This window comes from Agrobacterium sp. OT33 (assembly GCF_017313365.1).
Classification (GTDB): Bacteria; Pseudomonadota; Alphaproteobacteria; order Rhizobiales; family Rhizobiaceae; genus Agrobacterium; species Agrobacterium rhizogenes_A.
The window spans coordinates 1-111290 of record NZ_JAFLMZ010000001.1 but is presented as its reverse complement, the minus strand read 5'-3'; the positions used below and the strand labels follow the sequence as shown (position 1 = coordinate 111290).

Annotated in this window: 114 protein-coding genes, 2 tRNA genes and 1 riboswitch (1 of these 117 running past the window's edge); of the genes, 64 read left to right on the top strand and 52 right to left on the bottom strand. The window is 60.6% G+C overall.

Annotated elements, in window-relative coordinates; translation table 11 throughout:
- Nucleotides 1-178, bottom strand: partial view of a threonine synthase gene (gene thrC / locus JZX88_RS00580; RefSeq protein WP_206912235.1) — the 5' portion only. It extends 1220 nt beyond the left edge of the window; 178 of the gene's 1398 nt are visible here — the first part of the coding sequence; the start codon lies at nt 176-178; its stop codon lies off the left edge, out of view.
- 294 nt (nt 179-472) lie between these two features.
- Between thrC and JZX88_RS00575 the strand changes: the two genes are divergently transcribed.
- On the top strand, nt 473-1012 hold the full coding sequence (locus JZX88_RS00575) for a PilZ domain-containing protein (RefSeq protein WP_206912601.1): 540 nt from the start codon (nt 473-475) through the stop codon (nt 1010-1012).
- Between the two features lie 198 nt (nt 1013-1210).
- On the opposite strand, the gene JZX88_RS00570 is transcribed toward JZX88_RS00575, so the two are convergent.
- Nucleotides 1211-1900 carry an HAD family hydrolase gene (locus JZX88_RS00570; RefSeq protein ID WP_065115063.1) on the bottom strand — a complete coding sequence of 230 codons (690 nt, stop codon included), beginning with the start codon at nt 1898-1900 and terminating at the stop codon, nt 1211-1213.
- A 235-nt stretch (nt 1901-2135) separates the two neighbouring features.
- Between JZX88_RS00570 and JZX88_RS00565 the strand changes: the two genes are divergently transcribed.
- Both JZX88_RS00565 and JZX88_RS00560 read left to right on the top strand, forming a co-directional pair.
- Entirely contained in the window at nt 2136-2816 is a 681-nt protein-coding gene (locus tag JZX88_RS00565; protein ID WP_065116147.1) for a GntR family transcriptional regulator, read from the top strand.
- 47 nt (nt 2817-2863) lie between these two features.
- A complete protein-coding gene (locus JZX88_RS00560; protein WP_206912600.1) occupies nt 2864-3340 on the top strand; it encodes a DUF1284 domain-containing protein in 477 nt (158 codons plus the stop codon).
- Between the two features lie 58 nt (nt 3341-3398).
- Here JZX88_RS00560 and JZX88_RS00555 read toward each other — a convergent pair whose 3' ends face one another.
- Nucleotides 3399-4505 carry a hypothetical protein gene (locus JZX88_RS00555; protein ID WP_206912234.1) on the bottom strand — a complete coding sequence of 369 codons (1107 nt, stop codon included), beginning with the start codon at nt 4503-4505 and terminating at the stop codon, nt 3399-3401.
- A 233-nt stretch (nt 4506-4738) separates the two neighbouring features.
- Between JZX88_RS00555 and JZX88_RS00550 the strand changes: the two genes are divergently transcribed.
- The 3 genes from JZX88_RS00550 to JZX88_RS00540 all read left to right on the top strand — a co-directional run bounded on the left by JZX88_RS00550 (nt 4739) and on the right by JZX88_RS00540 (nt 8779).
- Complete coding sequence (locus JZX88_RS00550) at nt 4739-5884, top strand: site-specific DNA-methyltransferase (protein WP_206912233.1); 1146 nt, start codon at nt 4739-4741, stop codon at nt 5882-5884.
- A gap of 556 nt (nt 5885-6440) precedes the next feature.
- A complete protein-coding gene (locus JZX88_RS00545) occupies nt 6441-6917 on the top strand; it encodes a hypothetical protein (RefSeq protein WP_065115067.1) in 477 nt (158 codons plus the stop codon).
- Between the two features lie 347 nt (nt 6918-7264).
- Nucleotides 7265-8779: a Do family serine endopeptidase gene (locus JZX88_RS00540; RefSeq protein ID WP_110757348.1), complete on the top strand. Its 1515-nt coding sequence runs from the start codon at nt 7265-7267 to the stop codon at nt 8777-8779.
- A 66-nt stretch (nt 8780-8845) separates the two neighbouring features.
- On the opposite strand, the gene JZX88_RS00535 is transcribed toward JZX88_RS00540, so the two are convergent.
- Both JZX88_RS00535 and mutY read right to left on the bottom strand, forming a co-directional pair.
- The gene (locus tag JZX88_RS00535) at nt 8846-9457 is read right to left on the bottom strand and encodes an HAD family phosphatase (protein ID WP_142855427.1); all 612 of its coding nucleotides are present in this window, start codon (nt 9455-9457) and stop codon (nt 8846-8848) included.
- Nucleotides 9454-10566, bottom strand: a complete 1113-nt coding sequence (mutY, locus tag JZX88_RS00530) for an A/G-specific adenine glycosylase (RefSeq protein WP_206912232.1) — start codon at nt 10564-10566, stop codon at nt 9454-9456. The genes JZX88_RS00535 and mutY overlap by 4 nt, the downstream gene beginning before the upstream one ends.
- Nucleotides 10567-10692: 126 nt before the next feature.
- Between mutY and JZX88_RS00525 the strand changes: the two genes are divergently transcribed.
- The 4 genes from JZX88_RS00525 (at nt 10693) to JZX88_RS00510 (ending at nt 16067) form a co-directional block, all read left to right on the top strand.
- A complete protein-coding gene (locus JZX88_RS00525; protein WP_206912231.1) occupies nt 10693-11157 on the top strand; it encodes a hypothetical protein in 465 nt (154 codons plus the stop codon).
- A 26-nt stretch (nt 11158-11183) separates the two neighbouring features.
- Complete coding sequence (locus JZX88_RS00520; RefSeq protein WP_142855428.1) at nt 11184-11705, top strand: DUF721 domain-containing protein; 522 nt, start codon at nt 11184-11186, stop codon at nt 11703-11705.
- A 129-nt stretch (nt 11706-11834) separates the two neighbouring features.
- Entirely contained in the window at nt 11835-12515 is a 681-nt protein-coding gene (locus tag JZX88_RS00515) for a DsbA family protein (RefSeq protein ID WP_065115071.1), read from the top strand.
- A gap of 84 nt (nt 12516-12599) precedes the next feature.
- A complete protein-coding gene (locus tag JZX88_RS00510) occupies nt 12600-16067 on the top strand; it encodes a chromosome segregation SMC family protein (protein WP_206912230.1) in 3468 nt (1155 codons plus the stop codon).
- 738 nt (nt 16068-16805) lie between these two features.
- Here the strand turns inward: JZX88_RS00510 and JZX88_RS00505 are convergent.
- Nucleotides 16806-17783 (bottom strand): VOC family protein, encoded by a 978-nt coding sequence (locus JZX88_RS00505; protein ID WP_206912227.1) that lies wholly within the window; start codon nt 17781-17783, stop codon nt 16806-16808.
- 227 nt (nt 17784-18010) lie between these two features.
- Between JZX88_RS00505 and ppdK the strand changes: the two genes are divergently transcribed.
- The gene (gene ppdK, locus JZX88_RS00500) at nt 18011-20737 is read left to right on the top strand and encodes a pyruvate, phosphate dikinase (RefSeq protein WP_206912225.1); all 2727 of its coding nucleotides are present in this window, start codon (nt 18011-18013) and stop codon (nt 20735-20737) included.
- Here ppdK and JZX88_RS00495 read toward each other — a convergent pair.
- The 4 genes from JZX88_RS00495 to JZX88_RS00480 form a co-directional block, all read right to left on the bottom strand.
- Entirely contained in the window at nt 20715-20987 is a 273-nt protein-coding gene (locus JZX88_RS00495) for a hypothetical protein (RefSeq protein WP_065115075.1), read from the bottom strand. The two genes, ppdK and JZX88_RS00495, sit on opposite strands and share 23 nt — an antisense overlap.
- 170 nt (nt 20988-21157) lie before the next feature.
- On the bottom strand, nt 21158-21754 hold the full coding sequence (locus JZX88_RS00490) for a demethoxyubiquinone hydroxylase family protein (RefSeq protein ID WP_142855754.1): 597 nt from the start codon (nt 21752-21754) through the stop codon (nt 21158-21160).
- 191 nt (nt 21755-21945) lie between these two features.
- On the bottom strand, nt 21946-22344 hold the full coding sequence (locus JZX88_RS00485; RefSeq protein ID WP_206912223.1) for a hypothetical protein: 399 nt from the start codon (nt 22342-22344) through the stop codon (nt 21946-21948).
- 151 nt (nt 22345-22495) lie between these two features.
- A complete protein-coding gene (locus tag JZX88_RS00480) occupies nt 22496-23860 on the bottom strand; it encodes a dicarboxylate/amino acid:cation symporter (protein ID WP_174030854.1) in 1365 nt (454 codons plus the stop codon).
- Nucleotides 23861-24270: 410 nt separating this feature from the next.
- Between JZX88_RS00480 and JZX88_RS00475 the strand changes: the two genes are divergently transcribed.
- Nucleotides 24271-25191, top strand: a complete 921-nt coding sequence (locus tag JZX88_RS00475; protein ID WP_110757362.1) for a DUF1499 domain-containing protein — start codon at nt 24271-24273, stop codon at nt 25189-25191.
- Between the two features lie 258 nt (nt 25192-25449).
- On the opposite strand, the gene JZX88_RS00470 is transcribed toward JZX88_RS00475, so the two are convergent.
- A complete protein-coding gene (locus JZX88_RS00470; protein WP_065116150.1) occupies nt 25450-26358 on the bottom strand; it encodes an MBL fold metallo-hydrolase in 909 nt (302 codons plus the stop codon).
- Between the two features lie 203 nt (nt 26359-26561).
- Here JZX88_RS00470 and JZX88_RS00465 point away from each other — a divergent pair.
- Both JZX88_RS00465 and JZX88_RS00460 read left to right on the top strand, forming a co-directional pair.
- Nucleotides 26562-26636, top strand: a tRNA-Gln gene (locus JZX88_RS00465).
- Nucleotides 26637-26978: 342 nt separating this feature from the next.
- Entirely contained in the window at nt 26979-27356 is a 378-nt protein-coding gene (locus JZX88_RS00460) for a hypothetical protein (protein WP_077767658.1), read from the top strand.
- Nucleotides 27357-27709: 353 nt separating this feature from the next.
- Here JZX88_RS00460 and mqo read toward each other — a convergent pair whose 3' ends face one another.
- Together mqo and JZX88_RS00450 are read right to left on the bottom strand one after the other, a co-directional pair.
- Nucleotides 27710-29443: a malate dehydrogenase (quinone) gene (mqo, locus tag JZX88_RS00455; RefSeq protein ID WP_206912221.1), complete on the bottom strand. Its 1734-nt coding sequence runs from the start codon at nt 29441-29443 to the stop codon at nt 27710-27712.
- Between the two features lie 388 nt (nt 29444-29831).
- Nucleotides 29832-30254 (bottom strand): hypothetical protein, encoded by a 423-nt coding sequence (locus tag JZX88_RS00450; protein ID WP_065115080.1) that lies wholly within the window; start codon nt 30252-30254, stop codon nt 29832-29834.
- A gap of 264 nt (nt 30255-30518) precedes the next feature.
- On the opposite strand from JZX88_RS00450, the gene JZX88_RS00445 reads away from it, so the two are divergent.
- Nucleotides 30519-30595: transfer RNA gene (locus tag JZX88_RS00445), tRNA-Pro, on the top strand.
- Nucleotides 30596-30707: 112 nt separating this feature from the next.
- On the top strand, nt 30708-31100 hold the full coding sequence (locus JZX88_RS00440) for a hypothetical protein (protein ID WP_181423925.1): 393 nt from the start codon (nt 30708-30710) through the stop codon (nt 31098-31100).
- A gap of 270 nt (nt 31101-31370) precedes the next feature.
- On the opposite strand, the gene cysN is transcribed toward JZX88_RS00440, so the two are convergent.
- The 3 genes from cysN to JZX88_RS00425 are packed head-to-tail and all read right to left on the bottom strand — an operon-like array spanning nt 31371 to nt 34616.
- Complete coding sequence (gene cysN / locus JZX88_RS00435; RefSeq protein WP_065115081.1) at nt 31371-32852, bottom strand: sulfate adenylyltransferase subunit CysN; 1482 nt, start codon at nt 32850-32852, stop codon at nt 31371-31373.
- The gene (gene cysD, locus JZX88_RS00430; protein ID WP_206912219.1) at nt 32852-33805 is read right to left on the bottom strand and encodes a sulfate adenylyltransferase subunit CysD; all 954 of its coding nucleotides are present in this window, start codon (nt 33803-33805) and stop codon (nt 32852-32854) included. The genes cysN and cysD overlap by 1 nt, the downstream gene beginning before the upstream one ends.
- 28 nt (nt 33806-33833) lie before the next feature.
- Nucleotides 33834-34616, bottom strand: coding sequence for a phosphoadenylyl-sulfate reductase (locus JZX88_RS00425; RefSeq protein WP_175421941.1), 783 nt, complete (start codon nt 34614-34616; stop codon nt 33834-33836).
- Between the two features lie 204 nt (nt 34617-34820).
- Here JZX88_RS00425 and JZX88_RS00420 point away from each other — a divergent pair, with 204 nt between their 5' ends.
- Nucleotides 34821-35261, top strand: coding sequence for an Rrf2 family transcriptional regulator (locus tag JZX88_RS00420; RefSeq protein WP_003494308.1), 441 nt, complete (start codon nt 34821-34823; stop codon nt 35259-35261).
- Here the strand turns inward: JZX88_RS00420 and JZX88_RS26050 are convergent, their stop codons facing one another.
- Nucleotides 35262-35522, bottom strand: coding sequence for a hypothetical protein (locus JZX88_RS26050; RefSeq protein WP_206912625.1), 261 nt, complete (start codon nt 35520-35522; stop codon nt 35262-35264). It abuts the gene before it with no gap.
- A gap of 166 nt (nt 35523-35688) precedes the next feature.
- Here JZX88_RS26050 and JZX88_RS00410 point away from each other — a divergent pair, with 166 nt between their 5' ends.
- The 4 genes from JZX88_RS00410 (at nt 35689) to JZX88_RS00395 (ending at nt 39685) form a co-directional block, all read left to right on the top strand.
- A complete protein-coding gene (locus JZX88_RS00410) occupies nt 35689-36714 on the top strand; it encodes a sulfate ABC transporter substrate-binding protein (protein WP_206912218.1) in 1026 nt (341 codons plus the stop codon).
- A gap of 196 nt (nt 36715-36910) precedes the next feature.
- The gene (gene cysT / locus JZX88_RS00405) at nt 36911-37768 is read left to right on the top strand and encodes a sulfate ABC transporter permease subunit CysT (RefSeq protein ID WP_010971172.1); all 858 of its coding nucleotides are present in this window, start codon (nt 36911-36913) and stop codon (nt 37766-37768) included.
- Nucleotides 37761-38633: a sulfate ABC transporter permease subunit CysW gene (cysW, locus tag JZX88_RS00400; protein WP_174028961.1), complete on the top strand. Its 873-nt coding sequence runs from the start codon at nt 37761-37763 to the stop codon at nt 38631-38633. Before cysT ends, cysW begins: the two co-directional genes overlap by 8 nt.
- A gap of 11 nt (nt 38634-38644) precedes the next feature.
- Nucleotides 38645-39685, top strand: coding sequence for a sulfate/molybdate ABC transporter ATP-binding protein (locus JZX88_RS00395; protein WP_206912217.1), 1041 nt, complete (start codon nt 38645-38647; stop codon nt 39683-39685).
- A gap of 777 nt (nt 39686-40462) precedes the next feature.
- Here the strand turns inward: JZX88_RS00395 and JZX88_RS00390 are convergent.
- The 4 genes from JZX88_RS00390 to JZX88_RS00375 all read right to left on the bottom strand — a co-directional run bounded on the left by JZX88_RS00390 (nt 40463) and on the right by JZX88_RS00375 (nt 44836).
- Nucleotides 40463-41476 (bottom strand): NAD(P)H-quinone oxidoreductase, encoded by a 1014-nt coding sequence (locus JZX88_RS00390; RefSeq protein ID WP_206912216.1) that lies wholly within the window; start codon nt 41474-41476, stop codon nt 40463-40465.
- Between the two features lie 336 nt (nt 41477-41812).
- Nucleotides 41813-43615, bottom strand: coding sequence for a GGDEF domain-containing protein (locus JZX88_RS00385; protein ID WP_110757370.1), 1803 nt, complete (start codon nt 43613-43615; stop codon nt 41813-41815).
- Between the two features lie 183 nt (nt 43616-43798).
- Nucleotides 43799-44035, bottom strand: coding sequence for a type II toxin-antitoxin system ParD family antitoxin (locus JZX88_RS00380; protein ID WP_065116152.1), 237 nt, complete (start codon nt 44033-44035; stop codon nt 43799-43801).
- A gap of 252 nt (nt 44036-44287) precedes the next feature.
- Nucleotides 44288-44836, bottom strand: coding sequence for an HdeD family acid-resistance protein (locus JZX88_RS00375; RefSeq protein WP_065115088.1), 549 nt, complete (start codon nt 44834-44836; stop codon nt 44288-44290).
- Nucleotides 44837-45058: 222 nt separating this feature from the next.
- On the opposite strand from JZX88_RS00375, the gene betI reads away from it, so the two are divergent.
- The 3 genes from betI (at nt 45059) to betA (ending at nt 49053) form a co-directional block, all read left to right on the top strand.
- On the top strand, nt 45059-45679 hold the full coding sequence (gene betI, locus JZX88_RS00370; RefSeq protein WP_065115089.1) for a transcriptional regulator BetI: 621 nt from the start codon (nt 45059-45061) through the stop codon (nt 45677-45679).
- A 12-nt stretch (nt 45680-45691) separates the two neighbouring features.
- Nucleotides 45692-47164, top strand: a complete 1473-nt coding sequence (gene betB / locus JZX88_RS00365; protein ID WP_206912215.1) for a betaine-aldehyde dehydrogenase — start codon at nt 45692-45694, stop codon at nt 47162-47164.
- 239 nt (nt 47165-47403) lie between these two features.
- A complete protein-coding gene (gene betA, locus JZX88_RS00360) occupies nt 47404-49053 on the top strand; it encodes a choline dehydrogenase (protein WP_206912214.1) in 1650 nt (549 codons plus the stop codon).
- 3 nt (nt 49054-49056) lie between these two features.
- Here the strand turns inward: betA and JZX88_RS00355 are convergent, their stop codons facing one another.
- Complete coding sequence (locus tag JZX88_RS00355; RefSeq protein ID WP_078051124.1) at nt 49057-49356, bottom strand: type II toxin-antitoxin system RelE/ParE family toxin; 300 nt, start codon at nt 49354-49356, stop codon at nt 49057-49059.
- Entirely contained in the window at nt 49353-49625 is a 273-nt protein-coding gene (locus JZX88_RS00350; RefSeq protein ID WP_080833754.1) for a YlcI/YnfO family protein, read from the bottom strand. Before JZX88_RS00350 ends, JZX88_RS00355 begins: the two co-directional genes overlap by 4 nt.
- Before the next feature lie 150 nt (nt 49626-49775).
- On the opposite strand from JZX88_RS00350, the gene JZX88_RS00345 reads away from it, so the two are divergent.
- The gene (locus JZX88_RS00345) at nt 49776-51119 is read left to right on the top strand and encodes a chloride channel protein (RefSeq protein ID WP_206912213.1); all 1344 of its coding nucleotides are present in this window, start codon (nt 49776-49778) and stop codon (nt 51117-51119) included.
- Nucleotides 51120-51123: 4 nt separating this feature from the next.
- On the opposite strand, the gene JZX88_RS00340 is transcribed toward JZX88_RS00345, so the two are convergent.
- Entirely contained in the window at nt 51124-51876 is a 753-nt protein-coding gene (locus JZX88_RS00340; RefSeq protein ID WP_161991607.1) for a DUF3750 domain-containing protein, read from the bottom strand.
- A 73-nt stretch (nt 51877-51949) separates the two neighbouring features.
- Between JZX88_RS00340 and JZX88_RS00335 the strand changes: the two genes are divergently transcribed.
- Both JZX88_RS00335 and JZX88_RS00330 read left to right on the top strand, forming a co-directional pair.
- The gene (locus JZX88_RS00335; RefSeq protein ID WP_206912211.1) at nt 51950-52948 is read left to right on the top strand and encodes an asparaginase; all 999 of its coding nucleotides are present in this window, start codon (nt 51950-51952) and stop codon (nt 52946-52948) included.
- 160 nt (nt 52949-53108) lie between these two features.
- Nucleotides 53109-53729: a glutathione S-transferase family protein gene (locus JZX88_RS00330; RefSeq protein WP_065115095.1), complete on the top strand. Its 621-nt coding sequence runs from the start codon at nt 53109-53111 to the stop codon at nt 53727-53729.
- 84 nt (nt 53730-53813) lie between these two features.
- On the opposite strand, the gene JZX88_RS00325 is transcribed toward JZX88_RS00330, so the two are convergent.
- Nucleotides 53814-54473 carry a glutathione S-transferase family protein gene (locus JZX88_RS00325; RefSeq protein ID WP_065115096.1) on the bottom strand — a complete coding sequence of 220 codons (660 nt, stop codon included), beginning with the start codon at nt 54471-54473 and terminating at the stop codon, nt 53814-53816.
- An 82-nt stretch (nt 54474-54555) separates the two neighbouring features.
- Nucleotides 54556-55071, bottom strand: coding sequence for a MarR family transcriptional regulator (locus tag JZX88_RS00320; protein WP_206912209.1), 516 nt, complete (start codon nt 55069-55071; stop codon nt 54556-54558).
- A gap of 240 nt (nt 55072-55311) precedes the next feature.
- Between JZX88_RS00320 and JZX88_RS00315 the strand changes: the two genes are divergently transcribed.
- Nucleotides 55312-56841 carry an MDR family MFS transporter gene (locus tag JZX88_RS00315; RefSeq protein ID WP_206912208.1) on the top strand — a complete coding sequence of 510 codons (1530 nt, stop codon included), beginning with the start codon at nt 55312-55314 and terminating at the stop codon, nt 56839-56841.
- 36 nt (nt 56842-56877) lie between these two features.
- On the opposite strand, the gene JZX88_RS00310 is transcribed toward JZX88_RS00315, so the two are convergent.
- Both JZX88_RS00310 and JZX88_RS00305 read right to left on the bottom strand, forming a co-directional pair.
- On the bottom strand, nt 56878-57177 hold the full coding sequence (locus tag JZX88_RS00310; protein WP_201101278.1) for an addiction module antidote protein: 300 nt from the start codon (nt 57175-57177) through the stop codon (nt 56878-56880).
- Complete coding sequence (locus JZX88_RS00305) at nt 57158-57475, bottom strand: type II toxin-antitoxin system RelE/ParE family toxin (protein ID WP_065115100.1); 318 nt, start codon at nt 57473-57475, stop codon at nt 57158-57160. Before JZX88_RS00305 ends, JZX88_RS00310 begins: the two co-directional genes overlap by 20 nt.
- 241 nt (nt 57476-57716) lie before the next feature.
- Here JZX88_RS00305 and JZX88_RS00300 point away from each other — a divergent pair, with 241 nt between their 5' ends.
- The 3 genes from JZX88_RS00300 to JZX88_RS00290 all read left to right on the top strand — a co-directional run bounded on the left by JZX88_RS00300 (nt 57717) and on the right by JZX88_RS00290 (nt 61447).
- Nucleotides 57717-58727: a ligase-associated DNA damage response exonuclease gene (locus JZX88_RS00300; protein ID WP_206912599.1), complete on the top strand. Its 1011-nt coding sequence runs from the start codon at nt 57717-57719 to the stop codon at nt 58725-58727.
- A 1-nt stretch (nt 58728) separates the two neighbouring features.
- Nucleotides 58729-60354 (top strand): cisplatin damage response ATP-dependent DNA ligase, encoded by a 1626-nt coding sequence (locus JZX88_RS00295; protein ID WP_206912207.1) that lies wholly within the window; start codon nt 58729-58731, stop codon nt 60352-60354.
- A gap of 127 nt (nt 60355-60481) precedes the next feature.
- Entirely contained in the window at nt 60482-61447 is a 966-nt protein-coding gene (locus JZX88_RS00290) for a S9 family peptidase (protein ID WP_110757383.1), read from the top strand.
- Between the two features lie 45 nt (nt 61448-61492).
- On the opposite strand, the gene JZX88_RS00285 is transcribed toward JZX88_RS00290, so the two are convergent.
- Nucleotides 61493-64201, bottom strand: a complete 2709-nt coding sequence (locus tag JZX88_RS00285) for a heavy metal translocating P-type ATPase (RefSeq protein ID WP_206912206.1) — start codon at nt 64199-64201, stop codon at nt 61493-61495.
- Nucleotides 64202-64368: 167 nt separating this feature from the next.
- On the opposite strand from JZX88_RS00285, the gene JZX88_RS00280 reads away from it, so the two are divergent.
- The 3 genes from JZX88_RS00280 to JZX88_RS00270 all read left to right on the top strand — a co-directional run bounded on the left by JZX88_RS00280 (nt 64369) and on the right by JZX88_RS00270 (nt 67466).
- Nucleotides 64369-65277, top strand: a complete 909-nt coding sequence (locus JZX88_RS00280) for a L,D-transpeptidase (RefSeq protein WP_065115104.1) — start codon at nt 64369-64371, stop codon at nt 65275-65277.
- 159 nt (nt 65278-65436) lie between these two features.
- Nucleotides 65437-66162, top strand: coding sequence for a L,D-transpeptidase (locus JZX88_RS00275; RefSeq protein ID WP_065115105.1), 726 nt, complete (start codon nt 65437-65439; stop codon nt 66160-66162).
- Between the two features lie 275 nt (nt 66163-66437).
- Nucleotides 66438-67466 carry a calcium-binding protein gene (locus JZX88_RS00270; RefSeq protein ID WP_206912205.1) on the top strand — a complete coding sequence of 343 codons (1029 nt, stop codon included), beginning with the start codon at nt 66438-66440 and terminating at the stop codon, nt 67464-67466.
- 42 nt (nt 67467-67508) lie between these two features.
- On the opposite strand, the gene JZX88_RS00265 is transcribed toward JZX88_RS00270, so the two are convergent.
- Nucleotides 67509-68312 (bottom strand): hypothetical protein, encoded by an 804-nt coding sequence (locus tag JZX88_RS00265; protein WP_174030895.1) that lies wholly within the window; start codon nt 68310-68312, stop codon nt 67509-67511.
- A gap of 151 nt (nt 68313-68463) precedes the next feature.
- Complete coding sequence (locus tag JZX88_RS00260; RefSeq protein ID WP_206912204.1) at nt 68464-68922, bottom strand: MarR family winged helix-turn-helix transcriptional regulator; 459 nt, start codon at nt 68920-68922, stop codon at nt 68464-68466.
- A 194-nt stretch (nt 68923-69116) separates the two neighbouring features.
- On the opposite strand from JZX88_RS00260, the gene JZX88_RS00255 reads away from it, so the two are divergent.
- The 3 genes from JZX88_RS00255 (at nt 69117) to JZX88_RS00245 (ending at nt 70739) form a co-directional block, all read left to right on the top strand.
- Entirely contained in the window at nt 69117-69539 is a 423-nt protein-coding gene (locus tag JZX88_RS00255; RefSeq protein ID WP_003509379.1) for an organic hydroperoxide resistance protein, read from the top strand.
- 95 nt (nt 69540-69634) lie between these two features.
- Entirely contained in the window at nt 69635-70018 is a 384-nt protein-coding gene (locus tag JZX88_RS00250; RefSeq protein ID WP_065115107.1) for an MbcA/ParS/Xre antitoxin family protein, read from the top strand.
- The gene (locus JZX88_RS00245) at nt 69978-70739 is read left to right on the top strand and encodes an RES family NAD+ phosphorylase (protein ID WP_206912203.1); all 762 of its coding nucleotides are present in this window, start codon (nt 69978-69980) and stop codon (nt 70737-70739) included. Before JZX88_RS00250 ends, JZX88_RS00245 begins: the two co-directional genes overlap by 41 nt.
- Nucleotides 70740-70944: 205 nt before the next feature.
- Here JZX88_RS00245 and JZX88_RS00240 read toward each other — a convergent pair whose 3' ends face one another.
- Entirely contained in the window at nt 70945-71367 is a 423-nt protein-coding gene (locus JZX88_RS00240; protein WP_065115109.1) for a YciI family protein, read from the bottom strand.
- Between the two features lie 113 nt (nt 71368-71480).
- Nucleotides 71481-71927 carry a MarR family winged helix-turn-helix transcriptional regulator gene (locus JZX88_RS00235; RefSeq protein WP_046798570.1) on the bottom strand — a complete coding sequence of 149 codons (447 nt, stop codon included), beginning with the start codon at nt 71925-71927 and terminating at the stop codon, nt 71481-71483.
- A 150-nt stretch (nt 71928-72077) separates the two neighbouring features.
- Here JZX88_RS00235 and JZX88_RS00230 point away from each other — a divergent pair, with 150 nt between their 5' ends.
- The 3 genes from JZX88_RS00230 to JZX88_RS00220 all read left to right on the top strand — a co-directional run bounded on the left by JZX88_RS00230 (nt 72078) and on the right by JZX88_RS00220 (nt 74193).
- A complete protein-coding gene (locus tag JZX88_RS00230; RefSeq protein WP_110757395.1) occupies nt 72078-72806 on the top strand; it encodes a thioredoxin family protein in 729 nt (242 codons plus the stop codon).
- A 27-nt stretch (nt 72807-72833) separates the two neighbouring features.
- A complete protein-coding gene (locus tag JZX88_RS00225) occupies nt 72834-73328 on the top strand; it encodes a DUF1579 domain-containing protein (RefSeq protein WP_065115111.1) in 495 nt (164 codons plus the stop codon).
- An 85-nt stretch (nt 73329-73413) separates the two neighbouring features.
- On the top strand, nt 73414-74193 hold the full coding sequence (locus JZX88_RS00220) for a VOC family protein (protein WP_065115112.1): 780 nt from the start codon (nt 73414-73416) through the stop codon (nt 74191-74193).
- A gap of 57 nt (nt 74194-74250) precedes the next feature.
- On the opposite strand, the gene JZX88_RS00215 is transcribed toward JZX88_RS00220, so the two are convergent.
- Nucleotides 74251-75765, bottom strand: a complete 1515-nt coding sequence (locus JZX88_RS00215) for an ABC-F family ATP-binding cassette domain-containing protein (RefSeq protein ID WP_206912202.1) — start codon at nt 75763-75765, stop codon at nt 74251-74253.
- A gap of 507 nt (nt 75766-76272) precedes the next feature.
- On the opposite strand from JZX88_RS00215, the gene JZX88_RS00210 reads away from it, so the two are divergent.
- Both JZX88_RS00210 and JZX88_RS00205 read left to right on the top strand, forming a co-directional pair.
- Entirely contained in the window at nt 76273-76650 is a 378-nt protein-coding gene (locus JZX88_RS00210) for a type II toxin-antitoxin system RelE/ParE family toxin (protein ID WP_065115114.1), read from the top strand.
- Nucleotides 76647-76940 carry an XRE family transcriptional regulator gene (locus tag JZX88_RS00205; protein WP_110757401.1) on the top strand — a complete coding sequence of 98 codons (294 nt, stop codon included), beginning with the start codon at nt 76647-76649 and terminating at the stop codon, nt 76938-76940. Before JZX88_RS00210 ends, JZX88_RS00205 begins: the two co-directional genes overlap by 4 nt.
- Before the next feature lie 12 nt (nt 76941-76952).
- Here JZX88_RS00205 and JZX88_RS00200 read toward each other — a convergent pair whose 3' ends face one another.
- Nucleotides 76953-78524, bottom strand: coding sequence for a helicase HerA-like C-terminal domain-containing protein (locus JZX88_RS00200; RefSeq protein ID WP_142855457.1), 1572 nt, complete (start codon nt 78522-78524; stop codon nt 76953-76955).
- Nucleotides 78525-78837: 313 nt separating this feature from the next.
- Between JZX88_RS00200 and JZX88_RS00195 the strand changes: the two genes are divergently transcribed.
- A complete protein-coding gene (locus tag JZX88_RS00195; protein ID WP_065115117.1) occupies nt 78838-79236 on the top strand; it encodes a DUF937 domain-containing protein in 399 nt (132 codons plus the stop codon).
- A gap of 7 nt (nt 79237-79243) precedes the next feature.
- On the opposite strand, the gene JZX88_RS00190 is transcribed toward JZX88_RS00195, so the two are convergent.
- Complete coding sequence (locus JZX88_RS00190; RefSeq protein WP_206912201.1) at nt 79244-79675, bottom strand: helix-turn-helix domain-containing protein; 432 nt, start codon at nt 79673-79675, stop codon at nt 79244-79246.
- A 103-nt stretch (nt 79676-79778) separates the two neighbouring features.
- Here JZX88_RS00190 and JZX88_RS00185 point away from each other — a divergent pair, with 103 nt between their 5' ends.
- The 3 genes from JZX88_RS00185 (at nt 79779) to JZX88_RS00175 (ending at nt 82318) form a co-directional block, all read left to right on the top strand.
- Nucleotides 79779-80537 (top strand): SDR family oxidoreductase, encoded by a 759-nt coding sequence (locus tag JZX88_RS00185; RefSeq protein ID WP_206912200.1) that lies wholly within the window; start codon nt 79779-79781, stop codon nt 80535-80537.
- 70 nt (nt 80538-80607) lie between these two features.
- A complete protein-coding gene (locus JZX88_RS00180) occupies nt 80608-81414 on the top strand; it encodes an AraC family transcriptional regulator (protein ID WP_206912199.1) in 807 nt (268 codons plus the stop codon).
- A gap of 292 nt (nt 81415-81706) precedes the next feature.
- Nucleotides 81707-82318: a LysE family translocator gene (locus JZX88_RS00175; protein WP_110757411.1), complete on the top strand. Its 612-nt coding sequence runs from the start codon at nt 81707-81709 to the stop codon at nt 82316-82318.
- Nucleotides 82319-82342: 24 nt separating this feature from the next.
- Here the strand turns inward: JZX88_RS00175 and JZX88_RS00170 are convergent, their stop codons facing one another.
- Complete coding sequence (locus tag JZX88_RS00170) at nt 82343-83170, bottom strand: aldo/keto reductase (RefSeq protein WP_206912198.1); 828 nt, start codon at nt 83168-83170, stop codon at nt 82343-82345.
- A 110-nt stretch (nt 83171-83280) separates the two neighbouring features.
- A complete protein-coding gene (locus JZX88_RS00165; protein ID WP_206912197.1) occupies nt 83281-84207 on the bottom strand; it encodes a bestrophin family protein in 927 nt (308 codons plus the stop codon).
- A gap of 193 nt (nt 84208-84400) precedes the next feature.
- On the opposite strand from JZX88_RS00165, the gene JZX88_RS00160 reads away from it, so the two are divergent.
- Nucleotides 84401-85111 (top strand): YafY family protein, encoded by a 711-nt coding sequence (locus tag JZX88_RS00160; protein WP_206912195.1) that lies wholly within the window; start codon nt 84401-84403, stop codon nt 85109-85111.
- Nucleotides 85112-85159: 48 nt separating this feature from the next.
- Entirely contained in the window at nt 85160-85528 is a 369-nt protein-coding gene (locus JZX88_RS00155) for a VOC family protein (RefSeq protein WP_206912193.1), read from the top strand.
- 2 nt (nt 85529-85530) lie between these two features.
- On the opposite strand, the gene tam is transcribed toward JZX88_RS00155, so the two are convergent.
- On the bottom strand, nt 85531-86301 hold the full coding sequence (tam, locus tag JZX88_RS00150) for a trans-aconitate 2-methyltransferase (RefSeq protein WP_206912191.1): 771 nt from the start codon (nt 86299-86301) through the stop codon (nt 85531-85533).
- Nucleotides 86302-86639: 338 nt separating this feature from the next.
- Between tam and JZX88_RS00145 the strand changes: the two genes are divergently transcribed.
- Nucleotides 86640-87521, top strand: a complete 882-nt coding sequence (locus tag JZX88_RS00145) for a branched-chain amino acid aminotransferase (RefSeq protein ID WP_206912190.1) — start codon at nt 86640-86642, stop codon at nt 87519-87521.
- Nucleotides 87522-87603: 82 nt separating this feature from the next.
- Here the strand turns inward: JZX88_RS00145 and JZX88_RS00140 are convergent, their stop codons facing one another.
- A complete protein-coding gene (locus tag JZX88_RS00140) occupies nt 87604-88485 on the bottom strand; it encodes a LysR family transcriptional regulator (protein ID WP_206912189.1) in 882 nt (293 codons plus the stop codon).
- A 97-nt stretch (nt 88486-88582) separates the two neighbouring features.
- Here JZX88_RS00140 and JZX88_RS00135 point away from each other — a divergent pair, with 97 nt between their 5' ends.
- Complete coding sequence (locus JZX88_RS00135; RefSeq protein ID WP_206912188.1) at nt 88583-89125, top strand: GNAT family N-acetyltransferase; 543 nt, start codon at nt 88583-88585, stop codon at nt 89123-89125.
- A 4-nt stretch (nt 89126-89129) separates the two neighbouring features.
- On the opposite strand, the gene JZX88_RS00130 is transcribed toward JZX88_RS00135, so the two are convergent.
- The gene (locus JZX88_RS00130) at nt 89130-89486 is read right to left on the bottom strand and encodes a hypothetical protein (protein ID WP_077767651.1); all 357 of its coding nucleotides are present in this window, start codon (nt 89484-89486) and stop codon (nt 89130-89132) included.
- Between the two features lie 221 nt (nt 89487-89707).
- Here JZX88_RS00130 and JZX88_RS00125 point away from each other — a divergent pair, with 221 nt between their 5' ends.
- Both JZX88_RS00125 and JZX88_RS00120 read left to right on the top strand, forming a co-directional pair.
- Nucleotides 89708-90310 (top strand): superoxide dismutase, encoded by a 603-nt coding sequence (locus tag JZX88_RS00125; protein ID WP_065115131.1) that lies wholly within the window; start codon nt 89708-89710, stop codon nt 90308-90310.
- Between the two features lie 119 nt (nt 90311-90429).
- A complete protein-coding gene (locus JZX88_RS00120) occupies nt 90430-91275 on the top strand; it encodes a metallophosphoesterase (RefSeq protein ID WP_206912187.1) in 846 nt (281 codons plus the stop codon).
- Here JZX88_RS00120 and JZX88_RS00115 read toward each other — a convergent pair.
- On the bottom strand, nt 91264-91974 hold the full coding sequence (locus tag JZX88_RS00115) for a YafY family protein (protein ID WP_206912186.1): 711 nt from the start codon (nt 91972-91974) through the stop codon (nt 91264-91266). The genes JZX88_RS00120 and JZX88_RS00115 overlap by 12 nt on opposite strands.
- Before the next feature lie 132 nt (nt 91975-92106).
- On the opposite strand from JZX88_RS00115, the gene JZX88_RS00110 reads away from it, so the two are divergent.
- From JZX88_RS00110 to JZX88_RS00085, 6 genes are all read left to right on the top strand, one after another.
- The gene (locus JZX88_RS00110; RefSeq protein ID WP_174030916.1) at nt 92107-92736 is read left to right on the top strand and encodes a LysE family translocator; all 630 of its coding nucleotides are present in this window, start codon (nt 92107-92109) and stop codon (nt 92734-92736) included.
- Between the two features lie 118 nt (nt 92737-92854).
- A complete protein-coding gene (locus tag JZX88_RS00105; RefSeq protein WP_046798595.1) occupies nt 92855-93289 on the top strand; it encodes a cytochrome c in 435 nt (144 codons plus the stop codon).
- A gap of 88 nt (nt 93290-93377) precedes the next feature.
- Complete coding sequence (locus JZX88_RS00100) at nt 93378-94298, top strand: cytochrome c (protein WP_065115136.1); 921 nt, start codon at nt 93378-93380, stop codon at nt 94296-94298.
- Between the two features lie 235 nt (nt 94299-94533).
- A riboswitch (cobalamin riboswitch) is annotated at nt 94534-94762 on the top strand.
- Nucleotides 94763-94922: 160 nt separating this feature from the next.
- On the top strand, nt 94923-95105 hold the full coding sequence (locus JZX88_RS00095) for a CbtB domain-containing protein (protein WP_046798597.1): 183 nt from the start codon (nt 94923-94925) through the stop codon (nt 95103-95105).
- 11 nt (nt 95106-95116) lie between these two features.
- Entirely contained in the window at nt 95117-95830 is a 714-nt protein-coding gene (locus JZX88_RS00090; RefSeq protein WP_206912185.1) for a CbtA family protein, read from the top strand.
- A 4-nt stretch (nt 95831-95834) separates the two neighbouring features.
- Nucleotides 95835-96149: a hypothetical protein gene (locus tag JZX88_RS00085; protein WP_206912184.1), complete on the top strand. Its 315-nt coding sequence runs from the start codon at nt 95835-95837 to the stop codon at nt 96147-96149.
- Between the two features lie 174 nt (nt 96150-96323).
- Here the strand turns inward: JZX88_RS00085 and JZX88_RS00080 are convergent, their stop codons facing one another.
- The 5 genes from JZX88_RS00080 to JZX88_RS00060 all read right to left on the bottom strand — a co-directional run bounded on the left by JZX88_RS00080 (nt 96324) and on the right by JZX88_RS00060 (nt 99499).
- Complete coding sequence (locus JZX88_RS00080) at nt 96324-96890, bottom strand: type 1 glutamine amidotransferase family protein (RefSeq protein ID WP_065115139.1); 567 nt, start codon at nt 96888-96890, stop codon at nt 96324-96326.
- Between the two features lie 21 nt (nt 96891-96911).
- The gene (locus JZX88_RS00075) at nt 96912-97400 is read right to left on the bottom strand and encodes a GNAT family N-acetyltransferase (protein WP_003509304.1); all 489 of its coding nucleotides are present in this window, start codon (nt 97398-97400) and stop codon (nt 96912-96914) included.
- A 195-nt stretch (nt 97401-97595) separates the two neighbouring features.
- Nucleotides 97596-98543 (bottom strand): prolyl aminopeptidase, encoded by a 948-nt coding sequence (gene pip, locus JZX88_RS00070; protein WP_206912182.1) that lies wholly within the window; start codon nt 98541-98543, stop codon nt 97596-97598.
- A gap of 81 nt (nt 98544-98624) precedes the next feature.
- The gene (locus tag JZX88_RS00065) at nt 98625-99038 is read right to left on the bottom strand and encodes a helix-turn-helix domain-containing protein (RefSeq protein WP_065116155.1); all 414 of its coding nucleotides are present in this window, start codon (nt 99036-99038) and stop codon (nt 98625-98627) included.
- 110 nt (nt 99039-99148) lie between these two features.
- Nucleotides 99149-99499: a hypothetical protein gene (locus JZX88_RS00060; protein WP_206912180.1), complete on the bottom strand. Its 351-nt coding sequence runs from the start codon at nt 99497-99499 to the stop codon at nt 99149-99151.
- 128 nt (nt 99500-99627) lie between these two features.
- Here JZX88_RS00060 and dmeR point away from each other — a divergent pair, with 128 nt between their 5' ends.
- Both dmeR and dmeF read left to right on the top strand, forming a co-directional pair.
- The gene (gene dmeR, locus JZX88_RS00055; RefSeq protein ID WP_003509296.1) at nt 99628-99900 is read left to right on the top strand and encodes a Ni(II)/Co(II)-sensing transcriptional repressor DmeR; all 273 of its coding nucleotides are present in this window, start codon (nt 99628-99630) and stop codon (nt 99898-99900) included.
- Nucleotides 99901-99984: 84 nt separating this feature from the next.
- Complete coding sequence (gene dmeF, locus JZX88_RS00050; protein ID WP_206912178.1) at nt 99985-100968, top strand: CDF family Co(II)/Ni(II) efflux transporter DmeF; 984 nt, start codon at nt 99985-99987, stop codon at nt 100966-100968.
- Nucleotides 100969-100978: 10 nt separating this feature from the next.
- Here the strand turns inward: dmeF and JZX88_RS00045 are convergent, their stop codons facing one another.
- The 5 genes from JZX88_RS00045 to JZX88_RS00025 all read right to left on the bottom strand — a co-directional run bounded on the left by JZX88_RS00045 (nt 100979) and on the right by JZX88_RS00025 (nt 107500).
- A complete protein-coding gene (locus JZX88_RS00045; RefSeq protein ID WP_174030926.1) occupies nt 100979-101266 on the bottom strand; it encodes a hypothetical protein in 288 nt (95 codons plus the stop codon).
- 375 nt (nt 101267-101641) lie between these two features.
- Nucleotides 101642-102748 (bottom strand): glycine betaine/L-proline ABC transporter ATP-binding protein, encoded by a 1107-nt coding sequence (locus tag JZX88_RS00040; protein ID WP_206912171.1) that lies wholly within the window; start codon nt 102746-102748, stop codon nt 101642-101644.
- Nucleotides 102741-103649, bottom strand: a complete 909-nt coding sequence (locus JZX88_RS00035; protein WP_065115145.1) for a proline/glycine betaine ABC transporter permease — start codon at nt 103647-103649, stop codon at nt 102741-102743. Before JZX88_RS00035 ends, JZX88_RS00040 begins: the two co-directional genes overlap by 8 nt.
- Before the next feature lie 243 nt (nt 103650-103892).
- On the bottom strand, nt 103893-104903 hold the full coding sequence (locus JZX88_RS00030) for an ABC transporter substrate-binding protein (RefSeq protein WP_206912169.1): 1011 nt from the start codon (nt 104901-104903) through the stop codon (nt 103893-103895).
- A 497-nt stretch (nt 104904-105400) separates the two neighbouring features.
- On the bottom strand, nt 105401-107500 hold the full coding sequence (locus tag JZX88_RS00025) for a S9 family peptidase (protein WP_206912167.1): 2100 nt from the start codon (nt 107498-107500) through the stop codon (nt 105401-105403).
- 223 nt (nt 107501-107723) lie between these two features.
- On the opposite strand from JZX88_RS00025, the gene JZX88_RS00020 reads away from it, so the two are divergent.
- The 4 genes from JZX88_RS00020 to JZX88_RS00005 all read left to right on the top strand — a co-directional run bounded on the left by JZX88_RS00020 (nt 107724) and on the right by JZX88_RS00005 (nt 111171).
- Nucleotides 107724-108125, top strand: coding sequence for a DUF930 domain-containing protein (locus tag JZX88_RS00020; protein ID WP_003494410.1), 402 nt, complete (start codon nt 107724-107726; stop codon nt 108123-108125).
- Between the two features lie 105 nt (nt 108126-108230).
- Nucleotides 108231-109139 carry a dihydrodipicolinate synthase family protein gene (locus JZX88_RS00015; RefSeq protein ID WP_206912166.1) on the top strand — a complete coding sequence of 303 codons (909 nt, stop codon included), beginning with the start codon at nt 108231-108233 and terminating at the stop codon, nt 109137-109139.
- A 53-nt stretch (nt 109140-109192) separates the two neighbouring features.
- Nucleotides 109193-109918 carry a polysaccharide deacetylase family protein gene (locus JZX88_RS00010; protein WP_174029005.1) on the top strand — a complete coding sequence of 242 codons (726 nt, stop codon included), beginning with the start codon at nt 109193-109195 and terminating at the stop codon, nt 109916-109918.
- Nucleotides 109919-110079: 161 nt separating this feature from the next.
- Complete coding sequence (locus JZX88_RS00005; RefSeq protein ID WP_206912165.1) at nt 110080-111171, top strand: bifunctional transcriptional activator/DNA repair enzyme AdaA; 1092 nt, start codon at nt 110080-110082, stop codon at nt 111169-111171.
- Nucleotides 111172-111290 lie beyond the last annotated feature (119 nt).

The following is a 111290-nucleotide window of genomic DNA, read 5'->3' as shown; positions in this document are numbered from 1 at the left end:
AGAGAACCTCGAATGCGACGTCCTGATAGGATTTGCCGCGCAGGTTGCGGATTTCCTTCTTCGTCATGGAAGGCCATTCGCGGGGCACGTAAAGCCCGCCGTCCCGGCCAAGGCCCGCCAGAAGCGCGTCGCAGAAACCAAGCGAAGGGGCCGCACCCCGGGTCGATACATATTTCACGAGATAGTCCCCTGTCCTTAACCGGCCTTGTCCTTAACCGGTATGTCCGTCGCCGATCTTCGGCATCTTTTCCAGCAGCGTCTCACGGAAATGAGGCGATTGGCGAGGTAATGAAGGGCTTTTCTGAAAATTCAAGCAAAACCGAACATGCCAATCGATTTTTTCCGGCGTCGCTGCTATAGACCATCGCCAACCTGCGTGAAAGGTCAATAAACTGCGTCTCCGGTTCGGTTCCGGGACAATGGAGAGGGAATTAGAAGAGTGTCAGGGAATTTCTTGCGTTTGTCCGCCGCGATGTCGCTTCTGGCCGTCGTTGCAGGATGTAATTCCTCCAATCCAGCGGACTCGCTTGCCGTCAACCCTCCAGCCGCGCAGGCCAATGCCGTCACCCCGGTGGTGCAGGCCAACTGCCCGACGGTCACGGTTCTCGACGCTAACGCCGTGCACCGCGTTTACGCCGGCGGCGCCAAGGACGACCCGCAGAAACTCGCCTATCAGGTCTCGCTGTCAGACACGACACGCTCGTGCACCGCAAATGAATCCACGCTGACGGTGAATGTGCTGGCGCAGGGCCGCCTCGTTCCCGGCCCGATGGCCAAGCCCGGCCGCGTCACCGTGCCGATCCGCGTGACGGTGAAGGATGGCGACGGCGAGGTCTACGGCGAAACGACCAATTTCGCCATCGACGTGCCGGCAGGCTCCGCCGGCACGCAGTTCATCTTCAACAACGACCACGTTGCCATCCCCAATGGACCGGGCGGCGCACCGAGGTCGGTCAGCGTCTATATCGGCTTCGGCGGTGAGAGCGCGAAGGCGAAGACCAAGCGCCGGTGATTTGACGGGCTAGACGAAAAAAACCGGAGGCTGTTTTTACAGCCTCCGGTTTTTTATTGCTTACAGGCCGCCCAACATTCGCAATGTTATCCTTGGGCCTGTCCCGACAATTCAATCGCGTATCGGAAAATCAATCGGTTGCAGATGCTCGGGACAAGCCCGAGCATGACGGGGAGGCCCTGTGCCACGGCCACCTCCTCAGAAAGCGCCTTCCCACTCCGCCATCGCCGCGATCACGGCCGGCAGGTCCTGCATGCGTGAAATCACCGTTTCGGCGCCGGCATCGGTCAGCCGGTCGGCGTGGCTCGGATAGGTGTGGGATGCGCCGGTAAAACCGATGACCCGCATGCCGGCGGCTCTTGCGCCATGGATGCCGTGTACGGAATCCTCGACCACGACCACGCGGTCGGGGGAAACGCCGAACTGGGCCGCGCCATGCAGGAAGATGTCGGGCTTCGGCTTTACCCGGTCGGGGCCGAGGTCCTTGGCGGAATAGATATGCGGCGCGAAATAGGGTTTCAGACCCACCTTCGTCAGCATCATGTCGAGGCGGTGGCTCGAGGAGTTCGAGCAGATGCAGCGCGGCGTCGTGAGGCGCGACAGCGCGAATTTCACGCCCTCGATGATCTTCACGTCGCGCTCCAGCCGCATGTCGAGCAGTTTTTCCGACTTGTCGAGCAGGGAAGCGGAGAGCGGGATACTGGCTTCGCTTTCCACTTGCAGGAGGATGTTCTTCCAGGTCATGCCGGCGAAACGCTCGCCCATTTCCTCGACGGAGATCGGATAACCGGCTTCGGTGAGCAGGCGGGATTCCACCTGTGCGGCGATGATTTCGGAATCGACCAGAACGCCGTCACAGTCGAAAATAATGAGGTCGAAGCCGCTCATGGGCGCTCCCTGTATCGGATTTGCTTGGAGGAAGGTGATGCCGGGCTTTTAGACCATGTCCGCGCCAAGCTCAACCGGTTCGCCCGCAAGGGTCGGTCCCGCCGGGCTCATGGCTTGCCCGGGCCGGAGACCGGGAATGGACAAGTGGCTGACGGATTTCGAATATTCCATCTTGCGCATCTGGAACCTGCAAAAACCGCTACACAGTCGCGCGGCATATGCGTTATGGGATATTATGCCCAAGCCAGTGAAAACCATACCTGAAGACACCATTGCCGCACGCATCAGCCGGACGCTCGCCGACCGTATCGTCCGCGGTGAGCTGTCGCCGGGCGAACGGCTGCGGCAGGATCATATCGCCGCCGAATTCGGCGCGTCGCATGTGCCGGTTCGCGAAGCGTTTCGCCGGCTGGAAGCGCAGGGGCTGGCCGCCAGCATTCCGCGCCGGGGTGTCCGGGTGGCGGATTTCGGCCTTGACGATGTGCGCGAAGTGGCGGAAATGCGCGCCGCCCTTGAGGTTCTGGCGCTGCGCCACGCCATTCCCAACATGACGTCAGCCATTCTCGATCAGGCCGAGGCCGCGACGCTGGAAGGTGACAGCGCCGTTGACGTGCAGCACTGGGAAGAGGCCAATCGCCGCTTCCATCGCCTCATCACCGCGCCCTGCAACATGCCGCGCCTGATGGAAGCGATCGACGGCCTGCATGCCGCAAGCGCCCGTTTCCTGTTTTCCGCCTGGCGGGCCGGCTGGGAGCGCCGCACGGATACCGACCACCGCGCAATCATCGACGCGTTGCGCGGCGGCCGCGCCGAAGAGGCGGTACGCATCCTTGACGGACACGTGCAATGGATCGGCCGCAAGGCGATCCGAACCTCGTCCGGCTCGGTGCGCGACGCCTTCGCGATTGTCGGATAGGCGGGCGGCGCTTGACTGTCCGGCTCCGCCCCCACCATCTTCTCTGTATGCTGACCTATGTCGGCAAGGGCTATACTTCCGGCTTCGTCGAAAATTACGACCGTGTCGCCGCCCGACTGAATGCGGGCGAGGAGGATATCGAGCTGGTGGATGGACCGGATGATATCTGCACCGGCCTGCTCTGCGAAAGCCATGCCCACTGTTTCAACGAAGGCGTGGTGCAGCGGGACGAGGCGGCGCGGCTTTCAGTGTCGACGCTCTTGAACGAGACGCTTGCCCCCGGAAAACGGCTGCGGGCAACGCCGGACTTTCTTGCGAGAATGCGTCTTGCCTTCGCCGCCGGAGACATCCGGCAGGCCTGTCGTGGTTGCCAGTGGATAAGGCTGTGCGACCGTATCGCGGCATCAGGCTTCGCCGGGGTGAAGATAGGAGAGCGGCTGCAAACGACGGCCAAGCCCGCGACGCACTGTTCCAACCATCCGATGCTCAGACCTAAGGATGGGTGGTTCGGCCGCAAATTGTGACGCCTTCTCCTCCCTCACTCCTGTGACAAGCACAGGAATGAGGGCCGCGCCGTGCCAGTTACTCCGGCACATTCGTCTCGGTCCGCTCCGCCGCCTTCACCGTTGCCTTGATCTCCTTCGGGTCGCGCCCGGATTTCTTGTCGTAGCTCACCTTCACCGAATAATCGCCGGGATGCAGCGTTTCCTGATGCTGCGTACCGTAACGGCCGGAAATTTCCTTCTGTGTACCCTGAAGATCCTTGGTGGTTTCGACGATATCGATCCGCTCCGCGCCGGGGGCGGTGATTGCGAGAACCCCGGCATCGAGATCAAGGGTGATTTCCGTGCGCTTTCCGGCGGTCACCGTGAAGGGTTGCTCCACCGTCACCTTGCCGAGACGGGCGCGCATGACGAAGTCTCCGGCCGGCATTTCCATCATCTTGCCCGTGCCGTAGGTGCCGTTGATGGTCTGGCGCGTGCCATCAAGGGTTTCCTTGACGGACATCGCCTCGAAACGGATGTCGTCGGTTTCGACGGCCCGGCCGCCCGCCGCATAGAGCGCCTTGGCGACGACCACGCCGCTTGGAATGACAAGCTCGTGGCTGATCGTTTCACCGGCCTTGATAGCAAGGGTTTCCTGCGCCCGCGCCGGACCTATGCTGCCGGTGAGGACAATCTCGCCCGCCGGTACGAAGACGGTGTTCTGGCCATAGACGCTGTCCTTGAAATCGCCCCTGGTGATTTCGGTTTTCGCCTGGGTTTCCACATCGCCGCCGGGACTGCGTTTCGGCACGACAGTCAGTTCCGCCGCGTCGAAATTCACCTTCGGCCTCGCGACGCTGCCATCCTTCACCTCGAAGGTAATTTCGCGGGTCACATTGCCCAGCGCCGCGACGCCGACATATTTGCCGGCCGGCAGCTTTGCCTCGAAGGTGGCGTCATAGGAGCCGCCGGCATTGACGTCGGTGCGTGCTCCGGCCCTGTCTGTCTTGTAGAAATCCCACCGCACCCTGTCGCTGTTGCCAAGCGAAGGGCCGCCGTCGAACAGCACCGCATCCGTCACCACGTTGAATTGCGCTGCCGGCGTCGGCGCCTGCGCCCGTAATGGCGATGGCAACGCCGCGGCAACAAGAGCGGCGCAGACGACATTCACGGAAAAAGAAGCCATTTTCATCATGGACCCCATTGCGGATTCCCCCTGCTTTTGCCGGCCCTCCCGCCACGCAAGTCTGCGAACAGGAGAACCCGTTGTGCACAACGTTTTTGCGCCGCTTCGGGTTCCAAGCCTGTGGCCGCAAATCCCGGATGCCGGTCGCAACAGCCATTTATTTTGCATTTTCCGTGACTTGTTCAGGCTTTGATAACCATCTTCGGTAACCATAAGCGTCAGTAGAGAGTAAGCGTATGGAGCGAGTACCAATGGCAGCAGTTTTTCCGCTGGCCGATTTTCGGCGTGCCGGTTTTGATCGTGCGGGCGAGAGTGACGCCTGGAAAGACAGCATCATCAAAGGTGATTGTGTCGCTGCCTTGGATGCCCTCCCGAGCCAGTCGGTCGATGCGATTTTCGCCGACCCGCCCTATAACCTCCAGCTTGGCGGCACGCTGCACCGGCCCGATCAGTCGCTGGTCGATGCCGTCGATGACGAATGGGACCAGTTCGCCTCCTTCGATGCCTATGACGCCTTCACCCGCGCCTGGCTGCTCGCCTGCCGCCGCGTGCTGAAACCGAACGGCACCATCTGGGTCATCGGCTCCTACCACAATATTTTCCGCGTCGGCTCCATGCTCCAGAACCTCGATTTCTGGATTCTCAACGATATCGTCTGGCGCAAGACCAACCCCATGCCCAATTTCAAGGGCCGCCGTTTCCAGAACGCGCATGAGACCATGATCTGGGCCAGCCGCGATCCGAAAGCCAAGAACTACACCTTCAACTACGATGCGCTGAAGGCCTCCAACGACGATGTGCAGATGCGCTCCGACTGGCTGTTCCCGATCTGCAGCGGCCATGAGCGGCTGAAGGGCGAGGACGGCAAGAAGGTGCATCCCACCCAGAAGCCGGAAGCGCTGCTGGCGCGCATCATCATGGCCTCCACCAAGCCGGGCGATATCGTGCTCGACCCGTTCTTCGGCTCAGGCACCACGGGTGCCGTTGCAAAACGTCTCGGCCGCCACTTCGTCGGCATCGAGCGCGAGCAGGATTATATCGACGCGGCATCCGCCCGCATCGCCGCCGTCGAGCCGCTCGGCAAGGCGGAACTGACCGTCATGACCGGCAAGAAGGCGGAGCCGCGCGTTGCCTTCAACACGCTGGTGGAAAGCGGCCTTGTGCGCCCGGGCCAGGTGCTGACGGATGTGCGACGCCGTTATAGCGCCATTATTCGTGCCGATGGTACTCTGGCATCCGGCGGGACCGCCGGCTCCATTCACCGCCTCGGCGCGAAGGTGCAGGGTCTCGACGCATGCAACGGATGGACGTTCTGGCATTTCGAGGATGGCGACGAATTGAAGCCGATCGATGATCTCAGAACCATCATTCGCAGTGAAATGGCAAAGGCCGAATAGTCGAAAGCCTAAAAGGCTGAAGACGGACGATCCACCGCCCGCCCTTGTCAGAATACGTCTCTGTCCGGTTTAGTACCTTCAGTCCCGGATGGAGAACGACCAACGCCCGGCACCTCGGTGTCGGGCGTTGGTATATTCGAATATATAACTTTAGCCAGACAAGTTTCGCGCAAGAGACCGGTCATAGTGTCTGATGCAAAGCAGTGGTTGTGAAAATCCGGTTCGGACAGATCACGAAAACGCTGCTGTTCCATGCCGCTTGCGGCAGGACTGGCGCAGGCCGGAGACCGCCATTTCCGCCTGCGCCAATTTTCTTTTTTGGGGTTTTTGCAGGCTTTCCGGCGCCTTCATGGCGGCCCGCCCGGCCAGAACTGGCTCCCGATCCTTAACGATAGATGTCCTGCGAGTTACGGAAGATTAACGTGACGCGATACGAGGCCGGGAGTACATATTCCTCCAGGCTGAGTGTCGCCGGCGACCGAAAACGATCGCGACGCGACGATGCGAGACAGCCGGATTCGCGGGCCATTGCCTGCGATGAACAAGGAGGCGTGCCATGCGCTCGCTTTTCAAGACAGTCACAATAGCATCCTTCATTCTGGCGGCCGCCACCGGCGGTGCTTTCGCAGCCGGACATTCACATGGCGAGCATTCCGGCTCCGGCGGAATGCAGAGCGAACGATCCCATGATTTCGACCGGGGCGGCAGGCATTTCTTCCGCCACAATGATGACGACCTGTTCATGAACGACACATACATGGGCTATGCCAGCCCCGTCGTTTACGGGCAGGGACCACATCTGGTGCGTGTTCTCCATGAACTGCGTGTCGCCGATCACAGGATCGATTTCGAACGCCAGCAGGGCAGGCTGAGCGCCAGCGCGTTCAACAGGCTTGAAAATGAATCGTCCGCAATCCGTAACCAGGCATTGAAAACCGCCGACATGCATCGAGGCTATATTCCCATGAAGGCGTTTGCCACCCTTCAGGGCGAAGTACGCCAGCTTGACCGGAACATCGTCCGCATGAGCTGACCGGGGCTTTCCATCCTCGCGCGGACGAGGATCGGTCATGCCACCACAAGGTCGTGCCGGAGAGCGGTGACAGGATAACAGCCCGCCCTCCGGCCTTCAGGACAAGCATTTCCAGCAAGACCGAGGAGCGGTTTTATGCCCGGATAATGCGAGAAAACAAAGAGTTGGATCGTTTTGGCGATTCAGGGAAAAGCCGGAACGGTCCAGCCCCCCACGGGGTTGTGCGGACTTCGAAAGACACGATTGGAAACTCAATAACCATGCGCCGGGCCGGATGCATGGGGCGCGGCTGAGCCCGTTCCCCAGACGGCCGAGGCCGTAAGCATGTCCTCGAAAGGAGAAAGATCATGACCAGCATTCTTCGCAGATATCGCATCGCAGCTTTGCTTGGCGCAGCCTTTGTCGCCGCACCGCTCGCAATGCCCGTCTTTCTGCACAACACGCCCGCTTTCGCACAGGCCGGATTATCGGCCGTTCCCGGTCCCGTAACCTCGGGTGGCTCCTTTGCCGGGATCGTCGCGGCCGACAAGCCTGCTGTGGTGACCGTCACCACCGAAATGAAAACGCAGGAGCAGGCGACCGATGATACCACGCCGTTCGACCAGCAGTTTCGCCAGTTCTTCGGCGAGCAGGGCATTCCCCTGCCGCAGCAGCAGCCGCAGCAGCGCCAATCCCAGACCGCGGAAGCACTGGGTTCCGGCTTCATCATCTCGCCGGACGGCTATATCGTCACCAATAATCACGTCATCGACAATGCCACCTCCATCAAGGTGACGCTGGATGACGGCACGGAGCTTCCCGCCACGCTTGTCGGCGCCGATCCGAAATCAGACCTTGCCGTCCTCAAGATTGCTTCTCCCAAGCCTCTGGCAGTGATTTCCTGGGGGGATTCCGACAGGCTGAAGGCTGGCGATCAGATATTGGCGATCGGCAATCCGTTCGGCATCGGCACCACGGTCACGGCCGGTATCGTCTCGGCCCGCGGGCGTGACCTGCACAGCGGACCCTATGACGATTTCATCCAGATCGACGCGCCGATCAATCACGGCAATTCCGGCGGTCCGCTGGTCGATGTCGAAGGCAAGGTCGTTGGCATCAACACGGCGATCTATTCGCCGAATGGCGGCAGCGTCGGTGTCGGTTTCGCCATCCCCTCCGATCAGGCGCAGAATGTCGTCGTCCGCCTCATGAAGGATGGGTCGATCCACCACGGCTTCATTGGCGTCCAGATACAGCCGGTGACCCCTGACGTCGCCAATGCCATCGGCCTTGCCACGGCGGAAGGCGCGCTGGTCGCCAAGGTGGAAGCCGGCACTCCGGCAGGCCGCGCCGGCATCAGGACCGGCGACGTGATCACCGCGCTCGGCGGACAGGCGATCAAGTCCCCGCGCGACCTGTCGCGCATGGTCGCCGATCTGTCGCCGGGCCAGAAGGAACATGTCACGGTCTGGCGCCAGGGCGAGACGAAGGACGTGCTTCTCACCGTGGGTGGCAATGATGGCCAGAGTGCACAGACATCGTCCGACAACGGCCAGCAGAAGGGCGACGCCTCATCGCAAGCCCTGCCGATGATCGGTATCGGACTGGCGGATATCACCCCGGCGATCCGTGAAGCCCTCAATCTCCCGCAGGATGAAAAGGGTACGATCGTCGAAAGCGTGGCGCCCTCGAAACCAGCCGCCGAGGCTGGTTTGCAGGCGGGGGACGTGATCGTTTCGGTCAATCAGACCGCGGTGAAATCGGCTGCCGATGCCAAGGCGGCCATTGCGCAGGCGGGCAAGGCGGGTCGCAAATCCGTTCTGCTGCTCATCCAGCGCGGCGATTCGCAGACCTATGTCGCCGTGCCCTTCGCACAGGGCTGAACCCCGGTTTTCCGGTGAAATCGCAAGGAACGGGCAACTCCATCGGAGCTGCCCGTTACGTCATTTTCAGACATCCACCCCATGGGCGCGCAAGTCCTGCCGCAGCTTTTCCGCGCCGGTGAAGTGCACTGCCTGCCAGCCGGCCTGCTTTGCGCCCTCCACATTCGCCAGCGTATCGTCGATGAAGATGCTGGCTGCCGGATTGAGGCCGAATTCCTTTGCGTGCAGATCGTAGATCGCCACGTCAGGCTTCAGGAGCTTCACATCGCCGGAGACCGTCACGCCGCGCGGCAGGGTGAGGAAGGGGAACATCTTCTGCGCCTCGCGGAACGTGTCGGAAGCGAAGTTGGTCAGCATCGTCACGTCGTGGCCGCTGTCGATCAGGGCAACCATGATCGCGACGCTGTCATCATAGGAATGCGAGACCATTTCGTGCCAGAACTTGCGGAAGGCGCGAATGTGCTCTTCCCGCTCGGGAAATTGCTCCAGCAACAGCGCTTCGGCATCCTCCCAGCGGCGACCGCGATCCTGTTCGAGGTTCCAGTCATGGGTGCAGACATTCTCGAAGAACCATTTGCGCTCGTCGGCATCGGGAATGAGGCGGCTATAGGGAATATGCGGATCGTAATGGATCAGCACCTTGCCGATGTCGAATACGATATGCTCAATCTTGGTCATCGAAACTTCCTGCTTTCATCGAATGCGGATGGAATAGCTTGGGTGATGACTTTTTTCATCACCGTTGGCAGCGCCTGCGCGTCAAGATTTGTAACCGGCTCCCACCATCCGTCATCCGGGCCGGTTTGAAGGCCGTCGGGCACCTGCGCGCGATAGACGGTGAGCCGCAGTTCGAAATGGGTGAAGACATGCACGATGACGCCCGCCGCCTGCCAGCCGGCGGCAAAGGGCGCGTGACTCGCTTCCGTGCCGCCGTCCATGCGGGCGGTCCATGCCGTTGTCGGCACCTCGGTCATGCCGCCGAGAAGCCCGCTTTCGATGCGCCGCCGCAGCAGGATTTCGCCGCTCGGATTCACCGCCACGAAGGCGGCGCCGAGCCGCACGGGCTTGGCCTTCTTCGCCGCCTTGACCGGAAAACGCTCCGGCTCGTCATGGGCAAGCGCCAGACAGGCGCCATTGAACGGACAGAGTGCGCAGGCCGGCCGTTTCGGTGTGCAGATCGTCGCGCCGAGATCCATCATCGCCTGGGCGAAATCACCGGGCCGATCGGCGGGCGTGAGCTCGGCCACCTTCGCTTTCATGGCCGGTTTGGAACCGGGCAGGGGAGCATCTATGACGAAGAGCCGGGAAATCACGCGCTCCACATTGCCGTCCATCACCGCCGCCTGCCGGTTGAACGCGATGGCCGCCACGGCGGCGGCGGTATAATCGCCGATGCCGGGCAACCTCTTCAGGCCCTCTTCCGTATCCGGAAAAACGCCGCCATGGTCGCGCGCCACGGCTTCCGCGCATTTCTTGAGGTTGCGGGCGCGGGCATAATAACCAAGCCCAGCCCACGCCGCCATGACATCCTCGACCGGTGCCGCCGCCAGATCGCTGACGGTTGGCCAGGCGGCGAGGAATTTCAGGAAATAGGGTTTGACCGCCTGCACCGTCGTCTGCTGCAGCATCACCTCCGACAGCCAGACGTGATAGGGATCGGCGCGTTTTCCCTGTGCCGCCATGGCCGGAGACGTGCGCCACGGCAGCTCGCGATGGTGCCGGTCGTACCATGCCAGAAGTTGCTCCGCCGTCGGATGTGATATTTGTTGTCGCGCATATGTGTTCATCGCCGCTGAACATAGAGACGGCGCGGCAATCTGCAACAGCAGCCTGTCGTGGCGAGGCGGAAAACCTTATCCGGCGGTGAACGCCATGGCATCGAGACCCACCATCCGTTTCAGGAGGACCAACCCATGCCGAACGCGCTGCTGGAAAACATACCCCAACCGCTCCTCCATATTGTCGGAGCTCTTCTCGCATTGTGCCTGATCATCAGCCTGCTGAACCGCATCGGTCGGCTGTGCTTTGGCACGCAGAACGGGGTCGCCCTGGTGACGGCGCGGGTAATCCGGCACATTCGTGAGCTGGAAATGACGCGGGAAAAACCGTCACGCCGTTTCCGGATTTTTGAATCGGGTTTCTGGGCGGTTTTTTGCCATGGCCTGTGGATATATCTGTTCGTCGTTCTGGCCTGCATGTTGGTGATTGCTTTTATCTCGGATAAGCCGGGCATCCTTCATCTGAAGATTTTGGCTGCGAGCTATTTCCTCTTTGGATGTTGGGTGGCGGGAATGATACGCTTGGGCGCCCGCCGGGACTGGCGACGATTCCGTGCGCTGTTGCGCGGCGAAGAAGGTGACGACGGCGCGACCGCTTGAGGTCGTTTGCCTCTGTCGAGGAGAGCATGAAGAAACCTGCAGATTCGTTCCGCAAGGGCGTCGTACAGATCGCCGAAGTCGCCAACGGCATCATGGATCCCGTGCTGTCGAAGCGGGCGGGCATCAACACGGCGCTGCTCGGCTCCTGGGACGAGATCGCCGGCGACGACTTTGCCGATTGCACCCGGCCGGAAAAGATCACCTGGCCGCGCCGCGACGAGGGGCCGGATCGCGGCGGTTATCAGCCGGGCGTGCTGACGATTGCCTGCGAAGGCGCGCGCGCCCTGTTTCTCACCCATGCGCAGGGCGAACTGATTGCCCGCATCAACGGCTTTTTCGGCTTTCCGGCGGTGCGCCAGATCAGGATCGTGCAGAAACCGGTGTCCCAAACCATCACCCGCCGGCGCAAACCGCAGCCCCTGCGCGGCGATGCGGCAAAACGTCTCGATGACATGATGGACGGCATCGAGAGCGAGGCGTTGCGCAAGGCGGTGGAGCGGCTTGGCACGGCGGTCCTGCAGAAAAAGCCGCGCGGCAGGACGATTTGATGTGGGCGCGCCGTCCTTGACTGGTCACAATTCTTTGACAAGAAGAGTTCAAAACCCCGCTTGTGATGAACAGGCCGTCGCTATATCGGAATCAACAGACAATAGAGTCTATTACCAACAGGTGCTTTCATGCATTTTCCCGAACTGACCATTTCCCGTCGCGGCCTTCTCGGCGGTGTTGCCCTTGCTGCCGTTGCTGCGGCCCTGCCGTTTGCCTTCACGCCCGGTATTGCCGAGGCGCAGGAACTGCCTGAATCCACCGGCGATGTGGATATGGCTGCGGTGATGAAGCCTGGCCCGCTGCCGGAAGCAGCGCTCGGCGATGCCAACGCACCCGTCAAGATCGTCGAATACATGTCGATGACCTGCCCGCACTGCGCCAACTTCCACAACAAGACCTTCGAAGAAATCAAGAAGAAGTACATCGATACCGGCAAGGTCTATTTCGTGCTGCGCGAATTCCCGTTCGATCCGCGCGCCGCTGCCGCCTTCATGCTGGCGCGCTGCGCACCGGAAGGTCAGTATTTCCCCTTCGTTTCCATGCTGTTCAAGCAGCAGCAGAGCTGGGCCGTTGCGCAGGATGCGCGCGCCGCCCTGCTGCAAATGTCGAAAATGGCCGGTTTCTCACAGGAGTCTTTCGAGGCCTGCTTGACGAACCAGAAACTTCTGGATGATGTGAACGCAACCATGCAACGCGGTGCGACGGAATTCGGCGTCAACTCCACGCCGACTTTCATCATCAACGGCAAGAAATACGCAGGAGACATGTCGGTTGAAACCATGTCGGCTGTCATCGACAAGCTGCTCTGATCGCCGGACCCTGAAAGAAACGGGCGGCGGATATTTCCGCACGCCCGTTTTTTATTGCCTGTCTTCTTGCCGGGGCGTGACGGCATGAAGTTCAATAAGCTCCGCCTCGTCGGTTTCAAGTCTTTCGTCGAGCCTTCCGAATTCATCATCGAGCCGGGGTTGACCGGTGTCGTCGGGCCGAATGGCTGCGGCAAGTCCAATCTGGTCGAAGCGCTGCGCTGGGTGATGGGCGAGAATTCCTACAAGAACATGCGCGCCTCCGGCATGGATGACGTCATCTTCTCCGGTTCCGGCAATCGCCCGGCCCGCAACACCGCCGAAGTCGGCCTTTACCTCGACAATTCCGACCGCACCGCCCCCGCCGCCTTCAACGATGCTGATGAAATTCAGGTCACACGCCGCATCGAGCGCGAAAACGGCTCCGTCTACCGCATCAACGGCAAGGAGGCCCGCGCCAAGGATGTGCAGCTGCTGTTCGCGGATGCCTCCACCGGCGCGCGCTCGCCTTCCATGGTCGGGCAGGGGCGCATCGGCGAGCTCATCAACGCCAAGCCGCAGGCCCGCCGCCAGCTGCTGGAAGAGGCGGCCGGCATTTCCGGCCTGCATTCCCGCCGCCACGAAGCCGAGCTTCGTCTGCGCGCTGCCGAGACCAATCTGGAGCGGCTGGAAGATGTGACCGCCCAGCTGGAAAGCCAGATCGAAAGCCTGAAACGCCAGGCACGGCAGGCCAACCGTTTCAAGATGCTGTCAGCCGATATCCGCGCCCGCGAGGCGACCCTGCTGCACATCCGCTGGGTGGAGGCGAAGGAAGCCGAAGGCGAGGCGGAAAGCGCGCTCAATCAGGCCACCAATATCGTCGCCGAAAAGGCGCAAGGCCAGATGGAAGCGGCCAAGCAGCAGGGCATCGCCAGCCTCAAACTGCCGGAACTGCGCGAGGGCGAGGCGAAAGTCGCCGCCGCCCTGCAACGCCTGCAGATCGCCCGCACCCAGCTGGACGACGAAGCGAACCGCCTTCTGCGCCGCCGCGACGAGCTGGCCCGCCGCCTGTCGCAGCTTGGCGAGGATATTATCCGCGAGGAACGGCTGGTCTCGGACAATGCCCAGATACTCGCACGGCTCGATGAGGAAGAGGCCGAACTTCTCGAAATCCTCTCCGATTCCGGCCGTCATGCGGAGGAGATGCGCGAAGCCTTCGAAGTCGCCGCTGTCAAGCTTGCGGAAAGCGAAGCCGTTTTCACAGCGATCACCGCCGAACGAGCCGAAGCCGCCGCCGCGCGCCAGCAGTTGGAGCGGGCGATCCGTGATCTTTCGGATCGTAAGCTGAGGCTGGAACGGCAATCGCAGGAAGCATCCGCCGAGATCGATGCCATCGACGAAAAACTCTCCGGCCTTCCCGACCCTTCCGAACGGCGCGAAGCCGTCGAGGCGGCGGAGATCGCGGTCGAGGATGCTCTGATCGTGGTGGAGGAAGCCGAAGCCGCCGTCGCCGAGGCGCGTTCCGCCGAAGCGCTGGCGCGCGCGCCGCTGGAAACGGCGCGGAACCGGCTGAACGCGCTGGATACGGAAGCACGCACCATCACCAAAATCCTTGCCTCCAGCGCCGCCGCCAATGGCAGCTTTACGCCGGTGGCGGAAGAAATGACGGTGGAGCGCGGTTTCGAGGCGGCATTGGGTGCCGCCCTCGGCGACGATCTCGAAAGCTCGCTCGATCCCGCCGCGCCCGCCTATTGGGCCGGCAATGGCGATGGCGCCGATGATCCCGCCTTGCCGCAGGGTGCCAAACCGCTTCTGGATTATGCACGGGCGCCGGAAGCCCTGCGCCGCGCTTTGGCGCAGATTGGCGTCGTCGCCAACACTGCGGAAGCCCTGCGCCTGCTGCCGCATTTGAAGGCCGGCCAGCGGCTGGTGACGCGCGAAGGCGCGCTGTTGCGCTGGGACGGTCACATCGCCAGCGCCGATGCGCCGGGTGCCGCAGCACTTCGCCTGTCGCAGAAGAACCGCCTCGCGGAAATCGAGACCGAGCTGGATGAGGCCCGCTCCATTCTGGATGAGGCCGAAGACCAGCTTGCCGCGAAAACCGAGGATATCCGCAGCAGCGAATTGCGGCTCTCGGAAGTGCGCGACAGAAGCCGCCTTGCGACCCGCCATCTTGCCGAGGCGCGCGAGGCGCTCACCGCCGCCGAACGGGCCTCGGGCGATCTGCTGCGCCGTCGCGATATCGTTTCCGAAGCACTGAACCAGATCGGCGCGCAGATCGATGAGATCGCCGTTCAGGAAGAAAACGCCCGCATCGAAATGGAGGACGCGCCCGATCTTTCCGTGCTGGATCTGCGGCTGCGCGAAAGCCAGCTCGAAGTCGCGACCGACCGCGGCCTTCTGGCGGAGGCCCGCGCCCGCCATGAGGGTGTGAGCCGCGAGGCGGAAAGCCGCCAGCGCAGAATTCAGGCGATAGGGCAGGAGCGCTCCACTTGGCAATCGCGGGCGGCCAGTGCGGCCGATCACATCGCGACATTGCGCGAACGTGAGGAAGAGGCGCGCGAGGAAATCGCCGAGCTGGACATAGCGCCGGAGGAGTTCGACGAGAAACGCCGCAATCTCCTGAATGAATTGCAGAAGACCGAAGACGCCCGCCGCGAGGCCGCCGACCGGCTGGCCGAAGCGGAAAACCTGCAGCGCGCCGCCGACCGGGTGGCCGCAACGGCGCTTTCGGAACTGGCCGAAGCCCGCGAAAAGCGCGGCCGCGCCGAAGAACGTCTGGTTTCCGCCCGCGAGAAACGACAGGAAACCGAACACCGCATCCGCGAAACGCTGAATACCGAGCCGCATATGGCGTTCCGCCTGACCGGCCTTGGCCCGGACCAGCCGAAGCCCGATATTCGCGATGTCGAGCGCGATCTCGACCGGCTGAAGATCGAACGCGAGCGACTGGGCGCGGTCAATCTGCGCGCCGAGGAAGAGCAGGCCGAGCTTTCCGCCAAGCTCGAGGCGCTGATCAAGGAACGCGACGACATCATCGACGCCGTACGCAAACTGCGCGCCGGCATCCAGAACCTCAACCGCGAGGGCCGTGAGCGGCTGATCGCCGCTTTCGACGTGGTCAATTCGCAGTTCCAGCGGCTGTTCACCCATCTCTTCGGCGGCGGCACGGCGGAATTGCAGCTGATCGAATCCGACGATCCGCTGGAAGCGGGGCTGGAAATCCTCGCCCGCCCGCCGGGCAAGAAACCGCAAACCATGACGCTGCTTTCCGGCGGCGAACAGGCGCTGACGGCGATGGCGCTGATCTTTGCCGTCTTCCTCACCAATCCCGCGCCGATCTGCGTGCTGGACGAGGTGGATGCCCCGCTCGACGACCACAATGTCGAGCGTTACTGCAATCTGATGGACGAGATGGTGGCCTCCACCGAAACCCGCTTCGTCATCATCACCCACAATCCCATCACCATGGCGCGCATGAACCGCCTCTTTGGCGTTACCATGGCCGAACAGGGTGTATCGCAGCTTGTATCGGTGGATTTGCAGACCGCCGAACAGCTGCGTGAGGCCGTCTGAGGCGGCTTGTCCGGGATCAGCCCCGACTTTTGCTCAATGTGAATTTATCTGGCCGTATCACCCATTCGGGTGAGCGACATCACGCGGCATTTTGCTATGTTTTTCGAAACAACCAAGGGCTCTCACCAGACCCCACCATCCGGTTTCCTGTACCGGATGGAATGCCTTGCGAGGCCGCTGCCGTGGCCTCGCAAGGCTTTCTTTTCCGGGCTCAAAGGGCGAGGTGGCTGCATGGCTGGTAATCGTTTCCGGGGCGCAAACCTCCTCCGTCATTCAGGCCTTGAGCCGGTATCCAGCCAGCCCAAGTCTTTGGGCTGAAAAGCGTCCTTCCCGACGCGCAGACGCGCGTCGGCTGGATTCCGGCGCAAGGCTGCTGCCGTCCCGTTTAAATTTCTGGATACCTTATATGGCCTGGAAGCTAGCGGTGAACGTTGCGCATTTTCTCGACATCATCCTTGGGCTTGTCCCAAGAATCTAAACAGGTCAAAAAATCAATCCGTTGCAGATCCTCGGGACAGGCCCGGGGATGACGTCGGAGTGTTTGGCGAGGTTTGCCATTCATAGGACGACGGCCATACGTCATTCCTGTCCCAATGCTCGAAATTTAAACCGGACAGTAGCGTTTCAAGGCCGGAATGTCGGAAGGAGATGATGCTGCGAAGCCCTCTAAACGCTTAACCCGCCGTAACCGTCAATCGCGCAGTGTGCTCCGCATCATGCATGGAGACCAACCACCACTCACCCCGGCGCCAGCCGCAGCCGCGTGCCCCATGGGTCGATAGCCTCAACCACATCGTTTTCCATCTCCACCAGCACATAGCCGGCTGCCCTGAGCCGCGTCTTCTGCGCCTCGAGATCGTCGGGATTGCGAACGGTGATTGAGAACCAGTCGAGGCCGGTTTCGGTGGCGTTGCGCGCCTTCGCGCCCCGGCTGTTCCAGCTATTTACCGCCAGATGGTGGTGATATCCCCCCGACGACAGGAACGATGCGTCCGAACGTGCATCCTGTGTCGGCTGCAGGCCGACGGCCTCTTCGTAAAAGGCGCGAGCGGCGGCAATCCCGCCGACCCTGAGGTGAATATGCCCGATGCGCATGGCCGGCGGGGCAGTCACATAGTCGCTTCTTTTGGTGTCGGTCAGCTTCACCAGATCGTCCACATCAAGCGGTTCGGTGCCCATTTTCACCACCCGGCCGCTCCACACCCATGTGTCTTTCGGCCGGTCGCTGTAAACCTCGATCCCGTTACCCTCGGGATCGTTGAGATAGATCGCCTCGCTGACATTGTGATCGGCAAAACCCGAAAGCGGCACCTGCCGGAGCGCGGCATGCACCAGCCAGCGGGCCAGATCCTTGCGGCTCGGCATCAGATAGGCGATGTGGAACAGGCCGGCGGAAGTGGGACTTTCGTAATCGGCCGCCGGCTTGTGGACGAGATCGAGCAGCGGCACGCTTCCGACACCCAGCGTCACGCCTCTCGCCGTGCGTTCCACCTCGTTCATGCCCAGCACCGACCGGTAATAGTCGATCATCTGGTCAAGATCGCGCACGCGAAGCGCGGCCTGGCCTATATGCATCGGTGTCGTCAGGGCAAAGGGCAGCGTGGTGGCGGCATTTGCGGCGGGCGTGCCGCCCTCGGCTTTGAGCGCGCCGGCGAAAGCGGTGGCGGCGCAAGAAATTCCGGCGAATTTCAACGTGTGGCGGCGAGTAAATTGCATGAATAATCTCTTTGTCGGCGATGATAATGGTTAGGGAACACTCCGTTTCTGCGCACTACACGAATGCGTCAGTCCTGCTGTTATTTTGTGTTTAAGGCGATTCTGGCGCCGGATTCGCCGCAATTATGCTGCACTGCGATGTAAACTGCACGTTGTGGCGTTTCCAACATGCTGGCAATGCTGTAGATGATAGAAAAATGACAACGCTTCTGGGTGGAGAGCGTGGAATGAAAAAATGGGTTTATACCTTCGGCAATGGTGCGGCCGAAGGCAGGGCAGGTGACGTTGCGATATTGGGCGGCAAGGGCGCGAACCTTGCCGAAATGGCAAGTCTCGGCCTTCCCGTTCCCCCCGGCCTTACCATCATTACAGATGCCTGCGCCCTTTATCACAAGAACGGCCGCGATCTTCCCGAAGAGCTGAAGCTGCAGGTCATGGCCGGCCTGCACGGCATGGAAACCGTGACCGGCAAGACCTTCGGCGGCAGCCAGTCGCCGCTGCTCATCTCCGTCCGCTCCGGCGCGCGCGCCTCCATGCCCGGCATGATGGATACTGTCCTCAATCTCGGCCTCAACGACCGCACCGTCGAGGCGCTGGGCCATGATGCGGGCGACGCGCGTTTTGCTTGGGACAGCTACCGCCGCTTCATCCAGATGTATGCCGATGTCGTCATGGGCCTCGACCACGAATTGTTCGAGGAAATTCTCGAGGACGAAAAAGGCCGCCTCGGCCACGAATACGATACCGACATGTCGGCGGTCGAATGGCAGCATGTCGTTTCGCTTTATAAAAAGCTGATCGAGGATGAGCTGGACGAAGCCTTCCCGCAGGACTGTCATGTCCAGCTCTGGGGTGCGATCGGCGCCGTCTTCGCCAGCTGGACCAACCATCGCGCCGTCACCTACCGCCACCTGCATAATATTCCGGGTGACTGGGGCACAGCGGTCAACGTTCAGGCCATGGTCTTCGGCAATCTCGGCTCGTCCTCGGCAACCGGCGTCGCCTTTACCCGCAACCCCTCGACGGGTGAGGCGGAGCTTTACGGCGAATTCCTCGTCAACGCTCAAGGCGAAGATGTGGTGGCGGGCATCCGCACGCCGCAGTCGATCACCGAGGCCGCGCGTCTTGCCTCCGGCTCCGACAAGCCTTCCATGGAAAAGCTGATGCCGGAGGCGTTCAGTGAATTTCTGGCGATCTGCAAGCGGCTGGAAACCCATTATCGCGACATGCAGGATCTGGAATTCACCATCGAGCGCGGCAAGCTCTGGATGCTGCAGACCCGTTCCGGCAAGCGCACCACCCGCGCCGCCATGAAGATCGCCGTCGATATGGTGGAAGAGGGGCTGATTTCGCAGGAAGAAGCCGTCTGCCGCATCGAGCCGTCATCGCTCGACCAGCTGCTTCACCCCACCATCGATCCCGGCACATCGCGCCCCATCATCGGCTCCGGCCTGCCGGCCTCTCCGGGGGCGGCGACGGGCGAAATCGTCTTTACCGCCGAAGAGGCGGTTGCGGCGGAAGCCGAAGGTCGCCGCGTCATTCTGGTGCGCATCGAAACCAGCCCGGAAGATATTCATGGCATGCACGCCGCCGAAGGCATTCTGACGACGCGCGGCGGCATGACCAGCCACGCCGCCGTGGTGGCGCGCGGCATGGGCATTCCCTGTGTCACCGGCGCCGGCTCCATGCGCGTCGACATGCGCAACAAGGTGCTGATCGGCGTCGGCTGTATGTTGAAGCGCGGCGATGTCATCACCATCGACGGTTCTTCCGGCCGGGTGCTGAAGGGCGAGGTGCCGATGACGCAGCCGGAGCTCTCTGGCGATTTCGGCAAGCTGATGGAGTGGGCCGACAGCCTGCGCCGCATGACGGTGCGCACCAATGCCGATACCCCGGCCGACGCCCGCGCCGCCCGCGCTTTCGGCGCTGAGGGTATCGGCCTCTGCCGCACCGAACATATGTTCTTCGAGGGCGACCGCATCCATGTGATGCGCGAAATGATTCTCGCCGAAAGCGAAAAGGGCAGGCGGGCGGCGCTCGATGAGCTTCTGCCGATGCAGCGCTCGGATTTCACCGAACTGTTCCAGATCATGCACGGCCTGCCGGTGACGATCCGCCTGCTCGACCCGCCACTGCACGAATTCCTGCCGAAGACCGATGGCGAAATCGTCGAGGTGGCGGCCGCCATGGGCATGCCGCAGACGGTGTTCCGCCAGCGGCTGGATGCGCTGCACGAATTCAACCCCATGCTCGGCCATCGCGGCTGCCGTCTCGCCATTTCCTATCCGGAAATCGCCGAAATGCAGGCCCGCGCGATTTTTGAAGCGGCGGTTGCCGCGGCGCGCATCACCGGTGCGCCGGTCGTGCCCGAAATCATGGTGCCGCTGGTCGGTCTGCGCTCGGAACTGGATTACGTCACCGAAGTCATCGACGGCGTCGCCGCTGCGGTGGCGCAGGAGACCGGCATGGAGATCGAATATCTGACCGGCACCATGATCGAGCTGCCGCGTGCTGCCCTGCGCGCCCATGTGATTGCGGAAGCGGCGGAATTTTTCTCCTTCGGCACCAACGATTTGACGCAGACCACCTTCGGTATTTCCCGTGACGATGCGGCGCGTTTCATCAATACCTATCAGCGCAAGGGCATCATCGAGCGCGACCCGTTCATCTCGCTCGATTTCGACGGCGTGGGAGAATTGATCCGCATTGCCGCCGAACGAGGCCGCCAGACGCGGCCGGAACTGAAGCTCGGCATCTGCGGTGAACATGGCGGCGACCCGGCCTCGATCCATTTCTGCGAGGATGCCGATCTCGACTACGTGTCCTGCTCGCCCTTCCGCGTGCCCATCGCCCGTCTGGCCGCGGCGCAGGCAACGCTCGCGGCGAAGAGGGATGAGGGCAGGGTGGCGAGCAATGTCGCCTTCATTCCCGTCAGGGGTTCTGTCGGACGATGATCTGACGCTCGACCACGACCGGCCGGTAGAACATGTCGCGGTTCATCCGCGCCTGCCAGGCGCGGTTGTCGGCGCGGCGGTCCATTTCCAGATCGAGAAGGCAACCGGCCATCGGGTCCGTGCCGGGGCGGAAACCATAACCCCGGCATGTCGCCTCATCCCGCGCCCGCCGCTCTTCCGGCGTCAGCGTCTGGCAGGCGGTGAGCGCCATGAGGGCGGCAAGCGAACCGAGGACGATGGAAACACGCATCTTGTTTCTCCCTTAACATGACAGCCGTACGGCACTTTTATTGCCGCGATTGATACGCCTGTTTTGATACGGGGAAAAGCCGCGTAGGGGCGGAAAGTTGCGTTTGGCAAGGGAACTTCTTCGCCGTCATGTGGGCCTTGAACCGGCATCCACTTGCTTGAGCCTCGGCATCAGGACTGTCTGGAACGCGCCATTTCAGCGCGCATCCAGCTTGAGTCTCCCCATGTCGAGAGCCAGATCATCAGATCGGTGAGAAAGCCGATAATCGGCAGCAGAAGCATATGGCCCAAACCGCGCGTCGTCTGGTTTTTCTCTGCCTCGTGCAGATGAGCCAATTCCTGTTCCTGAATTGAAGCGATAAGCCTATGCAGCTCGGGATCTCTTGTTTGCAGGAAGGCCAATTGATCTTCCAGATGGCGGTGAACGGTGCTTTCAACGGCTTCGGTGCAAATCCAGACCATGTTGCGTCCGCCGAGCGCGGTCAGAAAACCGAGCAGAAGACCTCCAAGGCTCCAAAACGCCATTACACGACAAGGCTTTGCGCTTCTGGATGGCATGGCGTCCCGAAACCGGCGGCAATGATCGATCTCGTCTTCCCGCATTTCCTGAAGAGCGGGTACGATGTCTGGAAACAGCCGGTGAGCCATCCATATCTGTGCGCCGTAGATACGAATGGCGCCAAACTCGCCGGCGTGATTGACCTTGAGAATGCGCCGAACGGTACGCGCCGGGTCGTCTTTGCCGGGACTGCCAGACGTTCGAAACATTACCAAGGCGCGTTCCATTCCAGCTGAATGCAGCAGATTCTACCAGCACTAAGAGAGGCGGTTGTGACCACGATTGATAAGCCTGTTTCGATGCCGGGAGAACCCCATTTGGCGCGGAAAGTTGTATCCGCCAAAGCGGAGATGCAGATCCCGCAGCCTCCGTCGTTCCGAACCAAACGTCCTGATTTCGCTCAAGGATTGCGAAGAAAAGACGGCGGGAACAAACCCTGTTGAATGAGCCAGTCGCCGAGCAGAAGCGTGAGGATGGCGATGAGGACGATGCCGCCGATAAAGGCGAAGAGGCCGAGCGTGGCGCGGGGCCACCGGCGGGTTTGATAGAGGTAAATCGCAAGCCCGATGGGTGCGAGCAGAACGGTGGTGATCTTGGCGGCGGAGCTGCGCCGGAGGTCCCGCTTTTCGGCATCCTCTATCTGCCACCAGGCAAACAGCGTGATGATGCCGATCATCTGCACCAGATCGTTTGCGGTAAAGGATGCTGGAGGCCCGGCAGGCCAGACGGCCGCGTCGATCAGAAGCCCAAACGAGATGAAAGCAAGCAGGCCGACATAGATCCAGTTACGTTTCGCCATGCACAGTTTCCGCTCTAAATTGCGTTATTGTCCGTGCCGCTATCGCTATCGATGAAATTATCGCCGTCAACCCCAAACTATCAGGGAACAACGGGAATGATCCGCATGGGGCGTTTCCTTTTTCACCGGAAACGCCCCATGATTATCGCTGTCAGGCCGGCGCTGCTTCCCTGTCGTCGAGTGCGTCGATATCCTTGGCGTTATTGTAGACGGCCTCATCGAGAATGCCCTCGCGCTTGGCGACGATGGTGGGCACCAGCGCCTGGCCGGCGACGTTGACCGCCGTGCGGCCCATGTCGAGGATCGGGTCGATGGCAAGCAGCAGGCCCACACCTTCCAGCGGCAGGCCGAGCGTGGAAAGCGTCAGCGTCAGCATCACCACGGCACCCGTGAGGCCAGCCGTTGCGGCCGAACCGAGCACCGAGACGAAGACGATCAGCACATATTCCTGAATGCCGAGCGGCACCTGGAAGAACTGCGCGATGAAGATCGCCGAAATCGCCGGATAGATGGCGGCGCAGCCGTCCATCTTGGTGGTGGCGCCGAGCGGCACGGAGAAGGCGGCATATTCGCGCGGCACGCCAAGGCTCTTTTCCGTCACGGTTTCGGTGACGGGCAGCGTGCCGATGGAGGAACGCGACACGAAAGCGAGCTGGATGGCCGGCCATGCGCCCGCAAAGAAGCGCGACGGCTTCAGGCCATGGGCGATCAGCAGCGCCGGATAGACCACGAAGAGCACCAGCGCCAGACCGATATAGACGGCCGCCGCATACCAGCCGAGCTGCGAAAGCGTCGTCCAGCCATATTGGTCAACCGCGCGGCCAAGCAGGCCGATGGTGCCGATGGGGGTGAGGCGGATGACCCACCACAGGATTTTCCGCACGATGGCGAGCAGCGACTGGTTGAAGGCGAGGAACGGCTCCGCCGCCTTGCCGGCTTTCAGCGCCGCGACACCAAAGGCAATCGAGACGACGAGCAGTTGCAGCACGTTGAAATTCAGCGAGGTGCTGCCGGAGCCGTTGTTGATTTTGGTAGACGCTTCGAGGCCGAAGACGTTGGCGGGAACCAGGCCCTTGAGGAAGTCCAGCCACGAGCCGGTGGAGGAGGGGGCGGCCGCCGCCGTATTGGCAATCGCCGTGTTGACGCCGGGCTGAATGACGAGGCCGAGCACGATGCCGATAACCACGGCGATGAGTGCCGTGATGGCGAACCACAGAAGCGTCTGCCAGACAAGCTTTGCCGCATTGGAAAGGTTCTTGAGATTGGCGATGGAGGCGACGATGGCCGTGAAGATCAGCGGCGGAACCAGCGCGCGCAAAAGCTGCACGAAAATGCTGCCGATGGTTTGCAGCGTCACCGAAAGCCCGTTCGGGCTGCCGGCGGCATCAGGGCCGATGTTGCGCGCAACGAGCCCGAGCAGCAGGCCGATGACCATGGCGATCAGAACCTGAAAGCCGAAATTGCGATAAAAGGGTTTAGGCCCGGAGGGGCCGGCGGACGTCGTTGCCTGTGACATGACATGTCTCTTTATTGTGCAAGAAAACGAGAATGTTGCACTTTTTACACGCATTCTCGAGGGAGGTCGCCGAGGATACGCCGATTTCCTCAGCAATTAAGGGATGAACGTGCGTATTTGTTGCATTCTCGAGGTATTGTTCTCTGGAATGGAGGAAATCAGAAAAAATATTCTAGTTCTTCGCCGCCCCGGCTCCTTGCCGGGATGATAGATGCCGGCGACCCGGAAAGCCCATGCATTTGGCGATGGGGCGGTGCCTGGGCGTCGTGATCAGCTTTTACCCGCGATCGAACCCGTCCTTTGTTTTCCTCGCCGTAAATCCGGTCTATGACATCATATGCAGGTGATTCCCCGCCAAAATTCGGGTGCAACGCTTTCAAGCCAATAGGATTCAACGGATATCCGCTTCCATGACTGTGCGTTTCGTCCGGCCTTTTTCGGTTGCAGCCTATCTTTCCCGTTATCTCGGTCTTGCGGCGCTTGCGCTGTTTCTCATTGCCGCGGGCATACATCGGTTCGGACCGTTGACGACGCCCGACCTTGTCGGGCTGCTCATCATTGCCGCCGGAATCGCTCTCGCGGCCGTGCTTCTGGCGCTGGTCGGCCTTGAGCGGCTGTGGACCAGGGGCGCGCGCGGCGGGCTTTCGGCGCTGGCCGCCCTGCTTCTGTCGGCCCTGCCGCTTGGCGTGGCCGGATACGGCGCCTTTCTTTATTGGCAGCAGCCGAAGATTTACGACATTTCCACCGATCTGACCGACGTGCCGGAATGGCTGGTGACACCCACGGCCAACCAGCAATGGCTGGCAAGGCCCGCCACCGTTGCGAAAGAGGACCGGGACGCGCAGGCGATTGCCTATGCCAGCCTCGCCGGCCGCCGTTATGAGGGGGCGATCGACCGCATCTACACCGCCGCCAAAAAAATGGCGGTTGCGCAGAATATCCGCATCGCCCATACCAAGGGCGTCATTGGTGCCGAGGAAGCGCCCGCAATCGGCATTCCCGAGCAGGACAAGACGACACCTGCCGAAGAGGGGCCGGTGGAAGACCTGCCCTCCATCGTGCCGGTGCCCACGGCGCGGCCGAGTGACGCGCCGCAGCCCACCTTCTTTAACGGCAGCGGCGTGGTGCTGATGCAGGGTGAGACCCGCACGCGCATCTGGGGCCTGCGTTTCGATATTCTCATCCGCCTGAAAGAAGAGGCGGAAACCACCATCGTCGATGTCCGAGTCGCCTCCCGCTACGGCCCGCACGATCTCGGCATGGGTGCTGCGATCGCGGAAGCCTATCTCGACGCGCTGGATGCGGAAATGCAGGGGCTGAACGACAATTGAAGCCAGAAGGCAAAGTTACACGTCGGCCGGATGGATCGCGACCTCACCGCCTGTTTCTTCTCCCCGAGGGGGAGAAGGTGGCCCGAAGGGTCGGATGAGGGGGGAACCCTCTCCGTAAATCGTGAAGCTCGCCCCCTCATCCCGCTGCCGCGGACTTCTCCCCGCCGGGGAGAAGAAACAGATGGCACCCGCTCATGCTCCAGCGAAAAGGGGCGGCGGGCACGAAAGCATGTTGCGAACTCGCTGGTTAAAATCCCGTCACGCCGGAAAATACTCACCCGAGAGCGAAGGCGCGCCATCCGTCCGCACCTCACCCTTTTCGATCAGATCCTCGATATGCGCGAGTACCGAAAGTGCGGCCGCGCCATGCAGGCGCTTGTCGGTGCTGGCATAGATCACCTTCACCATGTCGGCGATAAGCCGGTCGCCTTCGCGGATACGCTTCAGAACCGCCTTTTCCCGCATGCGGCGGTGGGCGCGAAGCCCGCGCATGAAGGCGGCGGGATCGGTGACCGGGCCGCCATGGCCGGGCAGGAACAGCCGGTCGTCGCGGGTGAGCAGCCGTTCCAGCGAGGCCATGTAATCGCTCATCGCCCCATCCGGCGGCGCGACGATGGTGGTGGCCCAGGCCATGACGTGATCGGCGGAAAAGACGATGCCGCTGCCATCGAGCGCAAAGGCGGCATGGTTGGCGGTGTGTCCCGGTGTATGCAGGGCGGTCAGCGCCCAGCCGTCACCGGAAAGGCTCTGCCCATCGCCAAGTGCGATATCGGGGACAAAAGCCATGTCGGAGCTTTCGGCAAAGGGATTGGTCTCACCCGCATGCAGCGGCCGGGCGGCGCGGTGCGGTCCTTCCGCCACCGTTAGCGCCCCGGTCGCCTCCTTCAGCCGCCGGGCAAGCGGTGAGTGATCGCGGTGGGTATGGCTGACGAAGATATGGGTGACTTCACGGCCCTTCAGCGCCGCCATCAGCGCCTGAAAATGCGCCTCATCCTCCGGGCCGGGATCGATGACGGCGACGGAACGGTCGCCGACGATATAGGAGTTGGTGCCATGGAAAGTGAAGGCGGACGGATTGTTGACGGTGAGGCGCTGGATCAGCGGGGCGACAGGAACCGCCTCGCCATAAGCCGGCTGAAAATCGAGATCGAATGCCGGGTCCGCCATCAAGACCTCCTGAATGAATGCCATGCCGCCAGTGCCGGCGCCGCCCGCCGCCCAATCGCCAAGCCCTATCACGCTGTCTGCGGCGCGGCACCCAAAAAGCTTGGATTTTGTGAAAAAAACGGCCGCCGGGTCATTGCCGCGCCGGTCCGGCTTTGCTAATCAGGCGCGGTTCAGGCAGCGGCGTTTCGCCTTCGCTGCCCTGTTGGGGCGTCGCCAAGCGGTAAGGCACCGGTTTTTGGTACCGGCATTCCCAGGTTCGAATCCTGGCGCCCCAGCCAAATTTTCTTACCGCAGTTAAATAAAAGACTTAGACGTAGATGCGTACCTCAGTGAGTACCTCACTATGTACCCGTTTGCCGCAAGATTTGAACTCTTTCGACCACCTATGTTGCGTGAGTGATAGTCGCCTATGTTCTGCCAAGCAGTTAGCGGCGTCATTATCGGAAGTGAGGAAGCTGGAAGCGCACGCCGCGAGCTCATTGATAAATGGTTATTGCCCGGACTATCGAGCAGTGACCTTGATATTATCGGCTGTGGATACCTGTGCGTCGCGAATATTATCGCAATATTCGTAGGATATAGTGTGCGTCTTGTGCCTTGCCTTTTGGGGATTTAATTGAATGAAGACGACTTTACTTCTCTGTGCAGCAGCGATTGCATTGGCTGGCTGCCAGACTCCGGCACCACAATCCGTTTTGGATTCGCAGCGTCCACCGTCCAGACCGATTAAACGTGACTATGTGGCCGCCATGCGCGGAACTATCAAACCTGGTTATTTCACAAAAGCCCAGATTTCGAGCGTAGTGCTGCTCGATCCTAAAAGGCAGATTTACGCTTACTGCACGCGTACAGCGGAACGTTCCAACCCCGATTGGTCGTATATTGGCGTAGCCGTGTACCAGAATTTGAGCGTGGACGCCTCAAAGAATGACTACCGCTGCCGTGACAAGCGGCTGCGTTACTATGATTTTCCTGAGTTGCTGAACATGAAGTCCTGACAGAGCCGGGCAGGCGGCGCAAAGCTTGTCTTCCGCGCCGCCCATCTTCACTCCCGTGCTGGAGACCATGCAAGGAAACTTCAGGAGAGGTTCAGGGTCTCAGCGAAAGACAGCAGAAGCCACAGGCATCACCTCGTAACGCTCCAACGGTATCTGAAGGTGACCTGACGTCATCCGATGATGGTCGGCTTACCAAGCCACGCTATAACCCAGGATACCGTTAAGCGCGAAAACCTGTCCTCCGTCATTCTCGGGTCAAGCCCGAGGATGAGTGCGGGAACGGCGTGCATCAACAAAAAACGCCGCGTATCCAGAGGCACGCGGCGTCCAATCTTAAATCTCGCGACGATGCCTTAAAGCGCGATATCCGGCACCTTCTTCACCGGCGCACCCGCAGGCGCCGCACCGGCGCCCTTCAGTGCCTCAAGGTCGATCTGCGGCGGGGTGGGCAGTTGCAGGTGCTCGGCGGTGTAAGCCCATTCCTGCTGCACCTTTTCCGGATCGTCATTGAGCTTGGTGCCGTAGCTCGGCACGATCTGGCGGATCTTGGCCTGCCATTCCGGCGTCGCCACCTTGTCCTTGAACACCTTTTCCAGGACGCTCAGCATGATCGGGGCTGCGGTCGATGCACCCGGCGAAGCGCCGAGCAGGCCGGCGATGCTGCCGTCCCGTGCGGAGACGACTTCGGTGCCGAGCCGCAGCACGCCGCCCTTTTCCTCGTCGCGCTTGATGATCTGCACACGCTGGCCGGCCTGCCACAGGCGCCATTCGCCCTGCTTGGCATTCGGGAAATATTCCTGCAGCGCGGCAAAACGGTCGTCATCCGACATCATCAGCTGGCCGGCGAGATATTCCACCAGCGGATATTCATCGATGCCCACACGCACCATCGGCCAGGCATTGCTGGTGGTGACGGAGGAGACGAGATCGAAATAGGAGCCTTCCTTCAGGAACTTGGTGGAGAAGGTGGCGAAAGGTCCGAACAGGATGACGCGCTTGCCGCCCAGCACGCGGGTATCGAGATGCGGAACCGACATGGGCGGCGAGCCGACCGAGGCCTTGCCATAGGCCTTGGCCAGATGCTGCATCGTCACATCGGGGTTCTCGTTGATGAGGAACGAGCCGCCCACGGGGAAGCCGGCATAATCATCGGCTTCCGGGATGCCGGACATCTGCAGCAGATGCAGCGCGCCGCCGCCGGCGCCGATGAACACGAATTTCGCATCCACCACCTGTTCGGCATCGGTCTTGGTGTTGGTATAGGTCACGCGCCAGCTGCCATCGGCATTGCGCTGGATGTCGGAAACCTCGCTATTGACCTGCAGGTCGAAATTCTGGTCGCCCTGCAGATGCGATACGAATTGCCGGGTGATTTCGCCGAATTCCATGTCGGTGCCGAGCGGCGACCATGTTGCGCCGATCTTCTGGGAAGGATCGCGGCCTTCCATCATCAACGGCACCCACTTCTTGATCTGCTCGGGATCGGTGGAATATTCCATGCCGGCGAAAAGCGGGCTGGCCTTCAGCGCCTGATAGCGCTTTTCCAGATAGGCGACGTTCTCGTCACCCCAGACGAAGCTCATATGCGGCGTGTGGTTGATGAAGGAGCGCGGGTTCTTCAAAACGCCGTTGCGCACCTGCCAGGCCCAGAACTGCCGGGAAATCTGGAAGGATTCGTTGATGTTGACGGCCTGGGTGATCTTGATGTTGCCGTTGTCGTCTTCCGGCGTGTAGTTGAGCTCGGCAAGCGCCGAGTGGCCGGTGCCGGCATTGTTCCAGCCATTCGAGCTTTCAAGCGCCACGCCATCCAGCCGCTCCAGCATCTGCATCGACCAGGTGGGCTCGAGTTCGCGAAGCCACACACCGAGCGTCGCGCTCATGATGCCGCCGCCGATCAAAAGCACATCGACCTTCTTGGCGGTCGTGCTGGCGAGAAGCGGAGAGGAGGGCAGCGCTGCTGCGGCAATCCCGGCAAGCGCGCCACCCAGAACCTGACGGCGGTTCATGGGAAACGCGTGGGAAAGGGAAGTGTCCTGGGAAAGATCAGTGAGCTGGGATTTGTCTTGATCGATGGGAGTCACGGCCATACCTGATTCTTGTTTTGTGTTAAAAACACTCCTCCCAACCGCCCCGTTATAGCAAAGCGCAAAGCGGCACAACCCGGAGCAATTCACTCCAGTTCAAGCGCTTTTGCATGGGTTTTGCCGGGACATATGGTCGCAACGGCGAATTTCGCGGTTTTGCCAATCGTCATTTTTATGACTGTGAAGATTAGCTGAGGCTTTCAAACGGTTGAAAGGCCTCTCCCGGCCGGATATCGCGGAAAGGCCCTCTGATGCCGTTTGCTGGGCGTCGTGGACCGCAGGGTGCCTGCCTTACGCAAAATTTTTTTCAGAAAAATGACGATAATCCCGAAAAAGTGAAAAGGCCCGCCTGTTTGGGCGGGCCCTGCCTGTTCGGTTTCGGGCCAAAGGCTCAGTTTGCGGCGAGGAATTCCGCGCAGTAGCTGGGACCGTTGACGCCGGGGCGGTCGGACACCGTGCGCACCGAGGTGATCGTATAGTTGCTGGAAACGGTCAGTTGCACCGTGCAGGAGAGCGAGGCGGTGCGGGCGGGCGAAATCTGCCGGCCCTTCTTGCCGTCCTTGCCTTCTTCGAACCTGGCCGGAACGGTGGCCTTCTTGTAGCCGCCGCGCCAGTTATAGATGGTCGAGCTGCCGGATTCCGTGTCGCTCAGCGGCGGGCCGAATTTTGCGAAGAAAATGCCTGCCGACTGGCCGACCCACCGCGTTTCAACGGGGCTCTTCTGGGTGAAGGAGGGAGTGGAGCCGCCCGTGGAGGTGGTGCAGGCCGAGAGCGCAATGGCAAACGCTGCGAGCGTTACGCTGCGAAATAGCATGGTGAAATGTCCTTTGTGCCGTGTCCGGCATCCCGCCGGTCATTCCGTTCCCCTAGCAGATTTGGCGGCGGCGGGCAGGGGAGGTATGCGGCCCGATGAAAATTTCCTGCCACAATTGCTTTTTTGTAACGTTTTGCAGCCTTGCGCCCCGTGTTGCGGGCGACTGGCGGTGCTGTTTCACCCGAGGCGAAAAACTTGTCATAAAAAATGCAATAAGCCGCTTGTCGAATGCCGGAGGCTGGTCTATAGAAGCGCCGCTGGTCACGGAGTGTAGCGCAGTCTGGTAGCGCACCACGTTCGGGACGTGGGGGTCGGAGGTTCGAATCCTCTCACTCCGACCAGCTTGAAGCCCAATAGATACAGCGGCTTGCAACTGATCCCGATATTTCCTGAAAATCCCCAAATAAAAGTCTTGTACCGAAACCGGACCGGTTTGGAGCGTATTCGCCGCTCTTGTCTGAAAATCCGGGCGCGGGTGCGAATAAGTGCCTTCAAATTCCCGCTCTTCAATCGGTGCCTGATTTGGGATGCGGTGGTGCCACCTTTGGGGCTTTTGTTGCCATAACCGCCTGCCTGAACGAAAGAGGCCCGTCGCTCCGCCAAGCGCCAGGCCTCAATGTCGCGGCCTTGTTTCAGGGGACGCGCGACACGCGTCGTCTTAGAATCGCCAATCCTGATCCACAACCTAAGAAGTTACCCGTCACCGCCATTGGCCCTGAATTTCAAGGGCATCGTGATGATCAACTTATCGCGATCAAAAAAGAGGCCCGCTGTTTTTACAAACAACGAGCCTCTGTTGGGCCGCTTGGCGGAGCGACCACGTGCAAATTCGCCTTTTGCGCATGAACGTCAAATGAACAAACGGCTTCTTCCGATGCCGAGAAACAACCCGTAAAAATCAGGGGCGTCATGGATCGGAAAGCCGCCTCAGCCGTTATCCAACCATAACAACGATGGAGGATAGCATGCTGAAGGGTATCGCATTGTGGGCTATGGGCGTTCCGATCTTCGTGATCATTCTGCTTTATATGTTTGTATTTTAAGCTGGTTCGGGGCTCTCGAACAAAAAAGGCGACCGCTTGACGGTCGCTTTTTTGTTGCCTGCATACGCGTCTGTCAGTCGAGGTCGCCGATCAGTCGCGAGGCTGTCGCCGCATCCGTGCGGCGGATGTCGATCTCGTCGCGGTGTTTGGCCAGCAGTTCGCTCGCCAGCAGCTTTTCAGCAAGGCCGGCGGGCAGCGAGAGGATGACCCTGTCGCCCTTCTCTTCCGTCGCACCCGTGCTGCGCTTGCCGGCGATCATGCCGCCCGCAACCGTGTTGTTGGTGTCGGGATCGATCAGGATGAAGGAGCCGGTCGCCCGGTTCTGTTCATAGGGATCGAAGATCGCCGTCTCATCGAAGGAAAGCCGCACCTTGCCGATGGCATTCATCGGCAGCGAGGTTTCATGCGCCTGCCATTCGCCTTCCTTCAGGTTCAGCTGGCTGACAGGCTGCACGCTGACACGCTGGCGGCGGCTGCCGCTTTTCAGCCAGTAGCGCTTGCCTGCCTCGATGCCGCCCGGCTGCAAGGCCACGATCTGGGCGTCGAAGGCAAGGCCGGTCTGCGGCTGCGCCTCGATGGAGACGATCATGTCGCCGCGTGACACATCCACCTGACGGTCGAGGACGAGCGTGACCGCATCGCCCGCCACGGCGGCGTTGCGCACCAGATCGAAGGTGACGATCTGCTTGACGTTCGCGACCATGCCGGAAGGCAGGACGACGACGCTGTCGCCCGGCTTTACCGAACCGCCGGCAACCGTGCCCTGATAACCGCGAAAGCTCTCACCGGGGCGCGAGACACGCTGCACCGGCAGGCGGAAGCCGCCGGACTGCGCGGAGCGCACGGTGGCAAGCTCCAGCGTTTCCACCAGCGTCGGGCCTTCATACCAGGGCATGGAGGACTTGCCGGAAAGAACGACGTTTTCGCCCTTCAGCGCCGACATCGGAATGGCGGTGATCTGCTTGATGCCGAGATTGGACGCGAAATCGCGGAACTCATGGGCGATCAGTTCGAAACCGGCCTTGTCATAGTTGGTCAGGTCGATCTTGTTCACCGCCAGCACGAATTGCCGGATGCCCATCAGCGCCGCGATGGTGGCGTGACGGCGGGTCTGTTCGAGAATGCCGGTGCGCGCATCCACCAGAAGCACGGCGAGATCGGCGGTGGAAGCGCCGGTCGCCATGTTGCGGGTATATTGCTCATGACCGGGGGTGTCGGCGACGATGAAGGCGCGCCGGTCGGTGGCGAAATAGCGATAGGCGACATCGATGGTGATGCCCTGTTCGCGCTCGGCCTGCAAACCATCCAGCAGCAGCGCGAAATCGGGCAGGCCGAGATCGTTCTGCTTGCCGCTGTCGCGGTGCAGGGTGGCGGCCTGGTCTTCCTTCACAGCCTTGGTGTCCCAGAGAAGACGGCCGATCAGGGTCGATTTGCCGTCATCGACGCTGCCGCAGGTGATGAGGCGCAGCGGACGCGTATCGCGCGTTGCCTTCGAATGTTCGGCAAAGGGCAGAATGGTGGCGGAAGAGGGGGGATTGATGGCGGCAGCACTCATCAGAAATACCCCTCACGCTTCTTTTTCTCCATCGAGCCGGACTGATCGCGGTCAATCGCGCGGCCCTGCCGTTCGGAAACGGTGGCGATTTCGAGTTCGGCGATCACGTCCTGAAGCGTCGCCGCCTCGGAACGGATGGCGCCGGTCAGCGGGAAGCAACCGAGCGTGCGGAAGCGGATCGAGCCATGCTTGATCTCTTCGCCGGGCAACAGCTCCAGCCGCTCGTCCTCGGCAAGGATCATCATGCCGTCGCGTTCGACATAGGGGCGCTCGGCCGCGTAATAGAGCGGCACCAGCGGAATGTTTTCCGCCTCGATGTAACGCCAGATATCCACTTCGGTCCAGTTGGAGAGCGGGAAGGCGCGCACGCTTTCACCCTTGCGAACCATGCCGTTATAGATGTTCCACAGTTCCGGGCGCTGGTTGCGCGGGTCCCATTTATGATCGGGCGTGCGGAAGGAGTAGATGCGTTCCTTGGCGCGGCTCGCCTCTTCGTCGCGCCGTGCGCCGCCGAAGGCGGCATCAAACTGGCCGGCATCCAGTGCCTGACGCAGCGCTTCGGTCTTCATGATGTCGGTGTAGAGCGCCGATCCATGCGAGAAAGGCGTGACGTTCTCCGCCGCACCGCGCGGATTGGTGTGGGAGATCAGGTCGAGATCATATTCCTTGACGATATTGTCGCGGAATTCGATCATTTCCTTGAACTTCCAGCCGGTATTGACGTGCAGCAGCGGGAAGGGGATGCGACCCGGGAAAAACGCCTTGCGCGCGAGATGCAGCAGCACGGACGAATCCTTGCCGATGGAATAGAGCATCACAGGCTTGTCGAATTCGGCGGCGACTTCGCGGAAAATATGAATAGCTTCGTTTTCAAGCGCCTTCAGATGGGGGTCGAGCGGCGGCTTGGATGCGACAGTATTCTTGCTGTCCGTCTCGTGGACTGCGTTGGACATTGTGAACTCCGGGAGATGTACTGAAAGATTATCGTTGCGGGATGGCGGAAACGGCGGATGTCTGCTCCGCACCGGCGACGTGAAGACCGCATTCGCGCTTCTCGTCGTTTTCCCACCACCATCGTCCGGCGCGCTCAGGCTCGCCGGGCTTGATGGCGCGCGTACACGGCTCACAGCCGATGGAGGGGTAACCGCGCTGATGCAACGGATTGACGGGGATGTTTTCCTCGGCGACATGCGCCCGGATGAGGTCGATATCCCAGTCAGCCAGGGGATTGATCTTGATGAGATTGCGATCCGCATCAAATTCGGCGAACGGCGTCGTGGCACGATTGCCCGACTGGCCGCGACGAAGGCCGGTGATCCAGAAGGCGGCGCCATCAAGCGCCTTGCCGAGCGGGATCAGCTTTCTGACATGACAGCAGGCGTGACGGGCTTCGACGCTTTCGTAAAAGCCGTTCAGGCCGTATTTTTCGGCATAGGCGTCGATATCGTCCTGCTCCGGGCGGAAGCGGCGGATTTCGATGCCGAAACGCTCTTCGGTTTCATCGATGAGATCGACGGTTTCCTTAAACAGCCGGCCGGTTTCCAGCGTCACGACATCGATCGGCAACCGATGCGTGCCGATGGCGGCGGTGATAACCTGATCCTCGATGCCGAGGCTGGTGGTGAAGACGGCGCGCCCGCCAAGGCCGGCGATAAACGAAAGCCGACCCGCCAGATCGAGCCCGGCAAGCGTGGCGTCGAGGGAGGCGGCATCGGCAGAGGCATTTGCTGAATTGATCGTCATTGTCACGTCCGGGATTTCCATGGCCGATTATTGTTGAAATCCGGCCTATGGAACAGAAATGACAGTCTTTGTGCGCTGCACTTGAGAGCAAAAATGCCTCTCGCGCGCGTGGTATGAGCAAAAGATACCCGTTCACCTTCTTCGCAGCTTGGATTTGAATTGTGACAACTTCTGCGCTAAGCCGGAATTGCCGGGTTTCCGGGCTTGTGGTCTACTGGTTTTACGATGATTTCGCAGAAGGCAAAATACGCGCTGAGGGCGCTCCTTTCGCTGGCCAAGGCCGACGGTGCCTGTCCTGTGCAGATTTCCGACATTGCCCGCGAACAGGCCATTCCGAAAAAGTTTCTGGAACAGATCCTTCTCGAAATGAAGAAGGAACGCCTCGTGGAAAGCCGGCGCGGCAAGCAGGGCGGTTATCTGCTGGCGCGCCCGGCTGCGGATATCACCTTCGGCGAGGTGCTGCGCCTCATCGACGGGCCGCTTGCCCCCTTGCCCTGCCTGTCGCAGACCGCCTATCGCCGCTGCGAGGATTGTGACGGTGAGAAGCAGTGCGAGATCCGCCACGTCTTTGCCCGCGTGGCCGACGCGACGCGCAACATCCTTTTCAACACCACCATCGCCGATGCGGTGGCGGGGGTGGACGTGCCCGAGCTTTTGACGGCCTGATCACCCGGCGGCAATTGGCTTGCGCCAACCTTTCCCACCCTCATTCCTGTGCTTGTCACAGGAATCCAGCCAGCCCAAGTCCTTGGGCTGGAAGGGCTCTCTTGCCGCGCAGACGCGCGTCGGCTGGATTCCTGTGACGAGCACAGGAATGAGGGCGGGGGCGCCGCCGCTGCTATTCCAAACGAAAAAATCGTCTAAAACCCCATAATATTTTTCGCCATCGCGGCAAAAAATCGGCAAAAATGTGAAACGGTTTTGCATTCAGCAAAGTTTTACACGACGCTTGTTGCGCCTTTCGCTTATGCTGCGCTGTATTTGTTGCCCGGGAAAACGCTCTCGGGAAACACTTTTTCGATCGTATTCGGCCTCATTGACCAACTCTACTCAACCGGTAGAGTTAAGCCATCGCAATCAGGAGGGAATACCGATGTCCAAGCTTCTGTCCGGTTTGAGCGTTGTCGCGCTTAGCCTTTCACTGGCACTTGGCGGCGCTGGCTCGGCCGCCGCGCAGACCAAGCTGCTCAATGTGTCCTACGATCCGACCCGTGAGCTCTACAAGGATTTCAACGAGGCCTTCGCCAAGAAGTGGAAGGCCGATACCGGTGAGGATGTCACCATCCAGCAGTCGCATGGCGGCTCCGGCAAGCAGGCGCGCTCGGTCATCGACGGTCTGGAGGCGGATGTGGTGACGCTGGCGCTGCAGAGCGACATCGACGCCATTGTCCAGAATTCTGGCAAGATTAACAAGGACTGGCGCGCCCGCCTGCCGCATAATTCCTCGCCTTACACCTCGACCATCGTTTTCCTGGTGCGCAAGGGCAACCCCAAGGGCATCCATAATTGGGGTGATCTGGTGAAGGGCGATATCCAGATCGTGACGCCGAACCCCAAGACTTCGGGCGGCGCGCGCTGGAACTACCTTGCTGCCTGGGCCTGGGCCAATGAAGAGTTCAAGGGCGATCAGGAGAAAATCAAGGCCTATGTCGGCGATCTCTACAAGCGCGCCCCGGTTCTCGACACTGGCGCCCGCGGTTCCACGGTCACTTTCGCACAGCGCCAGATCGGCGATGTGCTGCTGGCCTGGGAAAACGAAGCCTATCTCGCCGGTCAGGAATTCGGCGCTGATGCCTTCGATATCGTCGTACCGCCTATCTCTATCCTTGCCGAACCGCCGGTTGCCGTGGTTGACGCCAATGTCGACGCCAAGGGCACCCGCAAGGCGGCGGAAGCCTATCTGCAATATCTCTATTCCGACGAAGGACAGAATATTGCGGCCAAGCACTTCTACCGTCCGTCCAATCCCGCCGTTGTCTCTAAGGACCTGCTGAAGCAGTTGCCCGACATCAAGCTCGTCACCATCGATGATCCGATCTTCGGTGGTTGGGCCAAGGCGCAGCCGGAACATTTTGGCGATGGCGGCATCTTCGACCAGATTTACAAGCCCGCAAAGTAAGCGGATGATGGGGTGAAACGCGATCACCCGTCCGCAGGGACAAGACAATAAGAGCCTGATCGACCGGACACCGTGCCGGTCGATACTTTATAATAAACGCCGGGGAACGCCGGCTCCCAGAGGGCATTTCCAGGAAAAGCGGACCCCGGTTTCCTGTCCTGGAAATGTACAAAAACAAAGATTATCCGGAGCCTTGATGAGCAATAATACATCCGGAAACAGGTGGAAATGGCGGCAGTCAAGCGTCATACCCGGCTTCGGCCTGACGTTTGGTTACACCGTCACCTATCTGTTTCTCATCATTCTTATTCCGCTCGGCGGCCTCGTCTGGTCCACGGCGAAACTTGGTTTTGCAGATTTTATCGCGATTGCCACCGATAGCCGCACGCTGAATGCGCTGCGCGTCAGCTTCGGCACCGCCTTCATCGCCGCTCTGGTCAACGCCGTTTTCGGCGTCATCGTCGCCTGGGTGCTGACACGGTATCGTTTCCCCGGTCGCCGTTTCGTCGATGCCATCGTCGATCTACCCTTTGCCCTGCCAACGGCGGTGGCGGGTATCGCGCTCACCACGCTTTATGCCAATCGCGGCTGGGTCGGCTCGCTGTTCGAACCCTTCGGCATCAAGATCGCTTTTACCCCGACCGGCATCGTCATCGCGCTGATCTTCATCGGCCTGCCCTTTGTTGTGCGCACGGTGCAGCCGGTCATGGAAGAGATCGACCGGCAGGTGGAGGAGGTGGCGGCAACACTCGGCGCCAACCGTTTCCAGACCATCACCCGCGTTCTGCTGCCAAGCCTCACGCCCGCCATTCTCACCGGTTTTGCGCTCGCCTTCGCGCGCGGCGTCGGCGAATATGGCTCGGTCATCTTCATCGCCGGCAATATTCCCTATGTTTCGGAAATCGCGCCGCTCCTCATCGTCATCAGGCTGGAGGAGTTCAACTATGCGGCCGCGACCGGCATCGCCACCATCATGCTGATCATCTCCTTCGCCATGCTGTTCCTCATCAATCTCATTCAGGCCTGGAGCCGCAAGAGGTACGGTTATGTCTGAGACCGCTTCCCGCACCTCGCCCCGACCGTTCCGCGATCCCGCCAGCGAAAGCCTTCCCGCCCGGCTGGCGCTGATGGCCGTGGCCTTCCTGTTCCTTGCGGCCTTCCTCGTGCTGCCGCTCGTCTCGGTGTTCTTCGAAGCCTTCCGCAAAGGTGGGGAAGCCTTCTGGGAAGCCATCGTCGAGCCTGATGCGCTGTCGGCCATTCGCCTCACACTGCTTGTCGCCGCCATTTCGGTACCGCTCAACGTGGTCTTCGGCGTTGCCGCCGCCTGGGCAATTGCCAAGTTCGAATTCAAGGGCAAGGCGTTCCTGATCACGCTGATCGACCTGCCATTTTCGATCTCGCCGGTTATATCAGGTCTGGTCTATGTCATCCTGTTCTCCGCCCACAGCGTGCTTGGCCCATGGCTGAAGAGTTACGGCATCGAAATCCTGTTTGCGGTGCCGGGCATCGTGCTCGCCACCATCTTCGTCACCTTTCCCTTCGTCGCGCGTGAGTTGATCCCGCTGATGCAGGATCAGGGCAACGGCGATGAGGAGGCGGCGATTTCGCTTGGCGCTTCCGGCTGGCAGACCTTCTGGTATGTCACGCTGCCGAATATCAAATGGGGCCTGCTTTACGGCGTGCTGCTCTGCAACGCCCGCGCCATGGGGGAATTCGGCGCCGTTTCCGTCGTGTCAGGCCATATTCGCGGTGAGACCAACACCATGCCGCTGCATGTGGAGATACTCTATAATGAGTACAATATCGGCGCGGCCTTTGCGGTGGCGACGCTGCTTGCCGGTCTGGCACTGGTGACGCTCGTTCTTAAAACCATTCTCGAAATACGCTTTGGCGCGGGCAACGCAGCCGGCAAGCATTGAAAGGCATCTTCATGGAAGTGAAAGTTTCCGGCATCACCAAGCAGTTCGATCGGTTTCCGGCGCTGAACGACGTGTCGCTCGACATTCGTTCCGGTGAGCTGATCGCGCTGCTCGGTCCTTCCGGCTCCGGCAAGACGACGTTGCTGCGTCTGATCGCCGGCCTCGAACAGCCGACGCAGGGGCAAATCTTCTTCGGCGATGAGGATGCGTCGCACCGCACGGTGCAGGAGCGCAATGTCGGTTTCGTGTTCCAGCACTATGCGCTGTTCCGCCATATGACAGTGGCCGACAATATCGCCTTCGGCCTCAAGGTGCGCCCCGCCGCCAACCGCCCGCCGAAAGCCGAGATCCGCAAACGCGTATCCGAACTTCTCGACATGGTGCATCTCTCCGGTCTTGAAAAGCGCTATCCAACCCAGCTTTCCGGCGGTCAACGCCAGCGCGTGGCGCTCGCCCGCGCTGTCGCCATCGAGCCGAAGGTTTTGCTTCTCGATGAACCTTTCGGCGCGCTCGACGCCAAGGTGCGCAAGGAGCTGCGCCGCTGGCTGCGCGAATTCCACGACCGCACCGGCCACACCACCGTTTTCGTCACCCACGATCAGGAAGAGGCGCTGGAACTGGCCGACCGCGTCGTCGTCATGAGCCAGGGCAAGATTGAACAGGTCGGCACGGCCGATGACGTCTATGACACACCTAACTCCCCCTTTGTCTTCTCCTTCATCGGCGAATCCTCGAGCCTGCCGGTGACGATTCGCGATGGCCATGTGCTCTTCCAGGGCGAAAGCATCGGTATCGATGAGAGCGGCACGGGCGAGGGCGAGCTTTTCTTCCGGCCGGAAGATGTGGCGCTGACGGAAGAAAAAGACGCGCTTTACGGCAAGGTCACCACCTGTCGCCGCCTTGCCGGCACCCGCATCGCCGAAATCGACATCGCCAATAACGGCCATGAACCCTATCACCTCGAAATCGAAGTGCCGCTCAACGCCGCCGTGGCCGTTGGCGCGGAACTGCGCTTCCGCCCGACGCGATGGAAGGTGTTCGGGAAGAAATAGGGAGAGGTGACCGCAAACCATGGTTGCTGATTTATCGCTCTCCAACGCGCGTCACGTTCAATCTGATTCCACAGTACACCGCAGTTGAAATCATCGACGGTGCTGGGTGTCGTTATCCCCCTCTGTCCTGCCGGACATCTCCCCCTCAAGGGGGGAGATCGACATGCCGTGAGGTTTAGGCCATCTCGATGTCGGACAATGAAGTGGCTGTAGTGCTTCTTGCCGATCTCCTCCCTTGAGGGGGAGATGTCCGGCAGGACAGAGGGGGGTAGCGACACGCAGCACCGTCGATGATTTCAACTGTGGTGTACTGTGACCCGATTCACGCGACGCGCTTTGGATTTTTTTTAAGCATGTCATTGTCCCAAAACCGCTGCACAGTTTTGGGAGGCATGCTTTAGTTCTCCGTCATACCGGCCTTGAGCCGGTATCCAGCCAGCCCAAGTCTTAGGGCTGAAAGGAGTTCTTCTCGTCGCGAGAGAGCCGCACCGGTATTCGAGGCGCAGGTTTCTCCAATCGACGAAGCAATATCCAGAAACGGAAAAGGGCCGCCGAAGCGACCCTTCCATGAGTTTGGTCCTGTTTACAGACCCGGGACTGTTTCTCAACGTTCCGAAGGCAGAAGAGGTTTACAACGAGGGTTGCCCCGTCGAAAACACACCCTTTCCATTGCCTGCACCAGAGACCGAAATCTCACTAGACATTGGATCACCTCCTTCCGATACGTTGAACATAACTAGAAGGTAGTACGATTCGTGAGTAATGCAAGAGGTACCGTCACGACACCCGCATCACGATCTTGCCGATATGATTGCTGCTTTCCATCAGCCGGTGCGCGTCCACAACCTCGTCCAGCGTGAAGACCCGGTTGATGACCGGCGCAACCTGGCCACTTTCAACGAGCGGCCAGACCTGCTGGATGAGGTCGTCGCGGATGGCGCGTTTTTCGTCGGCGGTGCGGGGGCGCATGGTGGAGCCGGTGACGGTGAGGCGTTTGACCATGATCGGGGTGAGATTGATCTTCTCGGCAACCGCGCCGCCCAGAAAGGCGATGATGGACAGGCAGCCATCCTTGGCGAGTGCGGAAAGGTTCTTTTCGAAGTAGGCCGCACCGATCATGTCGAGAACGACATCGACGCCCTTGCCGCCGGTCTCGGTCTTGATCACGGCGGCGAAATCCTCTTCGCGGTAGTTGATCGCGCGTTTGGCGCCAAGCGTCACGCAGGCTTCGCATTTCTCCGCCGAACCGGCCGTGGCATAGACCTCGGCCCCAAAGGCTTTGGCAAGCTGGATCGCCGTCGTGCCGATGCCGCTGGTGCCGCCATGAATGAGGACGGTTTCGCCTTCGGTCAGACCCGCCATCTGGAAGAGATTGGCCCAGACGGTAAAGAAGGTTTCCGGCAGCGCTGCCGCCTTGACGGCATCATAACCCTTGGGAAAGGGCAGGGCCTGGCCGACCGGCACGGTGCAATATTCCGCGTAGCCGCCGCCATTGGCGAGCGCGCAGACTTTATCACCCGGTTTGAATTCGATGACACCTTCACCGAGCGCAACCACCTCTCCGGCGATTTCCAGCCCGAGGATGGGGCTTGCGTCCTTCGGCGGCGGATACGTGCCCTGCCTCTGCGCGACATCGGGACGGTTGACCCCCGCCGCCTCGACCTTCACGAGAATCTCGCCTTTTTCGGGTTTCGGCAAAGGCGCCTGCGAAAGCCGCATGACCTCCGGGCCGCCATGGGAGGGAAGGTCGATGAAGCGCATTGTTTCGGGCAGGGTCGTGGGATCGGACATGGGCGAGGGCAACTCCCTGAGGATTGGCGTTTCCTTAAAATGTAGGCCGGATGCGTTCTTTAGGGAAGGCGGCTCTTTGACGCTGGGGCGTGTTGCACATTTCTGGAGACACGGGCTTGGAGTATGCCGCTCACCCCCCTCTGTCCTGCCGGACATCTCCCCCTCAAGGGGGGAGATCGGCAGGAAGCACTAACGTCACTTCATTCTCAAACGTTGAGATGGCTGAGGCCTTGCCGCTCGTCGATCTCCCCCCTTGAGGGGGAGATGTCCGGCAGGACAGAGGGGGGTGAGCGGCGCGCACAGAGGCGAACGCATCCCACGACCAGTGTCCATTTCTCAATGTGCCTCGCCGAACACCCGGATGACCAGCCCGCCTTCGCTTTCCTTGGCGGCGGTTTTCACGCTGGCGATTTCGCTGCCGATACGCTCGGGATTGGCGATGATCAGCCCTTTCGGCAGGGTAAGAACGCCGATCGAGCAGCGCAGCAGGGCGAAGTCCCGCTCGTTGCCGCGGCGGTCGAGCCCGGCCATGCGGCCGGCCAGCCGGTCCTCCGGCGAATAGAGTTCGGCCACGTCGTCATGGAAATCGCTGAGCAGACGCTCGAGGATTTCCGTCAGTTCCTCCACCGTCCAGTCCCGCACGCCGATGAAGAAATCGTCGCCGCCAATATGGCCGAGAAAGCAGTCGCCGGCGAAAAAGTAACGGCGCATCAGCGCCGAAAACAGGGTGATGGCGTGATCGCCGGCGTTGAAGCCGTATTTGTCGTTGAAGGGTTTGAAATTGTCGAAGTCGCAATAGCAGAAGAAGCGGGTCTCGTCGCCGTCGCTGCAGCTGTCGGCAATGAAGCCGCCAATCGCACGGTTTCCGGGCAGCGCCGTCAGCGGGTTCTGATCCTGGGCCATCTTCAGCTGCTTTTCATTGATGACCTTGATGAGCGAGGCGGCGGAGACGATGCCGGCGTAACGCATGTTTTCGGTCAGGATGATGCAGGCGCTGCCGCCCATGCTGGCGAACATGTTCATCAGCTGGTCCGCATCGGCATCGAGGCCGACAATCGGGGCGGGATCGACGAAATGGGAGATGGTGCGCTCATAGATCTTGTTCTTGAGCAGGTCGCGGCCGAAAGGCCGGTAGATATATTCCTTGAGGTGATATTCGTTGATGACACCGCGCGGTTCGCCATTGGCGTTGAGAACCGGGAAGAATGCCTGCTGCGGGTTCCTGCGGAACAGTTCGAAGACATTGTCGACGCTGTCATGCTCATAGACGGTGGGAAGACGCTCGATTTCGCGGCGGATCAGGATTTCGTCCAGCGTCTGGCTGCTGCGGCGCGCGGTGCCGATGCGGTTGAGGTGCGGAAAACTCTCGGGAAGTTCGCTGGTGAAGACCGTCGGCTTGGCAATCAGCCAGCCCTGCACCAGGTCGACGCCGAATTCGCGGCAGGTGAGGAATTCCGCTTCGGTCTCGATGCCTTCCGCAATCACCCGCACGCCGAGGACATGGGCGATGTTGACGATGTTGCGCACAAGGTGCTGCTTGCGCGGAAGATGGTCGACACCGTTGATGAAATGCCGGTCGATCTTCAGGTAGTCCAGCGGAAAGTCGCACAGAAGTTTCATTTCGCCGTGGCCGGCGCCGAAATCGTCGATGGCGAGCTTGAAGCCTTCCTTGCGCATCCGGGCAATCAGCGCCGTGAATTCCGGCACGCTGGTATTGTCGAAACGTTCGGAAAGCTCGAAGCAGATGGATGAGGCGGGAATGCCCGCCCGCGCAAGATGGCCGACAAGCTTGTCGAGAATGGCGTCGCCCTGGGAAATCAGCCGCACATCGAGATTGAGGAAAAGCGTGGCGGAGGAAAAATCGGGCAGGGTTGAAAATTTCGCCAGCGCACGGCTGGCCAGCATCTGTTCGAAAGCCTTGAGTTCGCCGCCCTGCGCCGCCTGATCGAGAAGCGCCAGCGGATTGGAAAACCCGAGCCGGTCATGGCCGCGCATCAGCGATTCATAACCGAAGATCGTGCCTGTCGTCGCCTCCACAATCGGCTGGAACGCGGTTTCAAGCACAAGCTTCGCCATGGGAAACATGTGCCCGGAGGCAAAGCGCCTTATGACATCGTTCTCCATCGTGACGGCCTGCATCTCGTTCTCCGCTATTGACCGCTCCCTTGATTGCATGGCGTGAAAAATCCGCCATACGGGGGAGCCGTTTGTTTTACGGCGAACAATTGCAGATGACAGGTCAACAAAAGCTTTCACGACTGTGAAGCTTTGATGAACGTTTTGTCACAGACCCCTCAATATAGGGGGTCGCAGGCGAGGGCCTCAGGCCCGGCGTGCATGCCCGGTGTGAGCGGCATAGAGTTCCGCAACATTCATGCGTTCCCGGTCCGCTTCGACAGGCGCGGAAGGCTTTGTTTCAGTGCCTTGCTGGGCGGAGGCCGCCCATAGTCTCAGCGCTGCCCTGACGACCTCGCTGCCGGATGCATAAGCGCCGCAATTCACGGCCTCGCGCATTCTTGCTGCCTGTTCCGGGGAAATCGATACTGTTACCATTGGCATGATATCACTCCCTTCTTCAATGACCGCGATAAGCGACCCGATGGATGTCCGCACGGCGGACGGGGCGATGGCGGTCTTTTGCGGACGGTCATTTTTGACGTTTCGTCTGGGCGCCGCTTCCAGCGAAATTGGTATCATCGTTCATCTTACCACAAAACGCGTTCCATACCCAATTTGCAGTATATGGGGGTTTAGTTTTTCCCCGCCCGGCATGGATCCGGTATGACTTGGCATGCCGTGCCGTATTGACCCTTATGAACGCATGGCCATGGCGACGGCAATCATTGCAAAGCCCTGCATGATCAGGTCTATCGCCAGAAACAGACCCAGCACCCAAAGGCTGTTGACGGGCCAGCCGGCGGCGATCACCAGACCGGCGAGGGCGGTCACCGCACCCGCTGCGGCAACCCAGCCCCAACCCGTCGAAGGTTTCAGCCGGAAGCCGACAACGAGACGGAAGACGCCGGCGACAACCAGAGAAATCGCCATCAGCAATGTCAGCACGGCCGCGGTCAGATCGGGGTTCTGGAAGGCGATGACGCCGGCAATGGCGTAAAGCAGGCCGCTCAGCGTCCAGAACAGAACGCTTTCCCACCCCTTCACCTGAAAGGCGTGAAGAAGCTGCAGAATACCGCCCATCAGCATCATGATGCCGACATAAAAGACGGATGCGACGGTGGCGACGAGAAGATTGCCGAGCGCAATGACGCCGAAGGCCAGAAGAACGAGGCCCAGGGCGAGGAACCAACCCCACTTTGCTCTCAGTGGTGAAAATCCAGGCGCATTGAGACTTTGGGTCATCTCGCTGTCTCCATGAACGGTCGCGATCAACGCTATCACGATTGCATCCTAACGCAACGTATATGCCGAAGATTTGATTCAAATCACGGCGGCATTGGCCGGCAAAACCTCCACTCGCTGTCGCCTGCTGGCCAACAAGCGAATACGCGACATAAAATGGCGCGTTTTTTATTGATTGATCAGTCAATCAAGAATAATTTGCCATCCGTCAAGGAGACCCTTATGCCCAAGATCGGAATGGAGCCTCTGCGCCGCAAGGCGCTGGTGGATGCGGCGCTTCGCACCATAGGCCACCATGGTTCGCTGAATGTGACGATGTCGGATATCGCCCGGGAAGCGGGTGTGTCGGCCGCCCTCGCACATCATTATTTCGGCAGCAAGCAGCAGCTTCTGCTGGAAACCATCCGCAGCCTGCTGCGCGACCTCAGGCGCGATGCCGTGGCGGCTTTGACCCGCGCTTCCGGCCCGCGCGAAAGGTTGAGCGCCATCGTGCATGTCTCCTTCCAGAGCGACCAGTTCACGCCCGAAACGGTGGCGGCATGGCTTGCCTTTTATGTCGAGGCGCAGCGCTCGGAAGAAACCCGGCGCCTGCTCGTGCTTTATTCGCGCCGCCTGCGCTCCAATCTCATGGCCAGCCTCAACCGGCTTTGCCCGCCCGACGATGCGGCACGGATCGCGGAAGGGGCGGCGGCCCTGATCGACGGGCTTTATATCAGGCACAGCCTGCGTTCGGCCCCCCTCGGCATCGCCTCCGCACCGGCGCTCGTCGAGGATTATTTCGACATGCAGCTCAAATCTTTTCCCGATGGACAGCGCCAAAAGCCGTCCATCCGCGTTCTTTAAGGAGACTTCGACATGACCACGCTCAAGGCGCAGCCGAAAGCCTCGCATTTCATCGACGGGGATTATGTTGAAGATACTGCCGGCACACCGTTCGAAAGCATCTTTCCGGCCTCCGGTGAGGTGATCGCGAGACTGCACGCGGCAACGCCTGCCATCGTCGAGCGCGCCATTGCCTCGGCCAAACGTGCGCAGAAGGAATGGGCGGCGATGAGCCCCATGGCGCGCGGCCGCATCCTCAAACGCGCCGCCGATATCATGCGTGAACGCAACGATGCGCTCTCGACGCTGGAGACGCTGGATACCGGCAAGCCCATTCAGGAAACCATCGTCGCCGATCCGACGTCCGGCGCGGATGCCTTCGAATTTTTCGGCGGTATCGCGCCTTCGGCGCTGAACGGCGATTACATCCCGCTCGGCGGCGATTTCGCCTATACCAAGCGCGTGCCGCTGGGGGTCTGCGTCGGCATCGGCGCCTGGAACTATCCGCAGCAGATCGCCTGCTGGAAGGCGGCACCCGCGCTGGTCGCCGGCAACGCCATGGTCTTCAAGCCCTCGGAAAATACCCCGCTCGGCGCCTTGAAGATCGCCGAAATCCTGATCGAGGCCGGTCTGCCCAAAGGCCTGTTCAACGTCATTCAGGGTGATCGCGATACCGGGCCGCTGCTCGTCAACCACCCCGATGTGGCCAAGGTCTCGCTCACCGGCTCGGTGCCGACCGGCCGCAAGGTGGCCGCCGCCGCTGCCGGGCATCTGAAGCACGTGACCATGGAACTCGGCGGCAAGTCGCCGCTGATTGTCTTCGACGACGCCGATATCGAAAGCGCTGTCGGCGGGGCCATGCTCGGCAATTTTTATTCCTCCGGTCAGGTCTGCTCCAACGGCACCCGCGTCTTCGTACAGAAAAAGGCGAAGGAGCGTTTCCTCGAAAACCTGAAGCGCCGCACCGAGGCGATGATCCTCGGCGATCCGCTCGATTATGCCACCCATCTCGGCCCGCTGATCTCCAAGGCCCAGCAGGAGAAGGTTCTCGCCTATATCGAAAAGGGCAAGGCGGAGGGCGCGACGCTTATCACCGGCGGCGGCATTCCCAACAATGTGTCGGGTGAGGGGGCTTACGTTCAGCCGACCGTGTTTGCCGATGTGACGGATGCCATGACCATCGCCCGCGAGGAAATCTTCGGGCCCGTCATGTGTGTGCTGGATTTCGAGGATGAGGACGAGGTTCTCGCCCGCGCCAACGCCACCGAATTTGGCCTCGCCGGCGGCGTCTTCACTGCCGACCTCGCCCGCGCCCATCGCGTGGTCGATCAGCTGGAGGCGGGCACGCTTTGGATCAATACCTATAATCTCTGCCCAGTCGAAATCCCCTTCGGCGGCTCGAAACAATCCGGCTTCGGGCGGGAGAATTCGGCGGCGGCGCTGGAGCATTATAGCGAGTTGAAGACGGTTTATGTGAGCACGGGGAAGGTGGACGCGCCTTATTGACGGTTGGCGGGTGGGGCTTACCCCCCCTCTGCCCTGCCGGGCATCTCCCCCTCAAGGGGGGAGATCGGCAGGAGGCGCTACCGCCACTTCATTCGCAAACGTTGAGATGAGCGAGACCTCGCCGCAGATCGATCTCCCCCCTTGAGGGGGAGATGCCCGGCAGGGCAGAGGGGGGAAAGCCCCACCCACTGACAGTCAATCAATCAATCGGAACCAACGCTCATCGGAGAGAGCAGATCATGCAAGCAGATTACGTCATCGTCGGCTCCGGCTCCGCAGGCTCCGCCATCGCCTATCGCCTGTCGGAAGACGGCCGTTATTCCGTCATCGTCATCGAGGCCGGCGGGTCGGATTTCGGCCCCTTCATCCAGATGCCGGCCGCACTCGCATGGCCGATGAGCATGAAGCGCTATAATTGGGGCTATCTCTCCGAGCCCGAACCGAACCTCGACAACCGCCGCATCACCGCACCGCGCGGCAAGGTCATCGGCGGCTCCTCCTCCATCAACGGCCTCGTTTACGTGCGTGGCCATGCCGAGGATTTCAACCGCTGGGAGGAGCTCGGCGCGCATGGCTGGGCCTATGCGGATGTGCTGCCTTACTTCAAGCGCATGGAACACAGCCATGGCGGCGAGGAGGGCTGGCGCGGCACGGATGGGCCGCTGCATGTGCAGCGCGGCCCGGTCAACAATCCGCTGTTCCACGCCTTCATTCAGGCCGGCGCGCAGGCCGGTTTCGAGCTGACCGACGATTATAACGGCTCCAAGCAGGAGGGTTTCGGGCTGATGGAGCAGACGATCCATCATGGCCGCCGCTGGTCCGCCGCCAATGCCTATCTGAAACCGGCGCTGAAGCGCGGCAATGTCACACTGGTCAACGGTTTCGCCCGCAAGGTCGTCATCGAGAACGGCCGTGCGGTCGGTGTCGAGATCGAGCGCAAGGGCGTAGTCGAAACCGTCACGGCCAGTCGCGAGGTCATCGTCTCGGCATCCTCGTTCAATTCGCCGAAACTGCTGATGCTATCGGGCATCGGCCCCGCCGCGCATCTCAAAGACATGGGCATCGAGGTAAAGGCGGATCGTCCGGGTGTGGGCGCAAACCTTCAGGACCATATGGAGTTTTATTTCCAGCAGGTCTCCACCAAGCCCGTCTCGCTATACTCCTGGCTGCCGTGGTTCTGGCAGGGCGTGGCGGGCGCGCAATGGCTGCTGTCGAAAGGCGGGCTTGGCGCCTCCAACCAGTTCGAGGCCTGCGCCTTCCTGCGCTCCGCACCGGGCCTGAAGCAGCCCGATATCCAGTACCATTTCCTGCCCGTCGCCATTTCCTATGATGGCAAGGCGGCGGCGAAAAGCCATGGTTTTCAGGTGCATGTCGGTTACAACCTGTCGAAGTCACGCGGCAACGTCACGCTGCGCTCAGCCGATCCGAAGGACGATCCCGTCATTCGTTTCAACTATATGAGCCACCCGGAAGACTGGGAAAAATTCCGCCATTGCGTCCGCCTGACGCGCGAAATCTTCAGCCAGAAGGCCTTCGACGATTTTCGCGGGCCGGAAATCCAGCCGGGTGAAAAAGTGGCGAGCGACGATGAGATCGACGCCTTTTTGCGGGAGCATCTGGAAAGCGCCTATCACCCCTGCGGCACCTGCCGGATGGGCGACAGAGACGACCCGATGGCCGTCGTCGATCCCGAATGCCGGGTGATCGGGGTGGAGGGCTTAAGGGTGGCGGACAGCTCGATCTTCCCGCATGTGACCTATGGCAACCTCAACGGCCCGTCGATCATGACCGGCGAAAAGGCGGCGGATCATATTCTCGGCAAGGTCCCGCTGCCGCGTTCCAATCAGGAACCATGGGTAAACCCGCGCGCGGCTGTCAGCGACCGGTGAGGATCAATGGTAATCATCCTCGCGCTGGTGGCGGATCGCGAGGATGGACACGGTTTCCGCATCTTCGATTTGAATGAGGACGATGTAACCGGAAGATCCGAACGGAACGATCAGTTCTCGTAAGAGTGCGTTGTCCCCAGGCGCCTTGCGCGTTGCGAAAGGAAATTCGCTCAGTCCCTCAATCGTCGAAATGATTCGGTCCACGGCTTTTTCCGCCGTCGAAAAATCCTTTTCCAGTAGAAAATCATATAGCCGGGTTATGTCCGCTCGGGCTGCAATCGTGTACCGGAGATTGAAGGTCACTCGCCACGCTCAGCTTTCTTGGCGGCGAGCATCGCCCGCAATTCCGCATGCACCTCTTCGGCCGAATAAAAAATCCCCGTCCGTTTGGATTCTTCGAGCGAGGCCAGCCCGCGCGCAATGAACTCTGCCTGTGATTTACGGATTTCCACCTGCCTGCGCACGGAATCCTCAACGAAGGAAGAGAGCGTTTCGCCGTCCTTCAGCACGCTTTCCGCCGCTTCGCGAAAATCCGCCGTTACCCGCAGCGAAGGCAATGTCGCCGTTTTCATATTGCGTCTCCATGCGTTGCAATTGCGACGCGCAGAATGCGCCGATAGGGGCGGTCTGTCAAATGCAAAACCTTGCAATCCCCGCCCGAGAGGCGGATAAACGGGCTTCCCGCCTGATGACGAACATCAAAATCACCGATCTGGACCGCCATGCCCGCCGACTACAAAAAGCTGAAGATGCTCCGCCGTTCCCGTGTCGTGTGGGGTTCGTGGCGGGTGTGGAGGCCGAGGGCGGTTTTCTGGATTGGCGCGATTGCGGTCGGCCTTATCAGCGTCGGTTTCGCTTGGGCGGCGGATCGATCCCAGCACCTTTTCTTTGCGGCAACCTCATCGGGCGAATGGGCCTTCCTGCTGCCGCTCATCGTCACGCCGCTCGGCTTCACGCTCTGCGCATGGCTGGCGATCACGGTTTTTCCCAATGCCGGCGGTAGCGGCATTCCGCAGGCGATTGCGGCGCGGCACCTGCGTGATGATGTGGACCGTTCGCGGCTTCTGTCGCTGAAACTCGCTTTCGGCAAGGTGGTGCTGACGGTCGCCGGCCTTCTCTCCGGCGCTTCCATCGGCCGTGAAGGGCCAACCGTTCAGGTCGGGGCCTCCATCATGCTGCAGGCCGCCCGCTGGGGTGGCATCGCGCAGGCCAGGGGTCTCATCCTTGCCGGCTCGGCGGCAGGCATTGCGGCGGCCTTCAACACGCCGCTCGCGGGCATTGTCTTCGCCATCGAGGAAATGAGCAAGACCTACGAATCCCGTGCCAACGGCCTTGTCCTCACGGCCGTCATCCTCTCCGGTCTTGCGTCGCTCGCCCTGGTTGGCAGCTATACCTATTTCGGCACAAGTTCGGTCATGGCGAAAACCACGATGGACTGGCTGCTGGTGCTGATCTGCGGCGTTGGCGGCGGCGCATTTGGCGCGCTGTTCAGCGCCGGTGCCCTGAGATTGTCCGCGCGTATCCGGCGTTTCGCCCAGACCATGCCATTGAAACGGATGCTGGCGGTGGCGGCCGCCTGCGGCCTTGCCTCCGCTGTCATCGGTATTGCAACGGGCGGCGCGACCTTCGGAACGGGTTACGAACAGGCACGCGCCGCGATCGAGGGAGAAGCCGCTCCGGCATTCTTTTTCCTCGAAAAGCTGGCGGCGACGTTCCTTGCCATGATGTCGGGCATCCCGGGCGGCATCTTCGCACCGTCCTTGTCGGTGGGCGCGGGTTTCGGCAGCACCATGGCAAGCCTGCTCGGCACCAGCATCGGCCTCGGCGCAATCGTCGGCATGGCGGGATATTTCGCGGGCGTGGTGCAGGCGCCGATGACGGCTTTCGTCATCATTCTCGAAATGACCGGCAATCATGAAGGCGTCATACCCATCATGGCCGCGTCGATGCTGGGGTATCTGACCTCACGGCTTTTCTCCCGCGAGCCGCTTTATCACGGCCTGTCGCGGGTCTTCATCGCCCAGAGCATCCGCGCCCGGCGCGCAGCTCAGGCCAGCGAAACGTAACGTTTTAAGCGCGGATTCCCGCCACCCCGAAATAACCGAGCCCCGGTATCTTCACGCCGGGCCGGCCAAAATCGAAGCCGGCGACGAGGCCGAGAAAATTGATCTCGAAACCGCTGCGCGCACCCGCCGAAACGCCGAACAACCCACCGAGCGACACGCTCGCATCCTTCCAGTCGTCGGCAATGTGATAGAACGCCCCGTTCGGCAGATAGTCGCGGCCCACCGCGTCGGGCGGCAATACCACGCCCAGTTCCGGCACGCTGCGCAGCACATGGGCAACGAAGGTGTTGGAGTTGGGGCCGGGATAGATGCGATAGCCGCCCGGTCGGCCATAGGGGTAATCGGCAATCGCCTTTTCGATCCTCGGAATAAGTTTTTCCGCTTCCGCGCCGTGAATGGCCACGACCTGGCGCGGCGTGTTGGAATACCAGAAGGCATCCGCCGCATAACCATTGTGGCGGATCGGCGTGCCCCAGCCCACTTTGTCATAACGGTCATAGGTCGCGGCACCCGGCTTTTTCAGCACGACCCACGCATGGCTGGCGACAGAGCCCTTGAAACCGCCGGTCATGGCGGAAAAGACGTAGACGGCGGCTTGCCCGTCATTGGTCGCGGCCGGCAGCATGCCGGAGGAAGACCATTTCGCGGCGCTCCAGCCCTGCGGGTGGTCCTTCATGGCCCATAAACCGGCCGACGCCAGTGCGGGCAGCAGGTAGATAACGGCAATTGCCAGCAGCAGACGTTTTGCAAATTTCACTGATAGCCCCGTGCATCGAAAAATCAATTGCGGTATCAACCACATGAAATCAGAATTTTTTGAGGCTGCGAACATGAACAATTCCGTTACCGTCGAAGTCGTCAGGGGCAACCTTGTCGAAAGCCGCCATCAGGGCCTTGCCGTGGTGGTGGATGGTGATGGCGGCGTGCTGTTTTCGGCTGGCGATATCGAGCGCGGCATCTTCCCGCGTTCCGCCTGCAAGGCCATGCAGGCGCTGCCGCTGGTGGAAAGCGGTGCTGCGGATGCCTATGGCTTCGGTAACCGCGAACTGGCACTTGCCTGCTCCTCCCATTCCGGCGAGGACGCGCATGTGGAACTCGCCGCTTCGATGCTGGCGAAAGCGGGCAGGGATGCCGATACGCTGGAATGCGGTGCGCACTGGTCGTCCGACCAGAAAACCATCATCCATCAGGCCCGCACGCTGGAAAAGCCGACGGCGCTTCACAATAATTGCTCGGGCAAACATTCCGGCTTCATCTGCGCCTGCTGCCACACCGGCACGGATCCCAGAGGTTATGTCGGCTACGATCATCCGCTGCAGCGGGAAATCCGCGCCACGATGGCAAGCCTGACGGGTGCTGCTCTCGGTCAGGACAATTGCGGCGTCGATGGCTGCTCCATCCCCACCTATGCCGTGCCGCTCAAAGGGCTGGCGCATGGTTTCGCGAAAATGACGACGGGCAGGGGGCTGGAAGCGGGTCGTGCGAAAGCCTCGCGCCGTCTCGTCGAGGCCTGCATGGCGGAGCCCTTTTACGTGGCGGGCACCGGCCGCGCCTGCACGAAACTGATGCAGATCGCGCCGGGGAAAATCTTCGCAAAGACCGGCGCCGAAGGCGTTTTTGTCGCCGCCCTGCCGGAAAAGGGCATTGCCATGGCGGTGAAATGCGAGGATGGCACCACGCGCGCGGCCGAAGCCATGGTCTCGGCACTGCTCGCCCGCTATTTCGATGAGGGCAGCGCCGAAAAGCAGGCTCTGACAGGCATGGCCAACCGGCAGATGCGCAACTGGAACGGCATCCATGTCGGCGATGTCAGGGTCGTCGGATTGTAAAATCCGGCATCAAAAACACGATAAAACCTTTGACGCGGCCGGTTGCCGGCACGATGATGGTTCGCCCTGTGCGTGATGGCCGACTCCCGGTCGCCGGCAGGGCCCGGCGTCCGCGACAGGAAGAGGTGGACGCCTTCATTGTCCTGGAGGTCGCATATCCATGTTCACACTGTTTTTCTCCCCCGGTTCCTGCTCGCGCGCCAGCCATATCGTGCTTGAGGAATCGGGCCTGCCCTACACAGCCCACCGCGTCAATTTCGCCGAGGGCGAACAGCGCTCCGAGACATTTCTGAAGATCAATCCGAAAGGCCGCGTACCGGCGCTCGCCACCGCGAGCGGCGTGCTGACCGAGACCCCGGCCATCCTCGCCTTCATCGCCCAGATGGCCCCGGAGAAGAAGCTCGCACCGCTTGACGATCCCTTCGAATTCGCCGTCATGCAGTCCTTCAACGCCTATATTTCTTCCACCGTGCATGTCGCCCACGCCCATGGCCGGCGCGGCAGCCGCTGGGCGAACGAGGAGAGTTCGTTTGCGGATATGAAGGCAAAGGTGCCGCAGACCATGGGCGAGTGTTTCGAACTGATCGAGCACGGCCTCCTGCACGGCCCGTGGGTTCTGGGCACGGCCTATTCGGTGGCCGATCCCTATCTTTTCGTCATGTCCGGCTGGCTGGAAAGCGACGGTGTGGACATTGCCCGCTTCCCGAAGGTGCATGACCACTTCCGCCGCATGAACGACCGCCCGGCGGTGCAGCGGGCCTTGGCGAGCGAGAGGGGTTAATAGTTACTGCCGTCATCCTCGGGACAAGCCCGAGGATGACGTTGAGTACGGAGGGACGTCTCCAGTCCGCGCCCAAAGCTCGTGTCAAGCCGCTTCGGCCGCGCGCGTATCCCACATGGTCTTGAACGCCGTGCGGGCCTGGCAACGATCCAGCCAGGCTTTCAGCGCCGGATGGGCATCGAACAGCGGTTTGTGGCCCTGCGCGTAACGGACGATTTCCGCCGCGTTGAGATCGGCCACGGTGAAACGGTCGCCCACCAGATAGTCGTGGCTGGAAAGATGTTGCTCCAGCACCCGGAAGGGGCGCTTCAGCAGACGGGCGGCGACATCGATCACCGCTTTGCCGCTGTCGCTTTCCGACAGGCCTTCGGCGATGGCGGAGGAAATTTTCAGCGAATTGGTCTCGATTTCGGTCGCGGCAAAGAAGGACCATTGCAGCATCGCCGCATCTTCCTTCAGATCGACCGGGGCGAGCGGCCCGCCATATTTACGCGCCAGATAGAGATTGATGGCCATGGATTCGTAAAGCACCATGCCGTCATCCTCGATGCAGGGAATGGTGCCCATCGGGTTGACGGCGAGGAACGCGGGCGACAGCGTGTTGAGCGGCGCGTCCGCTGCCAGCGGATCGGCAAGGCGGCGGGCCTGTATGACCGGCACATGCCTGAATTCTATGCCCAGTTCCCCCGCCAGCCACAGCGTGCGCGTGGCGCGGGAGCGGTAGACACCGTAAATCGTCAACATCGAAATTACCCCTTGACCAGTTCGATGCGCGGCACGTTACGGTTTCGTTGTTTTAAAGTGAAGTTGCAGATCGCCGGGGCAGCTATGATTTTTTCTGATCCGTGAAGAAGTCCGTATCCGGGGAGAGCCGGTATTCGAAACGTTCGATGAACCGCTCGAACAGGCGCGCGAAAGTCTCCACGTCGTCGGCCGGCCATCCCTCCATCACATCCTCGATGACGCTCATCTTGGTGCGGCGCATTTCCTGCAGCAGGCTGGTGCCTAGCGGCGTGATCTCGACGATGCTGCGACGGCCATCCTCCTGCGAGACGCCACGCTTCAGCAGGCCGCGCCCGACCATATCCGCGACGACACGGCTGCCACGGGAAGGATCGATGCGCATGCCCTCGGCAATCGCACCGACGGTGACATCGCCTTCGGCACGGCGCAGAATATCGAGAACGTCAATATGCGAGAGTTCGAGACCCGGAGCGAGCTTGGCAAGCGCCATGCGGCCGATGATGCGGCGGCCGATCATGATGCGCATGCGCGTCATCGTATTGCCGATCCGCTTGATGTCCTCGGGCAGATCCTCGTTCCAGTTTTCCTCATTCACCACGCTTTGCCGTTCCTTTCATTGCCAGTTCGCGATCACATTTAGAGCATTTCCAGTAAAAGTGCGTAGCGGTTTTACATCAGGACAATGCGCAAGAACAAAAACATGGAGCGCGCCCGACGCTTCGATTTAACCGGACGCGCTCGTCGAGTAGCATGGATGTCAAAAACTTGCCATTGACATATATGTGCTGATAGCACACAAATTGTCGCAGCAAAACCGCCGGAACTCAACGAGATTTTCATGGATATGTCCGCAGCCCCCGTGGCGCCGCTTGTGTCGGATCATCGGCGCAGGCTCATCGTCTTTCTGTTTCTGATGCTGGCCATGTTCATGGCGACCCTCGACAACCAGATCGTATCGACAGCACTTCCCACCATCGTCGGCGAGTTCGGCGCGCTGGAGCGCTTCGGCTGGATCGGCTCGGCCTATCTTCTGGCGACCAGCGCGGTCATGCCTGTTTATGGCAAGCTCGGCGATCTGTTCGGGCGTAAATATGTGATGATCGCGGCGGTCATCATCTTCACGCTCGGCTCGCTTGCCTGCGGTCTGGCCTGGTCGATGGATTCGCTGATTGCGGCGCGGGTCCTGCAGGGGCTTGGTGGCGGCGGCATCATGGTGTCGATCTTCTCCGTCAATGCGGATCTGTTCGAACCGCGCGAACGCGCCCGCTACCAGAGCTATTCCAGCCTCACCATCATGGCGTCGGGCAGTGTAGGCCCGATCCTCGGCGGCACGATGAGCGACCTGTTCGGCTGGCGATCAATCTTCCTCATCAACCTGCCGCTTGGCATCATCGTCATTGCGGGCCTGGCGCTGATGTTGCCCTATCGCCGCCCGGCCCGCCAGCCGAAGATCGATTATCTCGGCGCGGTCCTCCTGGCGGCCACCATTGCCAGCGTGGTCTTCTGGGCCGACAGCAGCGAGTTGTTCGGTTCGCTGATCGCGGCCCCAAGCCTCGGTATCATCGCCTTCGCCGTCATTGCCGCTTTCCTCTGGGTGCAGGTGGAGCGGCGTGCGCCGGAACCCGTCGTACCGCTCAGGCTGTTCAAGGATTCGACCTTTCCGCTATTGATGATCGTCTCGCTGACCAGCGGCGGTATCGGTATCGGCATGGTCAATTATTATGCCCTGTTCCTGCAGACCACGACCGGGCTTTCGCCCTCCCATGCCGGCCTGTTCTTCATCGCCGTCACCGGCGGCATCGTCATGGGCTCGCTATCGGCGGGGCGGCTGATTTCGATCACCGGCGTTTACAAGCCCTTCTCGGTGGCGGGTCTTTCGATCAACCTCATCGCCATGCTGCTGTTCACGCAGATGCATGCCGGAACGCCGCTTCCCCTGATCGCCTTGCTGATGCTGGCGCAGGGCTTCGCCGTTGGCCTCGGCCAGCAGGCGCCGATCATCGGTGTGCAGAATTCCGCGCCCAAGGCGGATATCGGTGCCGCGAGCGGCGCGGTGACCCTGACCCGCATGGGTGGCGCCGCCATTGCCATTTCGGTCTATGGCGCCATCGTATCGTCGAGCCTCAAGGGCGTGGCGGTCGATATTCCCGGCGTCGGCAGAATAGAGGAACTGACGCCGAAAATGCTCTCCGAACTGCCCGCCGCCTCACAGGCCGCCGTTGCCTCGCTTTATTCGGATGCGTTTACGCCGCTCTTCTTCGCCGCGGCCGCAACCGCCGCCATCGGCCTTGCGGCGGCGCTGATGCTGAAACCGGTGCGACTGCCGGCGGCGGTGCAGGCAAAGCCGGCCGAAGGGGCGGGGGAGTAGGGAAGTGCAGTCTGCAGGCTGGCGCGAATGCCAGCCTCACGCGGCGTTCAGTGATTTTTCGACAGCCAGCCGGAAGCCCAGCGCATGCAGGACTCTCTGCACGGTCTCGTAGCGGAGCTTCGAACCAGGTTTAAGCGCTTTATATAGGCTCTCCCGGCCGAGACCAGAGGCATCCGCGACATGCGACATTCCGCGAGCCCTGGCAACTGCGCCAAGGGCGGCGATGAACACATCGGGGTTTTCGTTTTCCATCGCCACTGCCAGATATTCGATCATGGCTTCGTCGCTATCAAGATAGTCCGACACATCGAATTTGCTAAATTCCGTCATGACCATCCCCTCCTATTGTTTGCGCCATCGCGATTGCGCGCTTTATGTCCCACTTCTGCGACGACTTATTCCCGCCGATCAGAAGGAAGTAAATCCTCTTTCCGACACGCGTGAAATAGACCCGATAACCCGGACCACAGTGGATGCGCATCTCTGAAACGCCTCCACCCACCGGCGCGCAATCGCCGAAATTCCCATGCTCGGCTGCCGTGAGGCGATGAAGAATCCGTACCTTTCCGGTGCGATCTTTCAAAGCCTTTAGCCACTCGTCGAACTCTGCTGATTTCTCGAAACTGTTCGTCATGAAATGTATCCGATTGGATACATTTCCGCAAGCACCAATCCCATGGCTACCCTCCAGCCGGTCGCACGCGGGCGTTGCGCCTGCGAACTTTGTAATGCAACGCTGATACAGGCCCGGCCCAAAATCGAAATGACAGGGAGGCGGGGGCCAAACAAAATCGCCCCCACTGGAAATTTAACGCCCGTTCCGCGTTATGCTCGCAGCACTTTACATTCGCGCGGGCGGCCCTATCTCAATGAATATGAAGCCGGAACAGCTGCTGAATTCCACGCCCAAAGGCCTCTATTGCCCGGCGGGCGATTTTTATATCGACCCCGTGCGCCCGGTGGCGCGGGCGCTCATCACCCATGGCCATTCCGATCACGCCCGTGCCGGCCATGGCGCGGTGCTGGCCACGCGCCAGACGCTGGATATCATGCGTATCCGCTATGGGGAGGATTTCTGCGGCAGCGAGCAGGCGGTCGCATTCGATGAGAGGGTGGAGGTGAACGGCGTCACCGTCGGTTTCCATCCCGCCGGCCATGTGCTGGGTTCGGCGCAAATCTCCGTGGAAATGAATGGCCTGCGCATCGTTGCGTCCGGCGATTACAAGCGGGGTGTCGACCCCACCTGCGCGCCCTTCGAGACGGTACCCTGCGATGTCTTCATCACCGAGGCCACTTTCGGTCTGCCGGTGTTTCACCATCCGCTGCCGCGCGTGGAAATCGGCAAGCTGCTGACCTCCATCCGGCAGTTTCCGGAACGCACCCATCTCGTCGGGGCCTATTCGCTCGGCAAGGCGCAGCGCGTTATCAGGCTGCTTCGCGACAACGGTTATGCCGATCCGATCTACATTCACGGCGCACTGGCGCGGCTTTGCGATTATTACGTCTCGCAGGGTATCGATCTCGGCGATCTAAGACCCGCAACGCTCGAAAAAAGCGATCCTTCCGCCTTCAAGGGCGCCATCGTCGTCGGCCCGCCCTCGGCCTTTCAGGAACGCTGGGCGCGGCGCTTCAACGAACCGCTCATCGCCTTCGCCTCCGGCTGGATGATGGTGCGGCAGCGGGCGAAGCAGGGTGGCGTGGAATTGCCGCTGGTCATATCAGACCATTGCGACTGGCCGGAACTCCTGGAAACCATCGGGGAAATCGGTCCGCAGGCCGTCTGGGTCACCCATGGCCGTGAGGAGGCGCTGGTCCGCTGGTGTCAATTGCAGGGCATTGCGGCCAAGCCGCTGCATCTTGTCGGCTATGAAGACGAGGGGGATTGAGATGAAAGCCTTCGCCACCCTTCTCGACCGCCTTGTTCTCACTCCCTCGCGCAACGGCAAGCTGAAGCTTCTCACCGATTATTTCCGCGATACGCCCGATCCCGACCGGGGTTACGGGCTGGCGGCGATTGCCGGTACGCTGGACTTGAAAAGCGTCAAGCCTGCCCTGCTGCGCGATCTGGTGCTGGAGCGCATGGACGAGGTGCTGTTCCATTATTCCTACGACTATGTCGGCGATCTGGCCGAAACCATTTCGCTGGTCTGGGGCAATATCGGCGGTGCTGACGATTCCGAGGCGCAGGACCCGCGCCTCGGCGAAGTCGTCACATTGATGAATTCTCTGGGGCGTACCGAGGTGCGCGGCGCGGTGCGCGATCTGCTCGACCGGCTCGATACCTCCTCGCGTTTCGCTTTCCTCAAACTCGCAACCGGCAGCCTGCGCATCGGCGTCTCGGCGCGGTTGGCGCGACAGGCGCTGGCGGATTTCGCGGATAAAGACATCACCGAAATCGAAACCCTCTGGCACGGGCTGACGCCGCCCTATACGCCGCTTTTCGCATGGCTTGAGGGGAAGTCCGGGCGGCCGGTGCTGGCGACGCCCGCCATCTTCCATTCGGTGATGCTGGCCACACCGGTTTCCGATGGCGACCTCGATGCGCTGGACCCGGCCGACTATGCCGCCGAATGGAAATGGGACGGCATTCGCGTGCAATTGTCCCGTGCCGGTGGAGCGCGAAAACTCTATTCCCGCTCCGGCGACGATATTTCCGGTGCTTTCCCTGACGTTCTGGAGGCGATCGATTTCGAAGGCGTGATGGATGGCGAATTGCTGATTGGCGGGACAGCGCGCTCCAACAATCTCACCCGCACCTTCTCGGATTTACAGCAGCGGCTGAACCGCAAGACGGTGACAACGAAGATGCTGGATGATTATCCCGCCTTCATCCGCGCTTACGATCTGCTGTTCGAGGGGGAGAGCGATATTCGCGCGCAGAGCTATCTGGAGCGCCGTGGCAGGCTGTCGGATATCATCGATCACGCACCGCATGACCGTTTCGACCTCTCGCCGCTGATCGGCTTTTCCAGCTGGCAGGAACTGGACGCCCTGCGCGCCGCGCCGCCCGATCCGGTGATCGAAGGCGTGATGATCAAGCGCCGCGACAGCGCCTATCAGGCCGGCCGCGCCAAGGGGCCGTGGTTCAAGTGGAAGCGCGATCCCTACAATATCGATGCCGTCATGATGTATGCGCAGCGCGGCCACGGCAAAAGGTCGAGCTATTATTCCGATTTCACCTTCGGTGTCTGGGCGGAAGGAGAGGATGGCGAACAGCTCGTTCCCGTGGGCAAGGCCTATTTCGGTTTCACCGACGCGGAACTCGAAGTGCTGGACAAGTTCGTGCGCGACAACACCGTCGAGCGTTTCGGCCCGGTGCGGGCGGTGCGGGCCACGCCGGATTTCGGTTTTGTGCTGGAAGTGGCCTTTGAGGGCATCAATCGCTCCACCCGCCACAAATCCGGCGTCGCCATGCGGTTTCCGCGTATTGCGCGGCTGAGAGCCGACAAGCTGCCGGCCGAAGCGGACCGGCTTTCGACGCTGGTTGCGATGATCGATGGTGCGGAAGGGTAAGGTGGCCGTCCAGAAATTGCCATGAATGCTGCGAATACATTGTTGTCATTCGCGAATCCGTGATTGGACAGTCTCCCGCCGCAGTGCTGAACTGCTAATATTACCATCCCCGTCTTCAGGTGTATTCATGGCAGATAAGCGCCTTCTTTCCTCAGCCTTCGGACAGGAAGAAAGCGGCACTATATGCCCGGGCCTGACGCGGCGTGGCCTGCTTGCGGGTGCCATGGGCCTGTCGGCGGCGGCGCTTCTGCCGCAGGGCGCAAAAGCGGGCATTGCCACGCCTCAGGTTCTGCCACTGGAACGGCAGGATTATGCGGTGGCGCGTCAGCACTTCCACACCCGTCTGTTGCGAAAAATGGCGGCGCCGGAGAAATCCTCGGCCCTCGGCACGCCGCCCGGGGCGCAGCGCGTCACCTATCCGGGCGGGCCGGATGGCTCCATCGAGCTGGTCGCCTGGCTCTCCCATTACCAGCCATCAAAAACGCTGAAACCCGCGGTCCTGTTTCTCCATGGCGGCAACGCCACCGGTGATGGCCACTGGGCGCTGATGAAGCCCTATTGGGAAGCGGGTTTCGTCGTGCTTTTGCCGTCCTTCCGTGGAGAAAACGGCCAGAGTGGCAATTACTCCGGCTTTTATGACGAAACGGCGGATGCGCTGGCGGCGGCAACCTATCTGGAAAACCTGCCGGGCATAGACAGCAGGCGCTTTTTCATTGCCGGTCATTCCAATGGCGGCACACTGACGCTTCTGGCCGCCATGAGCCGCAGGTTCCGTGCCGCAGCCCCCATCTCGGCCGGCGTCAATTCCTGGCGTTATTTCAACCGCTATACCGACGAAATCTGTTTCGATGAGACCGACGAGCGCGAATTCATCATGCGTTCTTCCGTCTGTTTCGGCCCCAGCCTCAAATGTCCGGCGCTGTTGCTGCGCGGCGATGAGGAGCGGCCTTTCGACGCCGATCACCAGCTTTTCGTGGATCGTGCGCTGACATCCGGGTTCAAGGTCGACAAAAAGCTTTTGCCCGGCACACATATCGGTGTGGTGCCGGGCGCGGTGGTGGAAAGCATCCGCTTCTTCAATCAATTCGCCTGAAAAGGGCCGAAAACCGCCGCTGCGGTTTTCAGCCCTTCCGTGAAATCAGGCGCTCTTCTTGAAATAACCGAGCAGCCGCATGGCATTGGCGGTCACCAGAACCGTCGCGCCGGTATCGGCGAAGACGGCGAGCCACAGGCCGGAAAGGCCGGTGACGGTCGTGACCAGAAACACCGCCTTCAGGCCAAGCGCGATGGTCACATTCTGGCGGATGTTGCTCATGGTGGCGCGCGACAGGCCGATGAGGCGGGCGGCATCGCCGACATTGTTGCGCATCAGCGCCGCATCGGCGGCTTCCATAGCCACGTCAGTGCCCGAGCCGATGGCGACACCGACGCTGGCGGCGGCAAGGGCGGGCGCATCGTTGATGCCGTCACCCACCATCACCACGGTCTTCTTTGCCGCAAGCTTGCGGATTTCCTCGACCTTGTTCTGCGGCAGGAGTTCGCCGCGCGCTTCAAGGCCCAGCGTGTTGCCGATGGCACGCGCCGTGCGGGCATTGTCGCCCGACAGCATCAGCGAGGAAATGCCCATTTCCTTCAGCGCCCTGACGCCGTCAGCCGCATCCTTGCGCGGTTCGTCGCGCATGGCGAAGAGGCCGCTTGCCGCACCGCCGGCCATGACGACGGCCACCGTCTTGCCTTCGCTCTCAAGCGCAGTGATGCGGTCGGCAAGCTCCTTCGAGACGGTGCCCACCTCGGTCGCAAAGCGCGGCGCGCCGATGAACAGCTTCTTTCCGCCAACGGTGCCCTGCATGCCGCGACCGGAAATCGCCTTGATATCCGAACCGGGCAGGGGCTTCACGCCGGCCTTTTCGGCATGGTTGACGATGGCTCTGGCAAGCGGATGGCTCGATTCATGCTCGATGGTGGCGGCTTCGGCGATCAGCCCGGTCTCGTTGCCGTCAAGTGCCACCACGTCGGTCACCACAGGTTCGCCAAGCGTCAGCGTGCCTGTTTTGTCGAAGGCGACGGTTTCGGTGCGCGCCAGCATCTCGATGACGGCGCCGCCCTTCACCAGCATGCCGTGCCGGGCCGCAGCCGAAAGGCTGGAGGCTATTGCCGCGGGAACGGAGATGACCAGCGCGCAGGGGCAACCGATGAGCAGCAGCGCCAGGCCGCGGTAAATCCACGTATCCCAGTCACCGAGGCCGGCAAGCGGTGGCACGATGATGGTGAGCACCGAGATCGCCACGATCAGCGGCATGTAATAACGCGAGAAATTCTGGATGAAGCGTTCGGTCGGCGCGCGCGCATCCTGCGCTTCCTCGACCAGCGTGATGATGCGGGCGATGGTGTTGTCTTCCGGCGCGCGGTCGACGCGGATGCGCAGCGAACCGTCATGGTTGATCGAACCGGCAAAGACGCGGGCGCCTTTTTCCTTGGCGACCGGGATGCTTTCGCCGGTCATCGGCGATTCGTCGACGCTCGATTCGCCCTCCATCACCACGCCATCGGCGGAGATGCGGTCACCGGGCCGCGCCACGACCACCTGGCCGATGCGGACCTGATCGGCCGGCACCTGCCGCAACGTGCCGTTTTCTTCCACCAGCGCTGTCTTCGGCAGCAGCGAGCCAAGCGCCTTGATGCCGGAACGTGCCCGCGCGGCTGCAAAGCCCTCAAGCAGTTCACCGATCGAAAAGAGCAGCACGACGATGGCGGCTTCCTCCGCCTCGCCGATGAAGATCGCGCCGATCGCGGCAATGGTCATCAGCATCTCGATGGTGAAGATCGCACCGAAGCGGGCGGCGTTGAAGGCATTGCGTGCAATCGGAAACAGTGTCACCAGCGTGGCGATGATGAAGGCATAGCCGCCCCAGGCCGGGAAGGTCAGTTCCGCCGCATAGGCAACCGCGACCAGAATGGTGCCGGTGAAGGTGTTGCGGGCCTTTGCCGTGCGCCACCATGCTCCTTTTTCATCCGCGCCATGGGTGTGTCCGGCCTCACTGCCAGAGGCCACTGCCGCCGGCTGTGCCTTCTCGTGCGAATGCTTGGCGTGATCATGGTCGTGGCCGCCGCAATTGGCGTGGTCGTGATCTGAATGATCATGGCCGGAATGATCGTGATCATGATCGTGATCGTGGTTATGGCCGCCGCAGGATCCATGGTCGTGCGTCTGGTCATCCGTCTTTTCGCGTGCGGCCTTTTCCTGCGGCAGCAGGGCGGGTTTGAAGCCGAGCTTGCGCAGCGTGTCCTCGACCTTGTCGACTGCGGTTTTCCCCTCCGTGAGCGAGAGGTTCAGCCTCTCGCGCGCGACCGAGACCCTGACGTCGGCAACACCGGGCAGACGCGAGAGTGCCGTCTCGATCTTCGCCGCGCAGCTGCCGCAATCCATGCCGCCGACCGAAAAGGTCAGGGCATTGCTCTTCTCACCGCTTAGCCCCTTGTTGCTTAGCCCAGTGTCGCTTGGCCCCGTGTCGCCTAGCCCGGTGTCGGCATGATGGCCGCCGCAGGTGGAATGGTCGTGATGATCGGCCTCGATTTTTGCCTGCGGAGCCTTTTCCCGCGGCAGCAGGGCAGTTTTGTAACCGAGCTTGCGGACGGTTTCCTCGATCTTTTCAACCGAAGTCTTGCTCTCGTCGAGTGAAAGCTTCAGCCTTTCGCGCGCCACCGAGACCTTGATGTCACCCACACCCGGCAGCCGGGTCAGCGCCGTCTCGATTTTGGCCGCGCAGCTGGCGCAATCCATGCCACCGACCGTGAAGGTCAGCTCCCCGTCGTCGCCGTTCAGATTGCCGCGTGTCGAAATATTCATGGTTTTCGCTCCTGAATTCCAGTCGACAGTCAATCTGGCACCTCTAGCAACTAGAGGTTCAAGGGCAAAAATGCGATTTTCCGATTTTATTTGAAAAGGTGACGCCAGCTTCGCGCCAGCCGCACGGTTCATCATGCCGGCATATTGGATTCCATGAAGCGGTTCAGATGACAGCACTCCTTTTGAAAACCTGCCGCCGGGCGGCCTCTCTGGCGGGCCTTGCGGCTCTGTCGCTCCTGAGCGGCTGCCTTTTCGTGACGGATACGACCCGCATGGACCCGGATGTCTTCGTGCGGGAGACAGCGCCGGTCTTCAACTTCAATTCCGTAAGCTCCAATCGCCAGCCGGAACTGCCGCCGCAGCCGGGCCAGCTTTCGACGCGCCCGCCGGACCTGTTCCGCACCCGTTTCCATCAGGAATATGGCCCGCCGGTGCGCGGGCAGGGGCTGAACGCGCCGCAGGTTCAGGGGCAGGCGGCACCGCTTGTCCCGGATCGCATGGCGACCTACGGCCTGCCGGTCTCCAATCCGCTGCATCGTGTCATGTATGGCCCGATCCGCGATGATGACCGCTCGCTTCCGGCCATTCCCTATGGTCGCATCGATCCGCGTTATCTGCGGCAGGAAGTCAGCTATCAGACGGCGGAAGCACCCGGCACCATCGTCGTCGATACCAGGCAGCACTTCCTCTATCTGGTGCAGCCGGGCGGCAAGGCGATCCGTTACGGCGTCGGCCTCGGTCGTGACGGTTATGCCTGGTCGGGTCGCGGCAAGATCCAGTGGAAGGCGAAATGGCCGCGCTGGACGCCGCCCGATGAAATGGTCAAACGCCAGCCGGAGCTCGCTTCCATTTCCGCCGCCAATGGCGGCATGACGCCGGGTCTCAACAATCCGCTCGGTGCGCGCGCTCTTTATATCTTCAAGGATGGCAAGGACACGCTTTACCGGGTGCACGGCACGCCGGACTGGCAGTCCGTCGGCAAGGCCACCTCGTCCGGCTGCGTGCGCATGCTCAACCAGGATGTCATCGACCTTTACGAGCGCGTGCCGCAAGGGGCGCAGATTGTGGTTATCTGACCACGTTCTAAAAGAAAGCGCGGGGATGGGTGGCTCCTCCAGCGGCTTGTCGCTGGCTTTTAGCGGTTGGTTAACTATTTTCGCAATACGCCTGAAACGTGGAACAAACGACGTACAACGGCGATCCAGGCCGTTCGAAATGTGGGACAATCCGGACTTATGACGAGCACCGACACAGATCTTTCCAGACGTACTTTCCTTTCCCTTCTGGGCATCTCCTCCGCTTCGCTTCTCGCGGGCTGTGCCTCGTCCGGTACGGGGGATGCAATCCGCCAGCAGGCGAGCGCCATCGGCAGCGATTTCCGCCAGATGTTCTCGCCCGGCGTCAGCGATGCGGAACTGGCCGTCATGTACGGCTCGGTTGAGGACGGCGGTTACGTCATTCCCGCCGTACCCTATCAGAAAATCGACCGGCGTTATTATCGCCAGCGGGTCGTCGACCCGACCGGCGAGCGCCCCGGCACCGTCGTCGTGGATACGCGCTCGCGCTTCCTCTACGTCGTGGAGCAGGGCGGCAGCGCCATGCGTTACGGCGTCGGCATCGGCCGCGATGGTTTCGCCTGGTCAGGCGAAGGTGTGATCCAGTGGCGTCAGAAATGGCCGAAATGGACCCCGCCGGACGAAATGGTCGCCCGCCAGCCGGAACTCACCAAATATTCGTCCAAGAATGGCGGCATGCCGCCGGGCCTGAAGAACCCGCTGGGTGCGCGCGCGCTCTATATCTTCCAGAACGGCAAGGACACGCTTTACCGCCTGCACGGCTCGCCGGAATGGAACTCCATCGGCAAGGCCGTCTCTTCCGGCTGTGTGCGACTGATGAACCAGGACGTCATAGACCTCTACGACCGCGTGCCGCAGAAGGCACGTGTGGTGGTGTGGCAGTAAGCTGACGGAGTATCCGAACCGCATTCAGTACATAAGCTGACCGATCTGACAAATAATGGCTGCAACACGAAACCTGCTGCGGCCATTTTTTATTTATAATAAACGAATGTTCTTTTTAATTATAATAATCTATTCTATAGTATAATTTCAAATTTCGTGACTCTTATTGATTTTTTATTATAATAAATACGGGTTATTCATAAATTTTTACTGAAGCTAATTTCCTGTATTGCGATCATTCTAATATCTCTGTCGTTAATCGAGGAGTGAATGGCATGACTTATTATCTCGCAGATAGTTGGCAGATAGGCACAAGTTCAGGCGAAACTTTTTATGGTGATCGTTACGGCGCGGTTAGGAACGATACGTTTCAGCTTGGCGGCAGTGCGTTTGGCGGTCTAGCTGGAGTCCAGAACGGGTGGGAGCGGTTTTATGGCGGTGAAGGGGAGGATAGAATTTATGTCTCTCCAACGTCGGGCTACTCGTGGACCGCCATCATGATTGCCGACAATGGCTTGAGCAGTATTGAAAAAATTCAATTCAATCAGTTTAGCCAATGGCCGGTGGAGCCCGTCTACTTTGCAGGAAGAGTTGATTTTTCGAGTGTTAAATACATGGAGTCCAGCGTTACGATCTATGGCAGGGCGAACGATAATACGTTCATCGGTGGCATGCTCGGTGAGACAGTTCAAGGCGATGGCGGGAACGACACGCTTTACGGCAATGGTGGCAATGACAGACTATTCGGCGACTCTACCAGTGCTAATCGCTGGGTTGCGGATTTGAACGCGGCCGGGAACGATAAGCTCTATGGTGGAGATGGAAACGACTACCTTAACGGCCAAGGTGGTAACGACCTTCTGTATGGCGATGCAGGCGACGACAATCTTTATGGTGGGACTGGAACCGACCAGCTTAGCGGTGGGGACGGCGCAGACAAGCTATTTGGTGAAGCTGGAAATGACCAGTTGCGCGGCGGGGCTGGAAACGATGTTCTCGACGGAGGCGCAGGTAGCGATTTGATCGAAGGTGGAGGTGGTGAAAACGTTCTTTGGGGTGGGGCTGACGCTGACACGTTCTATTTTTCCGTCAGGAGCGCGCAAGACACTATCAAAGACTTCCAGTTAGGAAGTGACAAAATACGGTTTGACACTGCGATAGCAGACGATTTTGCGGATCTTATGATTGCAGACGGTGTCAACGGACACGCCAATATTAGCGTGGACGGTTTGCAGATTGCGCTTTCTGACGTCTCGGCTGCATCACTTGTCCCTTCTATGTTTGAATTTGGCTTACTTGCGTGAGTTAAAGGGTCGGAGCTCCGTCGGAAAACCGACGGAGCACTCTCAACTTGAATACGACTGGAGTTCCGATTTTTTGTAGGCTTTTACCAAGCTCCCCATTTTGTCGAAAATTTCCAGTTCGCCGGTTTCTTTGTACTCAACCATTTTCTGCCCGTTGCCGTAATATAGCGTACCGGGTGTAACCGACACCTGACCATTTTCACCGAATTTAAGAACTATGGCGGAACCGAAAAATTCCTTAAGCGCTTTTTCGCTGTCATGCATATACTGTCTCGACACTTCGCAATATGTTCCATCGAGAGAGTTGTTGAGTTCCGCCATCTTGACTTGGCCTTCGTAAACTCGGTCACTGATAAAATACGCGACCTGCTTTTTCACGACCGCCTCATCCTCACCATTCGCGATGCGTTTTGCACCCCACTCAGCGTACTGGGCATCGTACTCTTCGCGCGCTGGCACAATGATTTTTGATACTTGGCGCGGACTGGCTCTCGAAGCCATGGATATTAGCTCCTTTACAATCGCTTCTGCATTCTCCGCTGTCCGTTCGATCGGCTTGATGTAAGAGGACGAAATTATATACGTCGCCGCGGCGTCCATCGCGCTTACCGTTGCCTGCGGAATGGCGGCGGAGACTATCTCCTTTGTGGCAACAGTCTCCTGTTTTACTTTGGTAACGCGGGAAGCAAGCGATACGATCGTGTCAATGGCTTGCGCAGTCTTCTGCGGGTTGTCTGCGACAATATTGAGGATCGAGTTAGCGGCGCTATTCTGTGAGATGTCCCGCGTGGAAAAAGTTTGATTAAGAATGGTCAATGCCATCGAATTCGCAGAGATCAAAGTCATCAATATGCCTTTTGAAATCTGCCGCAAAATGCCCTCATCGGCTTTTGGGGCTGGAAATGCAGCGGCAAGTCATTTTAGCTGCATAAAATATAAATGCAACTTTATCGGGAGCTAGTTAATAAATCCTTTCCGCCCCCTTGTTTTTCAGGGGTCAACCCCTCGAAAGGCCATCCTTCAACGCATTCACCCGGTCGCGCAGCTGGGCCAGTTCCTCCAGCCCGCAGCCGGTGGCGCCGCCGATGGCCATCATGATCTTCACGCCCTCTTTTTTGAGGTCGGCACCCTTTGGTGTGAGAGCCACCAGCACCTGCCGCTCGTCCACCGTGCCGCGTTTGCGGGTTATCAGCCCTGCCTGTTCGAGCCTTTTCAGCAGCGGTGAGAGCGTGCCTGAATCCAGCCCCAGCATTTCGCCAAGCGCCTTGACGGTGGAGGTCTGCTTTTCCCAAAGCGCCATCATGACCAGATATTGCGGATAGGTAAGCCCGATCGGATCGAGCAGCGGTTTATAGGCACGTGTGAAAGCGTGCGCCGCGCCATAAAGGGCAAAGCATATCTGCTGGTCCAGCCTCAACAGGCTTTCCATCTTCGTGTCGTTGCCCTCTGCGCCCATAGTCCTGCTCCAAAATAAAACCGGGGAGGGAACAATCGGCCCCCGCTTTCGGTTCCTGCCGCATGGATGCGCGGCGAAATTTCGTGAAAACTATCGCAAAAAACAAATTTTCATTCAACGCGCAAAATCATATTGCGCACAATTTAATTGTTCGCTATAAAACATTCAACACCAACCCGAAGGGAGTAAATGCCATGCCTATTCTCTATACGACCAAAGCATCCGCCACCGGTGGCCGCGCTGGCAACGCCAAGTCGGAAGACGGCGTTCTCGACGTTACGCTGACCGTTCCGAAGGAACTCGGTGGCGATGGTGCCCGTGGCACCAATCCGGAGCAGCTGTTCGCCGCCGGTTATTCCGCCTGCTTCCTGGGCGCACTGAAATTTGTTGCCGGCAAGGAAAAGGTAAAGATTCCTGAAGACACGACTGTGACGGCGACAGTGGGCATCGGCCCGCGTGAGGATGGTGGCGGTTTCGGCATCGAAGTATCGCTGAAGGCGAATATTCCGGGTGTCGAGCGCGAAGTCGCCGAAAAGCTCGTTGCCGCCGCCCATATTGTCTGCCCTTACAGCCACGCCATGCGCACTTCCACGGAAGTGCCGGTCTCGGTTGCCTGATATTGCAGAGATGAAAAGCGAGGCCGGGCTTGTCCCGGCCTTCTTGTTTTCAGAAATAAAAATGCTATATTCTTTCTGAAGAAAGGATATGCGCCATGAATGTTCACGCCAAGACCGCCATGGATTCTCCCGCACAGGGCAGGGTCGTCACCAAGGCCGTCATCGCCGCCGCCGAGCGGCTGGGCCTGAATGCCGCCCGCACGGCGGATATTCTCGGCGTTTCAGCCCCTACGGTGTCGCGCATGAAGCGGCTCGATTTCCTGCTGGAGCCGGGCGCCAAGTCTTTCGAACTGGCAGTGTTGCTGATCCGGGTTTTCCGCTCGCTGGACGCAATCGCCGGCGGTGACGAGGTGGTGGCGAAGAACTGGCTGCGCAACCACAATGTTGCGCTGAACGCCGTGCCTGCCGACAAGCTGACCACCATTACCGGATTGATCGATGTCCTCTCCTATCTGGACGCCCGACGCGCTCCTGTCTGAAAAACGCGCCGTATCGGGAAAATACTGGCGGCTGGTCGAGGCGCAGCATCAGGTATCCACCATGAAGCTGGTGGATACGGTGGATGAGCAATCGCTGCTGGAAGATATTCTGGAGACGAGCAAGCGGCCGTTTCCGCCCGAATGCGCCGGTTTCGATTATCTTCTCGCCACGCCTTTCCGTTATGGCGCCGCCTATCCGCACGGTTCGCGTTTCCGCCGTGCGGGTTTCACCGAAGGGGTTTATTACGCTGCGGCGAAGGTGGAGACGGCGCTGGCCGAAATGGCCTTTTACCGGCTGCTGTTTTATGCCGAATCGCCGGGTACGCCGCTGCCCGCCAATCCCGCCGAATATTCCGCCTTCGCCGCCCGTGTCGCCACCGGTGCCGCACTTGACCTGACGAAACCGGAACTGAACCGCGACGAGCGGCTGTGGACCGATCTCACGAATTACGAGCCCTGCCAAGCGCTTGCCGACAAGGCCCGGGAGGCTAAGGTCGAGGCCATCCTTTATCGCTCGGTGCGCGATCCGGCAGGCGGCCTTAACATCGCAATTCTGTCGCCAAAGGCCTTTGCTGCCAAAACGCCTGTAGATCGAATGAGCTGGCGCATTCACCTGTCGAAAACCGGGGTGCAGGCCCTGTGCGAATTTCCGATGTGGCGGGCCGGTTTTTCTGTCTCGGATTTTGCCGGTGATCCGCGTCTGGCCGGCCTCTTGGGGTAACGGCCGCTGGCTAAGCGGACGCTGCCGCCTGTTTCTTCTCCCTACCGGGGAGAAGGCGGCCCGAAGGGTCGGGTGAGGGGGCAACGTTGCCGAATATCTCTAGCCTTGCCGCTCATCCCGCTGCCGCGGACTTCTCCCCGGCGGGGAGAAGAAACAATCGGCATCCCCTCGGCCTGTTCAGGCCCAGCCGCAAGCCTGAGTCCCGCTATTGCTTGCCCACACGGGCGCGCAGTTCTTCCACATGCGCTGCGATTTCCGGCGTTACGGCATCGCCAAAATCTTCCATTTCGAACAGCGGGCGGATTTCGATTTCGCTGCGCTCCAGCATCGGGTTGGGGCAGCGTTTCACCCACGCCACCGCCTCATCCATGTCCTTGACATTCCACAGCCAGAAGCCGGCGACCAGCTCGTTGGTATGCGGGAAGGGGCCGTCGACGACAGTGCGGCTGTCGCCATCAAAAACAACCCTCTTGCCCTTGGAGGAGGGGTGCAGGCCGTCGCCGGATTGCATGATGCCGGCATTGACCAGTTCCTCGTTGAATTTTCCCATTGCCTCCATGAGTTCAGTCGTGGGCATCACGCCATCTTCGCTGCTCTTGGTGGCTTTTACAAAAACGATTGCACGCATGGTCTTTCCTCCTAGATTGCGTTTTCCGGGTCGTTTCATTCGTAGTTTCGTTTTTCAGCACGACGGCCCGATGACATTCTGGCCGATAAAAGTGGCGTCATGCCGTCATGCCGTCAGCCGAGATCGATAAGATCGCGGCGCAGCCGGTCGGGGTCGCCACTGCCGATTTTCGCTTCGATTTCGGCATGGGTCTGTTCCCAGATGGGAAAGGCCGCCGCAAGCACGGCCATGCCATCCGCCGTCAGCCGCAACCGCTTGCCGCGCCTGTCCTTCGGGTCCTGTTCGATACTGACGAGCCCGCGCCGTTCCAGCGGCTTCAGCGCCGCCGTCAGCGTCGTGCGGTCCATGGCGAGAAGATGGGCCACCGGCCCCATCGGCGGCGGCTCCGGCCGGTTGAGCGACATCAGCAGGGAAAACTGGCCATTATTGATACCAACAGGCTTCAGCGCATTGTCGAACAGCCGCGCCAGAGCCCGCGCCGCACGCTGCGCATGCAGGCAGAGGCAGGCGTCCCGCACGAAAAGAGTTGTCGAAAAAGGAATCACGCTGGCGTTTGACATGGGATAAATATGTTGATATCAACCTAATTAGTCAAGCGGAACTTGATGCTCCGCTGATGGTTTAACTGACTTTCAATACAGAAATAGGCGGTGCCCTCCGGTGGAGCGGGGTGGTGCCGTGGTGAAAGACGGATCCAAGGAGGAAAGATCATGTCTCATCCCGTCGTTTCGAAAGAGGAGTGGCTTGCGGCCCGCCGCGATCTGCTGGTGAAGGAAAAGGAACTGACCCGCGCCCGCGACAGGCTGAACGAAGCCCGGCGTGCATTGCCCTGGGAAGAGGTGACGAAGGACTATATTTTCGACGCGCCTTCCGGCCCGAAATCGCTGAAGGAACTGTTCGGCGATTGCAGCCAGCTCATCGTTTATCACTTCATGCTGGCGCCTGACTGGGAGGAGGGCTGCACCGGCTGTTCCTTTTTCGCCGACCATGTCGATGGCGCGATGATCCATCTGAAACATGGCGATGCGGGTTTCGTCGCGGTTTCCCGCGCGCCGCTTGAAAAGATCGAAGCCTATAGAAACCGCATGGGCTGGAAGTTCCCGTGGGTTTCCGCAGCGGACAGCGATTTCAATTATGATTATCAGGCTTCCTTCCGTGATGAGGATATCAAGGGCGGGGCCATCACCTATAATTACCGTGAAATCGAACCGATGGGCGATCTGAAGGATCTGCACGGCGTCAGCATTTTCGCCAAGGGCGAAGATGGCAAGATTTATCACACCTACTCGGCCTATGCCCGCGGCATGGAACAGGCGCTCGGCACGTTGATGCTGCTCGATCTGGTGCCAAAAGGCCGTAATGAAGACGGTGTAATGGATTGGGTGCGCCGGCACGACCAATATGAGGACGCGCCGAAAGCCGCATCCTGCTGCCACTGAAAACAGACAGACGAGGAGGAGACGACAATGGAAATGGAAAGCGCCAAGCCGCAGAAGGAACACGAGTTCCTGTCGAGGATCGTCGGCGACTGGGTCATGACCGCCAGTTCGGGCCATGATTGTTATGACGCCAACGATCCCTCGCAGCGATTCACCGAGACGGTCCGTTCCATCGGCGGGTTGTGGATCGTCGGTGAAGGTACCGGCAGGATGCCCGATGGCGACCAGATGACGGCCGTGATCACGGTCGGTTTCGATCCGGCCAAGGGTAATTTCGTCGGAACCTGGATAGGGTCGATGATGACCAATCTCTGGGTCTATCGGGGCTGGCTGGAAGAGGACGGCAAGACCCTGACACTGGAAGCCGAAGGCCCGGCCTTCGACGGTTCCGGCCGCATCGACACCTATCACGACGTTCTGGTGCTGCATGACGACAATCACCGCAGCTTTTCCGGCAGCGTCCGCCAGCCGGACGGCACATTCAAGACCTTCATGACATCGGAATTCCGGCGCAAGGCATAAAGCCTGCCGGAAGCAAAAAGCGCCGCCGCACCCCGCGGCGGGCGATCCCGCAAACACAGACGCCCCATCTCCCAAGGAGAAGACAATGTCGGATACACATGGAAAATTCATCTGGGTCGAACTGATGACGCCTGACATGGAAGCTGCCGCCCGCTTTTATGGCCATGTCATCGGCTGGCAGACCAAGGATTTCGGTTCGCCGGAAATGCCCTATCTCGTGCTGGAGGCTGACGGCAAAGGCATGGGCGGCGTGATGGAGCTGACCGAGGAGCACAAGGGCGCGGGCATTCCGCCGAACTGGACCGCCTATGTCGACGTCGATGACGTGGATGCAACGGCGGAACAATTTGCGGCAAAGGGCGGCGCGATCAGGCGCCCGCCAGAGGATATTCCCGAAATCGGCCGTTTTGCCGTGGTGGCCGATCCCTTCGGCGCGGTCCTGTGCATCATGACGCCGCTGCCGATGGAAACCGGCGGTTTCCCCGAGGATATGCAGGCCAAACAGGGCCATGTCGGCTGGTACGAACTCTTCACCGACAATGTCGATGAAGCCATGGCCTTTTACGCCGACGTGTTCGGCTGGACCAGGGACCATGATTTCGACATGGGCGAGATGGGCCCGTATCGTATCTTCGCCCATAACGGCAAGGGCGTTGGCGGCATGATGAAACGCATGCCGGAAGTCCCGGTCTGCCACTGGGGTTATTATTTCAACGTCGATGGCATCGAGGATGCCGTCACGCGTGTCAGTACCGGCGGCGGCAAGATCGTCAACGGCCCGATGGAGGTTCCCGGCGAAAGCTGGATCGTCAACTGTATGGATCCGCAGGGTGCTTATTTCTCGCTGGTGTCGCAGAAGAAATAAGAATATTGGCCCCTCCCGCCATTCGGCCGGCGGGAGGGGCAATCGTTTCGCAAAACGTCAGGCCGAGGCGAAAAACGCTTCCGGATCATCCACTTCCACCAGCCGGCGTTTGTCGATCAGCCAGAAACGGGTTCCGACCGCCCGCACGAAGCTCCGGTCGTGGGAGACGAGCACGCAGCTCGCCTGCCTGCCGGTGATTTCCGCCTCCAGCGCTTCCTGCCCCTCGATGTCGAGATGGTTGGTCGGCTCGTCCAGCAGATAGAAGTTCGGCTCGGTCAGGCGCAACACCAGCATGGCAAGCCGCGCTTTCTGCCCGCCGGAGAGCGATGCGATGCGTCGTTTCTGCATTTCCATATCGATGCCCGCACCCGCCAGCAAACCATGCGCGCGCTGGTCGCCAATGTCGAAGCGGTGCGTGATGAGCGCAAGTGGCGTGCGCCTGTCGTCGATTTCGGCAAGCGACTGGTCGATATATCCGGCCACCAGCGAGGGCGTGGCCCTGATGCCCTCCACCACCTCGCCGTCGGCGGCTACCGCCGCCTTCAGGAGCGAGATCAGCCGCGTCTTGCCGACGCCGTTACGGCCAAGAATGACGATGCGGTCGCCCTGGCGGATGAACTGCCGGCCGGTGCGCAACAGCAGGGCGCCATCGGGCGTCGAAACGGGAATGTCCTCCAGCGTCACCAGAACCTTGGCATGTGTGCCGCGATTGGCGAGCTGGATCTTTCCGGCGGATCGTTCCTGATGGGCGGGACGCGCTTTTTCCTCCAGCTTCTCGGCGCGCTCGCGCAACTGCCTGGTCTTGACGGTCAGAAGATCGCTGCCCGAATTGATGCCGATATTGTTGAGCTTCGCCGCCTGCCGGCGCAATTGCTGCACCGTCTTCATGTCGCGCTCGAAGCGCCGCTCATCGGCCGCGTCCTCTTCCTCGAGCGCCGCCCGCGCATGGCCATAGGGCAGCCGGAAGAATGAGGAATTGTCCGGCCGCAGGAACAGCGTGGATCTGGTGACGTTGTCGAGAAAGGCGCGGTCATGGCTGACGATGACCACCGCCGTATCGCGCGGCAATTGTTGGAGAAACCCTTCCAGCACCCTGATTTTTTCGAGGTCGAGATGGTTGGTCGGTTCGTCGAGCAGGAGAATATCCGGCTCGGTGATCCATGCCCGTGCCAGCATGGCGAGCCGCTGCCAGCCGCCGCTCAGCGCCTGCAGCGGGCGATGGCGATAGCTTTCCGGCACGGCCATGTCGTCGAGGATGATGTCGGCGCGCCAGCTGTCGCTGTCGATCACATCCGCCGGCAGGGCGGACAGCACCGCGTCGCGCATGGTCTTTTCCAGAAGGGCCGGGGGCAGATGCTGGTGGACGATGGACTGCGTCAATCCGCGCTGCCGGGTGATATCACCGCTGGTGGCATCCAGTTCGCCAGCAAGGCAATTGAGCAGGGTGGATTTGCCGCAGCCATTCGCGGCGACGATGCCGATGCGGTCTCCCGCATGGATGGTGAGGCTGAGACCGGAAAAAAGCGGTTTGCCCAGAATGATTCCGAGGTTTCGAAGCGTAACAAGAGTCATGATTTATCTCTGGCGGCACGGGCCATCGACGAAGGCTCGCCTGCGCCATGCGGGCAAGGCGACCGGTTCGCGATGATCCGTAATGAAATATGCGCGATGGCAGACTAGCTGCGTTCCGCGCGGCCTTTAGGGCAAACCAGAGATGTCGTCCGTCCGGTCAGCCCTGCAAACGTATCTGCAGGGCAGAAAGGTGGCGAATCTGGCGATAGCGCCAAAAGCAGGAAATATCCATGCGAAGCCTCCTTTCCGATACGGGTTGAACTGTTTGATGATTAGCAGCGGCGGGGATGGGAGGCAATGGGTTTTGCCGTCGGTCGGGATGATGGGGCGGCAGAGAAATCCTCGGAACAATCCGCTGGCCACCAAAAAAGATACTCAACTGGTCAGATTGTCGCCGTTGGCAGATAAATTGACAGCCCATAAGAGGGGCGCGGGTGAAGCCGCGATTACATGTTTTCTAAATAATTGCTTTGTCAAATTGAACCTTATACGGTACAAGGATTTCAAATGAAGCGCATCGTGGCGACATTCTTCGCGACGGACGAGGGAGCGGAGCCTGTTAAAGACTGGCTTATGTCACTCGATAAGGACGACCGCCGCATGATCGGGTCTGACATTGCGACCGTTGAGTTCGGTTGGCCAATTGGAATGCCCATTTGCAGGCCCATTAGGGATGGTGTTCGTGAAGTCCGTTCCAGCGTCAAAAATGGAAAGGTTGAAGCCAGAACCTATTTTGGAGTTGATGGCGGGATAATGCTCCTGCTTCACGGGGAAGAAGGCAAGGATGGCCAACAGGATGCGATCAAACTGGCGATCAAGCGTTGGAAAGAGCATCAGGAGCGATCCAGGCGATTGAAAAAGATCGATAAAGGGAAAAAGAAATGAGCGATGCGAAACCTTCTGTCGGCGGTACCCTTGAAGATTTCCTTGATGGGCTTGGCGAAAAAGAAGAAATCTATGGCGAGGCGATCAAGCGAGTTTTGGCATGGCAGATCGAAGAGGCCAGAAAGAAGCAATCGCTCACCAAGTCCGAAATGGCTGCGAGAATGGGTACCAGCCGTACCCAGGTCGAAAGAATACTCGATCCTCACAATGTCGCCGTCTCGCTCGATACGCTCGAGCGAGCGGCCCGTTCAGTGGGTAAAAAGCTGAGGATCGAGCTTGTCGACGCCTAGCCGCTTTAGCCGTTACCGCTTCAAACTACCCAAAATCCCGCGCACGATCGCGCGTCCCACTGAGGTCGCGACCGAGCGGGCGGCACTTTTCATCGCCGCCTCGATCACCGTTTCGCGCTGGTAGCCGGTCTTGCGTGTGCCGCCATTGCGCGAGCCGGTGGAGGCCGGTGCGGGCTCTTCGTCGCCGAAGCCGGGCAGGCGCCAGCGTCCGGAGGCGTTGTCGGACTGGTTGGCGGCATTTTCCTCTTCCGCGCGCTTGGCGGCCTCGGCTTCCGCCACCTTCTGGGCGCGGGCGGCGAGGATTTCGAAGGCGGATTCCCGGTCGATATCCTTGTCATATTGGCCGGCGACGGGGCTCACATCGATCAGAGACTTGCGCTCCGCATCGGTGAGCGGCCCGACGCGGCCCGATGGCGGGCGCACGAGGGTGCGTTCCACGATGGAAGGCGCGCCCTTGTCATGCAGGGTGGAAATCAGCGCCTCGCCCGTGCCGAGCGTGGTGATGGTGTCGGCGGTGTTGAAGGCCGGGTTCTGGCGGAAGGTGTCGGCGGCGGTGCGCACGGCCTTCTGCTCGCGCGGCGTATAGGCGCGCAGCGCGTGCTGCACGCGGTTGCCGAGCTGGGCAAGAACGGTTTCCGGCACGTCGAGCGGGTTCTGCGTCACGAAATAAACGCCCACGCCCTTGGAGCGGATAAGCCGCACAACCTGTTCCACGCGTTCCACCAGCACCTTCGGCGCATCGTTGAACAGCAGATGCGCCTCGTCGAAGAAGAACACCAGGCGCGGCTTTTCCGGATCGCCGACTTCAGGCAGTTCCTCGAACAGTTCCGAGAGCATCCAGAGCAGGAAGGTGGCGTAAAGGCGCGGGTTCATCATCAGCCGGTCGGCGGCGAGAACCGAAATGGTGCCGCGACCATCGGTGCCCACACGCATGATGTCGGCGATCTTCAGCGCCGGTTCGCCGAAGAAATTGGCGGCACCCTGCTGTTCGAGAACCAGCAGCCCGCGCTGCAGCGAGCCGACCGAGGACTTGGAAATCAGGCCGAACTGGTTGGAGAGCTCAGTTGCATTTTCGCCCATGTAGTTCAGGAGCGATTGCAGGTCTTTGAGATCGAGCAGCGGCAGCCCGCCCTGATCGGCGATCTTGAAGGCGATGTTGAGCACGCCTTCCTGCGCTTCCGAGGCATCCATCAGCCGGGCGAGCAGCAGCGGCCCCATTTCGGCGATGGTGGCGCGCACGCGATGGCCTTTTTCACCGTAGAGATCCCAGAAGATGACGGGCGACTTGCCGTAAGAAAAATCGGTGAAGCCGATCTGTTCGGCACGTTTCTGCACCCAGTCTTTCGCTTCGCCCTCGGCCGCGATGCCGGAAAGGTCTCCCTTGATATCGGCGCAGAAGACAGGAACGCCGGCCTTGGAAAAACCTTCGGCGAGAACCTGCAGGGTCACGGTCTTGCCCGTGCCCGTCGCGCCGGTGATGAGGCCATGGCGGTTGCCGAATTTCAGTTCCAGATATTCGCCCTTGTTCAGGCTGTCGTCCGGATTGCGGCTGGTGCCGATATAGAGCTGTCCGTCCTGCAACATCGACCATTTTCTCCTGCGGCTGATGCATGACCCTTAAATCGCAGTGGATTTTGCAAAAGTCATGTCCGAATTAAAAGCGTAACTGGCATTCCGTGGCCTTTCCTCGCGGAAGCGGCCTTTTCATAGTTTGGTTGTGATGATCTTATAAGGACAGTTTCGAGGCGCAACAACTGCTTGATGGCGATGAATAAAAAGCGCTTGATGAAAGTTGCCGCACCTATCCGTGGCCGCTTGAATGCGGCATGAGATTGTTTTACGTTGACGTTAACGTCAGTTATTCGATGTTGGCGTCGTTTTTCAACAGGAGGCAAGAATGAACGAAATCATTGATCAGATCGCCGCGAAGGCAGGTATCGACCCTCAACTGGCCGAAAAGGCCGTTGGCATGATTCTCGGTTTTCTCCAGCGCGAAGCGGCCGACGGCCCGATCGCCAAGATGATCGAAGCCATTCCGGGCGCCAGTGATCTCGTGGCGCAATATAACGGCGAGGGCACCGGCAATGGCGGCGGCGGTCTGCTGGGCGGACTGATGAGCGCGATCGGCGGCGGCGGCATCATGGGTCTCGGCCAGCAGTTGATGAGCCAGGGCATCGGCATGAGCGAGATTTCCACGCTCGCCAAGGAAACCATCGCCGTTGCCCGCCAGCACGCCGGTGACGAGACCGTTGACCAGGTGATCGCCTCGGTTCCGGGCCTCAGCCAGTTCGCATAAAGCGACATTAATCCATTGCGGGGCGCGGTGGCTGTTCTTTGAACCGCCGCCGCGCCTCTTCTATGTCCGCATGGTGCGTTTCCGCCCAGATCCACACGCCGCAAAAGGCGCTGCCCAGCGTGCGGCCGAGATGGGTGAGATCATAATCCACATGCGGCGGGATGACGGGGTGCACGGTGCGGCGCACCAGCCCGTCGCTTTCCATCTGTCTCAGCGTTTTTGTCAGCATCTTCTGGCTGATGCTGCCCACATGTTTGCCGATCTGCGTGAAGCGCAGCGTGCCGTGCTCTTCCAGCACTTCCAGAATGAGCATCGTCCATTTGTCGGCCACCTTGGCGATGATGTCCTGAACCAGCGCCTCGATGATCGGATCGGTTTCCGTGGGCGGCGGAACCTTGCGCCGGCTCTCGATGGCCGGGTCGGCGGCGTGCCGTTTCATTTTACACTCTCCTTTGGGTAAGTATAAATCTTTTGGGTGCCTACTTTCGATTGGAGAGTATCATAGCTAACTTCCTTTCAGCCAACAAGCAAAGGATGCTGCAATGAAAATCACCGGCAACACCATTCTCATCACCGGCGGCGGTTCCGGCATCGGCCGGGCGCTGGCGGAAGCGTTTCATCAGGCCGGCAACAGGGTCATCATTTCCGGCCGCCGCAAGGCCATGCTCGACGAGGTGACGGCAGCCAATCCCGGCATGGCCTCGATGGTCATGGATGCGACGGACGCCGCAGGCATCCGCGCGTTTGCCGAAGCTCTGGTGAAGGCCCATCCAAGCCTCAACGCCGTCATCAACAATGCCGGCATCATGCGGCCGGAAGAGATCGCCGCCGCGCCGGATTATCTGGATACGGCCGAAGAAACCATTGCCACCAATCTTCTCGCGCCCATCCGCCTGACGGCGGCGCTTTTGCCGCATTTCCTCAAGCAGCCCGCCGCTACCGTGCTCACGGTCTCCTCCGGCTTGGCCTTCGTGCCCATGGTGCTGACCCCCACCTACAGCGCCACCAAATCGGCCATTCACGCCTATTCGGTCGCGCTTCGGGAGCAGCTGAAGGAGACGCCGGTGGAGGTCATCGAAATCGTGCCGCCCTATGTGCAGACGACGCTGATGGGCGAGGGACAGGCCAATGACGAAAGGGCCATGCCGCTCGACGCCTTCATTTCCGAGGTTATGGATATCCTCAAGAACCGCCCGGATGAGAAGGAAGTTGTGGTGGAGCGCTGCAAGCCGCTGCGTTTTGCCGCGCAGAACGGCAATTTCGATCAGGTCTTCGCCATGATCAACCATATGCATCCTTGAGTGCAGGTGTCTGTCGCACAAGGACATCCTGTGATAGCGTCGCGCTCTTTCCCGCGGAGCGCGCGCTTTCATGGCCCAAGGCCGGTTCCTGATGCCGAAAACCAGCATGCCCGGTGTCGCCGCCGTGGTGGCGGATAGCGATCGTTGCTTTCCGCGCCATATGCATGATCAATTCGGCATCGGTCTCATCGAACGCGGCGCGCAGAAATCGCTCTCCGGCCGTGGCATGGTGGAGGCGGGCGCCGGCCATGTCATCACCGTCAATCCCGGCGAGGTGCATGACGGCATTCCGCTTGGAGAGGGCGGCCGCGCCTGGCGGATGCTTTATCTCGACATCGATATCGTTCGCGATGCAATTGCCGATGTCTGCGAGAAGGATCACGGCTCTTTCGAATTTGCCTATCCCGTTGACGCAAGGCCGCTGGCGCAGCGGTTCAACGCTGTCTTTTCGGCCGTCACTGCGAAGGAACGGCCGGGCGAAACCCTGCATGGCGATGAGACCTTGCTGATGCTTCTGGCGGCAGCAATGGAGACGGCGGCGAAGCCGGGCGAAATCGCCGCACCCGAGAATATAAAGCGGGCGAAAAGCCGCATCGATGACGACCCTGCCCACCCGTTCCGCCTTGCCGATCTGGCCGGGGAGGCCGGCATGAGCCAGTTCCGCTTCCTGCGGGCCTTCGCCAAAGCGACCGGCCTGACACCGCACAGTTATCTTCTCCAGCGGCGCGTGCATGTGGCACGCCATGAGCTGACCAGAGGCACACCGCCCGCCGAAGCGGCCTTCATCGCCGGTTTTGCCGACCAGAGCCATCTGAACCGGTTCTTCGTGCGGCAATTCGGGGTTACGCCGGCGGTTTACCGGGCGGCGCTTTCGTAGGGCAGGTTACTCCAAAAGCGAAAGGTCCCGTGCGGCATGTCTTGGGTTTCAGGGGAGCGCAGGACGCACCCCTCTTCCTCATTCCTGTGCTTGTCACAGGAATCCAGCCAGCCCAAGTCTTTGGGCTGAAAGGACTCCTCCGCCACACAGACGCGCGTCGACTGGATTCCTGTGACAAGCACAGGAATGAGGGGGAGGGAGCCTCTGGACATCAACCCTGCAATTTCATCCAAGACACCCACCCCACGCACCATCATGCTCCCGTCCTCCACCCACAGGACACACCCACACCATGACACCCGAATTCCTCATCACATCCTTCATCGTCGCCGCGTCTCCCGGAACCGGCGTGGTCTACACGCTGGCCGCCGGTCTTTCGCAGGGGGCGAGGGCGAGCGTCATTGCGGCTTTCGGCTGCACGCTCGGCATCGTGCCGCATCTGCTCGCCGCCATCACCGGGCTTGCCGCCATCCTGCACACCAGTGCGCTGGCCTTCGGCATCGTCAAATATCTGGGGGTCGCCTATCTTCTCTACATGGCGTGGAACACGCTGCGGGAAGACGGTGCGCTGAAGATCGACGATACGAGGGAGCCTCAGAAGGCGGCCCGCGTTATCGGCGAGGCGATCCTCATCAATCTGCTGAACCCGAAACTGTCGATCTTCTTTTTCGCCTTCCTGCCGCAATTCATCGCGCCGGATGAGGCTTTGCCGACATGGCGCATGGTCGATCTCGGGCTGATCTTCATGGCCATGACGTTTCTGGTCTTTGCGCTTTATGGCTGCTTTGCCGCCTCGGTCCGGCGCCAGGTGATATCACGCCCGGCGGTCCTCGCCTGGCTGAGGCGCAGCTTCGCGGCCGCTTTCGTGGCGCTGGGTGCGAAGCTGGCCCTGACCGAGCGATAAACGGGACCGAATGGCCCCGTCGCCTCAGTCGTCCCAGTCGGGCGCGAGGTGGCCGGGGCTGACGATGCGGCCATTCGGCCTGGCAAGCGCGTGGATCGCCCGCATTTCCTCTTCCGTCAGCGCGAAATCGAAAACATCGAAATTCTCTTTCAGGCGGCTTTCCGTCGCCGTCTTGGAAAGCGCCACGATATCCGGCTGCTGCACCGCCCAGCGCAGGGTCACCTGCGCAGCGGTCTTGCCGTGTTTCGCGCCGATATCCTTCAGAACGGGATCGTTAGGCACCTTGCCATCGGCCATCAGATAATAGGCCGTCACCGACATTCCGTGCTTGCGTGCGGCCGAAATCACCTTCGTCTGGTCGAGATAGGGGTGATATTCGATCTGGTTGGTGGCAAGCGGCGTATCGGACAGTTTCACCGCTTCGTCAGTCAGCGCCACGTTGAAGTTGGAAATGCCGATATTGCGCGCCTTTCCGGCCTTGCGCACCGCGTTCAGCGCGCCCATGCGCTCGGCAAGCGGCACGTCACTCTTCGGCCAGTGCAGCAGCAGCAGATCGACATAGTCGGTCTTCAGTTTCGCAAGGCTTTCATCGACGGAAGCGAGAAAATCGTCGTGGCGGAAGCGGTCCACCCAGACCTTGGTGGTCAGGAAAATATCGTGCCGGGAAATGCCTGACTGAGCGATGACCTCACCGACTGCGCCCTCGTTCTTGTAAATCTGCGCGGTATCGACATGGCGGAAGCCGAGCTTCAGCGCCTCCGGCAGAATGCGCCTGATATCGTCTTCCGGAATGCGGAAGGTGCCGAAACCGAGGGCGGGAATATTCGCGCCATTCGCGCTGACGTCATACATGGGATGTCTCTCCTGTTTGCTGAAAACATGGCCGGCGGCGGATGCCGGGCGGGAAGCCGTCTTTCATTAACTGGTGTCCGCGCAATCGGTTTCAACCCGGCGGGACGATATCACATCAGCACATAATCCACCGGTCGCGGATCGGCCGGCAGATCGGTCTCGCCCATCGCCTCGCGCAGATTGATCTCGATGGTGGTGGCAAGCGCATTGATCGGCAGTGCGTTGAAGCCGGTGCCGAAGGGGTCTTCCAGCTCGTCGGACAGGGCATCGAGACCGAAAAACGTATAGGCGATAAGCGTGCTGGTGAAAGGCGTGGCCCAGCCGAGCAGATCCGTGAAACCGAACGGCAGCAGCAGGCAGAAGAGATGCGCGGTGCGGTGAAGCAGCAGCGAATAACCGAAGGGAACCGGCGTGTGGCGAATGCGTTCGCACGATGCCTGCGCGGCCGTCATCTGCTGCACGGTGGCATCCAGCATCTGCAGCTGGATATCGCTGATCTGCCCCTTCGCATTGGCGGAAACCAAAGCATCGGATATTTCGCGCAGCAGCATGTCCGGCTTGTTGCGGCTGCGGGCATAGGCTTCCGAAATGTCCTCGGGAATGAGGCGGGCTGCGGTGGCGGTCGCTTCACCGGGGCGCAGATGCGAGACCAGCGCGTGGCAGAAGGCGATTGCAAGATCGATGATCCGCCGGCGGGCAACGGGATCGGCAATATCCTGCCGGCTCTCCAGCATGGTGCTCTGGCGTGCCAGCGTGCGCGCCACGGTCATCAGCGCGCCCCATTGCTTGCGCGCCTCCCACCAGCGGTCGTAACAGGCATTGGCGCGAAAGCCGAGGAACACCGAAAGCGCGATACCGAGCAGCGAAAATGGCGCGCCATTCAGCGCTGGCACCAGATCCGGCCGGTCCTTGTGCGCCCAGACCACCACCGTCGACAGCAGGAAAACGGCAAGCACCTGCGGAAAGATGCGGGCGATGATGGAGCCGCGCAGGATGGTGAAAAGTTGCAGCAGGTTCGGTTTTGGACGAACGATCATGGTGGAGACTCAAGATGCCTGTGATGGTGGCGGGGACGCGAAAATCCCCGCGCATATTTACATGATGGCACATCGGGCTTGTCCACTCCTTTTTGCGCGGTTGCGCCCGGCAGCAGGCGGAGTTACCCCATCGAGTGATGTCGGCGAAATGTCGGCGACACGATCAAAATGGGCGCATGGAAGGAAATGTCGCATGTCACGCTCACAACGGTTGCTTGATCTGTTGCAGATCCTTCGCTCCCACCGCATGCCGGTCAGCGGTGCGGCCCTTGCCGCGCAGACCGGCGTCAGCCTGCGCACGCTCTACCGCGATATAGCGACGCTTCAGGCGCAGGGCGCGGATATCGAGGGTGAGGCGGGCGTGGGTTATGTGCTGCGCCCCGGCTTCCTTTTGCCGCCGCTGATGTTTTCCGGGCAGGAAATCGAGGCGCTGGTGCTGGGTTCGCGCTGGGTGGCGGGCCGTGCCGATGCGGGGCTGGCCGAGGCCGCCCGCGCCGCGCTCGTCAAGATCGCCGCCGTGCTTCCCGATGCCCTGCGCGAGGAACTCGACAATTCCACGCTTCTCATCGGCCCCGGGCAAGCCGTGGCAACCATCCGCGTCGATCTCGCCGAAATTCGCGATACGATTCGCAAGGAGAGCAAGGTCGTGATGACCTATCGTGACGAAAAGGGAGAGTTGACGGAGCGGGTGATCTGGCCATTCGCGCTCGCTTTTTTCGATCTGGTGCGGGTGGTGCTGGCATGGTGCGAAACGCGGCAGGATTTTCGCAGTTTCCGGGCCGATCGCATCGAAACTTTCCGGCCGATGGACAGCCGTTATCCCCGCCGCCGGCAGGCATTGCTGAAAGAATGGCGCGAGCGCGAAAAACAGCGGCGACGGCAGGATCATGCTGACAAAAACTGACAGCAGGCGGGTCTAGACATCGTTCATCAGCAACACAGGAGAACGACCATGAGCCACCCCGATTTCACCATCCTTTACGTCGACAATCCGCCAGCAAGCACGGAGTTTTACAAGGCTCTGCTGGGCACGGACCCGGTCGAATCCTCGCCGACATTCTCCCTCTTCGTTCTTCAGAACGGCATGAAGCTCGGCCTCTGGTCGCGCCACACGGTGGAGCCGAAGGCATCGGTGACGGGCGGCGGCGGCGAGCTTGCCTTCCGTGTCGAAAACGATGCGCAGGTGGATGAGACTTTCGCCGGATGGCAGGCAAGAGGCGTCCCCATGCTGCAGCAGCCCGCGAAAATGGAATTCGGCTACACGTTTACGGCCACCGACCCCGACAACCACCGCCTCAGGGTCTATGCCTTCGCGGGCTGACGCTACTTCTTCACCGCCACCACAAACAGCCGTGGAAAGCGCAGAAGCAGGCGGCCGTCCGCCATCGGCGGATAGGCCGCCTTGATGCGCTGCGTATAATCGCTGAGGAAGGCTTCGCGGTTTTCCTCACCGGCGGCGGCGAGATAGGGGCGCAACCCCGTGCCCTTCACCCATTCGACGATGCTTTCCGCATCCTTCATCGGGTGATTGTAGATGGTGTGCCACACATCCACGCGGGCGGATTTCGGCGCCAGCGCGTTGAAATAGTCGGATGGCGCGGGCAGGGGTTTGCGCCGCAGCCTGCCATCGACAAAGGTATCCTTCCAGGAGCCGTTGGCGCCGGTGTCCTCCATGGCGCGATGTGTCGGTTCCTGCAGATTGTCCGGCATCTGCGCCGCCAGAACCCCGCCGCTTTCCAGCTGATCCATCAATTGCGAAAGAACGGCAAGATGATCGGGCACCCATTGGAAAACCGCGTTCGCATAAAGCAGGTCGGCCTTCTGGGCCGGCCGCCATTGCGAAAGATCGGCCTTGCCGAAACGGGTATTCGGCAGCCGGTCGGCGGCCTTTTCCAGCATGTCGTCATCGCTGTCGATGCCGGTGATGACATTGACGCCGTAGCGGTCGGTCAGAAGCTCGGTGGAATTGCCCGGCCCGCAGCCGAGATCATAGCCGTTCAGCACCCGTTCCAGCGGCACCTGCGCCAGAAGGTCCCGGGCGGGACGTGTCCGCTCATCTTCGAATTTCAGATATTGCTGGGCGGACCATGCCATGATTTCCTCCTGCCAGAGAGCTGTAAGACCGGGAGCATCGCACGGGCGAAATGCCCCCGCCATCATCCGATGCATGAATTATTGTGATGAACCTATTCATCAACCTTTTGTTTCGCCTCATAAAACATCTTTATCGGGGCGTCGCTTTGTTATTTTCCATCAAAATCTGAAATCGCGGCAATTAAAACTTGACCTCATCAGGCGAGAGGCATTCACTCCGGCCGATTTCCAGCACATGCCCGACTGAGAGCTTGCAGCGCTCTTCATCCGGCAATGCATCAGAACAAAAAAGACGGAGCGTTTTTACCGAACGAAAACGCTTGAAACAGGAGCCTACCATGAGCGTCGATACAGCACCCCGATCAACCACCTGGACCTATGTTGACGGTCAATGGCTGCCCGGCAACCCGCCGCTCATCGGCCCGACCTCGCATGCCATGTGGCTGGCCTCGACGGTGTTTGACGGCGCGCGCTGGTTCGATGGCGTGGCGCCCGATCTCGATCTGCATTGCCAGCGCGTCAACCGCTCGGCCGTTAATATGGGCATGAAAGCGACCATGACGGCGGAAGAGATCGAGGCCCTGGCGCTGGAAGGCGTCAAGAAATTCGACGGCAAGATGGCGATCTATATCAAGCCGATGTACTGGGCCGAACACGGCATGCCCGGCAGCGTCGTGGCGCCGGATGCCAGCTCCACCCGTTTTGCCCTCTGCCTGTTCGAAGCGCCGATGGATGCCGGCAAGCCGCTGACGCTTACCGTTTCGCCGCTGCGCCGTCCTTCGCCGGAAACCGCGATGACCGACGCCAAGGCCGGCAGCCTTTACCCCAATAGCGGCCGCGCCATTCTGGAAGCCCGTTCGCGCGGTTTCGACAATGCCCTGATGCGCGACATGAACGGCAATGTCGCCGAATCGGCCTCCGCCAACATCTTCATGGTCAAGGACGGTGTTGTCCTCACCCCGGTGCCGAACCGCACCTTCCTTGCCGGCATCACCCGTTCGCGGGTGATCGGCCTGCTGCGCCAGGCCGGCTTCGACGTTCGCGAGGCGACCTTGTCGGTCGAGGATTTCCGTGAGGCCGATGAAATCTTCTGCTCGGGCAATTATTCGAAGGTGTCGCCGGTCATAAAGCTCGATGATCGCGAGCTGCAGGCCGGACCCGTGGCGCGCAAGGCGCTGGATCTCTACATGGACTGGGCGCGTCTCGGCGCAGACGTCTGAGCCGTTAGCCCCCCCTTTTCAGAAGCCGCGGTGGGTCCGTACCTGTCGCGGCTTTTATTTTGAACTGCGAGCCTGAGCGGCCTCACCGTTTCCGCACATCCGGCAAGGCAGCGGCAAGCGCCCGCAACGGCGCGGTCATATGTTTGTCGCGCCTGAGCGCCAGCGCGATCCGGCGCTCCAGCGGCGGGTCGAGCGAGCGCCACTCAAGCCCGGATGCCACACCTTCATGCTCCATGGCCATGCGTGGCACGATGGCAAGGCCAAGTCCTGCACCCGCCAGTTTCTTGATGGCCTCGACACTGCCCAGTTCCATGGCGGGCTGCACGGTGCGGCCGCTCGCTGCAAACCATTGATCCACCAGCCTGCGCGTATTGCCGCCCTCATAAAGCAGCAGCGGCTGCCTCGATAATGTTTCGGCATTCAGTGTCTTTTCGCCGGTGCCCCGTGGAAAAACCGCGACCAGTTCGTCGAGATGGATGTCGCTGATATCAAGGCTACGGCCGCTGGCGGGCAGGGCCACCACGGCGGCATCGATGGTATTGGCCTCCAGGAGCCGCAAAATATCGTGGGTATTGCCGGTCTGTACGACGATGTCGATACCCGGCATGGCCTGGCGGATTTTGCCCAGCACCGGCGGCAGCAGGTAGATGCAGGCGGTGGCGCCCGTGCCGATACGCAGCCGCCCCGTCACCCCGCTGCGATGCGGCGCAACCGTCTCGATGGCATGTGCCACCTCTTCCGCGATCCGCCTTGCATGGATGAGAAAATCCCGGCCGGCAGCCGTCGGCTGCGCCCGCCTGCCGACCCTTTCGATCAGCCGCACGCCGAGCTGCTTTTCCAGCAACCTTATATGCAGGCTGATGGCCGGCTGCGTCAGCCCCGCCTTGTCGGCGGCGGCGGAAAAACTGCCGAGATCGGCCACATCCATGAAGCTGCGCACCTGCCGCAGATCGAGGTCCATCATCAAAGAAAACCTTATCGTTTGTATAAGACAGATAATCTTTATTTTGATCGCGCCGCAATGCACAATGATGGCGTGAATGATCCGCAGGACAGCAAGAATGACCCCTTCCACCGTTTCCAGCCCTTTGATCCGCCCCTGTGAAGAGGCGGATATTCCAGCCATTACCGAAATCTACCGGGATGCCGTGCTTTATGGCCGCGCCAGCTTCGAGATCGATCCGCCGGCCGCCGAGACGATGGCCGAGCGCCGCCGCCTTCTGGTGGAAGGCAATTATCCCTATCTCGTCGCCGAAGTCGGCGGAAAGGTAGCCGGATATGCCTATGCCGGCGCATATCGTGCGCGCCCGGCCTATGGCGCGGCGGTTGAGAATTCCGTCTATATCGATCCGGCCATGAAAGGCATGGGCATTGGCCGCAAGCTTCTCGATGCGCTGATTGAGGATGCGACCGCGCGCGGCTTCCGCCAGATGATTGCCGTCATCGGTGACAGCGCCAACGCCGCCTCGATCGGCGTGCACCGCGCCGCCGGTTTCGAGCATGTCGGCACTTTCAAATCCATCGGCTGGAAACATGGCCAATGGCTCGATACGGTGCTGATGCAACGATCACTGGGCGAGGGTGATACCACGCCCCGTTTCTGACCGATCAGGGCTTCGTGGAGCCGGGAATTTCCACCTTCAGCGTATCGCCGGCAAGTTCGCTGCCCAGCTCCACGGCCTTGGTCTTCTTGTCATAGACGCAGATGTGGCTGACCGTCGCATCCGCGCCCTTCGCCTTGCCGGTGAGGATGGCAAGGCCGTAATTCTCGCTGCCGACAGGATCGACCACCGCCTTGGCATCCTCGATCATGTCCCTGGCGCCCGCAAGGCAGGCGGTCTGCACATCGGCCACGAATTCCTTCCACGCCTCATCGGAGGATGCGGCGGCGGGCAGCGCAAGCGATGAAAAGGCGCTGACGAGAAGGACGGAGCGGATCATGGGACGTGGGAAGCGGCGGGTCATGGAATTTCCTTCCTGCAATCTCGCTCAAGAGCGAACCGATAGGGTGGAAAACGGTACGCCAGGGTTGTGAAACAAATATGGTGGCGGCTGGGTTGAGAGGAATTTTCTCTTTTGTCGGAACATTTTGATATTTCGCAGGTTGCCCAAACACAGCTTCGCTCCTATGGTCCGCTCACACGGTTTCTAGGAGCGGTAACCCGCTGCAAAAAGGAGTAAAAACCATGGCCTTCGAACTTCCTGAACTCCCCTACGACTACGACGCGCTTGCACCCTACATGTCGCGCGAGACGCTCGAGTTCCATCACGACAAGCACCACAAGGCATATGTCGACAACGGCAACAAGCTGGCTGCCGAAGCCGGTCTTTCCGACCTGTCGCTCGAAGAAGTCGTGAAGAAGTCCTTTGGCACCAATGCCGGTCTCTTCAACAACGCTGCCCAACACTACAACCACGTTCATTTCTGGAAGTGGATGAAGAAGGGCGGCGGCGGCAACAAGCTGCCGGGCAAGCTCGAGCAGGCGATTGCTTCCGATCTCGGTGGCTACGACAAGTTCAAGGCTGATTTCATCGCCGCCGGCACCACCCAGTTCGGCTCCGGCTGGGCATGGGTTTCCGTCAAGAACGGCAAGCTCGAAATCTCCAAGACCGCAAACGGCGAAAACCCGCTGGTTCACGGTGCAGAGCCGATCCTCGGTGTCGACGTCTGGGAGCACTCCTACTACATCGACTACCGCAACCTGCGTCCGAAGTACCTCGAAGCCTTCGTTGATAACCTCATCAACTGGGACTACGTCCTGGAGCGTTACGAAGCCGCTGCCAAGTAAGCTTGGCGAACGGAATTTTTTGAACACCCGGCCTTTGTGCCGGGTGTTCTGCTTTTGGGGCATGCCGTTCCGGCCGCTTGTCACAAGCCTGTCATCAGCCGGGTTTATCGCGGCGCATCATGACTGAAAAAAGCAAGCCTCTCTTCTCCTTCGGCATCGTTGCCGATCCCCAATATGCCGATGCCGATCCCCGCCCGGACATGGGCCGTTATTATGCCGAAAGCGTCAAAAAGCTCTCCGAAGCGGTGGCCGCCTTCAACGAAGAGGACCTCGCCTTTGTGGTGACGCTCGGCGACATCATCGACCGTGGCTTCGACAATTTCGATGCCATCCTCAGCGTTTATGACGGGCTTCGCCACCCCTCGGTCCTGTTGCCGGGTAATCATGATTTTTCAGTTGCACCTGAACATCTGACCGCCATCCATGCCCGCCTTGGCATGCCCGCCCCCTGGCATGACTTCGCCATCGGCAATGTCCGCTTCGCCGTGCTCGATGGCAACGAGGTCAGTCTCTTCGCCCCGCCGCCCGGCGATCCGCGTCGTGCACTTGCGCAGGAGCGTCTGAAGCAGCTGCAGGAAGCGGGCGCGATCAATGCGCAGGACTGGAATGCATCGCTGAGCGACGAGCAGTTCGAATGGCTGCGAAACGTCCTGCAAACGGCGGATGCGGCGGGCGAAAAAGTGATCGTGCTGTGCCACTATCCGCTTTATCCGCAAAACGCTCATAACATGTGGGATGCGCCGCGCATTCTCGACCTTCTCGGCGCCCATGCGTCGGCCGTCGCATGGTTCAATGGCCATAATCACGAAGGCAATTACGGTGTGCTGGGCAACACCCACTTCGTCAATTTCAAGGGCATGGTGGATACGCCCGACCAGAACACCTTCGCCATCGCCGATGTTTTCGAAGACCGGATCGTCATTCGCGGTTTCGGGCGCGAGGAGGATCGCCTCTTACGGCTGTGAGGATGGATTGCCCGGCTGGTTGCTCTGCCAGCCGCTCATCCACAACTGCCGCAGCTTTTCACCTTCCAGCTTGAAAAAGCTGCCGGTGCTTTCGCAGGTCAAAACCCGGTCAGAGCGGAAGTTGCGGATCGCCTGCCGTAATTCGCACCAGCCGACGATATTCACCGTTTCCGAATAATAGATCACGGCAATCGGCCGAATCCGCCGTTCCGTCTGCGCGCCGCTTTCATCCCGATAGCGGATTTCCAGTCTTTCCTCGTCGCGCACCGCGCGCCTGACTGTGGCAAGGTCGATGCCGACAGGTGCTGGCGCGATGCTGCCCCAGGCATGCAGGGCATTGGCCGACAGGGTTTTGGACAGGGGTTCGGGCAGGGAGGCGGCAATCTTGTCGCTCGCCTTTTTCGCTGCCTGCCGCAATTCGGTATCACTGGAGCGGCCGACCATGGCGAGTGCGAGCACGATCGCCTCGGTCTCTTCGATGGAAAACATCAGCGGCGGCAGGCTGAAGCCGGGGCGCAGAATATAACCGACGCCGCGCTCGCCTTCGATGGGCACGCGCATGGTCTGGAGGGCGGCTATGTCGCGATAGACCGAACGGGCCGTCACCTCCAGCTTTTCGGCAATCGTCTGGGCGGTAACGGGCCGACGCGCCAGCCGCAGGATCTGGATGATCTCGAACAGTCTCGAAGCCTTGCGCATTGCCGCTTTTCCCTGTGGCTCCCCACGCAACTGACACAACGCTGTCAGTTGGCTTTTCCTATAAAGGACAAAACACATTGAGAAACATGCACTTTCCCGAATGTGCCATGAACCGTCCTGGGAGATACTGACATGAGTTACGCCGAAAATCTCTGGCTTTTCTTTCTGGTCCTGTTCGGCATCATCATCCTGCCGGGCATGGACATGCTGTTCGTGCTGGCAAGCGCGCTGACGGGCGGCAAGAGAACCGGCCTTTCCGCCGCAAGCGGCATGAGCGCCGGCGGCATCGTGCATTCGCTTTATGGCGCGGCCGGCGTTGGCCTGCTCGCCGCCTGGATGCCGTCGCTGTTCCTGCCGCTTCTCATTGCCGGCGCTGCCTATATGGTCTGGATCGGCATCGGCCTGATGCGCAGCGCCATCGTGGTGAATGGCGAGGAGGCGCAGGCGAGCGCCTCTGTGAGAAAGGCGTTCTGGCGGGCGGTGCTGACCTGCCTTTCCAACCCGAAGGCCTATCTGTTCATGATGGCCATCTATCCGCAATTCCTAAAACCGGCCTATGGCCCGATCTGGATGCAGGGGATGGTCATGGGCGCGATGGTGGCGGTGACGCAGTTTACCGTCTATGGCACGCTGGCGCTGACGGCGGATAAAAGCCGGCAATGGCTGGTGTCCTCGCCCGGCGCCACGATCTTCATCGGCCGCGCCGCCGGTTTCATGCTGATTGCCGCAGCCCTGCTGACACTTTGGGAAGCCCTGTCCTAGACTTCTGTTTTCACGATAAAATTCACCGCAATGTGACTTCTTTTCGCCATCCGGAAAGGGCATCCTCCCGCCGTTCCATCAAGCGTCCGGCACCCGGCCGGAATCAAGGAGAGAATGTATGAAACTGAAAACCATCGCGGCGGCCATGCTTTTCGGCTGTCTTTGCGCCGGAGCGGTCTATGCTGCCGGCGAAGTCGAAAAACGTGAAGGCATGATGAAGCAGATCGGTGGTTCCATGGGGGCGCTTGCCGCCATCTCCAAGGGCCAGAAGCCGTTCGATGCCGAAGCCGTCAAGGCTGCCGTGACGACCATCAGCACCAATGCCAAGGCTTTCCCCGAACAGTTTCCCGCCGGCACCGAGACCGGCAGTGCGGCGGCCCCCGCCATCTGGGAAAATTTCGAAGACTTCAAGGCCAAGGCGGCCAAGCTCGGTGCTGATGCCGATACGGTTCTTGCCAATCTCCCCACCGATCAGGCGGGCGTCACCACCGCCATGCAGACGCTCGGCGCCGATTGCGGCACCTGCCACCAGACCTATCGTCTGAAGAAGTAAGTCTCGAATTTCAAAACGCCGCTTCCCGGCGGCGTTTTTTCACTTTGAAAGACACCTGACCAGCTCGGGTGAGAATGGGGAGAGGGGTATGTCTTCCATCTGGACGAAGCTTGTGGGCGGGGCCGTGATCGCAGCCATTGCCGGCTACGGCATTTTCGCCTGGGTCACCGCGCCGGAACGTCAGGCGCCCAGCCATTGGGTCAGCCTCGGCGAACCGGATCTGGCCAATGGCGAAACGTTGTTCTGGGCGGGTGGTTGCGCAAGCTGTCACGCCGCACCTGACGCCAGCGGCGATGCGCTGTTGACGCTCGCCGGTGGACAGGCGTTGAAAAGTCCCTTCGGCACCTTCCATGTGCCCAATATTTCCTCCGATCCGCAGCACGGTATCGGCGGCTGGACGCTGGCGGAATTCGGCGATGCCATGACGCGCGGGGTGGGAAAGAACGGCGAACATCTCTACCCGTCCTTCCCCTACGCCTCCTATGCGCGCATGACGCAAAAGGATGTCAACGACCTCTTCGGTTATCTGAAAACCCTGCCGGCCAGCCAGAATGACGCGCCGGATCACGACCTGCCATTCCCCTTCAACCTGCGCATGGCGCTTGGCGGCTGGAAGTTCCTCTATTTCGAAACCGCAGCGAGGCCGCGCGTCGAGCTTGCCAATGCCAATGCCGAATTGCTGCGCGGCCAATATCTGGTGGAAGGGCCGGGCCATTGCGGCGAGTGTCATACGCCGCGTGACGCGCTTGGCGGTTTCCTGAACGACAAGTGGCTGGCCGGCGGCCCCAACCCGGAAGGCGAGGGCCGTATCCCCGATATCACGCCCGGTTCCGAAAGCATCGGCGCCTGGACGACGGCCGATATTGCCGGCTATCTGGAGACCGGCTTCACCCCTGAATTCGACAGCGTCGGCGGCTCCATGGTCAAGGTGCAGCAGAACATGGCGCATCTGACCGCCGAAGACCGCAATGCGATTGCCGCCTATCTGAAGGCGATCCCGTCTCGGTAGAGAGTTTGAAGTTACCCTCCGTCATACCGGCCTTGAGCCGGTATCCAGTCAGCCCAAGTCCTTGGGCTGAGAGAGCTTTTTCGTCCTACGGACGCAGGTCGGCGGGATTCCGGCTCAAGGCTGGAATGACGGGAGAGTGTTTTTTCGTTCCAGTTTCTCACGCGAGGACGTTGACTGAGGTGCGTTGCCGGCAGTGCCAACATCTCGCCGCCATTGACTCCCGCACCCACCCGGCGGATAACATCTGCGTGATGGTTCCTTCCGGGCGTTCCGGAAGGTGAAAAGGGAACACGATAGGGAGCAATCCTCATTCGTGGCTGCCCCCGCAACTGTGAGCGGAGAGCCTGAAACGAAATGCCACTGGCAAGCCATCTCGCCCCCATTCAAGGCGAGGGCGATGCCGGGAAGGTGTTTCAGGTTTTGACCCGTAAGCCAGGAGACCTGCCATCACGGAAATGTCCATGCCGGCGGGGTGTCCGGAAGAGCGGAATGTCAGGGTCGTCGGTTCGGTGCCCCTGTTTCAGTCTCGTATCCCCGTGGTGAAGTGTATCATATGCGGCTGCGCGGCTTTTTGCCGTTCGGCCGCGTCTTATGGCGCGGGGTCGCGCCGGGAGAGGGGTCACCATGTCCATCCAGCAGAATACGGCCAATGCTGCCGTTTCAGCAAAAACGGGCAGCTTCGCGCAATCGCTGACGGCGATCGTGCTGGGTCTGTTCGTTGTCGGTTTTGTCGGCTTTTCCCACGTGGAAGCCGTTCACAATGCCGCGCATGACACGCGTCATGCCAATGCCTTCCCCTGCCATTGAGGGGAAACGACATGTCATTTTTTCGCAATATCGTTTTTACCGCCGTTCTGGTCGGCATCGTTGGCGGTTTAGCCGTCTCGGCCATGCAGGCTTTCGGCACCACGCCACTCATCCTTCAGGCGGAAACCTTTGAAAGCGCTGGCGGCGAAGCGGCCCACAGCCATGATGCGGCAGCACCCGGCGCTGCGGTTCCCGCCCATGAGCATAATGACGAGGCCTGGGCTCCGGCCGATGGTTTCGAACGCACCGCCTATACCGTTGCCGCCAATGTGCTGACGGCCATCGGTTACGCGCTTGTTCTGACCGGTCTTATCTCGCTGCGTGGCACCGAAGCCGGCTGGCGCGAAGGTCTTCTGTGGGGCGTTGCCGGTTTTGCCGCCGTCATGCTCGCACCGATGATCGGCCTGCCGCCGGAATTGCCGGGAAGCCCGGCCGCAGCACTTGAGGCACGGCAGATCTGGTGGCTCTCGACGGTTGCCGCAACCGCGGGCGGCATTGCGCTGATCGCGTTTCGCCGCGAGCCCTGGGCCATCGTTTTGGCTCTGGTGCTGATCGTCGCGCCGCATGTGGTGGGCGCACCGCTGCCGCCGGAAGGCGAACATGCGCTGGCGCCGCTGCCGCTGGAACGGCAGTTCATCGTTGCCGCCACCATCACCAGCTTCGTTTTCTGGGCGCTGCTTGGTACATTGAGCGCGTTTTTCCTGAAACGCTTCCAGTCGGCTTGAAACCATGCAGGACGCAGCGGAGTGGAGTGACGAACTCGATGCGCTGCGTTTTGCCGTTCCCGGTCACGGCGCTTTCTGCGCCGTGCACCGCCTTGCCTTCAAGGCCGCTCTGGGCCCAAGCCCTGATCGTGATGCGGCGCTTGCCTATTTTTACGACCACGAGGCTGCCTTTGCCGCTGCGGCACTCGCCAAGATCAAACGTTCAAACTTGCCCGCCGGCCACAGCCTGCATTTGAACAGCCGCGATATCCGCCGCGCGATTGCCGGCGAGGGACCGGAGTTTGCGGCGCGTGTGTGCCGGGTGCTTGACCGGCACTGACTGGCCTGATGCTCGCACTTCCGTCATACCGGCCTTGAGCCGGTATCCAGCCAGCCCAGGTCCCTGGGCTGAAAAGACTCTTCTCGCCGCGCAGACGCGCGTCGGCTGGATTCCGGCTCAAGGCCGGAATGACGGGGAAGTGGAGAGATTGTACGGCATCAAGATGGCTACGCCTTACCGATGCTCCGCCGCGAAAATTCCAAGTTCCGCCTCGGCTTCCGGACCAAAGAGGCCGAGGTTTTTCAGAATTTCAACCGCGAAGCTCACCGGTGCGCTGCCGGCGGCCGTGATGATGCCGCCATCGCTGACCGCCTTCGGCTGGTCGCGATAAAGGCCGTCGCCACGATAGGCCGGATAGGCCTTGTGCGAGGCGAGCGAATTGCCGGTATGGGCGACATGGTTCAGGATACCCGTGCCCGCCAGCGCGCTTGCCGCCGCACAGATACCGGCAACCAGCCGGTCCTTTTCGCGAAAGCGCTGCACCAGTCCGCCAAGATCGGCGGCCGTGCCCTTTTCCCAGCTGAGACCGCCGGGAATGACGAGTGCATCGATGTTATCAGGATCAAGCGCGTCATAGGAGGTTTCGGGCGTTACATTCAGCCCGCCCATCGACGTTACCGGCCGCCCGTCCGGGGTGGCATGAACGATCTCGACGCCGAGATAGCTGCGTGCCGCTGCCGCAAGCAGCGCCGGTTCCCAGTCCGCAAAATCCTGCGCCAGCGCAATGGCGATCCGTGTCATGGCCGTCTCCGTCGGTTTTGATCAGGCGATGGACTGCATGTAGCGCATGCCGGTGACCGGGCGCGGCGCGAAATCCATGTTTTCGTAGAAACGATGTGCCGCCACATTGCCGGTCGTGGCGCTGACGGAAAGATAATCGCAGCCCAGCCGCTTGGCGATATCGCGGGCGCGGGAAACCAGATGCTGGCCGGTGCCATGGCCGCGATGGCCGTCACGCACGAAGAGATGGTGCAGTTCAAGCCCGCGCCGGCCTTCCTGCGCCCTGTAGAGCGGCAGAAGCAGCGCGTAGCCGATCAGCGCGCCATCGGCTTCAGCGACAAGACCATGCACCCAGGGCAGGGGGCCGAACAGGTCGCGCTCAAGCTTGGCCGGCGTGATCGCCGCCGCATCGCCGTGATAGGAGGCAAGCAGCGTGATCATCTCGTTAAGCTCGGGCAAATCCGTCTTGCGGGCGCCGCGAATGATGACGACGGGCGGTCTTTCCAGTGTAAGGGAGCTATCTTCGGTCATTTTTTCGGTCCTTTGGTCTTATCTGTGCCGTCAGGACGTTTGAAAACAACAAAGCCGCCTGACGGCGGCTTGTTGACAATATGATCTGTCGAGCCGCCCTTAAAGGTAGGCCCAAAAGTACGAGCAGGAGATGGGTGCGCGTTCGTTGATCATGGCGAATGCAATGCGCCCGAATCCTTAATCTGTCAAGCGGCTTCAATTTGCAAATCGTGCGATTGCTGAAACAATTGCATCTTCCATCCCGGCATCACCGGTGGAATGCCCGGCTCCACCTATGGCAATCAACTCGCTTCCCGGCCATGTGGCGGCAAGGTCATAGGCGGTGACGGGCGGTCCCTGCAGGTCACGCATGCCCTGGATGAGCACGCCGGGAATGCCGGCAAGCAGGCCGGCATTGCGCAGAAGCACGCCGTCTTCCAGCCAGGCCGCATGGTGGAAATAATGGGCGCAGAGACGGGCGCGGGTCAGGATATAATCGCCGCCCCGCCATTTTTCCGGAAAGGCCGAGCTGGCCTCCGCACTGATTGAGCCCGCCTCCCACAAATGCCATTCAAGCGCCGCCATCCGGCGGACGGCCGGGTCAGGATCGTTCAAAAGCTGGAGATACGCGCCGACGGGATCTTCCTTCGGCAGATGATCCGGGATAGCCGCGATGAAACGCCGCCACTGTTGCGGCAGAAACATTGCCAGCCCCTTGTAAAGCCAGTCGATCTCCTTTTGCCGCGTAGTAGTGACGCCAGCCAACACCATCGCGCGCACCCGCTCCGGGTGGCGCTGGGCATAGGCCAGCGCGAGCGTGGCGCCCCAGGAGCTGCCGTAAACCAGCCAGTCATCCACCGAAAGCGCGCAACGGATAGCCTCCATGTCGTCGATCAGGTAATGCGTGGTGTTGTGCGCCAGGCTCTCGCTAGCATTCGGCGTGCTTTTGCCACAGCCGCGTTGGTCGAACTGGATGATGCGGTAGCGGGCGGGATCGAAATAGCGTCTGGCCGTCGCCGAAAGCCCCGAACCGGGGCCGCCATGCAGCAGGATCGCCGGCCTTCCCGCCGGATTGCCGGCAATCGTCACATGCAGCCGGTGACCTTCGGAAACCTCGAGAAAAACAGTCTCGAACGGGGTGATTTCGGGAAATATTTCGGCCATCCGGCATCCCTTCTTCAAGCAGGAGAGAGCGCATACAGGGCGCGGATGACAGTGGAATGTCAGCCCTGTTCCGGATTGTGCCTAGTGTTCGCCGCCGCACATGCCATGGTCGGAAAGCGCACGGATAACGTAGCAATCCTCGATGGAATGGCCATCGCAATGGGCGACGATGCGTTCCAGCTCGTGCTCCAGTTTCCTGAGCTTGGCGATTTTTTCGCGCACATCGGCCAGGTGTTCGGCGGCGATGCGATCCGCGCCCTCGCACGGCATCTGCCGGTGCTGGCTAAGCGCGATCAGCTCGCGGATGGCCTCGATATTCAGCCCGAGATCGCGCGCGTGGCGGATGAAGGCCAGCCTTTCGAGGTCGGACTTTTCATAACGGCGCTGGTTGCCATCGGAACGATCGGCTTCGCGAATGAGGCCCATCTGCTCGTAATAACGGATCGTCGGCACCTTCACGCCGGTGCGTTTCGACAATTCACCGATGGACAGCATGGCTTTCTCCATATCCCGGACGCGGCAGAGGGGCGGGATGGTCCCGCCGCTCATCATCCGATGCTCTAGTCTCTAGAGATATGGTGTTTTCGCCCGCTGTTCAATGGGCCTCAGGCGGCGTCTTCCACACCCAGAGCCTCAGCCAGCGCCTTGAGAACCTCATTCTCGATGGTGGATGCGGCTTCAGGCCGAGCGGAGGCAGTCATTTCAAGGGCAGGCCTGATGGGGGTGGCACCGCTATCGAGGTTCCACAGCGCGGCGGCAAGACCGGCGGAAATGCTGGCGGCGGCCGGCGCAACGGCCGGCGCGACGCTCTCGGCGCTGGAAATGGCGCGGTGCGCCGCCCGGGTCAGCTCCAGCAGGGTCTCTGTGGTGGAGTGGATTTCCCTGCTTTTTGCCGGTTCGAGGCCACGGACCGGAGTGCCGTAATAGCTGCTGGTGGTTGCTGCAATAGTCGTCATGACTGAGTCCCCCTGAGTTCTGATGGGTAGTTCTAGGAACCGAAACATTCGCGAGGATTGTGTCTTGGGGGGCTTGAAGGCAAAATCGTCCTCATATAGTATACCCCCCTATACTATATGAGGTGCTCATGTCCCATACGATCCGCAACAAGGAAAAGCTGCTCGCCCGCATCCGCCGCCTGAAAGGGCAGATGGAGGCGGTGGAGCGTGCGCTTGATGATGCCAAGCCCTGCGGCGAGGTGCTGCAATTGCTGGCTTCGGTGCGCGGCGCGCTTTCCGGCCTGACGGGGGAGGTGATGCAGGAGCATCTGCACGAACATGTGGTGCATGCCGAAAATGAAGACGAGCGGGCGCGGGCGGCGGAAGAGCTGGCCCAGGTGCTGAAAACCTACATCCGCTAGCACGCCCCCCAAAAAAAGTGTCCGCGACTTTGGGAAAGGCCATGCGTGGAACGACTAGCTTGAAGATCGAACAGGATTAGCGACATGACGACGACATCCGAATTCCCTGCCACGACCGGCCACGACCATGTTTTTCTCGGCCAGAACCATGAGCGAAATGAAAAGCGCGTGTGGATGGTGATTGCGCTGACCACCGTGATGATGGTGGCCGAGATTGTCGCCGGCCACTGGTTCGGCTCCATGGCATTGACGGCTGACGGATGGCACATGTCCACCCATGCGGGCGCGATGCTGATTTCGGCGCTGGCCTATCTTTATGCCCGGCGTGAGGCGCGCAACCCGCGCTTCACCTTCGGCACCGGCAAGTTCGGTGATCTCGCAGGTTTTGCCAGTGCCGTCGTGCTGGCGGTGGTGGCGCTGCTGATCGCCGTCGAAAGCGCCATGCGCCTCGTCAGCCCGGTCGAGATCGACTTCAACCAGGCGATCCTCGTCGCCGTCATCGGTCTTGCCGTCAATCTCGTCAGCGCCCTGCTTTTGAAGGATGACCATCATCATGACCACGGGCATGGACACGGCTCGCATGCCCATCACGATCACGGCAGCCACGCGCATCATGGCGACCATGGCGCGGCGAAGGGCGGCAGGGACAATAATCTGCGCGCCGCCTATCTGCATGTGCTGGCGGATGCGCTGACCTCGGTTCTCGCCATCGTCGCGCTGCTGCTCGGCAAATGGAACGGCTGGTCCTTTCTCGACCCGCTGATGGGCATTGTCGGCGGTCTGGTCATCGCCCGCTGGTCATGGGGGCTGGTGCGCTCCACGGCGGCAACCCTGCTCGATGCCGTGCCGCAGACGGAAGATCTGCCGCAGGAAATCCGTGAAAGCGTCGAGACGGAAGAAGATCGCATCACCGACCTGCATGTCTGGCAGGTGGGGCCGGGCCATCATGCCGCCATCGTGGCGATCCAGTCGCAGGCGCCGAAGGCGCCCGATTTCTACAAGCGGAAACTTGCGGCCATACATGAACTGTCGCATGTGACAGTGGAGGTCAGCCCGGCAAGGGCCTGAGAAGAATCGCCTATTCGTATTCGGAATAGGCGCTGCGCACCCACTCGGCCTGTGCTTCCGCCTTGTCCTCGGCGGAAGCCGTCGCCGGCGTATCCTGATAGGCCGGCGCGCTGCCATTGCCCACGGCCCACAACACGTTGGCCAGCGAATGCGAAAGAATGGTGCTGGAAACGGTGGGATTGCCGGGGCCGCGTTTGACGGCCTGCTCCTCCGGCGCGCTTTGCGTGCTGCCGGCTTTTTCGATCTCGCGGATACGTCCCTGATAATTGTATCCGCCGATATTGCTTTCGATCTGCATGTCGGTGATTCCGCGTTCAAAAGTTAACGAAGGGTTAACGGCGGCGACTTGTCTGAAACTTGCGCTTGCTGCGTTGCAGCGACTGTCGAGGGTTGACAGCCGGCGAAGTAGTGCTTCGTTTTTGCATAGTGAAGACGGGGCAGGAGGTGATTGCCAGCTTTGTCCCTCGCGGCATTGCAGTCCGGTTTAAATTTCTGGCGCCGTGAATACCTCACTCCCGTCATTCCGGCCTTGAGCCGGAATCCAGCCGACGCGCGTCTGCGCGGCGAGAGAGTCTTTTCAGCCCAAGGACTTGGGCTGGCTGGATACCGGCTCAAGGCCGGTATGACGGAAAGAGGAAATCTCGCGGACGCGGCCAATCCGTCCGGTGCCGGATTACGCCGTTTCCTTCTCCACCGGCATAACCGTTTCCTGGAGCTTCTCCGGCTTCTCCGCCGCTTCCGCCTCCGCCTCAACCTCCTGCGGCGCTGGTGTCACCATCGCCGCCACCAGCGTATCGAGGCCGATCGAGCCGACAGCCTTGCCATCCTCATCAACCACATGCGCCTGCGTCTCGTTGGCCTCCGACATGTCGCGGGCAATGGTTTCCAGCGTCGCGTTTTCTGGCACCGGCATGCCTTCCGGCTTGCTGTCCAGCGGCTCCATGACGGTGGTGGCCTGAAGCACGCGGCCGCGATTGACATCGCGCACGAAGTCGGTGACGTAGCCATCGGCAGGGGAGAGAATGATGCTCTGGCCGTCGCCCTGCTGCACCACTTCGCCGTCCTTCAGAATGGCGATGTGGTCGCCCAGCCGCAAAGCCTCGTCCAGATCGTGGGTGATGAACACGACGGTCTTCTTCAGCTCCTGCTGCAGATCGAGCAGCATGGTCTGCATGTCGACGCGGATCAGCGGATCGAGCGCCGAATAGGCTTCGTCCATCAGCAGAATATCGGCGTCATTGGCAAGTGCGCGGGCAAGGCCCACACGCTGCTGCATGCCGCCGGAAAGCTGGTTCGGATAATAATCCTCGTAACCGGCAAGGCCGACGCGCTCCAGCCAGTAACGGCCCTTTTCCTCGCTCTTGCTGCGCGGCACGCCCTGGATGTCGAGGCCGTAGACGCTGTTTTCCAGCACCGTGCGGTGTGGCAAGAGGCCGAATTTCTGGAATACCATCGCCGTCTTGTGGCGGCGGAATTGCCTGAGCGCCGAGGTGCTCATGCCGCAGATATCCTCGCCGTCATAAAGAACCTCACCCGCTGTCGGGTCGATCAGCCGGTTGATGTGGCGGATGAGCGTCGACTTGCCGGAGCCGGAAAGACCCATGACGACGGTGATCTTGCCGCCCGGCATGGTGATGTTGATGTTGTTGAGGCCAAGCACGTGGTTGTGTTTGTCGTTCAGCTCCACCTTGTCCATGCCGGATCGCACCGCTTCGAGATATTTCTCGGGATGCTTGCCGAAGATCTTGTAAAGATTCTTGATTTCGATGCTTTTAGCCATGGGAGACCTCGCGGTACTTCTGCAGGCGCTTGCCAAAAGCCTGGCTTGCCCGGTCGAACATGATGGCGATGGCGACCAGAGCGAAACCGTTCAGGAAGCCCACCGTGAAGAACTGGTTGTTGATGGCCTGCAGCACGTTCTTGCCGAGCCCGCCGACACCGACCATGGAGGCGACGACGACCATGGCGAGCGCCATCATGATGGTCTGGTTGATGCCGGTCATGATGGTGGGCAGCGCCAGCGGCAGCTGCACGTTGAACAGCTTCTGGCCGTTGGAGGAGCCGAAGGCATCGGCCGCTTCCAGCACTTCCCGGTCCACCAGGCGAATGCCGAGGCTGGTCAGGCGAATGACGGGCGGAATGGCATAGATCACCACTGCGATCAGGCCCGGAACCTTGCCGATGCCGAAAATCACCACCACGGGGATGAGATAAACGAAGCTGGGCAGGGTCTGCATCACGTCGAGCACGGGATTGATGAGGCGTTGCAGGCGTTCGGAACGACCCATCAGGATGCCGAGCGGCAGGCCGATGACGATGGCGATCAGGGTGGCGATGGCGACGATGGACAGTGTCGTCATGGCGTCTCGCCAGAGGCCGACCGCGCCGATCATCAGCAGGGAAATGGCGGTGCCGCCGGTGATCTTGAAGCTGCGCCCGGCCAGATGCACGATGGCGAGAATGACCAGCATCGTGATGATCCACGGGGTCTGGATGAACAGCCGCTCCGAGGAATTGAGGAAGAGCTGCAGCGGATGCACGACGACGTCGATCGCATCGCCATAGTTGCGCACGATATCGCGAAACCCGTCATCGATGGTCTTGCGTGCCACACGCATCGTGGAGTTGTCGATGGCCGGGAACTTGCAGAGCAGGTCCGGCAGGTAATTGCAGAGGGCCATTATTGTTGTTTTCCCTTTGGGTTATTGGGGATGGTGCGGCGGGCGACGGAGGCTGGGATACCCCCCTCTGTCCTGCCGGACATCTCCCCCTCAAGGGGGGGATCGGCAGGGCGCACCCTTTTCCAATTCTCAACGTTTGTGATGGGCGATACCCCGCCGCAGGTCGATCTCCCCCCTTGAGGGGGAGATGCCCGGCAGGGCAGAGGGGGGTAAGCGGCTTGCGCCGACTCCCCCATCAACCAATCACATCGAAGCCTTGATCTTCTCCGCCACCTCGGCCGGAACCCACTTCGTCCAGATGTCCTCGTGGTTTTCGAGGAAATATTCCGCGCCATCCTCGTTGGTGCCCTGGTTCTCATCCATCCAGGCAAGGATTTCGGCGACCATCTTGTTGTCCCAGTTGCGGGCCTTGATGTAGTCCATCGTCACCCCGGCCTTGCCTTCGAAATCCTTGGTGATGACGGTGTAGACATCGGCCACCGGATAGGCGTTGACCCTGGGGTCGGCGCAATCGACCTTGGCGGTGCACTCGTCGAAATGGGCGCGGTCGAGTTCGACGCCGTCATCCAGCTTCACCATCTCGTATTTGCCGAGAATGGCGGTGGGCGACCAGTAATAACCGAGCCAGCCCTGCTTCTTTTCGAATGCATTGGCGATGGAGCCGTCAAGGCCGGCGGCGGAGCCGGTATCGACCAGCGTGAAGCCCTTTTTGTCGCCTTCGCGTGCCTTGTAGAGATTGGTGGTGGTCACCTGGCAGTTCCAGCCGGAGGGGCAATTGTGCACGGCGCCCTTGCTGGCGTCCTCCGGAGCGGGGAAGAGCTCGGGATGCTTCAGCGCATCCTCGACGGTCTTGATGTCGGGATGTTCATCGGCGATGAATTTCGGGATCCACCAGCCTTCGATACCGCCTTCGGAAAGAATTTTGGAAGCTTCGATCATACGGCCGTCCTTGACGGCGGCATCGAGCGGCTCGCGCACGGCATTCACCCACAATTCGGGCGCCATGTCCGGCTGGCCCTTTTCGTTCATGGAGGCGAAGGTCGGCATGGTATCGCCGCTGACGACATTGACCGTGCAGTCATAGCCGTTTTCCATGATGAACTTGTCGACGTAAGCTGCGACACCGGCGGATGCCCAGTTCATTTCGGCGATGGAGATGCTGCCGCACGCTTCGGCGGCATTGGCGGAATGTGCTGCACCGGCAGCGATGGTAAAGCCCGTTACGAGAATGGTCGAGGCCAGGAGTTTCTTCATGGTGTAAGACCCCCAAGTCTGATGCAGTGTTTTCAGTTGGCAAAGCGGGAGCACTGCAAAGCCCGGATTGCCAAGGGCGAACTGACATGGCGCATGGAAAAGCCGAAAAATCCCGGCAAGAAGAATATCCGCAGAACACGCTGCGGAATTGCCGCAAGAAGAGCGGCGAAAAGGCGCATGAATATGTCAATGAACGGCATAATACGGCCAAAAAGTGATATTGCAACGCGAAATGGCGCATCGCAGCCATGCGTTCGATTTTTGGAACGTTTTCTCATTTGATGTAATACATGAAATATATTCTGATTTTACAGAAATATATTATAAATTTCAGTAAGGTGAAATAAAAATCCTGACGCAGTCAAGTTGGGATTCAAGGAAAAAATAAAGTCGCGATTTTGTGGAAAAAATATTCGAAAAGAGGTTTTGCGAAGGTATTTTTATGCTGTTTCGGTGCGGGCGGCGGCTCTGTCGCCGCCCGTTCCACGGTCAGGCTGTCAAACAGCGTCCTTGCCGGCCACCTTCAGCGCGAAGGCATATTCGAAGGCGATTTCTTCCAGCCGCTGGAAACGGCCGGACTTGCCGCCATGGCCTGCCGCCATGTTGGTCTTGAGCAGGATCGGCGCTTCTCCCGTCGTCTTTTCGCGCAGCTTCGCCACCCATTTGGTCGGCTCCCAGTAGGTCACCCGCGGGTCGGTCAGGCCGGATAGTGCGAGGATCGGCGGGTAAGGCTTCGCACCGACATTGTCATAGGGACTATAGGCAGCGATCCAGCCATATTCCTCCGCCGATTCCAGCGGATTGCCCCATTCGGGCCATTCCGGCGGGGTCAGCGGCAGGGTGTCGTCCAGCATGGTGGTCAGCACATCCACGAAGGGAACGGCAGCGATGATGCCGGCGAATTTTTCCGGCGCCATATTGGCAACGGCCCCCATCAGCATGCCGCCGGCCGAGCCGCCTTCGGCGATGATGCCGTCATAGGAGGTGAAACCTTCCTGAACCAGATGATCGGCAGCGGCGATGAAATCCTTGAAGGTGTTCTGCTTGTCTTCCATCTTGCCGGTTTCGTACCATTCGAAACCCTTGTCCTTGCCGCCGCGAATATGGGCGATGGCATAGATGAAACCACGGTCGGCGAGCGATAGTGTGGTGGTGGAGAAGGAGGCGGGAATGGTGATGCCGTAAGCGCCGTATCCATAGAGCAGGCAGGGGGCGGAACCGTCAAGCGCCACATCCTTGCGGTAAAGCAGCGAGACCGGCACCAGTTCGCCATCATGGGCGGGCGCCATGATGCGGCGCGTGATGTAATCATCCGGATTGTGGCCCGAGGGTACTTCCTGCGTCTTCAGAAGGGTCCGCTCGCGCGTCACCATGTCGTAATCGAACAGCTGGCTCGGCGTCGTCATCGAGGAATAGGAGAAGCGGATGACATCGGTGTCATATTCCGCCGCGCCATGCAGGCCAAGCGAATAGGCTTCCTCGGCAAAGGCGATCGAATGTTCCTCGCCCGTGCGACGATCGCGGATGACGATGCGCGGCAGGCCGTCGCGGCGCTCAAGCCAGATCAGGTGGCGGGCATAGGCATCGACGGAAAGAATGAGACGGCCCGGCTCATGCGGGACGATCTCTTTCCAGTTTTCTTTGCCAGGCGCCGTGACCGGCGCTTCCACAATGCGGAAATCCTTGGCATCGCCATCATTGGTGAGGATGAAGAACACATCGCCGCCTTCGCACATCGAATATTCGATGCCTTCCTCGCGCTCCGCCACCACGGCAGGTTCGGCGGTCAGGTCGCTGGTGGAGAGAAGGCGATATTCGCTGGTTTCATGGTCGTGAATGTCGATGAAGATGAAATCGTCGAGAACCGACGCGCCGACGCCCATGAAGAAGCCGGGATCCTTTTCCTCATAGACCAGCCGGTCGGCCGATTGCGGCTCGCCGATGATGTGATGGAAAACCTTGGAGGGACGATGGTTTTCGTCCTGCAGCGTATAGAAGAAGCTCTTGCCGTCAGGCGCCCAGGCCCCGCCGCCGCCGGTGTTTTCCACGACGTCGGCAAGGTCCTCGCCGGTTTCGAGGTTGCGGATGCGCAGGGTGAAATATTCCGAGCCCTTGTCGTCGTAACCCCAGATGCCGTAGCTGTGATCGGAAGACTGGTCGAGGCCGGACAGGCGGAAATAATCCTTGCCTTCGGCCTCCTTGTCGCCGTTCAGAAGCACGTGTTTTTCGCCGCCATCGCGCGGTGTGCGGAAATAATGCGGCTGCTCGCCGCCGGTCACGAACAATGTGCCATAGGCATAGGGGCCGTCTCTTACCGGAACGGAGGAATCATCCTGCTTGATGCGGCCCTTCATCTCCGTAAACAGCTTTTCCTGAAGTGCCCCGGTGTCGCCCATCGCCGCTTCCATATAGGCGTTTTCCGCCTCCAGATGGGCGCGGATCGCGGGGTCGAGAATGGATGTGTCCTTGAACATGGCCTGCCAGTTATCGGCCCGGAACCATGCGTAATCGTCGGTGCGGGTAATGCCGTGATGCGTGTCCTGAACAGGCCGTTTTTCGGCGGTCGGGGCGGCGGGCAGGTTCTTGAAAATCGGCAAGGGAAACTCGCTTTCCTGTAAAAATTCTTGGGCGGCACCAAGATGTAGAGCGGGCCTTGCGGCCGATCAAGTTTCAAATCTCCACAGGCGGAATGCAGCTCGGGCACAATTTCGTCAGCTTTCGATCACATTTTGGCAATATCCGGCAAATCAGCGATGATGCGCTCAGGTCGCCCGGCCTGCCGCAATCACCAAGAACAAACGAAAAAACTGACAGGATCCCATGCGAAAGCTTCTTCCCGCTGCCCTTTCTGCCTTTTTCCTCGGCTTGCAGGCCTTTACCCCCGCTTTCGCGATCGACGCCAGCGTCATGCGGCAGCTGAATGCGCTCGCCCCCGAAGAGCGTCTGGAACAGCGCTGCGATATCGAGGCGATGGAGAGGATAGCGACGGAGCAGAAGGGCATGCGGCCGGACAAGGTCATCGCTTATACCTTCGGCGATCCGGAAGTTGGCAAGAACTCCATCAAGGCGCCGGGCGCGGTCTTCAGAAGTTCCGGCGAATGGTACAAGCTCAAATACAAGTGCCAGCTGAAGAGCGACAGCCTCAGCATCCAGTCCTTCGATTACCGCGTTGGCGACCGGATTCCCGAGGAGCAGTGGAAGAAGTTGTATCTTTATGACTAAGCAAGGATTTTTTCGGTTGCGGGCAGGGGTTTAGCCGCCGCTTTTCTTGCCGCTCCGCCACCGGCTCTGTAACCCTGCCTGCCGATCAAAGCGAGGGAGACGGGCATGGCGACACGATTCAAGGGACTTTCGGCTTTTCCGATCACGCCGGCCGATGAGGCCGGGCGGGTGGACACGCAGGCTTTCTCCGCGCTGATCGAGCGGCTGGATGCGGCGGCGGTCGATTCTGTCGGCATTCTCGGCAGCACCGGCATCTACATGTATCTCACGCGGGAAGAGAGACGCCGCGCCATCGAGGCGGCAGCCGCCATCCTCAGGGGCAAGCGCATCTTGATGGCCGGCGTCGGCGCATTGCGCACCGATGAGGCGGTGGCGCTAGCGAAGGATGCGGAAGCGGCCGGCGCCGATGCGCTGCTGCTCGCACCCGTCTCCTACACGCCGCTGACGCAGGAAGAGGCCTATCACCATTTCGCCGCCGTGGCCGGCGCGACGGCCCTGCCGCTTGCCATCTACAACAACCCGACGACAACCCGCTTTACCTTCAGCGACGAGCTTCTGGTGCGGCTTGCCTATATCCCCAATATCCGCGCCATAAAGATGCCGCTGCCTGCCGATTCCGATTATGCCGGTGAGCTTGCGCGGCTGAGACCGAAGCTGTCGGATGATTTCGCCATTGGTTACAGCGGCGACTGGGGCTGCGCCGACGCCACGCTTGCCGGCGGCGACACCTGGTACAGCGTGGTTGCCGGCCTGCTGCCGGTTCCGGCCCTGCAATTGATGCGGGCGGCTCAGGCCAAGAATGCGGAAGAGGCAAAGAGGATCGATGCGGCCTTCCAGCCGCTCTGGGCGCTGTTCAAGGAATTCGGCAGCATCCGTGTGGTTTACGCCGCCGCCAACATCCTGCAATTGACGGCGTGCGAACCGCCCCGGCCGATCCTGCCGCTCACCAGCGCGGAACGCCAGCGGGTGGAAGAGGCGCTGGACGCCCTGTCCGCGCTGGAAACCGCGCCATAATTCGGGCGCTTTGCGGGCGGATTGCCACGTCCTTACACTTCGGAAAACCAAAAATGCTGCGTCGCCTCTTCATTGCCGCCCTGTTAGTCTCTGCCTCATCTGCTGCGTTCGCGGGCACCGGCCTCGTTGAGCCGACGCTGAAGATGACGCCGCAGCATGACGGCAAGGTGCGGGTGGCGATGACGCTGGATGCCTGCATGGGCAAGACCGATCACCGCATTCTCGATACGCTGGTGAAGGAGCGCATTCCGGCAACGATCTTCGTCACCGCCCGCTGGCTGAAACACAATGGCGAGGCGCTCGCCGTGCTCATGGCGCATCCGGATTTGTTCGAGATCGAAAACCACGGCGAAAACCATGTGCCGGCGGTGGACAGGCCGGTTTCCATCTACGGCATCGCCGCCGCCGGTTCGGAAGCGGCGGTCGAGCAGGAAGTGGAGGGTGGCCGCCGGGCGATCGTCGCCGCCACCGGTCTCCAGCCGCAATGGTTCCGTGGTGCGACGGCCAAATACACCAGGTCCTCCATGGCCACCATCAACCGGCTCGGCATGCGGGTGGCCGGTTATTCCGTCAATGGCGATGGCGGCTCGCTGCTGGGTGCGGCGATGACGGCAAAACACATCGCCTCTGCCAGGGATGGCGATGTCATCATCTCCCACATCAACCAGCCCACCCATGAGGCGGGCGAAGGCGTGGTGAAAGGCCTTCTGGCGCTGAAGGCGCGCGGCGTCATCTTCGCCCGGCTGGACGACCCATCCTTCGCGCCGCCGGGGAACTGACCCGCAAGGTTGCCGCCCATTTCTTCTCCCCCCTCGGGGAGAAGAAATATGCCGTACTCGCTCGGTCCTGAAGCGACGCAGGCGAAAAGAACCGATGGCATCCCCACATCCACGCCCGTTTTTCGGCGGCGCAGACCCGAAAATTGCGCTAGCATCCTCCCATGATGCTGTTCAAACGCCCCGACACCGAAACGCTATATTCCGCCCTTGTGAACAAGGACCCCGCCTATGAAGGCGTGGCCTATGTCTGCGTGACCTCGACCAAGATTTTCTGCCGCTTCACCTGCACGGCCAGAAAACCGAAGATCGAAAACTGCCGGTTCCGCGAAACCATTGCCGAATGCCTGGAGGCCGGTTTCCGTCCCTGCAAGCGCTGCAAGCCGATGTTGTCCTACGGCACCGCCGACGAGACCGTCTCTTCGCTTCTGACGGCGCTGGAAAACGAGCCGGCGCGCCGCTGGCGAGAGGAGGATGTGGTGGCGCTCGGCCATGATCCCTCCACCGTGCGCCGCAGCTTCAAGCGTCGTTTTGGCATGAGCTTTCTGGAAATCGCCCGGCTGCGGCGGCTGGGTGATGCGGTCACGGGTCTTGCCTCCGGTGAAGCGGTGATCGGTGCGCAGATCGATGCCGGTTACGAATCCGGCAGCGGCTTCCGCGCCGCCATCAACCAGTTCTTCGGTGCCTCGCCCGCCGCCATGAAGGGCAGGGGCTTCCTGAGGGGCGACTGGATCGACACGCCGATCGGGCCGATGCTGGCCGTTGCCGATGACCATGCCCTGCATCTCCTCGAATTTGCCGACCGGCCGGCGCTCCCGGCCGAGTTGAAACGGCTGAAGGCCCGCACGGGCGCCGACATGGTGCTGGGCAGGACGGCGGTGACCGGCCAGATCGCGGCGGAACTTGCCGCCTATTTCGCCGGCAGTTCGGCCATATTCGAAACCCGGCTTGCCGGTCACGGCACGCCCTTCGAACGCGATGTCTGGCGCAACCTGCGGGAAATCCCGGCGGGAGAGATCGTCAGCTACTCCTCCCTCGCAACCACCATGGAACGACCGTCGGCCGTGCGCGCGGTCGCCCGCGCCAATGGTGCCAACCAGATCGCCATCGTCGTTCCCTGCCATCGGGTGCTGGGCGCGGATGGCAGCCTCACCGGCTATGGTGGAGGCCTGTGGCGGAAAAAATGGCTGATCGAGCACGAGCGCCGCATGGTGAGCGCGCAGGGGAAGGTGCAGGGACTGCCGCTCGCTTCCTGAGCAGCCTGGGGGCTGGTTTTCGGGAGGTTGTCCGTTGACGGTGGTGCGTGGGGCTTACCCCCCTCTGCCCTGCCGGGCATCTCCCCCTCAAGGGGGGAGATCGACAAGCGGTTAGGTTT

Coding starts and splice junctions, on each gene's coding strand:
- JZX88_RS00575 (WP_206912601.1), top strand. CDS start 473: ATGTCGCTTCTGGCCGTCGTTGCAGGATGTAATTCCTCCAATCCAGCG.
- JZX88_RS00570 (WP_065115063.1), bottom strand. CDS start 1,900: ATGAGCGGCTTCGACCTCATTATTTTCGACTGTGACGGCGTTCTGGTC.
- JZX88_RS00565 (WP_065116147.1), top strand. CDS start 2,136: ATGCCCAAGCCAGTGAAAACCATACCTGAAGACACCATTGCCGCACGC.
- JZX88_RS00560 (WP_206912600.1), top strand. CDS start 2,864: ATGCTGACCTATGTCGGCAAGGGCTATACTTCCGGCTTCGTCGAAAAT.
- JZX88_RS00555 (WP_206912234.1), bottom strand. CDS start 4,505: ATGGGGTCCATGATGAAAATGGCTTCTTTTTCCGTGAATGTCGTCTGC.
- JZX88_RS00550 (WP_206912233.1), top strand. CDS start 4,739: ATGGCAGCAGTTTTTCCGCTGGCCGATTTTCGGCGTGCCGGTTTTGAT.
- JZX88_RS00545 (WP_065115067.1), top strand. CDS start 6,441: ATGCGCTCGCTTTTCAAGACAGTCACAATAGCATCCTTCATTCTGGCG.
- JZX88_RS00540 (WP_110757348.1), top strand. CDS start 7,265: ATGACCAGCATTCTTCGCAGATATCGCATCGCAGCTTTGCTTGGCGCA.
- JZX88_RS00535 (WP_142855427.1), bottom strand. CDS start 9,457: ATGACCAAGATTGAGCATATCGTATTCGACATCGGCAAGGTGCTGATC.
- mutY (WP_206912232.1), bottom strand. CDS start 10,566: ATGAACACATATGCGCGACAACAAATATCACATCCGACGGCGGAGCAA.
- JZX88_RS00525 (WP_206912231.1), top strand. CDS start 10,693: ATGCCGAACGCGCTGCTGGAAAACATACCCCAACCGCTCCTCCATATT.
- JZX88_RS00520 (WP_142855428.1), top strand. CDS start 11,184: ATGAAGAAACCTGCAGATTCGTTCCGCAAGGGCGTCGTACAGATCGCC.
- JZX88_RS00515 (WP_065115071.1), top strand. CDS start 11,835: ATGCATTTTCCCGAACTGACCATTTCCCGTCGCGGCCTTCTCGGCGGT.
- JZX88_RS00510 (WP_206912230.1), top strand. CDS start 12,600: ATGAAGTTCAATAAGCTCCGCCTCGTCGGTTTCAAGTCTTTCGTCGAG.
- JZX88_RS00505 (WP_206912227.1), bottom strand. CDS start 17,783: ATGCAATTTACTCGCCGCCACACGTTGAAATTCGCCGGAATTTCTTGC.
- ppdK (WP_206912225.1), top strand. CDS start 18,011: ATGAAAAAATGGGTTTATACCTTCGGCAATGGTGCGGCCGAAGGCAGG.
- JZX88_RS00495 (WP_065115075.1), bottom strand. CDS start 20,987: ATGCGTGTTTCCATCGTCCTCGGTTCGCTTGCCGCCCTCATGGCGCTC.
- JZX88_RS00490 (WP_142855754.1), bottom strand. CDS start 21,754: ATGTTTCGAACGTCTGGCAGTCCCGGCAAAGACGACCCGGCGCGTACC.
- JZX88_RS00485 (WP_206912223.1), bottom strand. CDS start 22,344: ATGGCGAAACGTAACTGGATCTATGTCGGCCTGCTTGCTTTCATCTCG.
- JZX88_RS00480 (WP_174030854.1), bottom strand. CDS start 23,860: ATGTCACAGGCAACGACGTCCGCCGGCCCCTCCGGGCCTAAACCCTTT.
- JZX88_RS00475 (WP_110757362.1), top strand. CDS start 24,271: ATGACTGTGCGTTTCGTCCGGCCTTTTTCGGTTGCAGCCTATCTTTCC.
- JZX88_RS00470 (WP_065116150.1), bottom strand. CDS start 26,358: ATGGCGGACCCGGCATTCGATCTCGATTTTCAGCCGGCTTATGGCGAG.
- JZX88_RS00460 (WP_077767658.1), top strand. CDS start 26,979: ATGAAGACGACTTTACTTCTCTGTGCAGCAGCGATTGCATTGGCTGGC.
- mqo (WP_206912221.1), bottom strand. CDS start 29,443: ATGGCCGTGACTCCCATCGATCAAGACAAATCCCAGCTCACTGATCTT.
- JZX88_RS00450 (WP_065115080.1), bottom strand. CDS start 30,254: ATGCTATTTCGCAGCGTAACGCTCGCAGCGTTTGCCATTGCGCTCTCG.
- cysN (WP_065115081.1), bottom strand. CDS start 32,852: ATGAGTGCTGCCGCCATCAATCCCCCCTCTTCCGCCACCATTCTGCCC.
- cysD (WP_206912219.1), bottom strand. CDS start 33,805: ATGTCCAACGCAGTCCACGAGACGGACAGCAAGAATACTGTCGCATCC.
- JZX88_RS00425 (WP_175421941.1), bottom strand. CDS start 34,616: ATGGAAATCCCGGACGTGACAATGACGATCAATTCAGCAAATGCCTCT.
- JZX88_RS00420 (WP_003494308.1), top strand. CDS start 34,821: ATGATTTCGCAGAAGGCAAAATACGCGCTGAGGGCGCTCCTTTCGCTG.
- JZX88_RS26050 (WP_206912625.1), bottom strand. CDS start 35,522: ATGCAAAACCGTTTCACATTTTTGCCGATTTTTTGCCGCGATGGCGAA.
- JZX88_RS00410 (WP_206912218.1), top strand. CDS start 35,689: ATGTCCAAGCTTCTGTCCGGTTTGAGCGTTGTCGCGCTTAGCCTTTCA.
- cysT (WP_010971172.1), top strand. CDS start 36,911: ATGAGCAATAATACATCCGGAAACAGGTGGAAATGGCGGCAGTCAAGC.
- cysW (WP_174028961.1), top strand. CDS start 37,761: ATGTCTGAGACCGCTTCCCGCACCTCGCCCCGACCGTTCCGCGATCCC.
- JZX88_RS00395 (WP_206912217.1), top strand. CDS start 38,645: ATGGAAGTGAAAGTTTCCGGCATCACCAAGCAGTTCGATCGGTTTCCG.
- JZX88_RS00390 (WP_206912216.1), bottom strand. CDS start 41,476: ATGTCCGATCCCACGACCCTGCCCGAAACAATGCGCTTCATCGACCTT.
- JZX88_RS00385 (WP_110757370.1), bottom strand. CDS start 43,615: ATGCAGGCCGTCACGATGGAGAACGATGTCATAAGGCGCTTTGCCTCC.
- JZX88_RS00380 (WP_065116152.1), bottom strand. CDS start 44,035: ATGCCAATGGTAACAGTATCGATTTCCCCGGAACAGGCAGCAAGAATG.
- JZX88_RS00375 (WP_065115088.1), bottom strand. CDS start 44,836: ATGACCCAAAGTCTCAATGCGCCTGGATTTTCACCACTGAGAGCAAAG.
- betI (WP_065115089.1), top strand. CDS start 45,059: ATGCCCAAGATCGGAATGGAGCCTCTGCGCCGCAAGGCGCTGGTGGAT.
- betB (WP_206912215.1), top strand. CDS start 45,692: ATGACCACGCTCAAGGCGCAGCCGAAAGCCTCGCATTTCATCGACGGG.
- betA (WP_206912214.1), top strand. CDS start 47,404: ATGCAAGCAGATTACGTCATCGTCGGCTCCGGCTCCGCAGGCTCCGCC.
- JZX88_RS00350 (WP_080833754.1), bottom strand. CDS start 49,625: ATGAAAACGGCGACATTGCCTTCGCTGCGGGTAACGGCGGATTTTCGC.
- JZX88_RS00345 (WP_206912213.1), top strand. CDS start 49,776: ATGCCCGCCGACTACAAAAAGCTGAAGATGCTCCGCCGTTCCCGTGTC.
- JZX88_RS00335 (WP_206912211.1), top strand. CDS start 51,950: ATGAACAATTCCGTTACCGTCGAAGTCGTCAGGGGCAACCTTGTCGAA.
- JZX88_RS00330 (WP_065115095.1), top strand. CDS start 53,109: ATGTTCACACTGTTTTTCTCCCCCGGTTCCTGCTCGCGCGCCAGCCAT.
- JZX88_RS00325 (WP_065115096.1), bottom strand. CDS start 54,473: ATGTTGACGATTTACGGTGTCTACCGCTCCCGCGCCACGCGCACGCTG.
- JZX88_RS00315 (WP_206912208.1), top strand. CDS start 55,312: ATGGATATGTCCGCAGCCCCCGTGGCGCCGCTTGTGTCGGATCATCGG.
- JZX88_RS00310 (WP_201101278.1), bottom strand. CDS start 57,177: ATGGTCATGACGGAATTTAGCAAATTCGATGTGTCGGACTATCTTGAT.
- JZX88_RS00305 (WP_065115100.1), bottom strand. CDS start 57,475: ATGACGAACAGTTTCGAGAAATCAGCAGAGTTCGACGAGTGGCTAAAG.
- JZX88_RS00300 (WP_206912599.1), top strand. CDS start 57,717: ATGAAGCCGGAACAGCTGCTGAATTCCACGCCCAAAGGCCTCTATTGC.
- JZX88_RS00295 (WP_206912207.1), top strand. CDS start 58,729: ATGAAAGCCTTCGCCACCCTTCTCGACCGCCTTGTTCTCACTCCCTCG.
- JZX88_RS00290 (WP_110757383.1), top strand. CDS start 60,482: ATGGCAGATAAGCGCCTTCTTTCCTCAGCCTTCGGACAGGAAGAAAGC.
- JZX88_RS00285 (WP_206912206.1), bottom strand. CDS start 64,201: ATGAATATTTCGACACGCGGCAATCTGAACGGCGACGACGGGGAGCTG.
- JZX88_RS00280 (WP_065115104.1), top strand. CDS start 64,369: ATGACAGCACTCCTTTTGAAAACCTGCCGCCGGGCGGCCTCTCTGGCG.
- JZX88_RS00275 (WP_065115105.1), top strand. CDS start 65,437: ATGACGAGCACCGACACAGATCTTTCCAGACGTACTTTCCTTTCCCTT.
- JZX88_RS00270 (WP_206912205.1), top strand. CDS start 66,438: ATGACTTATTATCTCGCAGATAGTTGGCAGATAGGCACAAGTTCAGGC.
- JZX88_RS00265 (WP_174030895.1), bottom strand. CDS start 68,312: ATGACTTTGATCTCTGCGAATTCGATGGCATTGACCATTCTTAATCAA.
- JZX88_RS00260 (WP_206912204.1), bottom strand. CDS start 68,922: ATGGGCGCAGAGGGCAACGACACGAAGATGGAAAGCCTGTTGAGGCTG.
- JZX88_RS00255 (WP_003509379.1), top strand. CDS start 69,117: ATGCCTATTCTCTATACGACCAAAGCATCCGCCACCGGTGGCCGCGCT.
- JZX88_RS00250 (WP_065115107.1), top strand. CDS start 69,635: ATGAATGTTCACGCCAAGACCGCCATGGATTCTCCCGCACAGGGCAGG.
- JZX88_RS00245 (WP_206912203.1), top strand. CDS start 69,978: ATGTCCTCTCCTATCTGGACGCCCGACGCGCTCCTGTCTGAAAAACGC.
- JZX88_RS00240 (WP_065115109.1), bottom strand. CDS start 71,367: ATGCGTGCAATCGTTTTTGTAAAAGCCACCAAGAGCAGCGAAGATGGC.
- JZX88_RS00235 (WP_046798570.1), bottom strand. CDS start 71,927: ATGTCAAACGCCAGCGTGATTCCTTTTTCGACAACTCTTTTCGTGCGG.
- JZX88_RS00230 (WP_110757395.1), top strand. CDS start 72,078: ATGTCTCATCCCGTCGTTTCGAAAGAGGAGTGGCTTGCGGCCCGCCGC.
- JZX88_RS00225 (WP_065115111.1), top strand. CDS start 72,834: ATGGAAATGGAAAGCGCCAAGCCGCAGAAGGAACACGAGTTCCTGTCG.
- JZX88_RS00220 (WP_065115112.1), top strand. CDS start 73,414: ATGTCGGATACACATGGAAAATTCATCTGGGTCGAACTGATGACGCCT.
- JZX88_RS00215 (WP_206912202.1), bottom strand. CDS start 75,765: ATGACTCTTGTTACGCTTCGAAACCTCGGAATCATTCTGGGCAAACCG.
- JZX88_RS00210 (WP_065115114.1), top strand. CDS start 76,273: ATGAAGCGCATCGTGGCGACATTCTTCGCGACGGACGAGGGAGCGGAG.
- JZX88_RS00205 (WP_110757401.1), top strand. CDS start 76,647: ATGAGCGATGCGAAACCTTCTGTCGGCGGTACCCTTGAAGATTTCCTT.
- JZX88_RS00200 (WP_142855457.1), bottom strand. CDS start 78,524: ATGTTGCAGGACGGACAGCTCTATATCGGCACCAGCCGCAATCCGGAC.
- JZX88_RS00195 (WP_065115117.1), top strand. CDS start 78,838: ATGAACGAAATCATTGATCAGATCGCCGCGAAGGCAGGTATCGACCCT.
- JZX88_RS00190 (WP_206912201.1), bottom strand. CDS start 79,675: ATGAAACGGCACGCCGCCGACCCGGCCATCGAGAGCCGGCGCAAGGTT.
- JZX88_RS00185 (WP_206912200.1), top strand. CDS start 79,779: ATGAAAATCACCGGCAACACCATTCTCATCACCGGCGGCGGTTCCGGC.
- JZX88_RS00180 (WP_206912199.1), top strand. CDS start 80,608: ATGGCCCAAGGCCGGTTCCTGATGCCGAAAACCAGCATGCCCGGTGTC.
- JZX88_RS00175 (WP_110757411.1), top strand. CDS start 81,707: ATGACACCCGAATTCCTCATCACATCCTTCATCGTCGCCGCGTCTCCC.
- JZX88_RS00170 (WP_206912198.1), bottom strand. CDS start 83,170: ATGTATGACGTCAGCGCGAATGGCGCGAATATTCCCGCCCTCGGTTTC.
- JZX88_RS00165 (WP_206912197.1), bottom strand. CDS start 84,207: ATGATCGTTCGTCCAAAACCGAACCTGCTGCAACTTTTCACCATCCTG.
- JZX88_RS00160 (WP_206912195.1), top strand. CDS start 84,401: ATGTCACGCTCACAACGGTTGCTTGATCTGTTGCAGATCCTTCGCTCC.
- JZX88_RS00155 (WP_206912193.1), top strand. CDS start 85,160: ATGAGCCACCCCGATTTCACCATCCTTTACGTCGACAATCCGCCAGCA.
- tam (WP_206912191.1), bottom strand. CDS start 86,301: ATGGCATGGTCCGCCCAGCAATATCTGAAATTCGAAGATGAGCGGACA.
- JZX88_RS00145 (WP_206912190.1), top strand. CDS start 86,640: ATGAGCGTCGATACAGCACCCCGATCAACCACCTGGACCTATGTTGAC.
- JZX88_RS00140 (WP_206912189.1), bottom strand. CDS start 88,485: ATGATGGACCTCGATCTGCGGCAGGTGCGCAGCTTCATGGATGTGGCC.
- JZX88_RS00135 (WP_206912188.1), top strand. CDS start 88,583: ATGACCCCTTCCACCGTTTCCAGCCCTTTGATCCGCCCCTGTGAAGAG.
- JZX88_RS00130 (WP_077767651.1), bottom strand. CDS start 89,486: ATGACCCGCCGCTTCCCACGTCCCATGATCCGCTCCGTCCTTCTCGTC.
- JZX88_RS00125 (WP_065115131.1), top strand. CDS start 89,708: ATGGCCTTCGAACTTCCTGAACTCCCCTACGACTACGACGCGCTTGCA.
- JZX88_RS00120 (WP_206912187.1), top strand. CDS start 90,430: ATGACTGAAAAAAGCAAGCCTCTCTTCTCCTTCGGCATCGTTGCCGAT.
- JZX88_RS00115 (WP_206912186.1), bottom strand. CDS start 91,974: ATGCGCAAGGCTTCGAGACTGTTCGAGATCATCCAGATCCTGCGGCTG.
- JZX88_RS00110 (WP_174030916.1), top strand. CDS start 92,107: ATGAGTTACGCCGAAAATCTCTGGCTTTTCTTTCTGGTCCTGTTCGGC.
- JZX88_RS00105 (WP_046798595.1), top strand. CDS start 92,855: ATGAAACTGAAAACCATCGCGGCGGCCATGCTTTTCGGCTGTCTTTGC.
- JZX88_RS00100 (WP_065115136.1), top strand. CDS start 93,378: ATGTCTTCCATCTGGACGAAGCTTGTGGGCGGGGCCGTGATCGCAGCC.
- JZX88_RS00095 (WP_046798597.1), top strand. CDS start 94,923: ATGTCCATCCAGCAGAATACGGCCAATGCTGCCGTTTCAGCAAAAACG.
- JZX88_RS00090 (WP_206912185.1), top strand. CDS start 95,117: ATGTCATTTTTTCGCAATATCGTTTTTACCGCCGTTCTGGTCGGCATC.
- JZX88_RS00085 (WP_206912184.1), top strand. CDS start 95,835: ATGCAGGACGCAGCGGAGTGGAGTGACGAACTCGATGCGCTGCGTTTT.
- JZX88_RS00080 (WP_065115139.1), bottom strand. CDS start 96,890: ATGACACGGATCGCCATTGCGCTGGCGCAGGATTTTGCGGACTGGGAA.
- JZX88_RS00075 (WP_003509304.1), bottom strand. CDS start 97,400: ATGACCGAAGATAGCTCCCTTACACTGGAAAGACCGCCCGTCGTCATC.
- pip (WP_206912182.1), bottom strand. CDS start 98,543: ATGGCCGAAATATTTCCCGAAATCACCCCGTTCGAGACTGTTTTTCTC.
- JZX88_RS00065 (WP_065116155.1), bottom strand. CDS start 99,038: ATGCTGTCCATCGGTGAATTGTCGAAACGCACCGGCGTGAAGGTGCCG.
- JZX88_RS00060 (WP_206912180.1), bottom strand. CDS start 99,499: ATGACGACTATTGCAGCAACCACCAGCAGCTATTACGGCACTCCGGTC.
- dmeR (WP_003509296.1), top strand. CDS start 99,628: ATGTCCCATACGATCCGCAACAAGGAAAAGCTGCTCGCCCGCATCCGC.
- dmeF (WP_206912178.1), top strand. CDS start 99,985: ATGACGACGACATCCGAATTCCCTGCCACGACCGGCCACGACCATGTT.
- JZX88_RS00045 (WP_174030926.1), bottom strand. CDS start 101,266: ATGCAGATCGAAAGCAATATCGGCGGATACAATTATCAGGGACGTATC.
- JZX88_RS00040 (WP_206912171.1), bottom strand. CDS start 102,748: ATGGCTAAAAGCATCGAAATCAAGAATCTTTACAAGATCTTCGGCAAG.
- JZX88_RS00035 (WP_065115145.1), bottom strand. CDS start 103,649: ATGGCCCTCTGCAATTACCTGCCGGACCTGCTCTGCAAGTTCCCGGCC.
- JZX88_RS00030 (WP_206912169.1), bottom strand. CDS start 104,903: ATGAAGAAACTCCTGGCCTCGACCATTCTCGTAACGGGCTTTACCATC.
- JZX88_RS00020 (WP_003494410.1), top strand. CDS start 107,724: ATGCGAAAGCTTCTTCCCGCTGCCCTTTCTGCCTTTTTCCTCGGCTTG.
- JZX88_RS00015 (WP_206912166.1), top strand. CDS start 108,231: ATGGCGACACGATTCAAGGGACTTTCGGCTTTTCCGATCACGCCGGCC.
- JZX88_RS00010 (WP_174029005.1), top strand. CDS start 109,193: ATGCTGCGTCGCCTCTTCATTGCCGCCCTGTTAGTCTCTGCCTCATCT.
- JZX88_RS00005 (WP_206912165.1), top strand. CDS start 110,080: ATGATGCTGTTCAAACGCCCCGACACCGAAACGCTATATTCCGCCCTT.